The sequence below is a fragment of the Planktothrix serta PCC 8927 genome (assembly GCF_900010725.2).
Taxonomy (GTDB): Bacteria; Cyanobacteriota; Cyanobacteriia; order Cyanobacteriales; family Microcoleaceae; genus Planktothrix; species Planktothrix serta.
Map to the genome: position 1 here is coordinate 57,672 of NZ_LR734832.1, position 115,343 is coordinate 173,014.

Here is a 115,343-nt window from a genome sequence, read left to right on the forward strand (position 1 = left end):
CGGAAAGTGATACACTCATTTCTGTTGTAAGTTCTTATTTGAGAAGATGTCTGCATAATTTCACCTCTAAAAATCTCTAAATAGGCTAGGAGTATTTGATGATTCATTAACTTTGCGAGGAAATAAAGGATACCATTTACTAAAAGGGTGACTAGGATCATAACTTGTACCACCCCACCAAAGAACCAAAGGACAATTATTAGCAATATTTCGATAAGTAACAAATACTGCACCAAAACCAAGAGATTCTAAATACTCATACCCCATAGGTCGCATTGATAGTTGGCGGTTTTTAGGTAAAGAGGCAATATAAGCACCTTTTCTTAAAAAAGCTGTTTCAACAATATCCCTAGCTTCAGGTGAAGAAAAAAGCGTTTCAGTGTGCGGTATCATATTTGAACGAAATAATCTAGGATTCACAGATTTACCTTGAGAGTTTTCTTGAACTATCTTAACAAATCTATTCACAAACTCGTCATCAATTTCTTGAGGCCACAGACATTCATATTTTTCCTGATTCCAAGGCAAGTTATTAAATGTTAAACAACTGATAATCTCTACAGAGATACTTTTTGGTTTTAGAAGACTTACCAACTTTTTGTTTATATAATTTAGACCGGAACTGTAAGAAGCTAAAAATACTAAATAAACAATTGTGTCGGGTTTAGCATGATTTAACCATGCCTCGATATCATGCAATACAGTATTACCAGAAAATAGACAATCATCTAAGTAAACATACATCAAAGTATCCGAGCCACAATCATTAATGCTAATACCATACTGATTTATCACTATTTCATTTACCAAGCTCAATAATTCTTTTTGACTACTCCCTTTTTTTTGAATATCTAAAAAATTAATATCGGGCAACCTTTGAGGATTGTTGAATTTTTCTAACTTTTGTTTTATTAAATCTCTAGCTTTCTCTTTTGATATATAACACTTGTCGAGTATGAAATGGATTTCCGAAAGAATAGTTAACTGGTCATCATGATCAAATTGAGATATCCACCGATTAACGTGATCAGGTGTAATAGGTGGAATTTCTCCTAAACGATAGTCACTAATTGTTGTAGCTATTGATTCTAGTAAAGTTTGACGATTCATCTGATTGATTTTTGAGCATTATAAGATTAGCGTGAACCAGAAAGGCTCACTATACAATTATACTATAGCTAGATTCTAAAGCTTCCTCTAAACTAAACGGTGACTCCTTTGGAAAGAAATTTAACTTAATTCCTGTTTCATCCGAGGCTTTTAGACGTGCTTTTTGATAACAGTCCTCAAACACGTCTGAAAGGAAAGGGTTCAAACTGGGACTATCTTCTAATAACCCTTCAATACAAATCCGTTGTTCTGTGATGGTACTGCGCCAACTTTCACTGCGTTTTTCAGGTTGATAGTGCCATCCTACAAACTATAAAATAAATTAATTTAAAATATTGTCATATTGGTTATGATTTCCAACCCAAAACCAATAATAATCATCGCCTTTTTTGATAGCTAAGGCTCTATAATCATTAGTTATACGCACAGACCAAAGATTTTTACCTACTTTTTTAAAGTGTAAAGAAGGATGTAAAGAATTTTCTTTCCATAATTGATAAGCTCTTTTTACAGATTGTTTTAGCTCAGGCGATAAATCACTGTAGGCTTTCCAAAAATCAGGCGTTGTTAAGGATTTCATCAATTGCTTTAGTGTTATTTTCTAAAATATCTGCTTCTGCTTTAGCAATTATTTGATCTAATTTGCCTTGAGCTAAATCAATTTCCATCTGTTGATCCCATAAATCATCTACATAATTATTAAGCCATTGAGCTAATTGATGAATTTCATGCTTTGGTAATTGTTTGATTTTTGTTTCAATTTCTTGTAAATTAGACATGGTTTTAATTCATTATTATTTTAATTATCTTGACATTATACCATAGTGATTCTGAACAGCTTGTATCCAGAGAAGATTTAAAAACAAGTTTAGATTTATCTTCAACAGATGTTACTCATTAAGAGAACTAGATTCTAAAGTTTCCTTTAAACTAAACGGCGACTCCTTGGGGAAAAAATTCAATTTAATACCCGTTTTATCCGATGCTTTTAAACGTGCTTTTTGATAACAGCCCTCAAACACTTCTGAAAGCAGAGGTTTCAAACTAGGACTATCTTCTAATAACCCTTCAATACAAATCCGTTGTTCTGTGATGGTACTGCGCCAACTTTCACTCCGTTTTTCTGGTTGATAGTGCCATTTTAATAAGTGCATTAACAACACAATTAAACGGCTTTTTAATTCACGTTTTTCACTTCTTCCCATACTTTCAATTTCTTCAATTAAATTCGGAATATCAATTTCATTCAATTTATTTTCTTTTAACTGTTGAACAGTAGTTTGTATCCAGAGATAAAAGTCTTGTTCATAAAGAGTATTAGGTTTTGTCGTGGATGAGTTAATCATGGTTAATCGCCTTTAATTTATCATTTATGATTAAATATGTATCCTATTTTTATAAGAAGTTACAAAAAACCTATAATTTGTTGTAAAACCCCCTGTAAATTTTGTCTAATCTCTTGATTTTTAATTCTCAATATTTTTAATCCTCTAGCAGCTAAAATAGCATCCCGTTCCTGATCAGACTCAACCTGTAGGTCATGAATTTCTCCATCCACCTCTATAACTAATTGAGCTTGATTGCAGTAAAAATCAACAATAAAACCGTCTATAATTTGCTGACGACAAAAGTGTAATCCATTTAAGTTATTTCTTCTTAACTGTTCCCAGAGAATTTTTTCTTCGGGAGTCATTTCCCGACGCAGTTGTTTAGAACGTTCGTATTTTTCAGATGTTATCTTTTGTCCGACAATAATGTTCTTGCGTTCCATTCTAATATCTTTTATAGCATTAAAATTTTATATTGTTTGCGATCGCTTGTTTGACCTCTCCCCCAACCCCTCTCCTGCAAGGAGAGGGGAGCAAGATTAGTATTTGTGATCACAACACCAGTATATACAATTATTCCATCATTGTGTTACAGGAAAAGAGAGTAAGATAGTTGTTTGTAATCACAACAAAAGTCTATCAGATCATCCCCCCATTCCCTCGCAGGGAAGGGGGGTTAGGGGGGTTAGGTCAACGCGGGAATACCTAAAATATCCTCAATTTTTGGCATTTCTTCTAACGGAATTACCCGACCTTCATCTTCAAATCCTGCAATTTGATTAAAGTTGAGATAACGGTATAAATCCGCCGCAAAAGGATCAACTTTTTTCGTGACAATTTCCCGATATTCTTCAACTGTTGGAATGCGTCCTAATAACGCACAAACCGCCGCTAATTCCGCCGAACCTAAATAGACTCGCGCATCTTTCCCCATGCGATTATTAAAGTTGCGAGTCGAAGTTGAAAACACCGTTACCCCATCTTCAACACGCGCTTGATTTCCCATACAAAGAGAACATCCCGGCATCTCCGTTCTCGCCCCAACTGTATTAAAAACCTCATAAATTCCTTCATCCCGCAATTGCTTTTCATCCATGCGAGTTGGCGGACAAATCCACAGACGAACATTCGTTTGTTCTGCTCCTTCTAATATCTTAGCAGCCGCCCGATAATGCCCAATATTCGTCATACAAGAACCGATGAATACCTCATCAATTTTGTCCCCCGCACATTCCGACATTAATTTAATATTATCGGGGTCATTGGGAGCCGCCACAATCGGTTCTTTGATCTCGTTCAAATCCACTTCAATAATATCAGCATATTCGGCATCTTCATCCCCTGCCATTAACACCGGATTTGCCAACCATTGTTCCATTTTTGCCACCCGTCGCATCATCGTTTTAGCATCTTGATAACCCCGTGCAACCATATTAGTCATCAGGGCAACATTAGACCGCAAATACTCCGCAATAGTTTCTGGACTGAGCTTAATCGTAGACCCCGCACAAGAGCGTTCAGCCGTTGCGTCGGTTAATTCAAAGGCTTGTTCCACTTTTAAATCCGGTAAACCTTCCATTTCCATAATCCGACCATTGAAAACATTTTTCTTGTTTTCCTTGGCCGTCGTTAACTTGCCTTGCTGCATGGCAACATAAGGAATGGCGTTAACAATATCCCGCAGGGTAACACCCGGTTGTAATTCTCCTTTAAATCTGACTAACACGGATTCTGGCATATCCAAAGGCATCACGCCTAATGCTGCGGCAAATGCTACCAACCCCGAACCCGCAGGGAAAGAAATCCCCAAGGGGAAACGGGTGTGGGAGTCGCCCCCAGTTCCCACCGTATCCGGTAACAACATCCGGTTTAACCAAGAGTGAATAATCCCATCCCCCGGACGCAACGCCACACCGCCACGAGTTGAGAAGAAATCGGGTAATTGTTGATGGGTTTTGATGTCAACGGGCTTCGGGTATGCTGCGGTGTGACAGAAACTCTGCATCACCAAATCAGCCGAAAACCCTAAACAGGCGAGTTCTTTGAGTTCATCCCTGGTCATCGGGCCTGTGGTATCCTGGGAACCTACGGTGGTCATCAACGGTTCGCAGGATGTCCCCGGACGTACACCCGGCAACCCGCAGGCTTTTCCAACCATTTTCTGGGCGAGGGTAAAGCCTTTTCCGGTGTCTTCGGGTAGGGAGGGACGGACAAACAACTCACTGGGTTCGAGTCCCAAGGCGGCGCGGGTTTTATCCGTTAAGCTGCGACCGATTAATAAGGGAATTCGACCCCCAGCCCGGACTTCATCTAATATCGTATCGGGTTTGAGGGTAAAGGTAGAAATCACCTCTCCGGCTTCATTCGTAATTTCACCGTTGTAGGGATAAATAGTAATCACATCCCCAGTATTCAGTTTACTAACATCACATTCAATGGGCAAAGCGCCGGAGTCTTCCGCCGTATTAAAGAAAATTGGGGCAATTTTTCCCCCCAGAATATAACCGCCAGAGCGTTTATTGGGAACATAAGGGATATCGTTGCCAATATGCCATAACACGGAGTTAATCGCTGATTTCCGAGATGAACCTGTACCCACTACATCTCCGACATAAGCGACAGGATGCCCTTTTATCTTCAGTTCGGCTATGGTTTCTAACCCTCCCGGTATCCGACTTTCCAACATCGCTAAGGCGTGTAAGGGAATATCGGGGCGGGTTGTAGCATGGGTAGCGGGAGAAAGGTCATCGGTGTTGGTTTCCCCAGGTACTTTAAAGACAGTTACGGTAATGGTTTTCGGCAGTTTCGGACGTCCGATAAACCAGTCTGCTTCCGCCCAAGCGTCAATAACTTGTTTAGCAAAGGGGTTGACCTCCGATAAATTCAGAACATCGTTGAAGGCATCGAAGACTAACAACGTCTTACTGAGGGCGGTAGCGGCGGCGGCGGCAATATTCTCATCCCCTACTTTAAGTAAGTCGATTAGGGACTGGACGTTATACCCGCCTACCATTGTACCTAAAAGGGAAATGGCGCCTTGATGGGATATCAGGGGGCAGGTGATTTCGTCTTTAGCGATGGCGGTTAAAAAGGCGGCTTTGACATAAGCGGCTTCATCGACACCGGGGGGAATCCGGTCTCTGAGCAATGTCATCAAGAATTCTTTCTCCTCCTCCGCCGGGTTTTTCAAAAGTTCGCAGAGTTCGGCGGTTTGTTCGGCGTTGAGGGGTAGGGGCGGAATTCCTAATTTAGCGCGTTCTTCGGCGTGTTGACGATAGGCTTCTAGCATGGGTTGGGGTGTTCTCCTAATAGATTTTCTAGCTATTATCGTTAGTCTATCGCTATTAGGGAGGTGAGAGTGTTCTGGGATAACGGTTTTTGGCTTCAATTAGGACAGAGGAATAATCAGAGACTCAACTCCCTTGAGGAAGAACAGCTATCTCTTGTTGATCTGATCTATAATTTTGATGCGGAAGATACTTAAACCCGTTGATGTTTGTTATTCTATTATTGACTAACCTATGGCTATCATTATACCCTCATCAATTCCAGCTAAAGCCAGTCAAGGAGAAAAAAGACTTTTTGACATACTTGCCGAAAAACTACCTGATAATTTTTATATCAGGTATGAACCAGCAATTAATAATAAGCGCTATCCAGACTTTATTATTTTATCCCCTGATTTTGGTTTGCTGGTTATTGAAGTCAAGGGTTGGTATCCCAATAATATTCTTGAATTCAATTCCGACCGATTTAAAATTAAATCTGAACAAGAAGATTATACGGCTGAACAAAATCACAAGTCTCCTTTACGTCAAGCCAGAGATTATGCAATTTTATTACTCAACAATCTTCAAAAATATAGGATTTTAACACAACCAGCAGGTGATTATCAGGGAAAATCAGCCTTCCCGATAGGATGGGGGGTGTTGATGTCTAATATTACTGATGAACAAGCTAATAAAATCGATCTCAAGTCTGTATTACCGTTTGATCAAGTTGCTTATCGAAATGAATTATTAGATTGGGAAAAAACAGATTTTACTGGGGAAAATTTGATCAACCGCTTCAGAAAAATGTTTGCCATAACCTTTCCTTTCCCAGCTTTAACCCCAGATCAAATTAGCACAATTAAAGGCATTATTTCTCCAGAGTTCGTGATTCGGACTGAACCCGCTAATATTAATAGCGTACCTCCTCAGTTTCCTCTAATTCCTAGTGACATCATCTTACAAACACTAGATGCTAGGCAAGAAACTTTAGCCAGAAGTATTGGTGAAGGACATCGCATCTTTTTTGGGGTCGCAGGTTCAGGAAAAACCCTCTTATTAATAGCCCGTGCCAAAATGTTAATTAAAGAGAATCCTAACGCTAAAATTTTAGTTGTTTGTTTTAATGTTAGTTTGGCAGCTTATTTAAGATCAATTCTCCATGAGGATGTTAATAATCCTCAATATCAGAAAATACAAGTTAATAATTTTGATCGCTGGGCAAAGTTTATTTTAGGAAAATTACCCGCTAAAGTCGAAGGAAATCGAGATGAATATACCGCTAAGTTAGTTTTAGATAAACTAGAGTCTTATAGTTCTGAGCAAAAATGGGATGCTATTCTCATTGATGAAGCTCATACATTTGTTCCTAGTTGGTTTTCCTGCTGTATCAAAGCATTAAAAGATAGTGAAAACGGCGATTTAATGATTGTTGCTGATGGAGGTCAAAATCTTTACAAGCGTTCTGATTTTAAATGGAAAGATGTTGGAATCAAAGCTCAAGGACGAACAATTAGCAAAAAATTTGATTTGGATAAAAACTATCGAAATACCCAGGAAGTCATGACCGCAGCTTGGTGGTTATTGAGTGAAGCGAGAGATCAACATGAACTGTTAGAAGATGATGAAATAACTTTTCCAACTGTTCAACCTTCTACTGTTTTTCGTTGTGGTTCTCGTCCGCAAATTCATGTCGCATCTACACCAGAAAAACAAATAGAAACGGTGATTAAAATTGTGCATGAGTTAATTAAAAAAGGCTTTTCTAAAACTGAAATAGCCATTTTTTATAAACAAATTAATCAGCCTTATTTAAGCCGTTTAATCCATCAATTAAATCAGTTAGGAATAGAGACTTATTGGATCACTGAAAATGATAAAACCAAAGCCAATTATAGACAATCTCAACCCGGAGTTAGAATGATTACTTGTCTTTCTTCCTTGGGATTGGAATTTAAAAATGTCTTAATTCTTTGGTTAGAACAGTTTGATGATTGCATCAAGAGAACACCTGACTCCCTGCGGAAGACTAAAGAATTATATGTTGCCATGACTAGAACTCAAGAAAATCTGTTTATTTTTTCATCTCAACAAGCTAAACTGTTGCCTAAATTGAAAGAAAGTCACCATTTTGACGTGATAATTTCAGAGTGATTTGCTCAGAATAACAAGGTAGAAAAATAATTATTTTTCTACCTTTATATTTACGGCTTTGAAGGATAACTTATTTTTAGAATTATCCCAACTTTCTTCGAGAGCAAAATCAACGTTTAGTTTTTCCTTTCTAAGAAAATTTGGCAATTCTTTTTGTAAGAAAAATACTCTCTCTCCATTTTCAGAACGAATCCACCCATAGGGTTTATCCTGTTGAATAGATTCAATGTACCCTTTTTTACGAGGTAAACCTTGATAACTTTCTTTTAGCCAATATTTACGACAGATTGTTCGGAGATCACTAAATTCACCACAGTCTTCTAACCTCTCCATATTTTGTTCAGAAAAAGCTTGATCAATATCTAACTCTAATTGTTCTAAATTAGCTTTAATTGACCAATTTTGTTGTTGACGAATTGATTTGCAAAGTTGAATATGTATCGCCGCCATCTCTAATTTATTCATCAATAATCCGAGCTTGGCTATTTTTTGGTATAAAGTTATTTTAATGTGATCTTCCCCATGTGCTAAAGCTGCTTTACAGGCAAATCTTAAAGCTAATTCTAATTGATTAGTGTTTTGATATAAATCAGATAAATCTTGAAAAACATACCATTCTTCTCGGTATTTCAGGATTAATTGTTTAAATTCTTCAATCGCATCCTGATTTTTTCCCAAACTCTTTAACCCTAAAGCTGCCCATCTGGGAAAATTGATTTCTTTAGGATAAATTTTTGCTGCTTCTAATGCAAAGCTACGAGCTTGATGCCAAGATTCTAGTTCAATTAAACTTTTAACTTTAGCAAAATACCATTTTTCTTTATTTGACTTACTTTTTCGATCACCAATTAAGGGTTGAGCATCACTAATGATCGCCGGATTAATTTGATCACACCAATCTGATACCATTTGCCACTGTTTTTGTTGTTTAGCCAGTTTAATAACACCTAAAACTGTTGCTTCTAAAGCCATTTTTTCTGGCTTATTTTCCAATATAGTCTCAGCAATTTGTATAACTTTGGATAGATTTTCTTCCTCCTGTGCCATTTTTAATAAATCATAATGCGCCCAAATTAACTCTCCTTGAATATAACTATTATTCTCAAATTGCAAACAAGCTTTTTTACCTTGTTGAATCGCCGGTTGAGGATAGCCAGCTTTGCGTAAACAGTACAAGTATTTACTGGCAGCATAGCTATTATCTCCTTGCTCCCACACTTGCCGAAATATTTTCCCGGCTTCAGCATATTTTTTTTCTTTTAATAGTCTATGGGCTGTTTCCATCTCATGATCAAACATTTTGAAAATTTTCTTAACGCTTAAACAACATAAACTCTATTCTATCAGATAACACAGCAATCTGATCGGGATTTTTGTTTTCTGGTCGGGAGTTCTTTAAATGCCTACAGTTTGGCTTTTTTTGCATTGAATTGAGGTGTAAGACATATTCAACGTTGAGGATTTGTGAGATAGGGGATAAATTGCGATCTCTCAGAAACCCGGTTTCTTTGAGAAACTGGGTTTCTAATGCACATTTATTCATTACCATAAAATTCATCTAAAATCAAATTAATCTGATTAACGCCAATATCTTCCTGTTCAGATTTACTGTAAATTGTTAACAGTAAAATAGAAGTTGGAGATTCAACACAATAAATTAACCGATAACCTCCGCTTTTGCCTTTTTGAATATTACTATTTTTAACCCTGACTTTGTAAGTAAAATAATTGATCCCAAATCCTTGTAAGCGATCGCCCAGAAAATTACCCTTTTGTAATTCTATAATAATCGGTTCAACATCAGCACGAATTCGGCGATATTTTTTTGATAACCGATATAACTCGTTTTCAAATTCATTGGCAAATCTGATAGAAATTGCAGGAGAATGATTATTAGTCATCTATTCTCTCCCATAATTCAGATAGAGGTCGGGTTTGTCCTGTTTTCATTTCGTGTAACGCTCGTCTTAAACTGGCTTTAATTTCTTCCACAGGGGTATCATCAGGATCGGATTCTAATTCATCTTGGGGAGAAACTAAAACAATCACTTTCACCCGACTCGGTATATTAATATCAAGGTGATGATCTAAAATTAATTGTCCTTTTTCATCCACTGTTCCCATGACTTCAAATGCTTGCATGATTGAATCTCCTGAAAGGATTAACCCGATTCTATTTTAGCAGTTTTTCTGGAATAATGATAAGAGTTGAATGGCGATCGCTCAGAAACCCGGTTTCTATTCTTCACGATAGCCCAGTAGTCTTTTATTTTCTAATCTGGCTCCCTCTTCCAACCATTTGATAGAATCAGATTCTTTGTCAGGATTTAACCATATAATTACTTTAATTTCAGTTAAATTTTCAGAAACTTCGGCTAAATAATCCCTAACCTTATCATCTAATGATATAATAATTTTATCGGTAGTGATCGCAGCTTCTACAAGACAAATATCTTTCCAAATCGCTTCTCAGATTTTATGTTCCATCTTTAACTTTTCAAGTTCATTCCTTAATTCAGTTAACGTTACATTTTCACAATATTTATACTTTCTTCTGGCTATCATACTAACTCGCCATTTTCTAGCAAATGTTGATTCATGTTTATTCCATTCGACTTTTAATTCAGGAGTCATTACCATAGAATGACATATTTTTAAAACAGCATTTAAAAAATCACGACAATTTTTTGAAGTTGGATGTTTAGCATCTTCTCCGCCACAAGAACGAGCAACAGAAGCGTCAATAACCAAATATTTTGATTGTTTATTCTTCATTAAAGCTAATTCGTTTCATTAATGAGTTTTAATTCAGCCGCATCTAAATAGCGACTTTCTTCTTCTAAATCTACTTCGCTAAAATCTTCTGGCCAATCTCCAAACGTCCCTGCTTGATCTAAATCAGCCGTTGTTATATTTGTACAACCTTCTTGATCACGAGTAAACCAATGTAACTTAATTTTATCAGGTTTAATTTTATCTTCTGCAACTAAGGATTGAATTCGTTTTAAAATCAAGTCACTATGAGTTTCTATCACAACTCTTACCCCTCTATTCGCCGATTCTACTAATATATCAGCTAAGGCAGCTTGAGCGCGAGGATGTAAATGTATTTCTGGTTGTTCTAGGTAAACTAATTGTTCAGGTTCAGCAACTAATAACGCAACCAGAGCAGGTAAAGTTTGAGAAACGCCAAAACCGACATCAGCAATGCTAACCATCTCTGTAGATTTAGTTTTAGAATTAAAATTACAAGGAAGTCGAGCCACTCTAATTTCAACTTGAGTATCATTAATCTGTTTAGTATCAACTTTACCTGTTAACCCTAAAATCTTTAAATATCTAGCTAAGTCTTTAAGTTTAGAAGATTTTGTTATTTGCCAATTATTAATCACACTAGCAACATAATGCTCAAAAGTACCTGGAAATTGCTTCCCAATTGCTGTTACTGGATAAGTACGTTCTGGATTTCCTCTTAAACCTGGTACATGAATAATACTACGAATATATTCTTCTAATACTCTTAAGTCATTAAACCCAAAAAATGTTGAAGATATAGAGTCTATATCTGGAATTAAAATCATTGTAAAATCTAAAAAACATCTAATTCTTTTCACGCTTAAAGGAATTTTTTCTTGTAGTTGATGATTAGTATTATTTTTTAATAAGTCTTGGTACATTCTTGATACTTTTTGATAAAAATCTTTAGCTTCTTTTGGCAAATAATTTTCAATTTCTTCTTGCTTCATATTTTTCTGTAAAACTATTTCTGGCTCGTCTTTTTCTTGATAAACCATTTGTTTTATGTCAATACTTTTACTCGTTTTGCAAAAATCAAGTCTAATAGAACTAGATTGATTTATTTCGGTTTCAATAGAAAAATCTTTATATTTTTTAGAAGATATCTTAGAAAAAATTTGTTCTGTAGATGTAAATTTAACATTAGCACCATTTAACAATAAAGCACCGGGATCATAAGTTGCTTCCAAGGTTTGCTTCATCAGGAGTAAGGGCTGCATAATACTAGATTTACCTGAACTATTAGCTCCTGAAAGTATCGTTAAATTTTGAATTTCTATAGAGCAGGGATTGGCAATAGATTTATAGCCACCAACAGATATTTTAGTAATTCCTTCAAATTCTTCATTTTTTGATTTTGTAGAATTACTTTTTTGAACTGATTTACCCATGATTTACTTTTAATTAAAAAATAATGTAAAGATTATATCACAAACTTTAATTCTGTACACCTGGGCGAATTATTCTGCATCAATACGCTCCCACATTTTTTCTAAAAGAGTTAACCTAATTTTATTATAGGATTTTTTATGGAATCAGAATAGGGAAAAATTGCGATCGCTTAGAAACCCGGTTTCTTCAAGAAAAACGTAGATATTACCACAAAGACACGAAGACACTAAGGAAGGGATGAAGGAGATATTCAAAGTCGATAGTAATTTTTAGTCAGGTGAACAATTGAACTAACTTTGTTGATTAACTCCTGATCAACGGCTTTTTTTGCGTTAGAATCAGGTTTAAAATAACGCCTGGAAGGAGGAGCATCGTGTTGGAACTGCTACGAATCCTAATTCAGATTATTCAACCCTTTTTAGTGCCCATTTGCTTTGTTTTAGCTTGGGGATTCTTAATTTTGATCGCTTGGAGTATTGGTGCTGCGATGCGGGATACGGTGCGACGGGCCAAGCAAATGCACCAAATCCCCTGTACAGATTGTGTGTTCTTTACGGGAGACTATCACCTCAAATGTCCAGTACAACCGAAAATCGCCTTATCTGAAGCCGCCATCAACTGTCCAGACTATAGCAACCGAAATCTCACGTCTACTTTGTAATCTAAAAAAAGATCAAGAAATTCTTAAGCAAGCTGAAACAATAGGGGGTTGTTTAATCTCGATAGGGTTTTAAAATCAGGTTAAACTTCAATGTAGGGTAAAATGTGAAGCGTGTGGATAACATCATCGCTTGATACGGTATTAACGCCCACTGCCATTGCTTTGGGAAACTTTGATGGCTTACATCGTGGCCATCAACAGGTGATTCAGCCGATTTTAAAGCTCAAGTCACCCCTTGATTCCCGACAACGGACAGAGATGCTTTTAACCAACCCCGTCACCCTATCGACGTGGGAAAGAGGGCTATTGGATAACAATTTAGGAGAATCTGAACCCTGTTATAGTACAGTGGTAACGTTTCATCCCCATCCGCAAGAATTTTTTACAGGTCAACCCAAAAAGTTACTCACCCCCTTAGATGAAAAAGTTGAATACTTAAAAATGATGGGGGTAGAACAATTAGTATTATTACCTTTTGATGAACAGATGGCAACTTTAACACCAAGGGAGTTTGTTGAAAGAATTTTAATTCAAAAATTACAGCCTCGTTGTATTAGTGTTGGATTTGATTTTCGGTTTGGAAAAAAGCGAACCGGGACGGTCAAAGATTTAGAAAAAATTGCCGGACATCACGGAATTAAAGTTAAAACCGTACCTTTATATTTATGTGAAAATGGCGAACGGATTAGCAGTTCAGAAATCCGCACATCCCTAGAAAACGGTGCAATTCGTCGCGCCAATCAATTATTAGGACGGTCTTATCATCTCGTCGGGTCAGTTGTTCAGGGTCAACAGTTAGGGCGAACAATTGGGTTTCCTACCGCTAATTTACAACTCCCCCCGGAAAAGTTTTTACCGAGCTATGGGGTTTATGCGGTAAATGTCTCTGAAATGGGGATAAAATCACTTCCAGAAACGGGAAATAATGCTAATTTTGAGTTAATGAATCATCCGGGTGTGATGAATATTGGCTGTCGTCCAACCGTCGCAGGTCAAACCGTCACCGTCGAGGTTCATCTGTTAAATTGGTCGGGAGATTTATATGGGAAAACTTTAAATGTTAGCCTAGAAGAATTCTTACGACCCGAACAGAAATTTGCTTGTTTAGATGATCTTAAAACTCAAATTAAGGCGGATTGTTTACAAGCCAAGGAGATACTAGACCCAACGTAGAGACGAGCCACGGCGCGTCTCTCTTTCACCCTTTCACCCAGGATTATAATTGACACCATTGCATTTTGTCTTACTATCAATAAAAATATCCCATGAAACAAAGAATTGAACATCTAAAACACAATTTAAGCCGGACAATTGTAGGCAAAGAAGACGCCATTCGCTTAACATTGGTAGCTTTATTAGCAGGGGGTCATGCGTTATTAGAAGATGTACCGGGTGTGGGAAAAACCCTATTAGCAAAATCCCTAGCCCGTTCGATAGCAGGACAGTTTCATCGGATACAATGTACACCGGATTTATTACCCACAGATATCACCGGAACTAATATTTGGAATCCCCGAACTGGAGAGTTTGAATTTCTCCCAGGGCCGATTTTTACCAATATTTTATTAACCGATGAAATTAACCGAGCGACGCCTCGAACTCAGTCCGCATTATTAGAAGTAATGGAAGAAAGACAAGTTACCGTTGATGGGGTATCTCGGTTAGTTCCCAAACCATTTTTTGTCATAGCAACTCAAAACCCGATTGAATATCAAGGAACCTTTCCATTACCTGAAGCCCAAATGGATAGATTTTTATTATCCCTAACTTTAGGATATCCTACGGAAGCAGAAGAATTGCAAATGTTACAAGGGTTATCGGATGGAATAACGGTAGATGATTTAGAACCTTGTATTTCTCAGGATGAGGTATTAGAAATTCAAAATTGGTGTCGTCAAATTAAGATTGAAACCTCGTTACAACAGTATATTCTAAATTTAGTTAGAGCCACCAGAGAATCGGATGAAATCACATTAGGGGTGAGTCCTCGCGGTGCAATTTCTTTACATCGAGCCACTCAAGCTTTAGCCTTTTTATTAGGGAGAGATTATGGCACACCAGATGATGTGAAATATCTAGCCCCCCATGTTTTATCCCATCGTTTAATTCCAGCCGGAGGAAGACGGTCAAAAACAATTATTGAACAGTTATTAAGGACAATTGCCATACCCTAGTAGTGAGCCCTTCAGGGCTCTTTAAGATGCGCTCAAGCGCAACAACAAATTATCCCCATAGGATTATTATCAATCCAGAATTATAGCAACCGCTTTGGCGCGGAACCAAAACCGTAGGCTTAGATCTTCGAGTTGTAACTTCTTTAGCCTCCAAGATGCTTATTTCTTGCAGTCCTGTTAGAATAATGGGTGAGGAGCGAATGCTATAGGAAATAATCTTATGACGATTGTGATTAACCTATCTCCAGAATTAGAAGAACAATTACGCAAGAAAGCGGCCCTTGATGGGCAGGATATCAACGTAGTTGCTGCCAATCTTTTAGCAAACATCCTCAAGTGGGAGGCACAAGATTCGGAGGAAGCCATAAAAGGTATTCAGCAAGGGTTGGATGATTTTGAGGCAGGAAATTCCCGCTCTTTCAATGAATTTGCGGATGAACAGCGTCGTAAGTACAACTTGCCAGCATGACATACCGCATTGAGATTTCAAGTGTAGCGGAAGCAGAGGCTGATAGCGCGTTTCTGCGTTTATCGCAGGTTACATCTGTTGCTCAAGCGAGTCAATGGTATAGCGGACTACTCAAGGTTATTGAATCCTTATCGACGATGCCAAAGCGGTGTAAACTTGCGAGAGAAAATGAGTATTTTAGCCAGGAAATTCGGCAGCTTCTCTATGGGCAAAGCCGTAATTCTTATCGAATCTTGTTTACTGTTTTGGAAGAGACATCTACAGTTCGTATTCTTCATATTCGGCATTCCTCGCAACCAGTGATTGGTGAAGCGCCAGACGATTAAGGACAATTGCCATACCCTAGTAGTAAGCCCTTCAGGGCTCTTTAGGAAGCGCTGAAGCGCAACAACGGTTACAATAAAGACGCATAGTAGTGAGTGTTTATCGTTGTTAAGCTATGACTGAACTACTTCGACAAGCGATTGCTCAAATTGAAAAGCTTCCACCCGATCAGCAGGATGCGATCGCTGCTCGATTTTTGGCAGAATTGCAAGACGAGCAAAAATGGGAAAATTGTTTCGCTGCCACGACAGACGATCAATGGGATCAGATGGCGGCAATGGTACGTCAGGAGATAGCGGAAGATAAAATTGTGAGTCTTGTCTTGGAGTGCGAGTCCCCACCACTTAGAAAAGATGCAACAGGAGCAATTCGGGTTGGTAACTCAAGGGTTCTGCTGGAACTGGTGATCCGAGGATTTCAGGATGGTGCTTCTCCAGAAACCATTGTGCAAAGATACTCAACGCTTTCTCTGTCTGACGTTTACATCACAATTGGTTATTATCTTCGGCATCAGCAAGAAATAGAATCCTATCTGAACGAGCGCGAACAGCTAGCAGAATCCGTTCATCAACGATTTTCAGAAATTCAGCCTGATCTGAGCCTGATTCGATCCAGACTTTTAGCACAACAAACTCCCTAAGCTTTGTTATGTTGAGGTTGCTGAGTGATGAAAATTTTAATGGCGATATCGTGCGAGGATTATTTCTTCGTCAACCAGATCTTGACCTATTGCGTGTTCAGGATGTTGGGTTGCGAAAAGTGGATGATCCAGAAATTCTAGGTTGGGCCACAAGCAATGGGCGCATTCTCTTAACTCATGATCGTGCAACAATGCCAGACTTTGCTTATGAGCGGTTATCTCAGGGACAGCAAATGTCGGGGCTATTTGTGATCAATGATCGGATGCCTGTTAGGCAGGTAATCGATGAATTGCTACTACTGATTGATTGTAGTGAACAAGATGAGTGGAAAGGCATCGTCCTGTACTTGCCCTTGTAAACTCAGTAGCGATCGCGGCATAACAAATTGATGGAGCCGACCGCCAATAGATTATGTCAATAAAGCCTCTTAACTTGGCAGGTAAAAATCTTCCTTATAACGAATTATCCCCATAGGATTATTGACATCAATCCAGAATTATAGCAACCGCTTTGGCGCGGTTAGGACATACAATTTCGGGAGTTTTATGCAGAAGTTTTCCGTATATCGTTCCGATCTGGTATGTTATTCTGTTTAGATACTATATTGATGTAATTATTGGATAATGTCTATGTCAGCACAACTTTTTGGAAATAGGTGGAAAAATATTCGGCAGATTGGTGAGGGTGGACAGTCAAACGTATTCTTGGTGGAGGACTTAAATCGTGAATTCAGTGATACTTGTGTCCTTAAAAGGCTGAAGAACAAAAAGCGGCTTGATAGATTTAAACAAGAGATTAAAGCTGGAAGGAAATTAGATCATCCTCAGATTGCGCCTATTCTTGATTTCAGTCTTGATAAAGAGCCCTACTACTTCGTTACCAAGAAATATCCAGATTCTACACTAAGTAAGTTCGCTTCAGCCCCCCTTGAACCTGTTCAGGCTTTAACAATCTTCATTGAAATCTGCGATGTAGTAGCGTATGCACACTCAAAAGGAATAGTCCATCGTGACTTGAAGCCTGATAACATCATCCTTGATGAAAATCAGAAACCCGTTATTCTAGATTTCGGAATCTGCTACTTTGAAGACGAGGATAACCGCTTGACAGGAACAGAAGAACAAGTAGGTTCCAGATACTTTATTGCTCCTGAATCAGAGGGTGGACGAAGTTTAGATGTAACTTGGGCTGTTGATTCGTATTCGCTTGGGAAAATTTTATACTTTTTATTGTCTTCAAAATTATTTCCTAGGGAAGCTTACACAGGTTCTGATAGCTTGTCAAAATTGCTTAACGATCCTCAGCTTGACTACATAACAGAAAGGATTTTAGATAAATCAGTGGTTGAGGACTTTAATAAGCGCAGCAGTGTGTCAGAGCTCCAAAAAGAAGCAGAAACAGTTAAGCGTTTAATTCATGAACATTTTTATCCTGGCAAAGCTGGGTCACGGTGTCGTTTCTGTGGTGAAGGAACTTATCAACCAAATAACTATGCAGGTTTGAAAGTTTATACTCGTGTTCAGAATACTCCTAATATGAGTTCGCCAAACGAATTTTTCATGGAATGCGAATCTATTATATGCGACGTTTGCAGCAATATACAGTGGTTTTCTAAACCTATGGAATCTAAATTTAACCCATTGTATAACGAGTAAATTGGCGTTTGAAAGCTGGCGGTGAAAACCTATGAAGTTGACTGTGACACTTGACCGTGACGAAGATGGGGTTTGGATTGTAGAATGCCCTAGTATTCCTGGTTGTATCAGCCAAGGTCAAACTAGGGAAGAAGCTCTCCAAAATATTAGAGATGCAATTACCGCCTGCCTTCAAGTTCGCGCAGAACGTGGGTAAATGAAGATTCTGCTAGATACGCACATTTTTATTTTTGTAAAATCTGCCATCAGTGGCTATACTTAATTATATCTAAAATCGGTCAAGTTATTACTTTTTCATTCCCAATCTTTCTGCTAAACCTCAAACGAGGAGATTGTCAAATGGCATTGGCTGAACTCATGTCACAAATCCAGGAACTTCCAAAAATCGACAAGCTTCGATTGATGCAGTTTCTAGCAACAGAACTGGTCAAAGAAGAAGATGCAAACTTCTTTGTTGCAAACCAAGAGTATCCGGTCTGGTCGCCGTACAATTGTTCTGAGGCTGCTAATGTCCTGATGAATCTTCTGGCGACAAAGCAGCAAGAGAAGAATGGTTAACGCTCAAAGATTTCCTTTGAATCCAAATTTTGCCCTCTTCAATATCAAAGTGCATTAGTGAGCCCTGAAGGGTTCTATTGTTCGCCTGAGCATAGCAAAATCGGGGCTAAATGTGTTACAATTAAATTATATCTTTATCAAAATTATTTGACAAAACGTCAAATAGTAAAACATTAAGAAATTCCAGTGAAACTAAGTTTAAAAACTCGAATAATGTTAAATTCATCATCGATGAACTGATAGAGATAAACATGGAATTTTTGTCCGATACTGTGGTTTTATCACGGATTCAATTTGCCTTGACGGCAATTTTTCATATGCTATGGCCTGTGATCACAACAGGAATGGCAATTTATTTAGTGATTGTCGAAGGATTGTGGCTAAAAACTCGCAATCGAGACTATTATTATCATGCTAGATTTTGGTCAAAACTCTATGTTCTTAACTTTGGAATTGGTGTAGCATCCGGTTTACCAATGGAATTTCAATTTGGCACAAACTGGGCACCCTTTTCAGAAGCCGTCGGAGATTTTTTTGGCAGTATTTTAGGCTTTGAAGGCTCGATGGCGTTCATGCTAGAAGCCGGATTTTTAGGAATTATGCTATTTGGCTGGGAGCGAGTTAATCCCCGGATTCATTACCTAGCAACTATCATGGTCGCATTTGGGGCGAATCTTTCTACCTTCTGGATTTTAACCGCCAATTCCTGGTTACAAACGCCATCGGGGACAGAATTAATTAATGGAAAATTTATCGTTAATGACTACTTTCAAGCCATTCTAAATCCATTTATGGCGAAAAGTTTTCTCCATATGTTTTTCGCCACCCTAGAAACCTCCCTATTTGTAATTGGTGGAATTAGTGCTTGGTATATTCTGAATCAACGTCATCCTGCTTTTTTTGCTAAGTCTTTCAAAATTGTCTTAGCGGCGGCGATTGCGGTAACTCCCCTACAAATTTATATTGGTCATTTAAGTGCTGAACAAGTCTATCATTATCAACCGACTAAATTAGCAGCAATAGAGGCAAAATGGGAAACGACTCCCGCCGGAGAAACTGCTGATTGGACGCTGTTAGCCTTCCCGAATGAAAAAGCCCAAAAAAATGATTGGGAATTGTCAATCCCCAACGGTTTAGGATATGTATTAGAGTTTAAAAAACAACTCTCTGAACCCGTTTTAGGTCTGAAATATTGGAAACCTGAAGACCGTCCTCGGATGGTGGGATTAATTTATTATGCCTTTCGGATTATGAGTGGAATTGGTTTCTTTTTAGCAGGTTTAATGCTAGTCACTGTATTTCAATGGTGGCGAGGAAAATTATCAGCTTCAGAAATTTCTCAACAACGTTGGTTATTACGCGCTTGGTTGTTTGCCGCTCCTTTGGGATATATTGCAGTTGAATCGGGTTGGATTGTGCGTTGTGTGGGACGACAACCCTGGACAGTTTATGGGCAAATTCGCACCGTTGATGCAGCGTCTCATTTACCGCCAGGAGAGGTTTTAGGCTCGTTATTAGTATTTACAACAATTTACACAATTTTATTGATTTCTGCCCTCTATTTTGGCAGTAAAATTATTCGCCAAGGGCCGAATTTAGAACTCTCAATTCCTGGGGAAGAAAAACAGGCATTAGAGACAACTCCAGCGACCCATATCCCTGATAGTCGCCCCTTAGAAACTCAACAATAGGAGAATTATGGAGAGTTTAACGCATTTTTTGGATCAGGTTTGGTTTGTAATTCTAGCTTTGTTCCTACTTTTATATGTAATGTTAGATGGGTTTGATTTAGGGGTAGGGATTTTATCTCTCACCAGTTCTGATGAACAACGTCGCAGTATTTTGATGACCAGTTTGGGCAATGTTTGGGATGCCAATGAAACTTGGTTAGTGTTAATGGGGGGTGCTTTATTTGGGGCGTTTCCTTTAGCTTATGCTACTATCCTAAATGCTCTTTATATTCCCATTTTTGGGATGATTTTTGGATTAATTTTTCGGGCGGTGGCTTTTGAGTTTCGAGAACACGCAGAAAACAAATTACTCTGGAATTTTGCTTTTGGAGCGGGGAGTTTTTTGGCGGCACTTTCTCAGGGATTTGCATTAGGAGGAGTTTTACAAGGGATTGCGGTAGATGAGCTTGGACATTTTACTGGGGGAATGTGGGATTGGTTAGATTGGCGATCGCTATTGGTGGCAATAACCTTAATTCAAGGTTATGTTTTAATTGGCTCTACCTATTTAATTATGAAGACTGAGGGAGAGTTGCAAATCATCCATTATCGCACAGCTAAACTGGCAGCTTTAACAACATTAGTCGGTGCAATTTTAATCACAATTACAACGCCTTTTGTTTCTGAAAATATCCGAACTAAGTTATTTCATGAGCCAGAAATTTATGTGTTTGCGGTGATTCCGATTTTGGGTCTTCTTTTTGTGGGGTTGCTATTAAAAAGTCTGAAGCAACGGGAGGAAACAACACCTTTTATTTGGACTATTTTAATCTTTTTGATCACGTTTATAGGCTTAGGATTAATCGTTTTTCCCTATATTATTCCTCCTTCGATCACCATTTATCAAGCTGCTGCTTCCCCTAGCGCCTTAGTGTTCATGATCACTTTTATTGGTTTTCTAATTCCCATTATGTTGTTTTATAATATCTATAACTATGTTGTGTTTAGAGGTAAGGTGATTGAATCGTAGTGAGCCCTTCAGGGCTCTTTAACATGGGTTCAAGCGCAACAACAAATTATCCCCATAGGATTATCGACATCAATCCAGAATTATAGCAACCGCTTTAGTGGTTAGGACATACAATTTGGGGAGTTTTATGCAGAAATTTTCCGTATATCGTTCTGATCAGGTATGTTATACAGAAAGTTTCCGTATAATGTATAGTTAGGCAGACCACTCTCTTGAAAGTGAAACAACATTCCAATACAAGGGCTTGTAAACACCCTTATAAGGATTGAAGGAATTCGAGAAGGCTTTCAAACGAAGGGCAGCGCTTAGAGCAAAGCTCTAAATTCAATATTTCTGCTAATTCAACATTCATGTTTGTACTGTAACGGGGCTTTCTATTTTCACCAATTGATAGTTTTATTAATTGCTCTTTCGGTTTAGTAATCAAGTGAGGATTTGCCTTCGCTTCACCTTTGCCACGTCCAATGTGTTTGATAACCTCTGGATCAGACCAGAACCAAGCTTCTAATTCTTCAATTGGAATGCAGATGTGTTTATGGATATCTTTAACCTTAGAAGCAGCAGCCTCTAAAGTCTCTCGCAGTTTCGCTTCATCATTAAGAGAGTTATTGTGTTGATTACGATCTAAATCATGAAGAATGATAAAAGCATTACAACCTTCACTGGACATAACTTTAAGTTTGGCTGATAGCTTTCTTTTTAAGGTGCTACATCCTTTAGATGCCCACGGCTTTGTCCTGGTATTTGTACCAAGTACGCGATGTACAATTTTCCGAATTGTATCGCAGTCTGTATCATCTTCAGCAATTAGAGCTATTAAGGGATTACTCATCGAGAATACCACTATAAAGCCAGTCACCTAAGTCCCCTTCTTCGTAAAGATATTCAACGACTTTATGAATCTCTTCCTCTCCTAGCTTCCGAACAGTTGTCTGTCCATGATTTCGATAAACTAAATTTATTTTTTCTGGGCTAGTCCATGCTACTACCTGTGGAGAATGGGTGGAGAGAATTAAATTTTCCTCAAGCGTGTATGTTTCAATTTCATTTAGTAACTTTGCTAGCATTCCAGGATGAATTTGTGTTTCAGGCTCTTCAATTATTGTCGTTGCATTAGGATATGAAGCAATTATTTCTATAAGAATCGATAAAACCCGTAGCGTTCCATCAGAGAGCAGCCCAATATTAACTCCGTCTAACAACACTGAAGAAACATATTCTTCGCCTTCATCCTCAATTTTTTCTCTAGGTTCCTCACTTAAAACAAATTTCTGTACAGTTATTTTGTTTCCAAGTCCAATCCGCCGACAAACACTTTCAAGTTCATCAAGTTCTCTCATCTCTAGGCGAAGGATTTTACGTGCTAGGCTATCCGCCAACCCAAAAGCACCTAAAGAAATGCCTCGGCTTGACACCCGGAGAAGAGATGGGCGACGCCTGGATGTTTGACGCACAGGGGTCTTTCCAAGAAGACGGACTCCTCTCAGAACAGCATAAACCCATTGCATCTCGTCAGGTAGTTTCAGTCGTGAGTTTTCTGGAAGATGAGCCTGCCGAAGCGAGTTAGTATTACCAAGAATAGTAATAGTAGGATCGCCACCATTGCTGAAAGTTGTTACTCCAGTTTCAGTAGTCCATAAGATTTCCTGATCTCCGTCAGCATATTGGCAACAATCATTCCAGGAGAACTGGCTTTCCTCCGAACTCTCATTTGTAGACTCGTCTAAGTCTGAGTCGTTGGTAGAACTGGGTATAAATATAAGCTCATACCTGTATCTAAGCTGACGCTCAGTTGGTGTTGAAATTCTAATATCTAATATTTTTGGAATGCTATCACTATCAAGTAGCCGAAATCGACTGAGCCTACCAATAGCCCGCGACGAGATAGCTTCAAAACCTTCAAGAATAGCTGATTTTCCAGCCCCATTTCGCCCGACCAACACTCCAACGCGGTCAAAGAGGGACAAGGAAATCTGACTGCCTAGGGCAGTCCAACCGTCAAGAGTAAAGGACAAGAGCCGAGGCTGATTTGTATTGGGCAAGATGTAGTTTTCCCTTCCATATTGAGCATCTTAGTAAATCTTACCTGATGGCATCTATGTTTTCTGCTCAATCTCGTCAAAAATGGAGCCAATCCTCTCAAGCTTGACTGTTTCGGAACTACCTAACAACCGCGCTGCACCGGAACGCCTAAAAGTGTTGGTTGAGTTGTAAAGTTTGTTTGTGGCGGGTGATGAGCAACGTTATCTCCCATCCTAAACTACACTAACTCAATGGAGTTGCAAGTTCATCGGATTATGCAGTGTTAAGTTGGACACCAGGTTTTAATAACTTGACCTGTAAGTTTTTGCCCTAACCAGGGGGTATTAACGGAGCGAGATTTCAGGGTATTAGCATTAACTGTCCAAGGATGTTGAGGGTCAAATAATATCATTTCTGCGGGTTGGTCGGGTTGAATAGAAGGGGGTGTTTGTTGTAAACAAAAAGCAGGTTGACTGCTTAAGACTCGCCATAAATCTAAGGCTGACCAGCGCCCAGATTCAACAAAGGTTTTCCATAATAAAGGTAACGCTAATTCTAAGCCAATAGATCCGGGGGGAGCATCGGAAAAGGCTACGGTTTTTTCTTCATAGGAATAGGGGGTATGATCAATGGCGATCGCATCAATAATTCCTGTCTCAATTCCTTGAATTAAAGCCTTTTGATCCGCAGGATTTCCTAAAGGCGGATCTAATCTTAAATTCGGGTCATAAGGGAGAGGAATAGAATTAACAAGAGTTGGATTTTCTAAGGTTTCAGAATCTTCTAAAGGTTGATTCCAAATCCGATTAATAGATGTTGTATTTAATAATAAATGTATCCAGGTTGTACTGGCTGTTATCGGTAAATCACGAGCTTTCGCTTGAGCAATTAATTCTACACTTCTGGCGGTAGAAACCCGCATAATATGAACAGGGGTTCCCGTCACTTCGACTAATTCTAATAAAGCCGCTAAAGCGGCAGTTTCAGCATAGTCTGGAATTCCGGGTAAACCGGATAAGATAGAATCATGACCTTCTCGCATGACTCCATTAACCACTAATGTGCGATCGCAACAATATAAAGCTAAGGGTTTATTTAAAGGCTTTAAATATTCTAATATTCTTCTTAATAATGCTAAATTTTGCAAAGGTTGACCATCGCTAAAACCGACAATACCAGCATCCGCTAATTCGTTCAATTCTGTCATTTGTTGACTGGCTACATCTTGGGTTAATGCACCCCAAACATATAACTTAGGAACAGAAAATCCTGAATTAATCAAGACTTTTTGAGAACGTTCTTTTAATAATGTTACTGTTGCTGGATTATCAATAGCCGGAATCGTATTCGGTAAAATAGCTAACCGAGTAAATCCTCCGGCTCCTGCTGCATTTAATAAGGAATTTAAACTTTCTCGTTCCTCAAATCCCGGTTCTCCACTGTGACTATATAAATCAACTAATCCTGGCCCTAAAATTAACCCTTTACTATTAATAATTTGGGTATTTTCAGGGTAATCATTAATCTGAGATTCAATAGTTCTAATATAACCATCAATCACTAAAATATCAGCGATTTGATCTCGTTGAGAAACCGGATCAATCACACGAACTTGCTTTAAAAGTTGACAATTCATAGTCGGGTGTCGGGTGTCGGGTGTCAGTGAGTAGTTGTAGGGGCGGGGGAACCCAAAGCGTGTCAATTTAAGGCTTAAAAGCCTTGAAATAAATTTCCGGTGTAGGGGCGGGTTCAGTGGGGTTGCGGTTAATGAGCAAAGATCTTACAGAACCCGCCCCTACAAACCCGTTAAAACGGGTTAATGAAGAATGATCTTAGTCATCTTTAGATGACTTCAGCTTTTAGCCCGAACTTTAGTTCAGGGCGAGGGGAACTTAAGTTGACACGCTTTGAGTTACTCCGCCCTACCAGCCAACCGCCAACTATAACGCTCCAGCCGCAGTTTTATCGAGAATACTACCGGATAAATGGCTAGTAATATTATCGGCTTGTAATACAGGTAAACCCTCAATTCCGTGCGGATAATCAATCACTGTTACCGCACCATTTCCTTGTTTAAAATTCCAAAAATGATCCGGTGGCAGATTAAATAATTGACACAAAAGAGCCTTATTAATGGCATCATGGGCAACCACTAATATTGTTACAGGTTGGTGATTATAAGTTTCAACAATTTTCTTCCAAGCGATTAAAGAACGTTGCCAAACCTGTTGTAAATTCTCCCCTTCCGGCATTTGAACCGTTTGGGGTGCGATTTTCCATTCCTGTAATAATCCTGGGTAAAGCTGTTCGATTTCCGCCTCAAATTTGCCTTCCCATAACCCATGACTAATTTCGCAAAATTCCGGTTCTAATTGTAATTCTATCCCCGGATGATCTTGTAAAATAATCTCTGCCGTTTCCTTCGGACGCGCCATCGGACTTGTCACCGCAAAATCAATTTTAATGTCTTTTAAAAATTCTGCGGCTTTGCGGGCTTGTTCTCGACCATTATCATTTAACGGCACATCAATTTGCCCTTGAAATTGCCCCATGCGGTTCCATTCCGTTTCCCCATGACGCACTAATAATAATCGCGGCCCTTGATGTCCGGGGCGCACAGAAGGCAATTTATGACCAACATGAGTGGTCAAGTTCATCGACTCTAATTGTACATCCGCAGGTTTCGGTAATTCTCCGGGGATAATATTAGTAAAATTCAAAATACTAATCCCACAATTAGACTGTTGCAAGCCTTGGTAAAATTGAGGTTCAACCCCCAAAGCCGTCGCAATTAAACAGCGATTAATTCCATTATGAGCAACTAATAAAATCGTTTGATTTTGATGACGACTTAAAATTTCACGCCAAAATTGTTTGGCTTGTTCAAATAATACCAATACCGGGAAATGTTGTTTTTCCCCTTCCGGTGTCGGAACCCGCATAAAAAACTCATGGGGATATTCATGCCAAGCTCGATATTCATCGGAGAACTGTTCTAGGACAACTTGACGTTCCATCCCCGCCCACAGGGGTAAATCAATTTCCAGCAACAAATCATGGGGCTGAAGTTGAGGGGGATTTGACAGGCGCGTTACAATAATTTCAGCCGTTTGTTTTGCCCGTTGCAACGGACTACAATACAAGGCATCGAACTTTAAACCCGTCAAGGCATCACCCACTTTTTGCGCCGCCACAGAACCTTTTTCTGTTAAAACAGAGTTGTCCGAGCGACCTTGAATTCGACGTTGGGCATTATAGGTACTTTGACCATGACGGACAAGAATTACACGGGTCGTCATTTTTAAATTGAGGAATTGGAATTTTAGACTCTCGGTTGAGCGGAATTTAAGCCAGATGTCATTGTACCTTGTTTCGGACAGCATCAGGTAAAATGTTCTGTTTCTGGCTCAAAGTTGGGATTAATTTACGCTCACGCTGGCAACTTATGACACTGAAACGCTGGATTCTAGCAATTTTAACCTTAGTGGCGGTTAGCTTTTTGGGTTTATCGTTACTCGATAGTTGGACTCAACCGCAAATTCAAAGCCGTTTGGAATTATATCAAACCAATTTATTGCTTCATGCCTCCCAATGGCAAGGGAAGGAAATAGAAGAAGATAGTTTAATCACAGTGCGGGATAATTTGATTGGCAAAACTCCGGTAAAGGAAGCTTATAAGCAATATCAACAGGTACAAGAATCTGCTGAAAAAAGTTTAGCTAAAGTTCAAGAAAATCAGGCTCAAATTGCACCCGATTCATTAAAAGAATTACAAGATCTGAATCAAGATTTACAACTGCAAATCGGAATTTTACAAACTCAGTTAGATCAACCGGATGCAGCGTTAAAAACCTGGAATATTTTGCTGAATTCCAGTAAGTCTAAAAATAATAGAGACACAACGGCAGAAACGGCAAGAGTTTTAACAGGATTATGGCAAACTCCCGCCCGATTATTACCCGATGCTGAACCAATTTTACAAAAACAGTTAGAGGGTTGGTTTCGTTATCAAGCTTTAGTTAAACTCTATACGTTACAACAGCGTCCAGAGGCATTAGTGGCTTTAGAAACGCAAGAACAGCAACAAGCTGAACAAGCGTTTTTTAAGTTAATGATTGTTAGTGCTATTCCGGGGATGGGATTAGTCCTAGGATTGATATTAGCTATTGTTTTAGGCATTCAAACTCTCCTCAAAGGCAAAACTTCTATTCTGGCAACGAATATGGATGTTGCTTGGTTAATTCCTTGGAATGGAGAAATTATCTTACAAGTTTTTGTCGTGGGATTTTCATTATTGGGTCAACTGGTCATTCCCCTAACTTTAAGAGCAATTTTTCAAGAGTTGCATCTTCATCTGAATAATTTTGATGTCAGGACTCAAGCCGTTTATATTTTAATCACCTATCTGTTATTAATGATGGGGGGATTTTCGGTTTTGTATTTCTCGATTAAACCCTATTTCCCGTTACCGGAAGGATGGTTTACCTTCAAAATTAAAGACAATTGGTTTTTTTGGGGTTTAGGAGGATATTTGGTCGCCTTACCTTTGGTGATTTTAGTCTCTTTAATTAATCAGAAACTTTGGGATGGACAAGGCGGTAGTAATCCTTTATTACCAATTGCATTAGAAAGTCAGGATACGGTGGCTTTAACTATCTTTTTTATCACCGCATCCATCGCCGCCCCCCTCTTTGAAGAAATTATGTTTCGAGGATTTTTATTACCGTCCTTAACCCGTTATCTTCCCTTGGGGAGTGCGATTATTTTAAGTGGGTTTTTATTCGCCGCAGCCCACTTAAATATTTCGGAAATTTTACCGTTAATGACGTTAGGAATTGTGCTAGGGTTTGTGTATACGCGATCGCGCAATTTATTAGCTCCAATGTTCATGCACGGCTTATGGAATAGTGGGACTTTGTTGAGTTTATATATTCTCGGAAGTGGCGGAAGTTAGCGCAAATGGGGTTGGAAGACCCAACCCCTACAATAAAATATTACAACGTCAAGTTTATTTTCTTCTTTCTGAAATTGTTGACAAGTAGTTGGGAAGTTCGTTAACAGATGTAGCTGGTTTTTTGCAACCTGCTAACATAAAAACCAACAGGAGAATAAATAGAACACAAATCACCCCCCAAACCCCATCAAAATCCCATTCCCCTTTTCTGACAAATCTATCTTTGCAGTAATTACAAAAACTTTCTTGAGATCGGCCGGGATCGGGATGCTGTATGATTTCGCAACATAGTTTTCCGTGTTTATCTCTAGGACAAGTCATATAACCTCCTGTTTAGCTTTCAATAGAAATCAATAACAAAACACTTCCTGATGCAAAAACACTGATCTCAATAGCGATCTCTTCTTGTTGGCACATTTTTCCCCAATAGTGAATACTAGCTAAGAGTTTTTCCCAGTTATTCGCTAAGTTTTTAACTTGAGTAAAAGACTTGATCACAACCAATTGATCAGGGATAATTTCACCGTTTTGGTTTTTCCACCATCCCAGAAAATTGGGTAAGACTGTTGCACCGCCTAAACTATCCGCAACATCCCTTGATAACCCTTGAATTTGATTAGAATACTGTTGAGGAAAAGGGATAGTAATACAGGATTCGCAACAGCTAATATTAGGGGGTGAAGACTGGATAATCTTTAAAATGGGGGAAACAACAACGGAGTTTTGGGGAAAGGCGATCGCATTTTGATTTAATTGTTCAAATGCTGTTTTTAAGGTGGAATTATCTTGTGCCATTTCTAGCATAATCTGTTGAATGTGTTGCAGTGTCATCTGTCCTCCTAATTCAGTTTACCGATAGCTTGTGTAGGGGCGAGGCGCGCCTCGCCCCTATGGATTTAGGTTTAATAGGGAAGGCTTAAAACAAGTTTTTGTTCTTGAGGAAAATCCCCCAAATAAAGATAAGCTGCTGCCTGTAAAATCAACTCGGAAAACAAAATTCTGTGATATAATCGATTGTTAGTCAGAGAGCAGAAATATTGACAAGCTGCTAACTCTCCCTCCCAAGAAAAATCCCACCCTCCTAAGATATGATGACTGTCATGAATAGCCCGATAAAAAAGGTTATATTCAGGAGTCAAAACAACCGGATCATTGAAATCAGTGCTAATCTTTAACACCCCTGTTTGACGCACATCCTCAGTCATTTCAGAAGCCGTTTTATAGGGCTGTCCCGCAACATATTCCACTAGAAACGGCAGTTTTTGATAAAGTAGGCGTACCCATTCACTGAATGCTTTTTGATCACGACGGTTGAGGGTATGACCCTTGCACTCCAGATACCAAATAGCCAAGCGTTTCCGGTAGTTGGCGCTAGATTTGGCCCTTTGGAAATCAAAAAAGATCGATCGTTGAAATTGAGCCTGTGATGCTGTTAAGCTAGAAGACATAATAAGTAAATTTGTTTGTCGTTGGTCAATAGTGGTCAACGGCTTCCTTACTCTTACAGAGAGAGGTAAACCGTTTTTATGCAGTTTTCAAGGTTCGGTGACGTTGGCTCAAGACAGTGGGAAAACCCTTGATTTGTCCTGATATTGATATGATCTTCGATTCGCTTTAATTAAAAAAGGATCTTCAAAATTCAACAATTTTGCAGATCGTTGACAAAATTCTGGTGCTATGGTAGGGAAATTGAGAATTCGTGACGATCAGTTAAATAGGATTCAGACATTAATCAATTGCAGGGGTATGATTACGCTGCGATGGGAATTTGCCAAATATCGGATAGCAAAAGCTTTGGCTTTACGAGCAGGATATATTAAGGACAGAATAGGTCAAGAAGATTTTCAGTATTTACTTGAGAAAAAAATTATTTCTCAAGAATCTGTAGAACTGATTATAGAAGAATTTCCTATATTCCAAACGGATCATTTATCTTTAGAAGATATCAGATCATATTATGTAGAAACTAAGCAATATTGTAATTTACAAGAATTTTTAGATGGTTATTTAACAATAAAATTTAATTCTCGCGGAATTTGGGATAATTTTAGAAACGGAAACGGCATTAGGGAGAGTGCTTTTAAGTTATTCTGTGAATTTCTGGGTGAAAATTGGCAAGAAATAGGATCAAGGGATCAACTTTTTGAAGATCTTCCTGATTTTGAACAATTAGAAATTGTACTTTGTAAATTAGATCATAACTCACAAATTGAATGTTATAAAAACTTTTGTGAATCTCCACTGATCGGTTTTAAAATCCCTAATTTTCAAAGCAAAAAGTCAAATTATAATTTATATTTATTTTGGTTATTTAAAACATTTTTTAAGTCTATTGACCAACAATGGCAAACAATTCATATTGATTTTGACAATACGCTTGTTTTTTGCAACCGACAAGAGACAATTAAAAAGTTGATTTATGAGATTGGAATGCCAACAAAAAACCTCAATAAAAAAATAGATAAAGGAAGTATCAAGGCTCAAGAAATAGCCGAAGAAATTATTGAAGCTTTAAAGAGAGATAAAAGAAATATTATTATTTCTATAAAAACTTCTGACCTGAATCAAGTTAAAGACTTAGACGAGTTTGTGAGGTATATGGATGAACCACTCATCCAACGGTTAAAAAAATTAGATGGAAAATTATTTAAACCTAAAATAGTCTTTGTTTGGCTTGATTTGGCTTCTTGTCCTACAAGTTCTAACGTTGAGCTATTTCAAAATGAAATTCCTATTGTGTCGCATTTTTCCAAAACTGATGTCATTAACTGGATCGAGGAACAAAACATTATCACTAAAATGTCTAAATGGAGAAAAGAGTTAAATTTCCCTGAAGATCCAGAAAAATTTTTAGAAGAAATTTGGAGGAAATCTGATGTAATAATTCCTGATAACTCTGATATGATCAAACCGGAAATGGTTTTAGAAATCTTTTATAAATTTATATTAAATAACTGGGAGAACTACAAACAATCATGGCTGAAACTTTAGATCCAATTAACCCTAAGTTTACCGGAGAACGTGAATTTCAACCTGATCCGGGAGAAAGAGATCCTGAGACTCAAGAACGCCTTTATCCCTATTTAGCGAAGATCAGTCCGGGGTTAATTGATGCGGTGAATTTAGCGATTAAACTCAAACGTCCGTTATTATTAGAAGGGGAACCCGGATGTGGTAAAACTAAATTAGCTAAAGCGATCGCCTATGAATTTAGCAAGCGATCGCAAACAAAATGGCCCTATAAAGCTTGGTATATTAAATCAACGGATCAAGCGAAGAATGGTTTATATTGTTATGATGCGGTCAGACGACTTTATGATGCTCAACTCGTAGCTACAGATCCCCAGGAAAAAGATAAGATTAAAGCTAGATTAAACGATCCCTCTCATACAGCCTATATCAAATGGGAGGCTATTGGTGAAGCGTTTAAAGCCTCTCAAAATAAGCAACGGATGATTGTTTTAATAGATGAAATTGATAAGGCGGATACGGATTTTCCCAATGATTTACTATTAGAATTAGAAGAAAAAAAGCTCGTTGTTCGAGAAACTGGGGAAGAAATTTGCGCCAAGGAGGACTATGCACCGATTATTTTAATTACCAGTAATGCTCAGAAAAAGTTATCCGATGCTTTTTTGCGTCGATGTTTATATCATTATATTGAATTTCCTAAACGTTCAGAATTAGAAAAAATTATTATAGCCAGATTTGGTGAAGATTGGTCAGATTCTCTGCTGAATTTGGCATTAAATCGGTTTTTAGCCATTAGAAAGCAGATGACAGAGGATAAAGGAGATTTTGGTAAAAAGATTAGTATTAGTGAACTTATAGACTGGATAGCGGCGTTACGTTTTAAGTCAACGCAAGCCAAAATTGAAGAACTTTTGAATCAAAGGAAAATTCCTTATGTCAGTTGTTTGTTAAAATCGAAAGAAGATGATCAAAAATATAGCGAAATTGCTCCCGATGATTCCGATGATGCAATTGATGAGGATGACGATGATGATGTTTAATTCTATCTATAAAAAATACCGACCTTCGGTGTGTAGGGTCGAGGCGCGCCCATCAGTGTCAACAATCGTGCTAAAAGCCTTGAAATCAATTATTGCTACGCAACGCTGCGCGAACAGGCTCAAAGCTAAAACCCGTTAAAACGGGTTAATGAAGAACAGTTTTAGTCATCTTTAGATGACTTTAGCTCTTAGCCCGAACTTTAGTTCAGGGCTTCGGAGGCTTAAGTTTACACTCCTTGGGTGCGCCTCGCCCCTACGATTATTCGGATTTCCTACTTTTAAATAAAATTTTCGATTATATACAAACAATATTATAAAATGGAATATGAATACTATCCTTGATTCTTATTATTACTTATTTACTCAACTCAGAGATGGCGGGTTTCCTTTGGGAACACAGGATTATTTATTATTCATTGAAGCCATTAAAACAGAAATTTATCCGTTAGAAATCGATAAATTGAAACAACTTTGTAGAACCCTTTGGGTAAAATCTCGCAGTCAACACCAACAATTTGAGGCAATTTTTAATCATATAATCCTTCCCCCTATTCCTGAAGAAATAGATTCAAATCAACCTATACTGATTAAAAAAGATACTCCTAAATCTATCTCAACTCAAACCATAACCCCAAAAAACAATATTGAAAAACCCCCTAATTTACCCCCAAAACCTCAAGACAATAACGAATATTTCTTATTTCCCGCTTCCCCCCTCACCGACTCAACTACCCTGGAGGAAGATAGCGAAGTTGTTAAAGCAATGAAAGTCTCTCCTCAACACAATTGGATGAATTTTAAACCGCCCCAAAACCCCAGAGAATATTTCCCCGTCACCCCCGAACAAATGACCCAAGGATGGTATCAATTAAAAACCAGTTTACAAACGGGAACTCGCTTAGAATTCAATATCCAAGCCACAATAGAACAAATCCAACGCCAAGGAAAACCCATTACCCCTGTTTTTAAACCCTGTCGTCAAAAAAACAGTAATTTAATGTTATTTATCGCCCAACGGGGGTCAATGCAACCCTTTCAAATATTATCACGAAAATTGGTAGAAACCGCTCAACAAACAGGTTGTTTAGACCCCAACCGATGTTATTATTTCCATCAACATCTCAGCGATAATTTTTTTAGAGATTCTGACTTTGAGGAAGAAATTCCCCTTGATGCTATCCTAGAATTAACCCAGCCTCAAAAAACCGTGATCTTAATTTTCAGTAATGGAGATGCGGGAGAAAAACGGTATTCTTCCTATCATTTTAACGCGACTAAAAACGTATTAAATCGACTACAATCTTCTGTAAAAGCGATCGCTTGGTTAAACCCCTTTCCTCAACCCGATTGGCGCTATACAACGGCCGATCATATTGCTACACTGAAAACAGTTAAAATGTTTCCGATTGATCGTCAGGGATTCTATAATGCCCTTCAAATATTGCAATGACGAACCCTTCTCTCCTCAATTCTAACCCCCAAACCGAAGCGGCAAGAGAAACCATTGACCGCTTTCGTCAGCAATATGGAGAAATTTATTATCAATTTGCCTGTTATGCCGCCTTTCCCTTAGCATTAACTCCCGATTTTCTCTATCGTTTACGCGATAAATTCTATTCAAAATTACCTGTTCCTTGGCTGGCTGTTGCCCATTTATTGTTATCGGATTTATGTCAGAATATTGGAGCAGAACTCTATGAAATGGATCGAACGGTTCGCGGTTTATTACTGCATCAATTAACCCCTGGTGAATTATCCCACCTTTCCCAATTTTCTCTCCACTACATCGAACATCATTTTCAAACGGATATTCAGGGACTTGAGAAAGCGCAACATTGGACAGCTTTAGCCTATGTTAACCCCGAACCTGCGGCTCAAGAAATTGCCCGAGAACTGCGTAAATTATTGCAAAAACCCATTTCTAGGGACTGGTTGAGAATATCTTCTCTGGTGGAAACCCTAGCCGAACCTCTGCAACAAGCTAATTTTCAACCCCTATTAACTTTAGCTGAAGCGATGGGAAAAGCCGCCAGGGGAAACTATACCGAAGCCGAACAACAATTTGCTAAACTTCGACAAAATAATAGTGTTAATATTGCGGGGGTTTCTGTCCCTTTACCTCCCCCTCCTATTCCAGCAAAAACCTTTGGTTTTGAAACCGTTACTGTTAATAAAAAGGGTAAAATTATCAAACGGGAAACCAAACAAGCCCGATATTTCACCGAAGACCTGGGGGATGGAGTCACGTTAGAGATGGTTTATATTCCTGGGGGGACATTCCTCATGGGTTCACCGAAGGGGGAAGGACACAAAAGGGAACGCCCCCAACATCAAGTTACAGTTCCTCCTTTTTTCATGGCCAAATATCCCATCACCCAAGCTCAATGGCAAGCCGTGGCTAACTGGCCTAAAATTCAACGGGATCTCGACCCTGACTGTTCTCATTTTAAAGGAGATCCCCCCCAACCCCCCTTAGAAAGGGGGGCTTCAGGAGTTTCCCCCCAAACCCCTTTAACAAGCGAGGCTTCAGAAAATTCCAGTTCCCCCCCTTACCAAGGGGGGGCTAGGGGGGGATCTAACCGACCCGTAGAAAAGGTTAAATGGTACGATGCCGTCGAATTTTGTGCCCGAATGTTCCAACGCACCGGACGCCCCTATCATTTACCCTCAGAAGCCCAATGGGAATATGCTTGTCGTGCTGGAACTCAAACCCCATTTTACTTTGGGGAAACCCTAACCAGTGATTTAGCGAATTATCGGGGAACTGAAACCTACGCAAACGAACCCGAAGGAATATATCGAGAGGAAACCACCCCCGTTGGTCAATTCCCTCCTAATGCCTTTGGGTTGTATGATCTCTATGGCAATGTCTGGGAATGGTGCGCCGACCCTTGGCATGAAAACTATGAAGATGCACCAACACAAGGGGAAGTTTGGGATGAGCAGAATAAGAATGATAATCGTTATAAGATATATAGTATTGAAAATTTAGTCAATTTATTAAGCAGCAATGAAAACCGGGTGATGCGCGGAGGTTCGTGGCTCTACTATCCCAGGTATTGTCGCGGTGCCTATCGTAACTGGGACGTGCCGGGCAGTCGGGTCAGGGGCTGCGGATTTCGTGTTGCTTCCTCCCCGCCTGCGTGGACTCTTTAGCCCTTTTAAACCGTTTGCCCAAGGATCACAAATTCATGTTAGGCGATCGCATTATATCAGAAACCGGGTTTTTCAGTTAACTTAATACTAACAATCAAAATCTTTGTTAAAAACCCGGTTTCTTGACTTCACATTTGTTTTGCTAGGTTCTACCTAGCAATGCTGTCTTGCAGGCTCCGCCTGCTATGGTCAGAGGCAGAGCCTCACCTTGAAATTCCCTGGTAGAACCAGGGAACTAGGGATTACAATCTTTGTTAAAAACTCTGACAATAAGGGATGGATATCGTCAAGAAATGTTATTTTTTACTACAACTAGAAAAGTATAATTGTACTGAGAGATATTAAAATAATGCCTGCCAAAGATATCTATCATGATGATGTTAAAATAGCCTTAGAAAAGGATGGCTGGACAATTACCAAAGATCCCTTAGTCCTGCAATGGGGATCAAAAGATTTGTTTGTGGACTTAGGAGCAGAAAAATTACTAGCCGCCCAAAGACAGAATGAAAAAATTGCGGTTGAGATTAAAAGTTTTGCGGGGAGTTCCCAAGTTAACGATTTAGAAAAAGCTGTAGGACAGTATATTGTTTATCGAAATATTTTAGAAGAAATCGAAACCGATAGGATTTTATATTTGGCAATTCCTAAAAAAGCATTCCAAGATATTTTTTCTGAACCCCTTGGGCGTTTAGTCGTCAGAAAAAATCAACTCAATTTACTGGTTTTTCATCCTCAAACTCAGGAGGTCATGCAATGGATACCTTAACCCAATACCAAACCATTATTTATAAAATTTTAAGCGAATATGCTCAAATTCCCTATTTCTATGGAGAGTTAGAAAGGAGATTTATTATTAGTGAAGATAAAAATAGTTATTTATTAATGACGTTAGGATGGCAAGGAGATCAACGAGTACATGGCTGTTTAGTTCATGTAGAGATAAAAAATGATAAAGTTTGGATTCAACGGGATGGAACAGAAGACGGTATTGCTGAAGAATTAGTTAGGGCTGGAATTCCTAAACAAGATATTGTTTTAGGCTTTCACCCCCTAGAAATTCGTCCCTATACTGAATATGCAGTTAACTAATCCAGAAACCCGGTTTTTGAGTTAACTTAATACTCAGCATCAAAATCTGGATTAAAAACCCGGTTTCTCAACTTCGCAGTCAACTCTCAGAAACCGGGTTTTTGAGTTAACTGAATACTAACAATCAAAATTTGGATTAAAAACCCGGTTTCTTGATTACTCTATATTAAGAACTGTTAAGCAATTGAGGATCAGCACGGGTGAACACGGGACGACGGGTGATTGTGATAGGGGCGGGAATTGGGGGATTAACAGCCGGGGCGTTATTAGCTTATCGGGGATATTCTGTTTTAATCTTAGACCAAGCCATCGTACCCGGAGGGTGTGCTTCCACCTTTCAACGTCGGGGGTTTACCTTTGATGTCGGTGCGACCCAGGTAGCGGGTTTGGAACCGGGTGGCATTCATCACCGGATTTTCACGGAGTTAGGGATAGAATTACCCGCAGCAACTCCCTGTGACCCAGCTTGTGCGGTGTTTTTACCCGGAGAAAGCGAACCCATTCAGGTGTGGCGAGATCCGCAAAAATGGCAACAGGAGCGACAACGACAATTTCCGGGGAGTGAACCCTTTTGGCAGTTAATGGGGACGTTATTTCAAGCCAGTTGGCGGTTTCAAAGCCGTGACCCCATCTTACCTCCTCGGAATTTATGGGATCTGTGGCAATTGATACAAGCTGTTCGTCCCGATACTTTAATTACATTGCCTTTTACCTTGATGACGGTGGCTGATGCTTTACGGTTGTACAATTTACAGGATAATCTGCGCCTGAAAACCTTTTTAGATTTACAACTCAAGTTATATTCTCAAGTGGATACGGAAGAAACGGCTTTGTTGTACGCAGCAACGGCGTTAGGCGTGTCTCAGGAACCTCAAGGGTTATCCCATCTGCAAGGAAGTATGCAGGTGTTAAGCGATCGCTTAGTAGAAGCGTTAGAACGAGATGGGGGTAAACTATTAATGCGGCATACCGTTGAAGCTATTGAAACAGAAAAGGGTCAAGCCGTAGCCGTTAGAATTAGAAATCAAAAAACTGGGGAAGTGTGGCGAGAAAAGGGGGATCATATTGTTGCGAATGTCCCTATACAAAACTTAATTCAATTATTAGATGAAAATAGCAAAAATTCCCGTCCCTTTTTATCAATTTCTTTGCCTGTTTATCAACAGCGAATTGAACAATTATCAGCCCCATCAGGAGCATTTGTGATCTATTTAGGGGTGCAAAAACAAGCGATTCCTCCGGGATGTCCACCCCATTTACAATTCCTTTATGATGATCAAGGGCCAATTGGAGAAAATAATTCTTTATTTGTGTCGGTGAGTCGTCCTGGAGATGGACGAGCACCTGAAGGACAAGCCACAATTATTGCTTCTAGTTTTACTGAAACTCAACAATGGTGGCAGTGTTCAGATTATCAAGGTTTAAAACAACAGTATACAGACACAGCCATCGCCCGTTTAAGGTCTTATTTTGAGTTATCGCCAGAAACCATTGTTTATCAAGAAGCAGCCACACCCCGCACCTTTGAACGCTATACCGCCCGTGATCAAGGGGTTGTTGGGGGGGTCGGTCAACGAATCTCGACTTTTGGGCCTTTTGGGTTAGCTAATCGTACCCCAATTAAACATCTGTGGTTAGTGGGAGATTCGACCCATCCCGGTGAAGGAACCGCAGGAGTTTCTTATTCCGCCTTAACAGTTGTTCATCAAATTGAAGCCTTGAATTCTTACTAAGAAGATTCTTGTTCTTTACAACCTTTAATGGATCTTGAATAACTTCAGATTAGGGTATAGCCAAAAATTCTTAAATAGCGTACAATAAAGATCGTGAAATAGTCATCTACCAGAAGTCAGATATTGGGTTGATATCAGCAGAGTACGTCTCCAGCCATCAGGATGGCATACTTACCTAAAACCATTGAGCAAATACCCAGATCGAGGGATTGATTTCAGAATGGAAAAACACAATAAAGTAATTATGATTGGCCCTTCTTTGTCAGAACAAGGAGGCATGGGGACTGTAGAAACGCTGATTATGAACGCAGGATACACTGGGTTCACCATCAAGCATATCGCTACTTGGAATGGGAAATCAAGTTCTTTCGCTAAACTCAATCAGGTAAAAGTTTTTACTATAGCTTTTTTGACTTTGTTGGGATATTTCTCTCAAAATGAAGTTGATCTTGTTCATTTACATATCTCAGAACGGGGGAGTATTGTTCGTAAAGGAATCATCGCTTTAACCTGTCTTGTCGCCAGGAAACCTTTTATTTTCCATGCTCATGGCTGTGAATTTCATGAATTTTATGAAGCACTTCCTCAACTAATTCAGAAACTGATTACTGCGCTATTTCGACGTTCTGCTTGTTTGATTGCGTTATCTGAAAGTTGGAGAAACTATTATCTTGAGACTTGTCACCTTTCGCCAGAAAAAGTGATTGTTCTGAATAACCCTGTAATCCTAGCTGATGAATGGCAAAAAGATCCTCATCCTGAAAAACTCAAATTCGTTTTTTTAGGGAAAATTAACAAACGTAAAGGAATTTATGATTTACTGAGAGCCTTTGCTAACCTGAAACCGGATTATCGGAATAAAGTTGAATTAGTGTTAGCTGGAAGCGGAGAGGTTGAAGAAGCTCAAAATTTAGTAACCCAATTAGGGATTCAAGAGCAAATTAGTTTTCCCGGCTGGCTTGATCAACAGCAACGAGATAAATTACTAGGCGAAAGTGATGTGATGTTGCTCCCCTCTTATAATGAAGGACTCCCTATGGCAATTTTAGAAGCCATGAGTTGGGGACTTCCAGTAATTACAACGCCCGTGGGAGGAATTCCTGAAGTGATTGAACAGGGAAAAACCGGATTATTGATTAATCCAGGTGATATTGAACAGTTAACAGAAGCAATGCAATCTTTAATTGAAAATCCATCTTTAAGATTATCTTTAGGTTTGGCTGCACGCAAAAAAGTTGAACCTCTATCGATTGAGTATTACAGCCAGGATTTATTCAATATCTATCATGAGATTATTCAACAAAACAGAACTGAACAAAGGGATACAGAAAACCTAAAATCAAATTCCTTGCAAAAACAAACGATGTAGGAGAAGTTCTATTAAGATCAGAGTAATGCTCGAAATGTCATGATGCTCAAGTTCGGCTTATACAATTGTCTTAACTGTAAGGCAACTGGGCATCCCATCTCCTGAAAAGTCTATTCTATTCAGGAATGCTTAAGGTGTCAAAGCCTTAAGCTTAGAGATGTAGCCGAGTGTGCATACACAAAATGGATAAGCTATTAAGCACCTATGGAACCTCAAGATTATCCAGAAGATATTGACTTTATAAAATACTGGCTGATTCTAAAGCGTCATTGGTTGCCAGCAGCCGGGGTTGCCTGTATTGCAATCATGTTTTCCCTTTATTCAGCAATCAACAGTGAAAAAACCTATGGTGCTTTTGGGAAATTGCGGTTAAAAAAACTCAGCACCACGTCGGCATTGGTCACGGATGCCGGGGAGAAAATTAGTACCCTTGATAGTTTAGATGCCAAAAATACTCCCATTGATACGGAAGCTGAAGTGATTCGTTCGGCTCCAATTATTGAGAGAGTCATTAAGGAATTAAACTTAAAAGACAAAGACGGTGAAACGATTGGCTATGAAGATCTTCTCAAAAGTTTGGGGGTTTCCTTGATTCGAGGAACGGATATTTTAGGGATTTCCTATGAAAGTCCAGACCCAAAAGAAGCTGAAGCTGTTGTTAATAAAGTCATGGAGCTTTACATTGAAAATAATATTTTAGTGAATCGTTCTGAAGCTGCTGCCGCCCGCAAATTTATTAGTTCGCAGCTACCCAAACAAGAACAAGAACTGCAAGCAGCCGAAGCAGAATTAAGAGACTTTAAAGAAAAATACAATATTGTTAATTTAGAAGAAGAAATTCTATCCGTCGTCGGTACCATTGAAGCCTTAGATAATAAAATCGAAGAAATTCAGGCAGCGTTGGAAAAGGTCAATGGTCAAGTTTTGGAAATGCGCCAAAAAATGAACACCACCTCGGAGGAAGCGCTCGCTCGTAGCAGCTTAATGGCCTCATCCGGGGTACAACAGGTTTTAGCGAAACTGGAGACAATTGAAGATCAATTAGCGGTTCTGAGAACTCGTTTCCTCGATACTAGCCCTGAAATCATGGCTTTAGAAAATGAAAAAGCTGCCCTGAAAGTAATTTTAGACGAACGGGTGAGAAAAACCATAGGGACTCAGGAATTACCCCCCGGAGGGTTACAGAATGGTTCTTTAGAACAAACATTGGTTCAACAATTAATCACTTATGAGACGGAACAAGAGGGCTTAATTAGTCAGTTAAAGTCTTTAGAAGCAGCTCGCAAAAAACAAACCGAACGAGCTTTACTTTTACCTCAGTTAGAACAAACTCAACGGAAACTTACCCGACAGGTTACCTCCTCTCAAACGACGTATGAAATCCTGTCTACTCGATTACAACAAGTCAGAATTGCTGAAAATCAAAATGTAGGAAATGCTCAAATTATCAGTCAGGCAGTTATAGGTAAAGACCCAGTTTCTGGAAGTAAGAAGACAGTTGTGATTGGGGGTGTTGTTGTTGGTGTAATGCTCTATGTGATTATCTCATTTCTCCTAGAATTGATGGATCCATCGATTAAGACGATCAAGGAAATTAGAACATTATTTAGTCGATATACCCTATTAGCCATCATTCCTGCGGCTAAGAAAAAAATGCGCTGGTCGGGGATGAAGTTTGAACGGATTACCTCCTATCTTCCGGTGAAAGATGAACCCCATTCCCTGATTAGTGAATCCTACCGGATGTTGCAAGCTAACTTGAATTTTATTAGTCCCGATCAGGAATTAAAAGTAATTGTTGTTACCAGCATTGGGGCGAAGGAAGGAAAATCTAAGGTATCGGCGAATTTGGCTTTGGCGATCTCTCAATTGGGCAAACGGGTGTTAGTGATTGATGCGGATTTACGTCAGCCTCGACAGCATCATATTTGGGACTTAACCCATGAGTTAAACCCCAAGGGATTAAGTGATGTGATTGTCAATCAAGCGGAATGGGAGTGGGCTGTGCGGACTGTGATGCCCAATTTGGACGTTTTACCCTCCGGGGCCATCCCCCCCAACTCCCTGGCCCTTGTAGGTTCCAAACGGATGAATTTTTTAATGGAGGAGTTTCGGAAACACTATGATTTTGTGATTTGTGATACCCCTTCCCTCCTGTTGGTGGCGGATGCGTTAACCTTAAGTAAATTCACTGATGGCATTTTATTAGTGATTCGACCGGGTACTATTGATACGGTTAGTGCCACCGCCGCCAGGGAACAGTTAGTCAAATCCAGTCAAACTGTTTTGGGTATTGTTGTAAATGATCTCGAAAGTAATAATGAACCCGATAGTTATTTCCATCATGCCAAGGTATACTCTAATCACGATAAAAGCAGTCAAAAACGTCTAGCTTTAAAGAATAAAAGATTCAAAGCCATGAAGTAAAAACTCAATGCTAAATAAAATTACTAAGGCGATTCAAAAGAAGATTAAACCCGAACAGTTTAAAATTCTCACCAATATTGGTTGGCTATTGAGCGAAAGAGTATTCCGCATGATCATGGGGTTTTTCCTCCTGGCTTGGACGGCTCGTTATTTGGGAGCTAATCAGTTTGGGGAATTAAATTATGCGATCGCGTTTGGGGCAATCTTTCTTCCTTTGTTTCAACTGGCTTCCGATCAAATTATTTTTAGGGATCTCGTCAGAACTCCTAACTTAAAAGAAAGCATTTTGGGCACGGGGTTTCTGATTAAATTATTGATTGGAATTATCGTTTTTATTTTAGCATCGGGATCAATTATTTTCTTACAGCCTAATGATCCCTTAACGATTAATTTGGTTATTATTGTCTCGATTCCCTCCTTATTTGGAGGAGTCTCAATTATTGAAGCATGGTTTCAATCCCAGGTAGAATTAAAGTATACCATCTGGTCAAAAAATATTGTTTTTGTCTTGGTTACCTTAATTAGAATTTTCTTATTACAAAATCAAGCCCATCTCATGGCTTTTGCCTGGCTCATAGTCATTGAAAATGCGGCTAACGCCATCGGATTTGTTTTGATTTATCGGCTCACCGGAAAAAATATTTTAGCTTGGCGAGGCAATTGGAAGCGGGCAAAAAAGTTAATGAAAATCAGTTGGCCATTGATTTTATCGAGTTTAGCGATTACCATTTATTTACGCATTGATCAAGTGATGTTAGGGCAATTAACAAATTCGGAACAGGTGGGGCTTTATTCTGCTGCTGTGCGCCTTTCTGAAATCTGGCCCTTCGCTTCCACCGCCATTGTTAAATCCATTGCCCCTTCAATTATTGCAGCTAAAAATGAGAATGAAGAACTCTATTATAAAAAATTACAACGGTTGGCAACCTCTCAAGCCCTATTGGTTTACTGTATTGCTATCCCGATGACATTTTTATCCACCCCGTTTGTCGTTTTTGTATTTGGTAAAGAATATGCGGCCGCTGGTGGGGTGCTGGCAATTCATATTTGGTCTTCAATGTTTCTATTTTTAGGCTATGTTAAAGAAATTTGGATTACCACCGAAGAATTAACCGTATTTGCCTTCTTCTTTAGTGTCGTGGGGGCTGTGAGCAATGTGATTTTAAACTTTTTATTGATTCCCAAATACCAAGCCATAGGGGCTGCGATCGCCACGGTAGTTTCCTATGGATGCGCGGATTATCTCGCTTGCTTTATCTATAAACCCGCGCGGAAGTTTGGTTGGATTATGACCCAGGCTATGACCCTAAATTTAATCAAATATCGTCCTTAATCACTCTTGCCATTGAGCCTAAAAAAGATTAAATTAGGTGGTATAATAAGAACACCATCAGGAATGAAAGACTATACTAACTTATAACTCTTGAGGAAAGTTTTGTGTCCCATACCCCTCCTTTGGTCAGTATTCTGATTAATAACTATAACTATGGTCGTTTTCTAACTGAAGCCATTGATAGTGCCTTAAATCAGACCTACTCTAATCTGGAAGTCATTGTGGTTGATGATGGTTCAACGGATGATTCTCGGTCTATTATTGCCAATTATCAGCAAAAAATTATTCCGATTTTAAAAGAAAATGGCGGCCAAGCAACCGCTTTTAATGTGGGGTTTGCAGCCAGTCAAGGAGAGATTATTTGTTTTTTGGATTCTGATGATTTATTTGAACCGCAAAAAATCGCAGAAATTGTACAAATATTTGAACAAAATCCTGAAGTGGGTTGGTGTTTTCATCCCTTAACTTATGTCGGAGAGCCAATAAATACTGAAGTCTTAGAAACGATTACCGGCACGGAGGGAATCTACGATTTACGTGATTCGATACAACGGGGAAAACTCAAAGGAAAACTTTCTTTTGGAACCGCTACCTCTGCCATGAGTATGAAACGATCACTCCTAGAAAAAATTCTGCCGATGCCCGAAGTGATCAAAATTACCAGTGATGATTATATTAAATATTTAGCATTAGGATTAACCCCAGGATTTGTCCTGTTAAAAAAATTAGCCCTTCAGAGAATTCATGGTAATAACGCCTACACTTTTAAACTCGATAAAACTGATTTAAGAATTAAAATTCTTTGTCTGACTGCTTACTGGATGAAAAAGGAGTTTCCCCAATTTGAAAAATTCTCCAATAATATGTTAGCTTTAGCTATGGGTTTAGATTGGCGCTACGGTAGCAGAACTGAAGAAAATAGTCAACTCATGCAGGATTATATCGCATCAACCCCGATGGTTTCCCTCGTAGAAATCTATCTCAGAGCCACCTATTACCGAATCAAACCATGAACCCCGGCTTAAATTTTTTTGAAAAGCGATTTGCCATTTTTTCCTTCATGTTTTTGACGGGTGTATTTCGACTGGCTAGTTTTTTTACGAGTCCTGATGCCACTAATGATGCAGTCCCTAGCTATAATCCCTTTGATAAAGTCTCCTCATTATTTCAACAATTTGTTTATTTAACCTCATTCTTTTTACTACTAGCTCGACCCAAAGGTTCAGTTCGGGCTGCCATTCGAGATCCTTGGATCTGGCTATTAGTCTTAATGTCTATATTTTCTTTTCTCTGGTCAGACTATCCCGCTATTTCCAAAAGAAGGGGAATTACAACCTTCCAAACCAGCTATTTGGGACTCTATCTAGCCTCCCGTTTTACCCTAAAACAACAGTTACAAATGTTGTGTTGGGCTTTTGGAATTATTACGGTTTTTTCGTTTTTATTTTCCCTCGCCTTTCGGGGTGTGGCGGTGGAAGCGGGTGCGAATGCGGGATCTTGGCGGGGGCCATTTACTCAGAAGAATCTATTGGCTCGACTCATGGTTTTAGCGGCGATTATTTTTATTTTAATTGCCCTAGATAAGCCGAAACATTATAAGTTGGCTTGGGGTTTGTTTGGAAATGCGGTGCTGATGATTCTGTTAACCGGATCAAAAACCGCTCTATTATTATTACTAACAATCCTCATGGTTTTACCTCTCTATAACCTCCTCCGAAAAAAAGATACAATCTTGATTCCAGTCCTAGTTTCGGTGATTTTAATCGGGGGGAGTTCTTTGATTTTTATTACAGAGAATTGGTTAAATATTTTAGCCTCCCTCGGTCGAGATCCCACCTTAAGTGGTCGAACTACGCTGTGGGAAATTGCGATCGAAAAAATCAATGAACGCTACTGGTTAGGCTATGGATATCAAGCTTTTTGGCTCGAAGGTGGTGGTGCTGAAATCATCTGGAGACATGAAGGTTATAAACCGCCCCATGCCCATAATGGCTTTGTGAATATGGCTCTTGATTTTGGGGTTTTGGGTTTAATAATATTTTTAACGATCATTATTGTCACCTATGCTCGTGGTGTGATTTGGTTGCGCGCTGGAAACACATGGGCTGAACTCTGGCCGATTTGCTATGTCACCTTCTTTTTCATGTACAATCATACTGAAAGTACAATTATTGAGCATAACTCGATTTTTTGGACTTTATTAGTTTCCGTTGCGCTGTCAATGAAACGGGTTAAACCTACAAGAAATCTGTCCCTTCCACCGGATGTCCACTTAGTTGATAAAAAAGTCAAGCAAAACTCAGAATAATCGTCTTGGGGTTTTTTGTATTGATATTGACTAATCATTAATTGATTCTCAGCCATGACAGATATTGCAATTTTTTTAATGGATTTAGGAGGAGGCGGTGCTGAACGGGTAATGATCAACTTAGCTCAAGGTTTTGTTGATCACCAACTCAGCGTTGATCTGGTTTTAGTTCAAGCGAAAGGCCCTTATCTTTCCCAACTTCCTGCTGGAGTTAACGTTGTTACCTTAAATTCTTCCCGATTACTGTTGAGTATTCCTAAGCTGATTCAATACCTGAAAAAAAAGCAACCTAAATTTTTACTTTCCGCCTTAGATGATACTAATTTTATCGCTATTTTAGCCGGAAAAATTGCAGGAAATTCAACAAAAGTAGCGGTAACAGTACATAATAATCTTTCCCAGGAATCCCAGAATGCACCCCAACTCAAACGACGTTTAACCCCGACTTTCGTGGGTTGGTTTTATCCATCGGCGGACTATGTGATTGGAGTTTCAAATGGAGTAACCGATAACCTAATTACCTTGGGATCTCCCCCAGAAAAAACCCACTTCATTTATAACCCGATTGTGAGTGCGGAATTATTAGAAAAACTCCAAGAATCCGTTAACCATCCTTGGTTTGCTTCCGGTCAACCTCCGGTTATTTTAGGAGTAGGACGCCTTAGTCCTCAAAAAGATTTTGCGACTTTAATTCGAGCTTTTGCTCAAGTCCGAAAACAGCATCAAGCCCGACTAATAATTTTAGGAGAAGGGAGCAAACTGGATTATTTAAAAGGTTTAGTCCAAGACTTCGACTTAACAGAAGATGTTGCCTTTCCCGGGTTTGTCGATAATCCCTATTCCTATATGGCGCGTGCCGGGGTACTGGTGTTATCCTCAGCTTGGGAAGGGTTTGGGAACGTTTTAGTTGAAGCTATGGCGGCGGGGACTCCGGTGGTTTCTACCGATTGTGAAAGTGGCCCTGCGGAAATTTTAGCCCAGGGAAAATATGGCAAGTTAGTTCCCGTTGCTGATAGTCAGGCGATGGCTGAGGCTATTCTTGCCACCCTCACAGAACCTACAAATCCTGAACCCTTAAAACAACGGGCGATGGAGTTTTCTCTGGAAAATTCTGTTAACCAATACCTGCGGATTTTACGGATGGATTAAGTTGTTAAATGATTTAACATCCGTGAAAACCATGATAATATATTGTTAATATTAAATCCTCTCGGTGTATCCACAACAGATGAACTTAAAATGGGTTCATCGGCTTCGCTAAAATTGCACTCCAGTTGTTTTAGGACAATTTAAGATGATCGTGTTTATTATTCCTGTCAAGAGTAAAAAAGTTGCCACCTCTTGGCCCGATCTGTGTAAACTGTTTGATCGGTCTTTGCGTGCGGTTTGTAACCAAACTTCACCGGATTTTAAAGTAATTGTGGTTTGTAATGAAAAACCGACCACTTCTTTTGAGCATCCCAACGTTGAATATTTATGCGTTGATTTCCCACCTCCAGGGGAAGGATATGGGGTAAAAGTTGATGACCGAGCTAAGAGAGTTGTGGCTGGACTGTTTGCGGTTAAAAATTTACAGCCTTCCCATGTGATGTCTGTCGATGCGGATGATTGTATTAGCAAACATATTGCTGAATTTGTCAATAAAAATCCCGAAAAAAATGGTTGGTATGTAGATCAAGGCTATGAATATGATGAAGGTAGTTCTAAAATAGCCGTTAAAAAAGAAGGGTTTTATCGCATTTGTGGGACTTGTAATATTGTTAATTATCGCCTGTTTACATTGCCACCTGAAATGATGCAATATGATCAATTAACAGGTTATGATCGATTTTTAGGAGGACATCCTTTAGCGAAGGGAGATTTGGCTGAAAGAGGAACTCCTCTGGAAGCCTTGCCTTTTCCTGGTGTGGTATTTGTGCGCGATCAAGCGGGGGAAAGTGTATCTATGCAGGAATCATTTTTGGAGAAATGGAAGCGGAACCCGAAAGAAACATTAAGAGGGGTCAAAAAAAGACTGTTGGCTCCCTTTAAGGAACAGGTTTTAACCGATAGTATTCGAGAAGAATTTGGGCTATATCCCTTGAGTCGTTAACTTTTGATTTATTTTAGGAATCCATCATGTTAGTTTTTATTATTCCTTTAAAAAGTTCCCGACTTTCCAGTTCTTGGGAACGAGTCTGTCAGTTATTAGAACGAACTTTAAAATCGGTCTGTAATCAAACTTCATCTAATTTTGAAGTAATTATTGTTTGTCACGAAAAACCGGAGTTATCTTTTTCTCCTCCTAAAGTTCGCTATTTGAGTGTTGATTTACCCCTTCCGGGTGATGATTATGTCAGTAAAGAAAAAGACAAAATGTGTAAAATGCTGTTAGGGATGATAGAAGCTGACAGCATGAATCCCTCTCATCTCATGTTTGTGGATGCAGATGATTGTGTAAGCAACCGTTTAGTTGAATATGTGGATCAAAATATTGATCAAAATGGTTGGTTTATTGGTAAGGGTTATGAATACCGAGAAGATATTCAACAACTTAAATATAGAAGTAAAGGTTTGCATTTGAGAACTAATACCAGTCATATTATCAGAATGGATTTACTCAAACCCGATCTAACAATTCCCTTAGCAGAGGTGAGACGGGATAATTTTATTTTGTACCATCGAGATACGGCGGATATCTTAGAACGTCGGGGAACGCCCTTAAAAGAATTACCCTTTCCAGGGATGGTTTATATTACAGATAATGGGGAAAATATGTGGTGGAGTCAAGATCAACTTTCCCAGGCAAAAAAAGGGTTTGACTTAAAAAATAAGTTACAACTTTATCTGAAAACAGCTTATCAAAAGATGATTACTCGTCCTTTAACTCCAGAAATTCAACAGGAGTTTTACCTGTATTAACTTGGGAAAAATTATTGAATTGTAGAGACAATGTTAGAAGACTATAAAGCCGATATTGATCGGTATGTTGTAACTCAAAGTGGATCTTGGCTCTATCTTGTCTTAACAAAACAAGGGCTATGGGCTTTAGCGGAATATCGTTTTAGTCATTGGGTGAGAACGAAAGTTCAGATTCCTATGATTAAACAAATTCTCAAAACCGTGGGATTTATTTGGCACAAAATTATTGAGATTATAGCGGGGATTGATATTCCGGCTACAACCCAAATTAGCAAAGGGTTTTATATTGGTCATTTTGGGGGGATTATTATTAATCAGGATGTTAAAATTGGGGAAAATTGCAATATTAGTCAAGGAGTAACCATTGGGGTTGGAGGTAGAGGAGAAAATTCCGGTTGTCCTGTGATTGGCGATCGCGTTTTTATTGGGCCAGGAGCCAAAATTTTTGGTAAGATTAAGATCGGGAATGATGTGGCAATTGGAGCAAATGCCGTCGTTACCAAAGATTTACCAGATCAAGCCGTAGCCGTGGGAATTCCTGCTAAAATTGTTAGCTATAAAGGCTCAAAAGATTTTATTCTCTATAGAGATTCTATCAGCAAGATTGAGAGTAAAAATGTTTAAAAAAGTTGATTAAGGCAACACCATGAAATTCCGAAGAATTTTCCATTTTCTGGGATTTTACCTGGGAAGGTGCATCTGGTTTTACTCCACACGGCTAGGAGTAAATAGATATTTTTGAATAGATAATATTCCTGTTCTGGAAAAATAAATTAACCAACTGACAATGCCCAAAAACTTAGGTGTTTTTTCAAGCAGATATTTTCCTGAAAATGCAGTATCCGAGATCAAGGTATCAATAGCAATAGAAAAAGCAAATAAGCCAAATGCTAAAATCAAAAACAGATACTCGGTTCGTTGAATATGCTTTCTGAAGTAGACGGTATAAACAACAAATAAGCCAAAATAGATGATAAAAACCACACCTTCTAAGAGGTTGTCCAGCAGGGGGTTATTAGCACCTGCCAACTCCCCCAGAAATTCGCCAATAGACTCATGAATTTGTAGCAAATCATCTAAACCTAACCAAGTGCTAAAGATACCAGAAATTAGAAAAAATTTGAACCATCGCTGATAGAAATATTCGTTTAATTGAGTCACAAAGGCGGTAAATATACAAATCGCCGCACTAGCACCCCAACCTAAAATACATAAATTAGAAATTAATCCGGTATAAGGCGATAAATGGTTGCTTTCAGCCGGGTCAGAAATTAAGACATAAGAAGTCAGACCCGCGATTCTACCGACAATTATAGCAATCATCAGTACGACAACAGCACTGATATAAATCTTGACCATACTCGGCCATGCCACTTTTGCCTGCTGACGCAAATTTAAAATTAAGTTTCCTAAATTAAATTCCATCCTCAAATCTCCTAATTTAGGAAATCATTATAACCCAAATTTAACCTAATTTAAACCTAATTTTAACCCAAGTTTAATCCAACTTAAATCTAATCATTTAGGCGGGTACGAACTATCACGCAAGGAGTAAGGCACCAGGCGCGAAGCCTGCGCTCCGTCGCAGAGAGTGCGGGGTGCTGACATCCGTTGAATGTAGTTGAGTGCTGGAAACAATTACCATCTCAACGATCTTCTGTCAAACTAGGGTTAACAATCGTTTAACCCTAATAGAATTTTAAAACAAATCTCTGAAGTCCCGTTCCCCAAAAAAGATTAACTTTTTGGCTCAACTCGCGGGTCAGGACAGGATATTTGCTTTTTCAGACCTTGAATGACAGAATTGGAAAGATTACCGGGTAATAATCGTTTGATCAGTAATTTAATGATCAATTTTTGAGCATATCTTTCCTGAAGAATTTGGGGATAGAGTTTAACAGCTTGCCATAAATTCTTCTGAGCAGCATCAAGTCCTTTGGCATCTGTATCATGGGCTAAACATAAGTCAGCCAGATATCGATGCAGAAAGGCTAGACTACGATTTTTGAGATGTTGTAATTCTGGGGGTGCTGTCTGATAGGCTCGTTCTAAAGCGCGTAAACCTTCTTTCTCCATTGCATCAAGTTTAGAACTCATCGAACCCGCTATTTTCCGATACAAAATTTGGGGTTTAGGAACAACGACAAACTGAAATTTAGCAGCCACTCGCAAACAAAAATCCCAGTCGGAAAATGCGAGATTAGGTTCATATCCACCGACAACATCAATCACTTCCCGACGAACCAAAATATTAGAACCACTGCCGATAAAATTACCTAACAATAAATCAGGATAAATATTTCCTTCCACCGTTGATTCGGTGCCTTGGACAAAGGAAATGGATTCTCCATCATCCATCATATTCACCGTCCAACTATAGACAGCACTGGCTTCAGGATGTTGTTCTAAGGCGGCAATTTGTAACTCTAATTTATCTTCTGTCCATAAATCATCATTATCAATAAAGGCAATAAATTCACCCTTCGCCTGTTCAATACCCCGATTTCTAGCGACGGAAACCCCACCATTCGGATAAGCAAATACCTGAACTCGTGGGTCAGTAATTTGCTTAACTAGCTCTATGGTTTTGTCTTTAGAACCATCATCAATCACTAGCACTTCAAAATCTGAAAGCGTTTGTTTTTGAATCGATTCGATTGTTTCTACAATCGTATTTTCCGCATTATAAGCCGGAATAATTACAGAAACTTTAGGCATAAATTTCCCCCAGAAATCAAATGAAATTATACTACAAACAATCGTAGTTGCCTGTTCCGTTATTCATAAGAACAAAATTCACAGAACAAGATTAGGATTGAGGTGTTTTTTTTCCAAGCCTTCTTTTATAGCTTGGCCGTTAGCAACCGATAATCTAATAATGTTACAGATCTTTTTGATGTCTTCTAAGCTGACTCCCGTACCCGTAGGCAGGACAATAATTCGTTGAGCTAATTTTTCAGTCTCAGGAAGCAGTAATCCCGCATGGGGAAAATAGGAACGATAGGGTTCCATGCGATGACAACCCGGATAAAAGTAACGGCGAGCTATTACATTTTCAGCATGAAGAATATCCACTAACTGATCACGACTGATTTGAGTTAGGGATTCATCAACTTCTAAAACAACATATTGATAGTTACATTTTTCATTTTTTTCATAAGCAAATAAAGAAATACCCGGAATTCTTTCTAATTCCTGCTGATATTGTTCATAGTTATGTTGGTTAATAGTGATAAACTTTTCTAAACTTTCTAAAGATGTTAATCCCATTGCGGCTGAGGGTTCATCCATTTTGCCATTGGTGCCGATATAAATAACATTGTCATAACCAGCAGCAAAGCCAAAGTTTTTCATCAGACGAATTTTATCTGCTAATTCGTCATTATTGGTGACAACAGCACCCCCCTCAAATGTATTAATAAACTTGGTGGCATGGAAACTAAATACTTCCGCCTCACCAAAGTTGCCAATCATCCTGCCTTGGTAAGAACATCCTAGGGCATGGGAAGCATCAAATAGGAGCTTGAGGTTGTGTTTCTGAGCAATTTGAGTTAGGGCTTCTACATTGCAAGGTTGACCCCATAGGTGTACTCCCATAATTGCTGTGGTGCGGGGAGTAATCAAAGCCTCGACTCGCCAGGGATTAATCGTATGGGTTTTGGGGTCTATGTCACAAAAAACGGGTGTGATTTCTTGCCATTGTAGGGCGTGGGCGGTGGCAACAAAGGTGAATGAAGGAATGATCACTTCACCTTTAAGTCCCGTTGCCCGGATTACGATTTCCAAGGCAATTGTTCCATTACACATAGCAATACAGTGTTTGACTCCCAACATTTCAGCAATACGTTGCTCTAACTCTTGGACGTACACACCGTTGTTGGTCAGCCATTTCCTATCTAAAAGGTCGTTAATCCGTTGTAAAAAGCGATCGCGGTTCCCAATATTTGGACGACCGACATAGAGTTTTTCGCTAAAGGCTGGTGGATAGCCGAAAATAGCTAATTCATTCATGATTGATAATTGCTTACTTAAATAGAGTTAACTCGCATTTTAGGGTAAATACCCACTTTCTATTTTTTGTTTTTGGCCCAATTTTCCTTAATTTCAGCTTGATGGATTTGAGGAGAGGCAAAAACTAAAGATGTTTCTCTCATTTGTTTATCAGTCTGGTAATATATTACTATAGACAACCAAGGCTGGTTCTTCTTAGCGAAAAACCAGAGTTAACTATGAACACCCTGGAACTCAGCACCCCAATTCTTAATTTTAATCGCAGTCCAGATAGCAATTCTCTAAAATTGCTATTATGATCTGCTTGAGTTGAATAACGATCACTAAAGACAAAGTTAAATTCATCTGTTCAAACATAGTACATTTTCATCAACTTGTCAATTGCCTGTTGCAAAATGAAACAATCAGAAGTATTGTCCCTGTTCCCGATTCTCTTCCTGACATTAGCATCTACTTTTTTAACTTGAAACCCAGTTCTGAAGGAAACATAAACATGAATATTAGTATTGGCATATTAGCTTATAATGAAGCTGATTTCATCCCTAAAATGCTGGATTCTTTATTTCAACAAAGTTTATTTACTCAGCCTAATCCCGATCTCGATATTAAAATTTATGTCATTCCTAATGCCTGTACAGATCAAACAGCCAGCATTGCGGCCACAACCTTAGAAAATCTGGTCAAGCCTGATATTCACACCCACGTTAAATGGTCTATTTATGAAATAGAACGCCCAGGAAAATCCAATGCTTGGAATGAATTTGTCCATCGTTTTTCCAATCCGAATGCGGATTATTTATTTTTAATGGATGCTGATATTACTATCCTCAATCCCCAAACTTTGACCTCCATGCTGCAACTGTTAGAAACCAGTTCAGAAACCTGGATAGCCATGGATAAACCAATCAAAGATGTTAGCTTAAAAACCAATAAAAATCCGTTAGAATTTCTTTCAGAAAAGGTGTCTAGTCTATCTGGAAATAAAGCAAGTGAAGGTAAGCCTTCCTGGTTGTGTGGTCAGCTTTATCTGGGTCGTGCTAACATTATGCGTCGGATTTGGCTACCCAAAACCCTGCCGACTCAAGATAGTTTTTTATATAGTATGATTGTCACAAATGGTTTCAAAGAAGCAGAAAATCCAGAGCGGGTAATTCAAGCACCATCAGCTTCCCATATCTTTGAAGCCTATACCAGTATTTCGAGTTTACTCCGGCATCAAAAATGGTTGATGATTGGACAAATAGTTGGTGAATTGGTTTCTGAGTCCTTCTTAAATCAGAAAGATCAAGAGGATATTGGAACAATGATTAAAAATCATAATGAAAAAGATCCTTTATGGCTAGATGAAATGGTTCAAAAGATGATTGCTAATAAAAGTTGGTGGTTAATTCCTAATTTCATTTTGACTCGAAGATTTAAAAGTTTAGCGAATAAATCCTTTTTCAAGGCGATATTATTCTTACCTTTAGCTTGTGTTGCTTTTGGGGTTGATTTATGGGTAGCATTTCAAGCAAATTCTGCACTTCATAAGGGAGAAGCACTAGGCCATTGGAAAAAAAGTCAATAGCAATAGAGGGAATAAGTTATAACTCTGACAATATGGGTTAGAATTGGGTGCAGGGTCTAAGGAATTAAGTATAACCCCATGGAAGTGTCTAACAGCTTATTTCCTTTGGTAACAGCTAATTGAGTCCCCTAGCTATGAAACCGATTGAAAATTGGCGATTAAACTCTAAGCAATTGATTTTAGCAACTTTCATTTTTTTGAGTGTCATTTTTATGCAAAATATTTTCACTGCTTCAGAACAACAGCAACCCTGTTCACCTGCGCCGGAATTTGCCATATTTAAAACATCCACCGGAGAAAGTTATCAATGGACTAACCTCAGAATGGGGGGAGGAGGATTTGTGACTGGAATAGTCATTCATCCCACAATTGCGAATTTAATTTATGCGAGAACTGATGTCGGCGGGTTATATCGTTGGCAACCGGAAAAACAAACCTGGATACAACTGATCCAATCAGATACTGTGCCTCAAGAAGTGCCGTTAAATATTGAAAGTGTTGCCCTTGATCCCCAAAATCCTAATATTATTTATGCCGCTACAGGTGCTTACACCCAGTCTAATAATAAATTAAAACCCGGTATTCTCTTAAAATCAGAAAATCAAGGACAATCTTGGCAGATTCTTAACCTGGCTTTACCAATGGGAGGAAATGAATTTTGGCGATGGACAGGAGAACGTTTAGCTGTAGATCCTAAAAATAGTAATATCGTTTATTTCGCTTCCCGTTTAAATGGACTTTGGTATAGTCAAAATGGGGGAGAATCTTGGAGTCAAATTAACTCTGAACAAGTCCCTATTGGGGAAGCACACCCGGAAACCAATCAAAAAGCTGGGGTGAGTTTTGTAACTTTTGACCCAACATCAGAAACCCTAGAGGGAAAAACAAAAACGATCTATGTGGGAGTTTCAGGAAAAGGAATTTATCGCAGCCAAAATGCGGGTCAAACCTGGGAATTATTAAAGCATAATTTTGATATTAAATTAGTCCCTCAACAGGGAGTTATTAATAGCAAAGGTGAATTAATTGTCAGTTTCTACCACAGTCAAAAACAACCCGAAGGCAAGGTACTAAAATATACGAATAATACCTGGGAAGATATTACTCCAAAATCAGGAAGAAACTATTCTCCGATCGCGGTCGATCCGCAAAAACCCGATACTATTTTTGTCAGTAGCTATCCCATGACTCCTAATGATATTTATCGTTCAACCGATGGGGGAAAACAGTGGACGAGCTTAAAAAATCAATTAAATAAAATTTCTTGGTGGCCCGATTGGAGTTTTTATACTTTAATCGGTGCGATCGCAATTTCCCCGCAAAATTCCCATCACGTTTGGTTAACTAATGGGTTCGGAATCTGGAAAACAGAAGACGGATCAAAAGATCAAATTACCTGGTCAGGAATGGTCAATGGATTAGAGGAAACCGTAGCTTTTGATGCGGTGAGTCTTCCAGGGGATAAGGGTGTAATTACAGCGATCGCTGATTTAGATGGACTTCGCCATGAGTCTTTTTGTGAGATTCCCAAAACCTCCCATGCTCAAGGAACATTCAATACCACAACCCAATTAGCCTATAGTTTTAATCATCCTAATTTTGTGGTTTCCGTGGGAGCAAATCATCACGAACCCCATAAAATTAGAGCCGGATTTTCTCAAGATCAGGGGAAAACCTGGCAGCAATTTGACTCGATCAAGAATAAAACCCATCCTCCAAAATTAGTCTTTGGAAATGTAGCGGTTTCTGCCACTAATCCCGATCATATTGTTTGGCAACCCACCAATGATCAACCTCCCTACTATACCCAAGATCGGGGAAAAACCTGGACTAAAATCGATTTTTTTGAACAACCAGACATCGCAGGTGGTGCCCATACCCATTTATGGAACCGACAACAAACCTTAGCGGCGGACTCCATAAAAGCCGATACATTTTATCTTTATCATCACCGCAAAGGCTATTTTCTCCGTAGTGAAAATGGGGGCAAAACTTGGATAATTGCTAATCAAACCCTACCCAGTGGCATCTGGAATGGTGCTAATGTTAAAACCGTTCCCGGAATAGCGGGAGAAGTCTGGGTGAGTCTCAAAGAAAAAGGACTGTATCGCTCCAGTGACTTTGGAGAAAATTTTAGCGGTCTGGCGGGGGTAGAGGAGGCTCAAGTGTTAAGCTTTGGCAAAGCTGCACCAGGGGCGAACTATCCTACAGTGTTTATTCATGGACGGATCAAGGGTGAAAGCGGTATTTTTCGTTCTAGTGATTTTGGTGAAACTTGGGTTAAAATTGCCGACCATCCGATGAACTCTTTTGCGAACCCGATGGTCATTGTCGGGGATATGAACACTTTTGGACGGGTGTTTATTGGAACAGGGGGAAATGGATTTATTTATGGGCAACCTCAAGCTTGATTTGATATTTTCCGATTAAATAACGCACAATGACTTTATGGTGACACCCATCGAATTGTGTCAAAATCGAAGTCATGTTAATTTACACAACCCCGACATTCGACGTACAAGCGAAACACCAGGGCATCCAGAGTCAAGTGGCGGAATTGCTCGTCACCCTCAAGACTCAAGGGACGGTGGCGGTACAGGCTCTGTTTGAGTGGAATTTTCCCTACTTAAAGCGGCCTGTGCGAAATTTGCGTTTGCTCGGAAAAATTCTTTGGGTCAAAAATGATCCCATTTTATGTTTATTAGTAGTTTTTCCCAGAGGAGGAAAAGAATATGAAGCATTTTTGAGAAATCCTGACGACTATGGCAGAGATTATCTTGATTCATTAATTGATCAAAAAGAATTAGAAAATAGTATTAACGCGCAACGGGAGGAACAAAAATCCTTTCCTCGTCGCCCTAGTTTACCGGAAGATTTACGTCAGATTTGGTTAAAAGGGCCAGATTGGATTAAAAATACGACCGATGCGGTCATTTGTGAAAGTGAAATTTGGCTAACACAATTTAAACAACAAGACACTCAACTGCATTGGCGAACTTATTATGACCTTGTAGATAGTTTAGTTGAAGATAAACAGAGTATTGAAATTACAAAAACCAACTTTTTTAATATTGAAATTGCCGGGAAACCGGGTCAAAATCGCTATATTCTCTATAGTTGGATTCTCACGTCCGATACTCCCAACCGCAGCGTTTTATTTCTCCTCTCCACCTTTGATCATTATCCCAACTCAGAGGATATCCTAGAAGTCGGTCAAATTACTCGCCTGTTTAATCTAACGCCTGTAGAAACAGGTTCAGCAGAATTATTATTAACAGATTCTCTGGAAAATTCAAACCAAACTAATATTTTAGCCCAAGAATTAACCTTAGAAGATTTAGCTCGGTATACCCGCCGCTCCTATCCTGATTATTTATTAGGAGATTCCGAAATTTGGTTAGAAATTGAACAGGAATTCGGGATTAATTGGGCTTTATCGATGGAAGAAGAAAAAATTCTTCATGAATTATCTACGCCAGAAATTAGTAGCAGTTCCCTCCCCGTTTTTATTAACGGACGGGCGGGAAGTGGCAAATCTACTATGTTATTTTATTTGTTTGCTGATTATTGTTATCGATATCAAAAATATTATTTACAACATCGTCAAAAATTAACCCAAGTTCCCCATCCTTTATTTTTAACTTACAATGAACAATTATTAGGAAAAGCCAAGGAAGGAGTCGAAAAACTTCTCAAAAGTCACCATAAGTTTTTATTAGAAACCAATGGACAAGTAAATAAACCCTCGATTGATCTTTGTTTTAAATCCTTTCAGCAATTTCTATTAAGTTTATTACCCCCAGAAGAAAGCGATAAATTTGATCCCGATAAATATATTTGTTTTCATGAATTTAGACAACGCTGTAGTCGCCGTTATAGTCGCTATTCTCCTGAATTGTGTTGGCATATTATTAGAACGTTTATTAAAGGCTATACCCTAACAGGACAAAATGAAGGGTATATGACCCCGGATGATTATCAAGAAGTTCCTCGACGGGAACGCAGTTTATCTGATGATATTTTTAAAGCGATTTATAAACAAGTTTGGCCTTGGTATTATCAATTAACGACCAGAGAAGGCTATTGGGATGATCAAGATTTAATTAGAAAAGTATTAGAAGTCCGTCGAGATAAATTACCCGTTTATACAGCGATTTTTTGTGATGAAGCTCAAGATTTTACCAGTTTAGAACTGCGATTAATTATGCAGTTATCAATTTTTTCCCATTGTGATTTATATCCGCCTGTGTGGTGTTTACCTTTTGCCTTTGCGGGTGATCCTTTTCAAACTTTAAACCCCACGGGGTTTCGCTGGGAAAGTGTTAAAGCGACCTTTTTTGATCAAGTCATAGCCGCCCTAGACCCGACGCGACAACTGAATTTAACCATAACGTTTTATGAACTTGAATCTAATTATAGATCGAGTCCTTCTATTGTTAAAGTCACTAATTTAATTCACCTGTGGCGACATATTTTATTTAAAATTCAAGAGTTAAAACCTCAAGATTCTTGGCAATCTTATCTGGAGTCTCCCATTCCTCAAAAGTTTGTTTTTGGACAGAATAATTTTTCCGCAGAAGCGTTAAAACAACATATTGAGAAATCTCCGATTTTTATTGTTCCCTGTGAAGCCGGAGGGGAATTAGACTATATTCGACGAGATGAATTTTTATCCCCTTTGTTTCCTGATGCTACCGAAGAACATCCCCCCAAGAATATTTTAAGTGCGATTCAAGCGAAAGGATTAGAATTTCCCTTAGTTATTTTATATAAATTTGGCGATCAATTTGCCAAGGAATTTAAGCAACGTCCGTTAATTGATTATGTTCAAAAAACCGGAAATCATCCTTTAGAATTAGAATACTTTTTTAATAAACTTTATGTCGCCGCTAGTCGAGGAATGTTAGATTTAGTAATAATTGATACAGAAATTGGCGATCGCTGTTTATGGCAATATGCTACCGTTGAAACAGATCCTGATCAGTCTCTCCATTATGATGAATATTGGTTAAATCAAGTTGACATTCGAGAGAATTGGCAAACCTATATTGGGGGAGTGCGTTGGGGGGATAATTTAGGAGGATTACAACGAGATAACCGCAATTCCCAAGCGCAAAAATTTGAAGAAAATGGTCGTAATCAAAAAGATGCAACTTCGATGCGACGGGCGAAACAATTTTATCGAGAATTAGGCTATTTAGAAAAAGCTGATGTCTGTGAAGCCTTCGCTCTAAAATTCGATAAACGCTTTCGAGAAGCGGGGCGTTTATTCCTGAAAAGAGGTCAAGAATTAGAAGCCTGGGATTGTTTTTGGGATGGAATGTGTTGGCAAGCTTTAGCAGAATGGTATGGTCAATTTCCTCAGAAAAAAACTGTAGAACAGCCCTTAGTCGAATTTATGGCACAAACCTCAAAAACCTTACCCCATATTCGACAATTTACCCAATTTTTAGAAGAGAGTTTAAGCAGTCAAATTTCAACCGAAAACCGTTTAGTAAAAGCCTGGAAAGCTGCGGTGCAAGATTATACCCGTCAAATTCGGGTATTAATGCGGGAAAAAATCTTAGACCCCGAAGAATGGCAACGGTTTGCAGAAGTTTTAGAAGGATTAGATGAAGCCAAATATAACGGCGTTTTAGAAGTAGCGGGAGATTGTTATTATCGAGCTAGAAATTTACGTCGGGCGGTACGTTGTTGGCAGGAAAGTGGCGCCACGCAAAAACGAGAATATAATATTGCTCAAGCGGAATTATCAGGCTTTCCCGAAGGATTACCCTATTTAGAAAAAGCCGGAGATTTTGAACGAATTATCGTGGAATGGGAAAAATCAGGAAAGTCGGGAAGTCAACAATGGCTGAAACATTTAGATTGTCTAGGACGCGCCTTAGAACGACAAAATCGCCTGCGAGATTGGATTGATTATTTAATTAAAATTAAACACTGGATTGATGCGATCGCAGCGATTGAAAAATGTAGTAAACTAGAAGCTATTCTGTTTAGGTTTGAACTAATTCGTCAAATTTCTCGCTCCAATTTAACCCCCGAACAAGCCCGCGAATTTCGCAGTCGCTATTTAGCTTTAATTGAAAAAGCCTTATCCGCTTCTAACTGGCGGCAAAAGTTAGCAGTGGTTGAAGTCGGAATTACCTTAGAAAAAATTGGAGAATTAGTTCCAACTCTCAAATTTTATGAACGATTTATTAATAATAGTGAACTTGTCCTACAACGCTTTGCAAAAGAACGATGGTTAGCCACGAAACTCAAACAAAAAGATTATGCGTTAATTTCTGAACCCATTCGAGCAGAAGAAATTCACCAAGATATTATTAGAAAAGCCAATGATTGGAACATCAATCCCGCCACTCTCAACGCCGACCCTCCCCGTTTAGATTTAATCGAAAGTCCCGAACTATTACAACTTTACCCCCCCGACCCCGCTAATGCTTCCGAGAACTTACCCGATAATGCCATTCAAGGTTTACCTCCGGGTACAAAAATCCGCCTTTTGGGGCCAGAAGCCGATGCGTTTAGTTTCCAAATTGGCCATATCCAAGTCAAACGGGCCAAACGAAACAATAGTTTATGGGTACTCTTGACCGATATTTATAGTTCCAAAGCCTTACAAATTGATGTGGATGGGAAACAGGGAAAAGTCAGAATTGGAGAGTTAACGTTAGAAGTCGCAGATGGTCATCAACTGTCGTTTAATAGTACCACTGGGGATTATCGAGGGACTGTTTTTTATCGAGATGAAAAGCCGAGGGTCGAGTTGCATATTCGGGGTATTTCTAGTATTATTTCTCTTTAATCAGTAATCAGTAAATATAGCAATCCTAATATGTCTGTAGTTGAGTCAAATTAATGATACTATAAGAAAAAATTAATCACCCTATGTCAACACAATTTTTTGTTCAACCCATTCCCGAAATTAGCGTTGAAGAGTTAGACGAGTTACTCCAAAACGTTCCTAGTATCCAACTTCAATTAATTGATGTCCGCGAACCCCAAGAAGTTGCGATGGCAAAACTTGAGGGATTTATTAACTATCCCCTGAGCGAATATAGTCAATGGTCTGAGCAAATTTTAGTTCAGCTTGACTTGGAGCAAGAAACTTTGGTTCTATGTCATCATGGTGTTAGATCTGCCCAAATGTGCCAATGGCTGGTAAAACAAGGCTTCACCAAGGTTAAAAATATTACTGGGGGTATTGATGCTTACTCGGTTTTGGTTAATTCCCAAATTCCTCGATATTAAACTCCCCTTAATAAAATGCGTTTTATTCTTCAGGATGAATTGAAATTATAATGATAGGAACCCCGATTAAAAAATCTGATTTTGTCCTCTCTCCCTACATGAAAAGTAACAACTTATGGGCGACTTATCAAATCTTAAATACAGTTGTTCCTTATGTGCTTTTATGGATTTTAGCTGTTAAAGCCGCTACTATTTCCTTGTGGTTGCTGCCGCCGATTATGGTGTTAATGACGCTGTTTTCATTGCGTTGTTTTTCCTTAATGCACGATTGCGGACACTATTCATTGTTTAGTTCAAAAAAGGTTAATCGGGTTGTTGGTTTTCTGTTGGGTGTGATTAACGCTATTCCTCAATACCCCTGGTCAAGAGGACACGCTTATCATCACAAAACTAACGGAGATTGGGAACGCTATCGGGGGCCCTCTGCTTTAATTTCGACAGAGGAATTTTCCCAACTCAGTCCATCGGCTCAATGGTGGTATGAATTTCTTAGACACCCTTTGATGATTTTTCCGGGTGGTTTTTTCTATCTAGCAATTAAACCCAGACTGGCTCTAGTCGCCGGAATTTATGGCTTTTTCGGTCATCTATTAACTTACTTGAAACAATATCCAGACATTAGTTTGAGCGGGTGTTTTTCATCTTATCAATCGAAAAATTGGTATACAACGGGTGAGTTTTGGGATCTGCTTTTCAATAATATTTGTGTTGTGGGAAGTTGGATTTTTCTCAGTTATTATCTAGGAGTGGGTTTCTTCTGGAGTGTTTATTCAATCACTCTAACTTGTGCCGCAGCCCTGTTTATTTGTGTGTTTTTTGTCCAACATAACTTTGAAGGTTCCTATGCCCATAAAACCGAAGGTTGGGATTATTTACGAGGAGCAATTGAAGGCAGTAGTTACTTAGAATTACCTCCAATTTTGAAGTGGTTTTCCGCAGATATTGGCTACCATAATATCCATCATCTCTGTGAAAAAATTCCTAATTACAACCTCGAAGCCTGCCATCATCAAAATATTCACCTCCTAACAGGTGTAAAAACCCTGCGAATTGCAGATATTTCGGGTTGTTTCAAGTTTATCCTGTGGGATTCTGCTTCAAATCGCCTTGTCTCGATACCCTCATTTCGTGAGGCTTCCGAGCCTAAATGCGTGGAGATGGCGGTTCACTAACTCACTCATCGTAACAGAGGCGGATAGCTCCAACTCCGCTCTTAGCTTGATCAGATCGGTAGATCGTTGAACCGCTTCGTTAAAATAGGAATTACTGGAAAGTAGGAGCCGATCAATTATGGTAACAACGTCCGTTGGGTCTAATTTTTCAGATGCGATTGATCAAGGATATTACTTAGATCGGGACTGCACAACCCTATCTCGTCATGTTCTGCAACAACTACATAGTTTTTCCCCCGATGCTCAAGATATTAGCGCCTTAATGAATCGCATCGGACTGGCGGGAAAACTCATTGCTCGCAGGTTATCCCAGGCGGGTTTAGTGGATGATGCGTTAGGGTTTACAGGGGCCGTAAACGTTCAGGGAGAGTCCGTTCAAAAGATGGATGTTTATGCTAACTCCGTGTTTATTTCGGTGTTCAAACAAAGCGGTTTAGTCTGTCGTTTGGCATCGGAGGAGATGGAAAACCCGTTTTATATTCCCGAAAACTGCCCGATTGGACGCTATACCCTGCTTTATGATCCGTTAGATGGTTCATCGAATTTAGATACTAACTTAAATGTGGGGTCAATTTTTGCCATTCGTCAGCAAGAAGGCAATGATGAAGATGGAGCGGCGGCGGATTTATTGCAAAATGGACGCAAGCAAATTGCCGCCGGATATATTCTTTATGGCCCTAGTACAATGTTAGTTTATTCCATTGGAACAGGGGTTCATGCTTTTATTCTTGACCCTAGTTTAGGAGAATTTATTCTAGCGAAAGAGAATATTTCAATTCCCAATCACGGGCCGATTTATAGTGTCAATGAAGGGAATTTTTGGCAGTGGGATGAATCGATTCGGGATTACACTCGTTATGTTCATCGTCATGAAGGATATACGGCCCGTTATAGTGGGGCTTTAGTGGGAGATGTGCATCGCATTTTATATCAAGGCGGTGTGTTTTTATATCCGGGGACTGTTAAGAAACCAGAGGGAAAATTACGGTTATTATATGAGTCTGCACCGATGGCATTTTTAATCGAACAAGCCGGAGGACGGGCTTCAACAGGAACTCAAGAGATTTTAGATATTATTCCTGAAAAATTGCATCAACGCACTCCTTTAGTAATTGGAAGTAAAGAGGATGTCGCCTTAGTTGAATCCTTTATTCAAGATCGCAAACGTCGGGAACAAGAAGGCAGTATTGAGTGAATCATCCCGATGATTGTTACAATCGTTTACATAGGTAGGCTCCATAAAACCTCCCTATGTAAACGATTGTAAATCGTTCTAACGCGCTCTAATGGCTGACTTGCTTAGGGATTGCAAGCTCAATAATTTTAATGTTCTCGGCTAAATCTGATCGCCCTTTCTACAGGGTATTCTGGCTTGATTCTCAATTAATGATGTTCTGTCAAACTGGGGTGAAACCTTGGTTCTTCGTGGGCTGTAATCTTTAAATTTCGTTCAATTTTGGCCGTCGTTAACCTGCTCAAAGCTGATCTTCCAAGTCACTCAAATTTCTACTCACTGAGTAAACCGGATAAATACTCAAAGTTATTCTTTGCTCGTTGATGAGCTAGTTCAGCTTGTCCACGAGTAAATATGCAATTTAGGTTGTAATCTGCCTTATTTCTTTGTCTCCGTAAATCTTGTAATTCTGTTCCAACAAGTTGATAGTTGTTATCGTCAGAGTTAAGAAAATGGTCTTGAACTTGTTTATGCGCTTCACTACCTCTTAAACAAATAAAACCTTCGCTCTCCATAACTTGTCTAGCTATAAGAAAAAGGCCATAATACGAACGGCTTATAGAAGATCGAAAATAAGCCTCTGTACTTAAATCGGGAGACTTAGAACAGCTTATTAGCTCCTCTGCTAATTGTAAATAACACTTACACGAAAATCTCATACTGACTCAATGGTAACACTAAAAATTGACAATATTTCTGGAGGAACTTTATCTAAAAGCCAATCATTTTTTAGTCGCTTCAAGCGAGAAAGTCCATCCTTGGGTAGTAAATTTGTTTTCACTATTAAAAATAAAGTTATTATATCTTCTTCTGGGTCTTCGTGTAAATCTAAGCATAGTTCTTGTATACTTTCATTAAATATTTCCTTGATTTTTAAAAGGCTTTCATCCAGTAATGAAATCAGGATTTTATTTTCTTTTAAAAACTCAACAACAGATTTTTGGTTTTCATTTTCAATACTAAAATTTTTTAAGCTATTTTCAATTTGATTTTTTAAGCGAAGTTCAACATCCCTTACTTTTACTTTTTGATAGTCGAAAGAATAAGTAGGTATTTTTTTACCCTTATAGTTGCTAATTTTTAACCATACAGCTTTGTCAGGAGCATCTGTATTTTCAGGGTTTCTATCAATATTTATTTTTTTTTGACTAATAATGCTATCAAACTTATCTTTATAGCAACTATACTCTTTAATACTACTATCTGTTTTCATGTCCTTCTCCAAGGTCAAACTATTAAAAAACTCAAGCTTTGCGTTTTTTTCTTCTTCTTGTATTATTGACACTCTTTATACCTCTCCTTTCAAGAATTTAACCATCAACTTAAGAAATAAAATATGGAATACCCGCCTTTTCAATTACAGAAAGCAAAGATTTTTTTTGCTCCTGCGCTTTTTTGACTTGTTCCTCTAATTCTTTTAAGTCTGATTCATCTAAAGCTATAAAAAACTCTTTCTCCCCGGATTTATCTAAATAATTTAGTTTTAATAAATGAATTATTAATGTACCTTCTACACTATCACTCAATTCCTCCTTAAAAATTGGCCTTACATCTGTTATAATTTTAGCTTTTAAATATAAACGCTCGTATTCAGATAATAGAATTCGCGCTTTAGATGTAGAGCCAAGAGTGCCTTCTAAAAGATTTAGAGCTTTTAATATAAGTTCTTTTAATTGTTGTTGCTGTTCAAAAGATAAATCTTCTAAGTCAGTAATAATAGATTCGCTCAAGTCTTCAGACAATTTATCATTGTCGTATTGAGTATATTCACGAAGATCATATATAGAAGCTAAAGCAAGTATAATTTGATATACATTTTGAGGATCTATTTCTGGAACAACCTTAGAAACTTCAGTAGCTATCTCTTTATTTTTTAAAGATGGTTTTGATTCAGCTACTGCTTTTAAAACAGATTCTACTACTTTCTTATCAAGTGTAGCAATTAGTTGTAGACCTGGAATATATCGATCAGGGATTTGCAATACAGCCATTTCAAACCTACTCTCTCTTATACCTAAAGAATAATTATACAACTTTAAACATTTTTTTGTTTAAAGTTCAGCTAAACATATAGGGATAAGCATGGATCAGACGACTGCTATAACTAAAATCTAAGGCGATTGCTATCAATCCCGCTAATACCCCAACAAAACTGCCCATATCTCCTTAGACAGATAGGGTTAACGGGGATCAAAAACTATTTTTGATCCCCGCGTTATTAGTAGAAAAAATTCAGGACAAACAGAGCCAACCTAACTATATTGCTGACTCGAATTCTTTTCCGGCTCTAAATTAAACAAAGTTTGTAAGGTTTGCATCGCACGACGTCGAGCTTCAATATCCTGTTGGGCGCGAAGTTGTACCATTGGGTCATGGAGAATTTTATTCACAATTCCCCGTGTTAAAGCTTCAATCACTTCTTGATGTTTATCAGCAAATTCTGAACCTAAACGAGATAAAGCTTTTTCTAATTCCTGTTCTCGGATCGTTTCAATTTTATCGCGTAAACAGTTAATTACCGGAACAGTTTCTAAACTGCGCCACCAAACATCAAAAGCTTGTACTTCTTCGTCTAATAGAACTTCGGCTTCCTGTGCCATTTGACGGCGACTCTCATGATTTTGGGCGACAACGGCTTTTAAATCATCCACATTATAGGCTTGAACATTCGCTAATTCACTCACGTCTGTAGCAATATTTCGGGGTACAGAAATATCCACTAACATCAACGATTGAGAGGGGGTTAAAATCGTTTCCAATTTAGCTCGATCTATAATTGGTTCTGTAGCCGAGGTACTCGTAAATACAATATCAGAATCCGCCATTACCGACATCATTTCCGACATTGTATAAATCTGTAAATTAGCATCGGGAAATTGATTGGCTAATTCTTTTGCTCGTCCTAAAGTTCGATTTAAAATTGAAATTTGGTTCGCACCTTTAGAGATTAAATGCTGAACTAATAAGCGAGACATTTTCCCCGCTCCTAAAATCGCAACGCGATGATTCCCTAAATTCTGCACCTTCATCTGAACTAATTCCACCGCAGCCGAACTAATAGAAACCGCACCTGTGCCAATACTGGTTTCGGTTCTCACCCGTTTTCCGGCGGTTAATGCTTGGGTAAATAAACGGTTAAGAATTCGACTAATCCCTTTATGTTGTTGACTTAATTTATGAGTTTGTTTAACTTGAGATAAAATTTGCCCTTCCCCTAAGACTAAACTATCTAAGCCAGAGGCTACTCTCATTAAGTGCATGATGGCATCATCATGAAGCAGAGTAAATAAATGGGGACGTAATTGATGTAAAGATAACTTACTTTTTTCTGATAAAAACTGAGTCACTTCCCGAATTCCGGGTTGAGTTTCGGTAGCAACTAAATAAATTTCTAAACGGTTACAAGTGCTAAGAATCGCCACTTCTTCAAGATGAGGATAACTCAATAAATGAGCGATCCCACCTTCTAATTGAGGTTCGGGAATACTCAATTTTTCACGAACTTCAACGGGCGCGGTCTTATGACTCAGACCTACAACAGCAATATTCATACAACAGTTGTTATAAATACGGGTTTAAAAATGGGTAATTAAACAGTAAACAGTTATCAGTAAACAGTTATTAGTCGTTAACCGTTTATCGTTAATCGTTATCGTTATCAATGGGTGGATAAAAACCAATAATTGATAACTGATAACTGATAACTGATTACTGATTACTGATTACTTAGTGCAACTGAATTGCCTTCGGTTTATCAAACATATGGACAGTATCGACAAAACGAGCAGTCTTAGACAGAGAAGAAATGACTAAACTTTGAGTCCGAGCGCCACCACTAAAGAAGCGCACCCCTTCCATCAAAGTACCCGGTGTAATCCCACAAGCTGCAAATAACACCGTTTCACCGGAAGCCAATTCATGGGAATTATAGACTTTATCAGGATCATTAATTCCCATTTCTTTGAGGCGAGCCAGATTACCCTCTCTGCTTTCCCCAATTAATCCTGTTTTCACCACTTCTGGATCATAGATTAACTGGCCTTGGAAGTGACCGCCTAAAGCCCGCATCGCCGCAGCCGAAATCACTCCTTCTGGTGCAGCCCCGATCCCCATGAGTGCGTGAATATTAGTTCCCGAAAATGCACAGGAAATGGCAGCCGAAACGTCACCATCACTAATCAAACGGACACGCGCACCCGCCTTGCGAATTTCTTCGATCAGTTCTTTATGACGGGGACGATCCATGACCACCACCACTAAGTCCTCAACGCTGCGGTTCATGCAGTCCGAGAGAATTTTCAGGTTTTCAGTGGCGGATTTGTTAATATCAACGTGATCCTTAGCCACCGCAGGAGCCGCTAATTTCTTCATGTAGAAATCAGGAGCCGCGAATAATCCGCCTTTTTCAGAAATCGCTAACACCGCCATCGAGCCATTTTGACCGTAGGCGACTAAGTTAGTTCCTTCGCAGGGGTCAACCGCAATATCAATTTCCAGCAGTTCGTCAGGGTTACAATATTTAGCCGCATCTTCTTGGGTACAGATCCCGACTTGCTCACCAATATAAAGCATGGGGGCTTCGTCCCGTTCCCCTTCCCCAATTACGATCCGTCCTCTCATGTGAATTTGGTTCATGCGTTTACGCATGGCTTCCACCGCCACATGGTCGGCTTCATTTTTGTCGCCTTTCCCCATCAAACGAGCAGAAGCAATAGCCGCTTGCTCGACGACTTCAATAATCTCTAATCCAATGACATTATCCACAGAATTTTCTCCTCCCAACAGTTTGAGATTGCCGGATTGATTACACACTCCCAGTGTTCCAGTCTATCAGAGGGGGGGATTTCCTTTTCATTTAGCCCAGCATAGTTTTTGTTAATTTTTACTGCGGGTTAGGGGATTAAGTTTGAGGGGTTATCGAAAATGGGAGCAAGAAGGAACAAAAACCATCAGGAACGTTGGTGTCGGGATGAATGGCGACGATCTAGTGCAGAATTCACTTACAAGAGTAGTAAAGTCTATCTGGCTAAGTGCCCCGCACCATTAGCGAAGCTTGGGTGTGCGGGAGTATGTCAAGATCCAAATTCCCATTTCTCAACTCAGATCGGATGCGGGACGTTGACTGCTGACCGTTGATTTTTGACGGTCTGTTTCCCGGTTATTGCTAAATTTATTAAAAACGAAATCTTCAGGGCGGTCAACATCTGATAACAGGGGTAATTCACCGACAGACAAATTGAGCATTTTAGAACGGTTAATGGTTTTTTGAAAGACTTCTGCGGTTCCCCAAGAAATTCCTGAGAATAATTCGGGAAAATAATCCTTTAACCCAATTAAATAATATCCCCCATCTTGAGCAGGGCCGAGAACAATATCGTGATGTTTGAGAGATTCAAACCCCTGAGCTAAAATATCTACAGTTAAACTAGGGCAGTCTGTACCAATGGTAATAATATCGGTTTTTCCTTCATGAAATGCGGTTTCAAAGGCTTTGCTCATGCGTTCACCTAAATCCCCAAAACATTGAGCATCATAAATTAAATCAGACCCCAACCAATTCTGCATAACATCTAAATTTCCTCCGGTAAACCTAACCTCAATGGATACAGAATTTAACGCCTGTAATTGTCGGGCAATTTTTAGGGTTTTTTCAGTCATTTGACGATGAAGATTAGCCGCGCCGATTTCTCCCAAAACTGGAATTAACCGTGTTTTTGTTTTTCCCGGTTCAGGATAGCGAGTAAAAATAATTAAATGTTTTTTCATAGGGTATGGGTATCCGTTTATTGATTGTTTTAAGGAAAAAAGGTTTCCTGGTTTTGCTTTAATCGGGAATTAGGGTTATTTTAAATTTGATCATCTCAGGGCGGGGAAACCCTGCCCCTACGACATAAAAGATTTGTCTGTTATTTACTCATTTCTAACATTCGTTGAATCGGACGCAAAGCGGCGATTCTGATTTCTTCAGAAATCGTAATTTCCGGCGTGCGATTTTTCATGGATAAATACAATTTTTCCAGGGTATTTAACCTCATGTGAGGACATTCATTACAGGCACAGCTACTCATTGGAGGCGCCGGAATAAAAGATTTACCTTGGGTTTCCTTTTCCATTTGATGAATAATTCCCGGTTCAGTCGCCACAATGAAACTAGACTTAGGGCTATTCTTAGCATACCTTAATAAGGCCGTTGTTGAACCAATATAATCGGCATGACGCAAAACCGGAGGTTCACATTCAGGATGAGCAATAATTTCTGCTTCTGGATGTTCAATTTTCAGTTGGACTAACTTTTTCTCAGAGAAGTTTTCATGTACCAGACAAGCCCCTTGCCATAGTAACAGGTCTCGCCCGGTTTCTGCGATTACATATCGTCCGAGATTGCGATCGGGGGCAAAAATAATCGGTTGATCTTCGGGAATTTGTCGGACAATATCCACCGCATTAGAACTGGTGCAAATAATATCACTCATGGCTTTAATTTCAGCCGTACAGTTAATATAGGACACCACCAGATGATCTTGATGTTCGGCTTTAAATTCAGCAAAAGCATCAGGGGGACAACTTTCTGCTAAAGAACACCCCGCATTTAAGTCAGGTAACAACACTAATTTATCAGGATTCAAAATTTTAGCTGTTTCTGCCATAAAGTGAACCCCCGCAAACACAATCACATCAGCATTCGTCTGGGAAGCTTGGCGAGATAACCCCAGAGAATCTCCAATATAGTCAGCAATATCTTGAATATCGGGATCTTGATAATAGTGGGCTAAAATAACCGCATTTAACTCTTGTTTCAAGACTTGAATCGCTGCAAACAAATCTTCGGGTAAATCCGTAACTTGAGAACCGTTTTGTCTGGGAAGTGTTGATGTAAACACAGTGAGAACCTTCTAGGAAGCGTGATTGATCTTGAATTGTAGCTCCTAATTATAGTCGAATTCACCAAAAAGGGGGCTTCACTCTTCCCTCAGAATTGCTTATCCTAGATTCAGAAACCTTTGAAATCATGACCGTTGTGAATATTAAACCGATTAAAATTGCCGTTGTTGGAGATGTTCATGATCAATGGGAAAACGATGACACCCTAGCGTTGAAGTCTTTAGGGGTTGATTTAGTGCTGTTTGTCGGGGATTTTGGCAATGAGGCGGTAGAGGTCGTGAGAAAGATCGCCTCGGTGGATATTCCCAAAGCGGTCGTTTTTGGCAACCATGACGCTTGGTACACCGCAACGGAATGGGGCCGCAAAAAATGCCCCTATAATCGCAAAACGGAAGATTGGGTACAAGAACAATTGGATATTATCGGGGCGGATCACGTTGGTTACGGAAAACGGGATTTTCCCCACCTGCAATTAACCGTTGTTGGCGGTCGTCCCTTTAGTTGGGGTGGCCCAGAATGGAAATATAACGGTTTTTACGAGGAACGATTTGGGGTTAATGGTTTTGCAGCATCCACTCAGCGCATGATTAAGGCGGTTCAAACCGCTACTTTTGACCGGATTCTGTTTTTGGGTCACAACGGCCCAACGGGGTTAGGAGAGGCTGCTGAGGCTCCCTGTGGCAAGGATTGGAGCCCGATCGGGGGAGATTATGGTGATCCTGATTTGGCGGAGGCGATCGCCTACAGTCGGACTTTGGGTAAAACCATTCCCCTAGTTGCTTTTGGTCACATGCACCATACCCTTCGCCATACCAAAACCCGTCCCCGTCAACGGTTAATTACCAGCCCGGAAGGGACGGTTTATCTGAATTCCGCTTGTGTGAGTCGGATTCGAGAAACGCCCCAAGGGAAGCAACGGAATTTTTCGATGGTGATGTTAGACCAAGACCAAGTATCGGAAGTCTCGTTAGTTTGGGTGGGTGAGGATTTTCAGGTGATTGAAACGGAATTGTTGTATTGCTCAACTCAGCACTTGGCACAATCGACATCCATGCTATAATTATTTAGCTCAACGGTGAGCAGTTGGAGAGGTGGCAGAGTGGTCGAATGCGCCTGACTTGAAATCAGGTGAACTGAAAGGTTCCGGGGGTTCGAATCCCCCCCTCTCCGTCCCAGGGCTGTTTCATTCTCGGATCTAAAATGCGATCGCCTGAGAATAGAGGGCGGGTTTAGGGAGATAATTACTGATCATTAAAGCTCGTCTCGGAACCCGCCCCTACGGTTTAATTGTTGATTACTGCTCAAATGCGATGCCGCAAGGCGGCGGCTACGCGAGCAGATTTTTTCAACAACAAAATGTAGGGGCGGGTTCTGTAATTATCTTCAATTCTAACCAATAATCTGACTAAACCCGCCCCTCTAAACCCGCCCCTCAGATGATGAGATCGCCTTTTTACTATTAATATGAAATCATATTTTCTGTTTAAATGTTGTCTAAAACTTGCCCCAGATCAAAGGTTTAGCGATCGCAAATTTTGAGAATGAAACAGCCCTGCCTTAACAAGGGGGGGACACGAGATCAAAGTCCCCCTTTTTAAGGGGGATTTAGGGGGATCTAATCTCGGCTGTAATCAGGGGTTTTCGGCTTAAGTTAACACCGATGGCGAGAAGCTTACCCAGCTTACAAGTTCTTAATGATTAATTGTTGTAAAATATCATATAAATTCTGAGCAAATTGTTGAGGATTCCAAAGAGGAGCTAAAGGTTCAGATTGTTTGGATTGAATTAACTTTTCTTGAACTGATTTTCTCAAGCTTTCATCCTGACCCAAACGTACCCCCCAGTTAATATAATCCTTCCAAGACTCAGCAATTCCTTCTGGAATCGATAATCCTTGCAAGAAAGAATAACCCATCCGCGATAAAAATTGTTCGCCTTTTCGAGTCACCACCGGAACATTAAACCATAACGCTTCTAAGGTATGAGTGCCCCCATTATAGGGATAGGAATCTAATAGAATATCGGCGATCGCATAAATTAAACGGTGTTCTTCCTCCTTGGGAAAACGAGATAAGAATTTAATCCGATGTTTCCCCACTCCTAAAGCATCACAAGCTTGACGATAAGTTGAAATCACAACCTCCTGATCCCCCAAGCCTTTATAAATTAAAAGACTATCGGGAACTTGCTTAAGAATTTCAATTTGAGCTTTCGCTAAATCCGCATTAAATTTGCGACCCGATGCTACGGATAAATACACGATTTGATCAGAACTAATTCGATAAGATTTGCGCGCTTGAATGAGATCAACCTCAACACGATTAAATCCCGAAACCGCCATAAACGAATTAGGCATCCGCAACAACTGTTCAGTATAATATTTTTCTGTTCCTTTGGGGTGAGTGTATTCATCTCCTAAAAAATAAGTTTGATCAGAAATTTGGAGCGCATCAAATCCTAACCAAGAAATACAAATCGGGGCGGGTTTTTGATAAAAAATATCCCCATGAATGGGTAAACTTAAAGCATCTAAATCTAAAATAATATCAATTTCATCGTTAGTAATTTCTTGAATAATTTCTTCCGGTGTGGGTAAGCCATTGGGATAGTGTTTGGGAATAAAAAATTTATGGGCGATCGCTTCAAATAACGGGGTGCGATCATCCGCTTGTAGACGATCCGTACAATAAAGATAGAGATTAACCGATAAATTCGATAACTCGCGTAAAACATCCAAACTGCACCACCCGACAGAATGACGATTAAAGTGGCTGGATAAAATCGCAATTCTTAAGGGAGAATGGGGAAATGTAGCAGGAATAGAAGTAGAAACTTGTTGATATTTAGGTTTAAGAGTCGTCTCAATATACTGTTTAGTAACCCGATGATGGAGCTTTGTATTTTTACTCAAATCATCCCTTAAATAGGGCATACTAAATAGTAAATTAGAGTAGAGAGATTTAATTTCTACTAATGTGGTTCGATTTAATTTAGAATATAATTGAGATTCTAATTTTAAAAACCGATCTTTAGCAATATGATTTAACCCCGATACTTGATAGATGCTAATGCTATAAATCGCCGACATAATCGGATCAATTTCGCCACAACATTCTACATACCGATCCACCGATTTACGCGCGGCTGCTAAGTTACTACTATCGCGGTAAATTCCACATAAATGTTGATGAGCTAAGGGCAAATTCGGCTTGAGTTCAATGGCTTTTTCTAATAAGGGAATTGCCTCTTTATATTTGCCCTGATGTCGTAACACCATCCCCATTTGACCATAGACTTCGGCAAAATCTGGCTTCAAGGCGATCGCTTTTTGCCAAGTGGCGATCGCTTCTTCAACTTTACCTTGGAGTGCCAATTGATTCCCTTGATTAAATAGAACTTCAGCCCCACCCAACTGAGGATTTAAAGCTAAGGCTTGTTGTTCAGAAGCTTGCGCTTCTGCATCCTGTCCTAAGTGTTTTAAAACTTGCGCTAAGTTCCAATGAACTGCCGCTAAATCCGGTTGTAAATTGACCGCCTGACGATAACTTTTAATCGCGGATTCAAATTGTCTTTGTCGGTAAAACATACTTCCCAAATTAGCATGAGCTTGGGCTAAATTGGGGTTATTTTGTAATGCTTGTTGATAAGAACGAATCGCCTCTTCAATTTGACCCTGTGCTTGGTAAACATTCCCCATTGTCACATAGGCTAATGCCCAGTTTGGTTCTATTGAAATCGCTTGTTGACAAGCTGCGATCGCCTCAGTATACAATTTCTGAGCATAATAACTTTCCGCCAGTTCTGTCCACCCTTGGGGACTATCAGGCTGCATTAAAACAGGATCAGAGGATTGATTCGGATTCACGGATATTTATTAATCAGGGAACAGGGAACAGGGAACAGGGAACAGGGAACAGGGAATAAATAGTAATCAGTAATTAGTAATTAGTAATCAGCTTAATAGGGAACAGCTTAACAGTCAACAGCCAACCGTCAACCGTCAACCGTCAACAGTCAACTGTCAACTTATCTGCTATCCTAGACTTTAACTTGTCGGTCACGACTGCCCTAAATAGCGTTATGGTAACTTTGATCCCCTCTAAACTGATGAATTGGAATTGGCAGCAAATGCTTCCTAAACAACTCCGAGCCAAACTCAAACCCCAAGCGATCGCCGGAATGGTGTTACTCACCTTAGCATTTTCGGTGGCGATTGGTAGCCAAAGTTGGGCAAGAAATAAAATTAGAAGTGATTACGAAACCAAATTATTTAATGCTGCTTTGGGATTTACGCTTTATTTTGAAGGAGGATTGAGCGATCATCCCTCCGATGTTGGAGGCAGAACCTATCGAGGAATTACCCAAGCTGAATATAATGCCTATCGCTCTGTCAGAGGATTACCCGGCTTAGATGTTAGCCAAATGTCTGAAACAGAATTAATCGAAATTTATAATAGTTATTGGCAGGGAAGTGAATCAGCAAAAATGCACCCGGCTTTAGCAATTGTGATGTTTGATACTGCGGTTAACTTTGGAATTAATAACTCCATTACCTTTTTACAACAAGCATTAGGACTGCCTCAAACCGGAACCTTTGATCAACAAACCCGTGAAGCCTTAGAACGAGGAAATAATCAATATACTGCATTACAAATCATTAATGAACGGATTTTATACCGTTATAAACGGGTTCAAGAAAATCCGAGTCAAATGGCATTTTTTCACGGTTGGTTAAGTCGGGATTATAGTTTATGGGGTTATGTCGAAAAGGTTAAAAATTAAGGCAATTGGGACTGAATTATGCAAAGAAACCGGGTTTTTAGATAACTTTTGCTTCTTAACCGATATCTTGTTTAAAAACCCGGTTTCTGAACCCACAAGCGGTCATAAGTTTAGCATATCAGCCGAAATTGTAGGTTGAGACTCAGCTATGCGTAACTGAAAATTAGACAACCGAAAAAACCAAGGTGCAGCACGTTCAACCACACTTTAATGAAATGCCATTACCCTTATCATTTTGCTAAGATGTAAGCAGTCACAAATATCAGTACCACAGATAAATCTATTACAAGGATTAAGAAGTCAATGCGTAAACAGACCATTCAATATACATCACCCTTAGATGCTTTAGTTGCTGTTGCTAAACGACTCAGCTTGTATGAAAACCAGCAAAAAATGGATTCAGAAGAATTCTTTAACCAATATAATCGAGGACTCGTATCAGATGATCGTCTATTTATAGAATGGGCTAATGATTATCGTCATTACCTAGCTTTACATCAAGAACTAGCCCAAAAATTGAACAATGTTGCTTAACATTTTATCAGATTATCTAGCGCAAATTGAACAAACTATTTTACAGTATAGCAATATTTATGTAGAACGTTATGAGGAAGAAATTTTAACCCCAAAACGAGCTAATCTGAGAATTAGATTGCGTTTTAATCAGACCTATTTACTAGAAATTAACGAGGCAATTATCATTACAGATAATCAATTAGAATTTCTTGATTACCGTTATCACTTTCAAGATGAAAATAATTGCTTGATTTTTCGCTATGACAGCACGCCACATTTTCCCAATCTCCAAAATTTCCCCCATCACAAGCACTTACAGAATGATGTGATTGCTTCGGAAAAACCAGAAATTAGCCAAGTTTTAAAAGAAGTAAATCAGATGTTCCCTTAGTCTGCTTAAAAAAGGTGGGGGACAAGATGTTAAGAAGAATTTGTGTTAAAGGCGCGATCGCTCTTTGGGAATCAATCAAAAAGTGCCCAAACAAAAGAAACCAGGTTTTTCAGATCACCTTTACGTCTTAACCGATATCTTGTGTAAAAGCCCGATTTCTAAGCCGCCCTCAAGTTCTCAGTTAATCTGTTCCCTATATTCATCCATTTCTACCTCATTTAATGTTGCTATTTCTTCAATGGGAGGAAAGGAGGAGAAAGCGGGACTCAATATTTTTAATCCTCTGGAAACACATTTAACTTCTATCGGTGTTGTCCCAATAATTTCACCATCTAAAACTACTTTTTGGGGCGGATTTGTTGTAATTTTAATACTTTGAGTCCGAAACCCAATCATATTATCCCGTTGAAGTTCTGTTTTCAGTAAACCCGCACCTAATAAACGCACCATTCCCGCCAGAGCTTGCATTTTATCGACCGGAGACGTATACATTAAGACTTCTAATAATCCATCATCAGGAATAACCTGTCCCAATCCTTGTGCTAAAACCGAAGTTGCAGGAGCGACATTGGCAACCGTAATCGCGGCGGCTTCAAATTGACTCATTTCGCCATTAATTTCAATTTCAGTTTCAAAGTCGGTTTGTTCATTTAATTGTTGCCATCCTGCCATAATATAAGCTAACGGCCCCCAGCGTTTTTTAGCATCTCGATCCGCTTTACTCACGGTTTCCGCTTCAAACCCAATTCCGGCTAATAAAATCATCGGTAAACCATTGCAATAGGCAGCATCAATCGTGCGGATTAATCCAGCAATAATCACTTCACAAGCGCCCTGAGTATTAGTCGGAATTCCCAACGCCACCGAAAAGGCGTTAGCTGTTCCTCTGGGGATAATTCCTAATGGAATATTGGTATTAATCACGGCTCCTGCTACGGCGGAAACCGTCCCGTCTCCCCCCGATGCAATTACTAAATCAACTTGTTGTTCTAACGCTTCCCGTGCTAATTCCGTTGGATCAGTTTCGGGCGTTGTTAAGTAAACTTTTAAGTGAAAATAGGGTTCTAATAATTGTCGAATTAATAATAAATCTTGATTAGCATTTCCCACCCCTGAAACGGGATTAAAAATTAAATAAGCAGAACGAGTTCGTCGCAGTTGAACAATAATTGCTTCGGCGGTTCCCGTATTAGTAGCAATCGGAATATTATGAAGGTTACAAACTCTAAATAAGGTTAATAAAGGGAGTTCATAAAGGGTCGTTTTGATCGGGTCTACCCAATAAATGACGGCTACAATTTCTTCCCCGGTAATGATTTTAGAGGCGATGACAATATCCCCTCCTTGTTGCAACGGTAAAACAGTCTCAACGTTTAACCAGGTCTTTTGTTTTAAAGAACCTGCGAGATTGTCTACACCAATGAGGCGGTAATGGGAGAGAACATTCTCGTGTTGTGTGACAAAGTTTACGAGAGTTTCTTGCTGAGTCTCATCAGCCAGCAGTACAATAATCGCCGACATAATTTACCCACTCTTATTGGAATGATGAATATGATATCGTGAATTGGCTTGAATATGCTTCTACACTCATGCTAATACAACCGTACAGTCTGTCAATATTATCCCCTAAAAAAGAAAAAACTCCGTGATTCCACAAAGGTGTGATGTCACGGATTTTTGTCCCCTGGTATAACAATCGGTGAATTTACTAATATGTTTGCATATCCATCCGGGTATGCTCGGAGTAATTCATCGATTTCACGAAATCTTTACAAAAAATCCCGCTTATATCAATTTTTGATAAAATTCTCCTCCGAAAAGGGGATAGGGGAAATGCTTCTGGTGATTTCATCCACCCGTTTAAGGATTACAACTCCTACGTTTCGGCTTATAACCCTAGATAGATGACAATTGAACCCTATAATTTCACGCTATTAAAGCAGGAAGGAATTGATTTCGATTCCAGCTTGGGGCTAACTGATTAAAAGGTAATTATGCAGCGTTTAATTCTTCGCTTAAAGCAAGTGAGTGTCCGATGGGCGATCGCTCTTATTTTAACAGGATTAATAGGGGTGGGATGGGGAATATTCATGACTCCTGTTGTTGCTGAATCACTCACCCCAAAAGCCAACTTTTATAACATCCCCGGCAAAAATACTGAGAATTTGGATTTACAAAAAGCCTCTGATGCGGCTAAAAATGCCTCGGAAAAAGTGTTTGATCAACTCGATACCACTAAAAAGGTAGTCGGTAAAACCGAAAAAAGAAACGAAGCCATTGAAAATGCTAGAAACATTGCTCATAAAAACTTAAATGATCAAGCAGACCGAGCCAAAGCAGCAGAAAATCCTGATGTTCCTTTAGGGCCGAATGAAAAGCTATTTTATAAAGGATTACAAGGAGAATTATAAACTCCAACTTTAACGATTTTCAGGATGATCAAATCCTAAATGTTTCCAAGCCGCAGGCGTCGCAATCCGACCCCGATTTGTGCGTTGAATAAACCCAATTTGCATTAAATAAGGTTCATAAACTTCTTCAATAGTTTGGGTATCTTCCCCGGTCATTGCCGCCATTGTTTCTAATCCTACTGGCCCCCCTTTAAATTTCTCAATAATGGCGGTTAACATATTTCGATCCGTCCAATCTAATCCCATCGGATCAACATTAAATACTTCTAAGGCAATATTAGCAATTTCCGCATTAATTTCTCCCGTACTTTTGACTTGCACATAATCTCGAACTCGACGTAATAACCGATTAGCAATTCGAGGTGTTCCCCTAGCACGTTGAGCAATTTCTACAGATCCTTCTAAGGTAATGGGAGTATTTAATAATTTGGCAGTCCGTTGGACAATTAAACTTAATTCATCGATTTCATAAAAGCGTAATCGTTGAATAATTCCAAAGCGATCGCGTAACGGAGCCGTTAAAGAACCCACCCGTGTTGTCGCTCCTACAATCGTAAACGGTTTAAGCGGAATACTGCGAGTTTTCGCCGATCGCCCTTGACCAATGGTAATATCTAATCGGCAATCTTCCATCGCCGGATATAAAATTTCTTCAGCGACTTTTGATAACCGATGAATTTCATCAATAAATAACACTTCTCCCGGCTTTAAACTTACTAATAATCCCGCAATATCACGCGGTTTTTCTAACGCCGGAGCCGTCGTAATTTTACACGTTACCCCCATTTCTGATGCTAAAATCAGGGACATGGTGGTTTTTCCCAACCCCGGAGGGCCATATAATAATAAATGATCTAAGGGTTCCTGACGAGATTTTGCGGCTGCGATCGCAATCGATAAAACATCTTTTAAATCTTTTTGTCCAATATAATCTTCTAACCGATGGGGACGAATTTTTTCATCCTGTTGACGATTAATTTCTTCCTGGGGTGTGGCTTCGGCTTCTAATAAATAATCCAACTCATCAATCGGCTCAGTAGTTTTAGATTTTCGGGATTTTTTAGCCGTTGGAGTCGCCAACCCAGAGAACTCATCGGAGGGTTCAGGTTCAGGGGACTGCTTTTTTGAAGAAATAATCGCCATAATAGACTTACGCTATATAAGGGCTATAGGTTACAGGTTAGCAGGTTTGGGGATGAATTAGTTCTGATCCTCTCCTGTTCTTCCCTTTAATATTTAACCATTAATTGTCAATAGATTTGAGGAGTTCATTCATGTCTTCCAATTACATCGGTGATCATGCTTTAGTCATGGGTGGGAGTATGGCTGGGTTATTCACCGCTAGAATATTAGCCGATCATTTTGCTCGTGTTACCTTAGTTGAACGGGATCAATTTCCTGAACAGCCTCAACTCCGTTCGGGAGTTCCTCAGAGTAGCCACACCCATATTTTATTACTCAAAGGGCAACAAATTCTTGAGCAATTATTTCCCGGTTTCCAATCTGAATTAATCGCTAGAGATGCAACTTGGGTTGATTGGATTAATGAGGGTTTAATGTTAAGTCCTAGCGGTTGGCAACCCCGTTTTCCGTCAGCATTTCAGACTGTTCCCTGTAGTCGTCCCTTATTAGAATGGGTGATCTATCAGCGATTAAAAACGATTCCCAATATTAAGATTATAGAAAATGCTCAGGTTAAAAGTCTTTTAACCCAGGCTGAAATTCATAAAATTACCGGAGCAAAAATACAATTTAAAGACTCAAATCATTCTCAAGAGTTAATGGCTGATTTAATTGTAGATGCCACTGGTCGTCAATCCAAATTACCCCAATGGTTAAAAGAATTGGGTTATCCAACTCCACCGGAAACCGTGATTAATTCATTTTTAGGTTATGCCAGCCGTTGCTATCAACAACCTCAAGACTTTAAAGCAGATTGGAAATCAATTTATATTTGGGCTAAACCGCCATTTGATAAACGGGGAGGTTTAATTTATCCGATTGAGAAAAAACGTTGGATTGTTACTGTAGTAGGCAATAATCGAGATTATCCTCCCCAGGATGAAACAGGCTTTTTAGACTTTACTCGGAGTCTGCGAAGTCCCGTAATTTATGAAGCGATTAAAACGGCTCAACCCCTTTCCCCAATTTATACTTATCGAGGCACAGGAAATCATCGCCGTTACTATGAACAATTATCGGATTTACCCGACGGTTTAATTGCCCTTGGAGATGCCGTTTGTACCTTTAATCCGGTTTATGGTCAAGGAATGACTGTTGCTGCTTTAGGCGCGTTAACCTTAGATCAATGCCTGCGCGAACACTACCCCCAGACTCAATTTCCTCAACAGTTTTATCGCCAACTCGCTAAAGTTCTGAATCAGCCTTGGTTAATGGCAACAGGTGAGGATTTTCGTTGGCCCGCTACCGAAGGCGGAAAACCGAATAGGATGACAAAATTATTGCACCAATATTTAGATCAGATTTTGGCGTTAGGAGTCAAGCATCCTAAAATTTATCAGTCTTTTGTAGAAGTCATGCATATCACAAAACCAGCCTATACATTATTTCATCCTGAATATATTTTAAGGGTATTCGGACGATGGATTGTTTCACAGGAAGCTCAAGAGGTTGCTGTTGAAGACCAACCGATCCCAAAACTGGTATCTGAATCTAGCAGATCGAGATAAAATCAAGATTAATCTAATTAAAGTTGACGGTTGATCGTTAACTTTCAAGAAAAACGCCAGTCTGTCCTCGTGTTGACCTTTCTCCCTAACTCCCCTTTCTTCCCTTGCTTCCCCTGGTTTCACCCAATTTAATGACTAATTTCTCCGATGTTGAAATCCTGAAAACACGGCTGTATCAGTTGAGTGATGAACAACTCAAACAAGACTATTTGCGAGGTGCATTAACTTTTGATTTTCTCGCAAAAGTGTTGGCAGAAGTTGAGTCCGAAGAATTGATGCTGCGCCTGGTGAGTTTGGCTTTAAAATTCAATGTCATTCAAGGAACGTTGTTAACAAAAACCGTTAAACCTGAATTTCAAAACAAAGCCTTTTCTCTGGTGATCCAATTAAATCTCCCGCTTCCTTTAAAAATTCGTCTATTAGGACAAACTCGTTCACCTCTGTTAATTCCTTGGCTTCTCAAAGGATTAAATCATCCGAATGAACCGATCAATGCTTGGTCAGCTTGGGCACTTGTTCAAATCGGTCAAGCGGCCGAACGTTCATTATTAAAAGCGTTAAAAGATCCTGTACAAAAAATCCGCCTTTGGGCTATTTGGGGATTAGGACAAATTGGCAGTGATCGAGCAATTCGAGGATTAATTCTTGCCCTTAACCATGAAGATAGTCAAGTTCGTTGGCGAGCCGCTGCGGCATTAGGAAAAATCAAAAATCGTTTAGCGATCACAAAATTAAGAGAAATTTTAGTATCTGATCCCGATCATTATGTTCGAGGTCGGGCGGCTACTGCTTTAGGATTTTTAGGAGGAGCCTCGGCAATTACGAGCTTAAAAAATGCCTTAGATGATCGAGAATTTTATGTTTATACGAATGCCGTTTATGGATTAGAAACGATTAATGATTCTTTTGCTATTAAGGTACTTTTACAAGCACTTAATCATAATAATGCCGATGTCAGAACCCGTGTTGTTGAAGTATTAGGTCGAATTGGCGATGAATTTGTTGTTAATAAACTGCTGAAGAGAATTCATGATCCCGATCCTTTTGTCCGGGCAAAAGTTGTGGAAACTATTCAATCTATGAATACGCCTTCGGCAATTAATGGACTCAAAACAGCATTGAATGATACCGATATGTATGTTCGTTCATGGGCGGAAACTGCTTTAGAAAAATTAGATTCTTCTCAATCAACTACGTTCTTAAAAACCTTATTAAATCCTGATATTGTTTCGCCCTATTCTAATTTACCTAAACTTTGGATTGCTTCTAAGGTACAAGCGAGTAACTATATTTTAGAGCAATTTCAAGGGGCAAATATTCGCTATTTAATTTCGATTGGGAGTCCGGGTAGTGAACTTCCTGAAGGGTTTAATCGGGTTCAGACGCGGTTGCGATTAGAATTTGATGATATTGATACGCCTTATCATGATCCTGAATATATTTTACCCAGTCTTAAACATATTTTAGAAGCTCTGCATTTTATGAAATCTGTTCATGCTAAACAAGGGGATTTATTAATTCATTGTCAAGCGGGTATTAGTCGTTCAACTGCGATCGCATTCGTTCTTTATGCCTATCGTTTAGGGATGGGAAAAGAAGAAGAAGCTCTTAAGTATATTGTAACGGTTCAGCCTCAAGCTATTCCTAATCAATGGATTGTAGAATTAGCTGATATTGCCCTGAAACGAGGAGGGCGGTTAATTCAAGCTTTACGCAATTATCGCCGTTCTTTTCAGAATTCTTGAGGGAACAGGGAACAGGGAACAGGAGGAAAAACAGTTTATTATAGCAATCCTCAATGATTTGTGATCAAAACCTGTAGGGGTGGCGTCCCTCCCAACCCTCTTTGTGCCTGGGTTGGGAGGGACGCCACCCCTACGATAAAATATTATATGAAGTTCTTAAATGTTTGCTACAAATACTTGATCGGGTGGCTATTTCCTATTCCCTCCTGTTCCCTGTTCCCTGTTTCCTGTTCCCTGTTCCCTGTTCCCTGCTATAAAAAAATCTGTGGAGACGCACACCGGGTACGCCTCTACAGACACCTCAAACCCATGCTTAAAATTAGGACATGGCTTGAATGATAAAGTCAAAGTAGGGGGCTGCTTCTGTAGCATCTTCGTCATCGAGTAACGCCAGAGACGCTTCTTTGAGACAACGGACGGCTTCCACCATTCCGGGCATGGGAACGCCTAAAGAGTTGTACATTTCTTTGACGCCGACCAAACCAATGCTTTCAATCGGATCTTTGTCACCTGACAGAATCCCATAGGTAATTAAGCGCAGATACCAACCATAATCCCGAATACATAAAGACCGTTCCCGTGAACCCGACGCATTGCCACCGGGGGCAATAAAGTCAGGACGTTTTTTCCAAAGTTGGTTACTAGCACGGTCTACAATCTTTTTTTCATTATCGGCAAGTGTCGAAGCAATCCGTACACGCTGTTCACCCGTCTTTAAAAAGTCATTGATGCTTTTGAGTTCACCAACACTCGGATAACGGAGTTCATCATCAGCTTTGAGAATAACTTGGCTAACTACTGTCATCTAAAACCTCAAGAGCTATTAAAGTTTTTCAAGATACCATTAAGTAGTTTAGCGACTCAGGGGGATCTGGGGAAGCAGTTAATTGTAAATCGAGAGTTATCTGCCTAGATCGGCATGAATAATCACCCCTGAAGCGTTAACAATTCTTAATTTTTAATGCTTAATAATGATGTGGCAGCAAGGACAACAAGTTGAAGTCGAAATTACCGATTTGACCGATGACGGGAATGGAGTCGGTCGTTATCAAGATCGGGTCATCTTTGTCCCTGATACGGTTCCAGGCGACCGGGTGTTGGTGCGACTGGTGCGCGTCAAAAGCAAATATGCAGAAGGGAAGTTACAGGATATTTTAGCAGCCTCTCCCGCTCGCATCACTCCCCGATGTATTGTAGCGGACAAATGTGGGGGCTGTCAGTGGCAACACGTTGAGTATGAGACTCAATTACAGGCTAAACGGGATTTAGTGGTTAAAACCTTAGAACGCATTGGGGGATTTATCCAGCCTCCGGTGGATCAGATGTTAGCCGGAGAGTCGGCGTTAGGATATCGCAATAAAGTCACCTATCCCCTAGGACGTTCTGCAACGGGTCAAGTCCAGGCGGGTTATTTTCAGAAACAGAGTCATCGTTTAATCAACTTAAATCAATGTCCGGTACAGGATCAACGTCTAAATCCGTTACTGGCTAATATTAAGCTGGATATTCACAACCGAGGCTGGTCGATTTATGATGAATCCCAACACCGAGGAAAAATTCGCCATCTGTCCTTAAGAATTGGACGACGCACTGGGGAAATATTATTAACTTTAATTGCGACTCAGGCAAGTTTACCCGGACTCAACGAACAAGCGGAAACTTGGTTAGAACAATATCCTTCTTTAAAGGGAGTTTGTTTAAATCTGAATCCTGATCAAACGAATATGATTTTTGGTGAGCAAACACGCTGTTTAGCGGGTCAACCTTATTTACAAGAAGAATTTGGGGGATTAACGTTTTTTCTCAGACCCGATACGTTTTTTCAAATCAATACAGAAGTGGCGGAAGCGTTATTACAAATAATGCTACAACAACTTAATTTACAAGGCACTGAACGGATCGTTGATGCCTATTGTGGAATTGGGACGTTTACCTTACCTTTGGCTCAGGATTTACTGCAAAAACAAGCAGGTTCTATGCAGTCGTTAAATCTTCCTCAAGTTATGGGTTTGGAAGTACAAGAAAGTGCTATAGAACAAGCTCGACAGAATGCTATTTTTAATCGAATTGACAATGTTGAGTTTAAACTGGGAACGGTGCAAAAGTTGTTACCGCAGTTAGGATATAAACCTGATCTTGTTTTACTTGATCCTCCTCGCAAAGGATGCGATCGCACTGTATTAGAAACTTTGTTGAATTTGCAACCGCAACGACTGATCTATATCAGTTGTAAACCTGCAACTCTAGCACGGGATCTGAAGATTTTATGTGAAACGGGAGTCTATGAATTAATCCGGGTACAACCTGCGGATTTTTTCCCGCAAACTTCCCATGTTGAATCGATGGCTTTCTTGCAGTGTTCATCGCCCGAAAATAGCTTAACTGCAAATTAGAGTGTCAGTTATTACATAAACAACTGACTATTGAGATCGGGTTACTCGGATCTAAAATGCGATCGCTGCTCAGAAGAAAGAAAGGGCGGGTTTAGGGAGATAATTATTGATCATTAAAGATGGTCTCGGAACCCGCCCCTACGGTTGTTAATTATTCTTGAAATGCGATCGCGATTTTTTCAACAACAAATTGTAGGGGCGGGTTCTGTAATAATATTGAATTCTAATCAATAATCTGGTTAAACCCGCCCCTCTTCAATGCGATCGCATTTTAGATCCGAGAATTAAACAGCCCTGGCTTGTGAGGGGTGACTCGGTAACGGGCGTGAATCCTGATGTGTAATTTTTTGACATAAAAATTTGTTAACTCACGATCAGATTCATAATATAATAGAAAAAAAATAACGCTAAATTCGGGCTAAGGTCGTTCTCCTGGATCAACTAGGAAGTGTTAGTCAATATGTGGTTCATCATGGGCCTGTGGGAGTGTTAATCGTACAATCCCATCCGTCTTAAAAATATCTTAAAATTTGTTGCCCCTGCCCTTGTTTCTAAAAATGAAGTTTAGTGAACTGGTTGAAAAACTCAACTCGGAAATTGCTGGTCAGAGTTTGACCCAAAACCCCGCCCTCAACCCGGATATTTATGGGGTGGCCGCGGTGGATGCAGCCCCATCTGGAACCCTGAGCTATATTGAAGGGTTAAAATTTGCTTCCTTTGTACAGTGTTCAGACGCGAGTGCGTTGATTTTACCCTTGGATGAATCGTTACAAATTCAAGCTACAGAACAGGGTAAAGCGTGGATTTCCGTGGCAAATCCTCGGCTGGTTTTTGCCGAAGCGATCGCTTTATTTTATCGACCTTATCAACCCCAACCCCAAATTCATCCCACAGCAGTTATTGACAGAAGTGCCCAAATAGGATCAGAGGTTTATATTGGCCCCCATGTTGTAATTCAAGCGGGGGTAACGATTGGAAATCGGGTGTGTTTACATCCGAATGTGGTGATTTATCCAGAGGTAAAAATTGGCGATCGCAGCATTCTACACGCCAATTGTACGATTCATGAACGGACTCAAATTGGTTGTGATTGTGTGATTCATAGCGGGGCGGTGATTGGCTCCGAAGGCTTTGGTTTTGTTCCTACAGCTTCGGGTTGGGTGAAAATGGAACAATCAGGAATTACAGTCTTAGAAGACAGTGTGGAAGTTGGATGTAATAGTACGATTGATCGTCCGTCCGTGGGAGAAACTCGCATCGGAAAAGCCACGAAACTAGATAATTTAGTTCATATTGGTCACGGTTGTACTGTTGGGCAGAATTGTGCCTTTGCGGGCCATGTCGGATTAGCCGGGGGTGTCACCGTCGGGAATGGGGTATTACTGGCGGGTCAAGTCGGTATTGCTAATCAAGTTAAAGTTGGAGATCGAGCGATCGTTACGGCTCAATCTGGAGTTCATAGTGATATTCAACCCGGAGATATCGTTTCTGGTTCTCCGGCTCTTGCTAATCGGCTTTATTTAAAGACTTGTGCGGTTTATAAACGATTACCTGAACTGTACCAATCCTTAAAAGCTTTGGAACGTCGTTTCAAGGATTCTTAGGGGTTGGCTGTTGACGGTTGGCTGTGTAGAGACTAAGCATGGCTAGTCTCTACTGAGTGATTACTGATTACTATTTATTCCCTGTTCCGGTGTTAAGCTGTTCCGGTGTTAAGCTGATTACTGATTACTGATTACTGATTACTGATTACTGACGCAAGCGTGAGATTTTTTTGAAGTGTAATCACGGATGTATTGATCTGTCTTGACGGCGGATCTTTTTTAATGGTATGGAGGAAGGCCACAGGGATAATTTTGATCAGGGGGAGAGGACTTCCTGAAAAAATTGCTTCCGGTGACTCTGTAGAAATAAAATCGGACGACTATGAAATTTTCAAGACACCAGACCAGGTATGAGTTCAAGTACCACCGAATAAGTCGATCTTCCCCTGTTCAATCTCAACGGGATTTTTAAGTCCCGTTTTTTTTCTCTAGGGAGAGATGCTGATTTCTGTATGGAAAGATTTGTAACTTAGAAAAAAAAATATTTGTCAAATTGATGAATTTAAGTATATATTATTTTTTATAAGTCCAAAAAGTTGAATTGGATAAAAATTACCTGCGTAGAGAAGTAAGGAGATTAAGAACAAGATGAATAAACCTGCACCAACTCCCTTAACCGGAAAGGCTCTGCTTCAAAAAGTAAAAGAACTGTCTCATATGCCCCGGCGTGAAACAGCAAAGCTGTGCGGTTATTACAGCACCACAAAGGACAACCAGGTGCGTGTCAATCTCACAGATTTTTATGACGCAGTGCTCAAAGCACGGGGTATTCCGCTTAGTCCCGATGGTACAAAAGATGGTCGGGGTCGGGAAGCAACTTATATGGTGAGCGTTCACAAAAATGGTCAAATTGTGATTGGCTCAACCTACACCAAAGAAATGGGTCTTAAACCCGGTGATGAGTTTGATATCAAGCTGGGATACAAGCATATTCACCTGATTCAAGTCGAAAATGGGAAAGACGCCAGCAGTGGCGATGAAGAAGAGTAAATTCCCTGATCTGAGCCATTAGAATGACATTTTCATGCTTGCAAATGCGCCAACCCTGATTAAAATTGCTATTTTTTTTGGGGTGTGGATGGGTTTATGGATGCCAATTGCTGTTATCACTGCTTTAGCTCTCAATTGGCGTCCTCCTAGGCCCCTAAATGAAACCCAAAAGTTGACGTTGCTGGCGCCACTTTATGGAATTGCTCCCCTAGTTTTGTGGAAAATTAGCCAAGTTGAGGGTCGATCCTTCTGGGATTATGGTTTAGCTTGGCGATCAGAGTTTTTTACATCAATTTCCATTGGTTTCGGTCTGGCTGTTATCAGCCTAATCGTCTTATTTGGTTTTCAATTTACCCTCGGTTGGATCAATTGGCGACAACCACACTGGGGACAAAGCGATCAACAGTCCTCTGGCTTAAATTCCGATCTTCCCCCTGAAAACGGGTGGATTAGGTTAGGGCAAAAGGCCTCGATTTTGTTTCCAATTTTGCTAATTGCTCTCTGGATTAGTAGCACAGAGGAGTTAGTGTTTCGAGGGTTTCTGCAAAAACAATTACAGCAAGATTATTCAGGGTTTGTCGCGGCGGCAATTGTCAGCTTAATTTTCGCGCTCACCCATTTAATTTGGGAAGTCCGCAACACATTCCCCCAATTACCCGGATTAGGGTTAATGGGGATGGTGTTGACCTTCGCTTGTTTTTGCAATGGCGGGTCTTTAGGACTTGCTATTGGACTGCACGCGGGTTGGATTTGGGGAATCAGCAGTTTGGATACCGTTGTCGGTGTGAACCCCACTGGGAAGGTTCCCGAATGGGTGACGGGACTCGCAGGTAAACCCTTAGCGGGTGTGTTGGGAATTGTGATGTTGTTAGTGGTGGCTGGCTTTTTAGGAATATATTTCCTGTCTAATTTCCCGGTAACTTTTTAATCTTTTCTTAACATTAATATCAAAAAACTGTGTTTTGATCTATTTAGAGGGTTATAGGGACATTTCAGTTGAAATCGTGGAACACCGTGAGTTAACCCATCAATTGGATCAGTTCTTAGTCTGTGGTTTAGGAAACCTTGGACAACATTGTGTATTTGCCCTCAAAGAATTTGGAGTTCGGGTGAATGGTATTAACCTTGTTGCTCCTACACACTGGGATATTCCCGGTATTCCAGAGCAGTTGGGGCAACTGGTGATTGGAGATGCTCGTCAGGAGTCGGTGCTAAAGCAAGCCAATCTTGATCAATGTCGCGCTGTGTTAATTGTTACCAGTCAGGAGCGGATCAATGCTGAAACAGCTTTGGCAATCCGTAAACTGAGTCCTAATGTGCGGTTGGTGGTACGCTCCTCGAAGGAGAATCTCAATCATTTATTAGCCGAACATCTAGGAAACTTTATTGCTTTTGAGCCCACCCAACTTCCGGCATCTGCTTTTGCAGTTGCTGCTCTGGGAACAGAAGTTTTGGGATTTTTCAGCTTGGATGATTCCCGACTTCAGGTAATTCAGCGTCAATTTAATCCGGGTGATTCCTGGTGTTATCGAGGCTCACTTCAAGAATTCAACAGTCGCACCCGGCGAATTCTTTGCCATCGTCGGGGGAGCGTTCACCCGATAGTTTCCCTCCCGGATTGGGAACCCGAAACCCAACTTCAAGCCGGAGATCAAGTCATCTATATCGAAGTAGCTGATCGCGCCTATACGGGTACTGTCTCTGTCCCCAATTCTGACTTATCTCCTGTGAGGAAACGATGGGGTAGATGGCGACGACTCCGGTGGGAAAACGTGAAGCATTGGGTGCTAGAGATGTGGCAATCTCACCAACAGCAGCCTGTCCGCCAAGTGGCAATTGTTTGCGGTGCTGTGGTTTTGGCTTTGTTAGCGGTTGGAACAGTAGTCTTTGCTCGATACTATCCGGGAGCTACTCCTCTGGGAGCCTTCTACGGAGTAGCAATTCTGTTGTTAGGTCAATATGGTGAGTTATTTGGAGATTTTGAAATCAATCCCAATATTCCCGGCTGGTTGCAGTTTTTTGCCTTTGTCCTGACTCTGGCGGGGACTGCCTTAGTCGGGGTACTGTATGCGTTACTCACCCAAGGGATGCTCAGTACCCGATTTCAACTCACCCCTCGTCGTCCACCCATTCCCCTTCACCATCATACAGTTGTTGTTGGACTCGGACGAGTGGGTCAACAAGTTGTGAGACTGTTACAGGAGTTCCGACAACCCCTTGTCGGAGTTACATTTACCCCCCAGTTTGATCTGAATGTTTTGTCGGATATTCCGATTGTTAGAGGTAGTCTCAAGGAAACCCTCAACCAGGTGAATTTGGCAACTGCCCGGAGTGTGGTCGTGGTGACAGACGATGACATCTTGAATTTAGAAATTAGCCTGATGGCTCGTTCTGCTAATCCTAGCTGCCATCTAGTGATCCGCACAAAGGAACAGAGTCTTACAGATAGTCTTAACCGTTTGTTGCCGGGAACCCATGTCATTTGTGCTTATGGGGTGACAGCAGAAGCCTTTGCAGCAGCAGCTTTTGGGGAAAAAATTCTGGGTTTGTTTCGCTGTTGCGATCGCACCATCTTAGTCACCGAATATGAAATTGAAGTCGGGGATACCCTTGATAACTTACTGCTCACCGAGGTTGCTTATGGTTATGGAGTGGTTCCAATTCTACATCAACGAAAAAATCAGCCCCCTCGGTTAATGCCTCCTGATGAGATTCAGTTAACAGTGGGCGATCGCATGGTGGTTTTAGCAACGATTGAAGGGTTGCGTGCAGTAGAAGATGGCATTTTTGTCACCGCAGCCCGTTGGCAAGTTCGCATTCAGCAGGCTTTAAGTGCTGAAGCTGTTTTTGAAGGGGCTAATCTGATTGTGCGGATTTGTGGTTGTCCGTTAAATGTAGCCAGGAATCTGATGTCAGACCTACCCGTCCTCTTACCCCGATTATTGTTTAAGCATCAAGCTTACCATTTGATTGTAGAATTGAAGCGAGTGCTGGTCATCGCTCAGATGATCCCCCCAGATCAGCCTGAAAACCACTATAAGTAAAATTAGCTTTCTAACTATAGCAAGTTTCCACGGCAGCTTTATGCAGCTAAGTTCATAGAAAAATGGGATAACCTGAAGATCTGTATTCCTGTGGCGTTGTATCACAGTGGAGAATCATGACAACCGCAACACCCTCTAGCCTGACCTTTACCCCCGTTTATGGCCCTGTATGGTCGTGGCGTTATGGGAAATCCTTGGGTATTGATCCCATTGGTGAGATTTCCACCTGTTCTTTTAATTGTGTTTATTGTCAACTGGGAGAAATTGAAGTTAAAACCCAGCAGCGTCAAATTTATGTTCCAACGGATCAAATTTTACAAGCCTTAGCAAAGTTTGCCCTTTGGAATATTGATGTAATTACTTTAAGTGGCAGTGGAGAACCCACTCTGGCGGCGAATTTAGGGGAAATTTTAATCGGAATTAAAACCCTGACTCAGCGCCCGACTTTAGTTTTAACAAACGGGACAACTTTAGGTGATCCTCAAGTTCGAGAACAATTGGCTTTAGCTGATAAAGTCTCTGTGAAATTGGATGGGGTTTCAAAAGTACAACTACAACGGATCAATCGACCTGTAACGAACTTGAATTTAACAGAGTTGCTCAGTTCTATTCAAGAATTTCGTCGCCTCTTCCCAGGAGAATTGGGACTGCAAACGATGATTTTATCCCCTTGGTCATCCTCAGATCGCCAGGAATATCAACGTTGGGTAAAAGCGATCGCACCTACAGAAATTCAACTCAATACCCCCACCCGTCCTAAACCCTTAAAGCGTGAATTAGCGGGACGGGAAAATCATCCCTCACCTGAAAACCCCCCTTATCAAGCCCAGAAACTCAAATCAGTTAGCACGTCTGTATTACAAGATTTTGCTGAAGAAATTCAACAGCAAACAGGAATTCCTGTGCGCTATGCTCCGGGATCTAATTTATAGGAGAGAACAGGGAACAGGGAACAGGGAACACCGAAGGAGGAAAAGATTTCACCGTCAAGGTTTAAATCTTTTTATCTTGGTACTTGATTTTTAAATCAATTCATAGATCTGCTCTTAAATGAATGGGGAAAGTCGAGCTTTTTTGAAAACTGTTCTTGATCTTCCTTAAATGTATTGAAATATTAACAATGTTGCTGTTTTCGTAGAAAAAGAATAGTTAAACATGATAGGATAAAAATCAGTTACATTTGGAGAAGATTTATGGCAAAAACAGTAATAGAAAAAACTTCAATGCCTCCTCTAACGGGCAAAGCTTTATTGCAAAAAGTTAAAGCTTTAGGGAACTTACCCCGACGGGAGGCGGCTCGCCAGTGTGGGTATTATACCCAAACAAAAGAGAACCAAACTCGCGCTAATATGACCGAGTTTTACGATGCGTTACTGGCGGCTAAAGGCATTGCCTTAGATCCCGGACGGACAAAAGATGGACGAGGAAGAGAAGCCAGTTTTCGAGCCTGTGTTCATAAGAACGGTTCTCTAGTTATTGGTGCAAACTATACCGAATCCATGGGATTAGAAGCCGGAGATCAGTTTGAAATTCGCTTAGGTTCTAAACACATTCATCTGATTCAAGTCGGTGAGAAGTCGGAAGAAGACCTCCTCGATGAAGAATAAACGCTTAACTCTGATTTAATAGGTAAAGGTTGGCTTGTCTAATTTTAAGAACCCGCATCCACAAGCTACTGTATTTTCAATTTTAATTAAACATAAAACGTTTAATCGACTCACAAGCTAACCTTACCTCCTCTAACACGATTTTTTGTTGCCATTCACCCGACGGTTAGAAAAAAGAATGATTTTTATTCTTCCCTAACAACTTCAATTAAAACTGGGGCTAAATTCTCATTCAGCCTACCCAGCCGAATTAATTCTGCATAGGTATCTGCTTCAATTTCTAATAAAGTTTCTTCAAATTCTTCCCTAGCGACTTCTTGTAATTGCGGATATTCGTTGAGTAACTGATGGAATTTCTGTTTAACGCTTTTTAGCTCTCCTTCGACTAATTGCTTTTTATACCGATAGAATTCAGAATCGAGATCAGGGAAGCGATCAGAATTATCTAAATACTTTAAAACTCGCTGTAGGGCAATTTGACGAGCAACTAATTGAGAATATTCTTGACGCATGGGTTGATCTCCAATTAACTTCAAGCCTTTCATCAATACTTGAATACTTAACCCTTGCACTAACAGCGTAAATAAAACCATTCCAAAAACAATATCAATAATCTCTTGTTTTTCAGCAATTATTTCAGGGACGCTTAAAGCCAGAGCAATCGAAACAGAACCTCTTAATCCCCCCCACCATAAAATCGTTTGTTCTTGAAATGTCACCGTACTATTGCCGATAATATTATTTAAAGCACTCAATCCGAAAATTCCAATAAACCGAGTAGCTAAAGCCGCAGCAACGGCAATAAAAATCAAAGGGAGATGACTCCCTAAACTGGCAAATTGAGTTTGATCTCCAATTAATAGAAAGATCATGGAATTGACAAAAAATGCAATAAACTCCCAAAATTCTGTGACGATTAAGCGAGTTCTAGGATTCATCCCAATTCTTGAACCCCAATTGCCTAAAATGATGCCAACAATTACCACAGAAATGACACCAGAACCTCCTAATTCTTCTGTAATGAGATAGGTTCCATAGGCAGAAACTAAGGTTAAAGATTGTTCAACAAATGGGAGATCAAACCGTTGGGTAATAAAAGAAACTCCAAATCCAATCAGACATCCAACTCCTGCCCCAATTCCGACTACGGTTAAGAACTGTCCCAAAGCTTCCGAAATAGAAAAGGAATTCATTCCTAAAGGAATTCCTACCAATAAGATAAAGGCAACAACCGCGACTCCATCATTAAATAAGCTTTCTCCCTCCATTAAAACCGTTAATTTTTTACTAGCTCCTAATTCTTTAAATAAGGCAATCACAGAAACGGGATCAGTTGCAGCTAAAGCGGCTCCTACTAATAAAGCAATGGGTAAGGTTAAACCCGCCCATTGATACAAAGAAAAGCCAATCCCGACGATAGAAATAACAACTCCAAAAATAGCAAATAAAGTAATCAGTAACCAGTTCGACTTTAAATTTCGCCAAGATAAATTCCAAGCGGCTTCAAACAATAACGGGGGAAGAAAAATTTCTAAAATTAATTGGGGAGAAAGGTTAACTAACCGAACATCTACAAATGCTAACCCCATTCCTACAATAACTAATAATAATGTATAGGGGATTTTGCGAAATATAGCCCAAGAACGCGACAGTGCAGCTACCGTTAAAGAAACGGAAAGAACCAATAGAAAACGCTCTAGGTTGTTGGTAATAATTTCAGGATTTGCTACGTCTAAACTCATATTTTTTAAACTCCTTCAATTTCAGATAAGTTAACAACTTCTGCTCATGCTCGTATATTATCCTGCTTACGGATAACTTGAGCCACGTTCTCTCTCTAGCAATGTTATATGAAATCCTAAAATTTATACTACAGATAATCTCCTAAACCCCCTGTAGAGACGTTGCATGCAACGTCTCTACAGGGGACAGATGCGTAGCAAACATTTAAAGATTTCATATTATTTTCATCCTTCTACAGTAGCCTAATCTTGAAAAGTGTCAATCCCCATCAAAACTGTTAAAATGATAGAGAATCAAGAACCAAAGCCAGTCATTGAACTTTGGGTATGGGTTCAAGGATATAAAATTTAGCTATTTTTTGACTGATGAATATTAAAATAACTAGCCAAAACTATACTGCTCAAGTTAAAAACGTCATTGATACCTTAAACCAAGATTTACCCCTTTTATTTAACCAAGATATTTCCTATGATATTTATACCCCGGATATAGAGTTTATTGATCCGGTGAATCGGTTTAAAGGTAAGTTTAATTATCGGATTGTTTTTTGGACGTTACGGTTTCACGGTCAGTTATTTTTTACCGAACTCTATTTTGATTTACATGATGTTCAACAAACAGCCTCAGATATTATTACTGCTAACTGGACAGTTCGGGGAACTCTGCGTTTACCTTGGAAACCTCAATTATTTTTTAATGGCTATTCTACCTATAAGCTTACTTCTGAAGGCTTAATTTATTATCATCAAGATACTTGGGATAGATCTCCTCAAGCCATTTTAAAACAATTCATAAGCTCGTAATTCTGATCAAAGGTCGAAAAACCCGTTCTCAACGTTCGGTTTTACGCACTATAACAAGTTTAAAAAGATTCGTTACAGTAAAAAATAAGTACAGAAAACAATACAAAATTAAATTATTTGATCAGACTATGACAAATCCTGTATCTCACCGTCAATTATCTGGAAGTAACGTATTATGGCAATATGTTCAATCAATGGAACCGGAAACTATTGCTAAACTGTCTCAACCGGAACCAGAAGTTGCTCAAATTATGGAAAATAGCTTAATGCAAATGTTAGGCGGTTTACCTTCAGAACATTTTGATGTTGCTATTACCACCAACCGTGAGGATTTAGGTCGTCTTTTAGCATCCGCAATGATGAATGGTTATTTTCTCTACAATGCTAAACAACGCCTTGAGTTTGAAAAGTCCTTATCTCATGCTTCAGAGGCTTGATTTTTACCAAAATTTTGCTAAAGTTAAAAGTAGAAACCGAGTTTCTAACCTTTTTTAAGGGGATAAAATCCAGATTTTAGGTTCAGAAACCCGGTTAATTAGCTTGTTTTTGTAAGTATTGACCAATGCTTAACAGTTCCTTCCATACCAATTGGTGTGGGAGGAAAAGTCTATTACAATTTAATTTTATTAATATTTACCTGTGAACAATTCTACTCAATCTGAGCCCTTAATAATTTCCCAGGAGCCTTCTCTTCTTTTGTGTTCGGAATGGCTTTTACCTAGTCAGAAAAAACAGGCTTTTCAGCAAGTGTTAGAAAATCATACGGGAGAACGTCAATTAATTATTATACAAGATTTTCCCGATCCTGATGCCTTATCTTCTGCTTGGGCTTATCAATTAATTGCTCAACAATATAATATTGAATCTGATATTGTCTATGGGGGAACTCTCAGCCATCAAGAAAATATTGCTTTAGTGAAATTAACCAGTTTACCTGTGCATCGATGGCCGTTAGAAATGGCAAAAACCAAGGATTTATCGGTTTATTCGGGATGTGTTTTAATTGATAATCAAGGCACAACCAGTCAACTTATGCCTTTAGTAAAAACAGCTAACCTGCCGATTACGGTATTAATTGATCATCATAATTTACAGAAAGATTTACATCCAGAATTTTTTGATATTCGTCCTCAAATTAAAGCAACGGCTACGATTTTAACTCAATATTTACAATCGGGTTTTTTAGAACTTGATAGTAATGACAGCCAACATATTAATTGTGCAACGGCGTTAATGCACGGGTTACGGTCGGATACGAATCAACTCCGACAAGCAACCCGTGAGGATTTCTTGGCCGCAGCCTATTTAAGTAATTATTATGATGCGAGTTTATTAGATTCTGTGTTGCGTTCTTCTCGGTCTAAACGGGTAATGGATGTGATAGAACGAGCCTTATCTAATCGTCAAGTTTTAGATAATGTTTCAATTTCAGGAGTGGGTTTTTTACGCGCATCTGACCGAGATGCTATTCCTCAAGCTGCGGATTTTCTATTAACGGAAGAAAACGTTCATACTGCTGTTGTTTATGGGCTAGTTCATGATGATTTTAATGAATTGGAGATTATTGTGGGTTCCTTGAGAACGAATAAAATTACCCTTGACCCAGATGAATTTATTAAGGAAGCATTCGGAACAGATGTAACGGGTAAGTTTTTTGGCGGGGGAAGAAGTCAAGCGGGAGGGTTTGAAATTCCGTTAGGGTTTCTTTCGGGGTTTAATGAAAATAAAGACTATGCGGAGATAAAATGGAAAGTCTTTGATGCTCAAGTCAAACAAAAATTATTGCGTTTAGTTAATCCTAATTAAGCAGTTGGGGAATTTTTTTTGAGAATTCTCCTGAACAGAATCATAAATGAAGGAATAAACAGGAGTAGATGCACCCTGATGGTTTTCCTTCAACTTCGGTTGGGGGAATTTTTTTTGAGAATTTTCCTGATCAGAATTAAAAGTGAAGGAATAAATAGATGTAGATGCACCCTGATGGTTTTCCTTCAACTTCGGTTGGGGGATTTTTTTTGAGAATTTTCCCGATAGGAATCAAAAGCGAAGGAATAAACAAGAGTAGATGCACCCTGATAGTTCCCCCTCAACTTCGGTTGGGGGGTTTTTGTTTGGGAAGACTCTCCTCCGTCAGTTCTATTAATGGTGTTCAAAAATACCTTGAAATTGTAATAAATCTAAAGTGACCATGACTGGTAAACAGGAAAAACATTGTTGAGCCAGTTCTAAACGGTCTTCCCGTTCTAACATCGACACTAACTTTTTCTGAACGTTCAATAAATAGCGAACATCATTGGCGGCATAGTTTAATTGATCTTCAGATAAATTACTCGCATTTCCCCAGTCGGAACTTTGGGAAGTTTTATCGAGTTCGACTTTTTCTAATTCTTGAACTAACTCTTTAAGTCCGTGTTTTCCGGTGTAGGTTCGGACTAATTTACTGGCTATTTTAGTACAAAAAATCGGGTTAACTTCAATACCTAAGTAATAGCGAATAGTAGCAATATCAAAGCGAGCGAAATGGAATACTTTGAGAATATTAGGTGCTTCTAAGAGTTGTTTTAAGTTCGGTGCTTCTTTTTGACCTTTAGCAATTCTAATGGCGGTGACTTGACCCTTGGGGTCGCAAATTTGAATTAAGCAAAGGCGGTCTCGCCAAGGTAATAACCCCATTGTTTCGGTATCTACCGCTAACCCATCGGCCGTTAGATAGTCAAATAATAACGTTTCAGAAATATCCCCATCACAAACTTGAAAATTAGACATATTTTATTACAAATAATTTTAATTGACTTTACCCTGTTTTTGAAAAGATAGCAATCAGCAGGTTAGTGTTTACAACTTCTTTTTATCTTTGTGTCTTTGTGTCTTTGTGGTTAAAATAGGAGTGCGAACTGCTATCAATCAATTCCCAGCTATCTTTTTCTTACAAAAATCTGAGTAAAATAATACTCTCCTTTGGCATTTCTGACAATACCCATTCCCGTTAACTCATAATTTCCCACCATATTCCGTTGATGACCTGGACTTTCTATCCATCCTTTAACGGCTTGTTTTCCGGGGTCAACATAACCCGAATTAAAGGCGACATTTTCGGCAATTTCTTGCCAACGGACAAATTGACGAATTTTTTGAAATCGAGCTTTTGACCCCCCATGACCAAAGGGAACTTGACCGTTAGCCATTAACTGACTATGAATACGACATTGTTCACTAATTTTAGGGTCTAGTTTTAAGGGTGGTAAATTTTTAGAAGCGCGATAATCATTGACTTGTTGATGTACTGATAATTCCAATTGCGCGAGATTAGAATTATTGGAGTTAACAACGGGTGTCGCTTGCGGTAGGGGCTTTACAACTGAGTTGATTTCTGACAAAAATGTACACCCTCCCAATAATAATACTATTCCCATTAACGGTAACTTAAACATTGTTCGTTTTTTCAATCTTGTTGACGAGGTATAGTTGCGACGGGGAGAAACCGGGTTTTTGGAAAATGGCGATCGCTTCTTTTAATAAGTATACAACATTGATAATTTTTTAACTTAATCATAGCACTTTTCTGTCAATTTGGGGAAATTAAACAAATTTTTAAGATGATTTCACCCCCCTTACAGAATAGCTTGCCAAATCTGATCTAACAAATTAGAACTATCAGCATCAAACCATTGAATTTCAGAAACAGCCCGAAACCAAGTTCTTTGTCGTTTGGCAAATTGTCGGGTATGTAATACTATTAATTCCTTGGCTGTTTCTAAAGAAATATCTCCAGCTAAATATTGTTTAATTTCCTGATATCCCAACGTTTCTAATAACGATAATTCTGTCCCATATTTCTGACATAACTGTTCAACTTCTTGTACAAATCCCTTTTCGATCATATTTTCCGTTCGCTTTTGAATCCGATGGGTTAATGCTTCTGTTTCACAATGTAAACCCATTTGTAAAATCGGATACTTGGGAGGATTTTCTCCTTGTTGTTCAGAAATAGGCTGACCTGTGATATAATAAACTTCTAAGGCTCGTAAAGTTCTAACTTGATCGTTAGCATGAATTTTTTGCGCTGCGATCGAATCAATTTGTTTTAACATTTGATAACATTGAACTTGACCTAATCCTTGAAGTTGCGATCGCAATTCTGCATGAGGTGCAACCCTAGGAATTTTCATTCCTCGCACAATTGATTTAATATATAATCCTGTACCTCCAACTAACAATAAGGGTAGAGATTTAGAAGCATTCACAATCAATTGTTGCGCTTGATCCTGATAATCTGCTACTGTTAAAATCTCCGTCGGTTCACAAATATCAATCAAATAATGGGGAACACCCTGACGTTCTGCCACCGTCGGTTTAGCGGTGCCAATATCAAACTCTCGATACACCAACCGAGAATCTGCACTCAAAATCACAGACCCCAAACGTTCCGCTAACTGGATTGCCAACCCCGATTTCCCCGTCGCCGTTGCACCGCAGATTACAATTAACCGAGGGGGTTGTGGTATTGTAGAAATAGTCAACTGTCCTCCTCTTCAGCCGATCACGGATAACAGACTGTATCAAGTGCATCCCCTGTCCAAATTTGTTTTGAGAATGCCCTACAATCGTCTCCAACCTATTTGTGCTACAATTTTTGAAAGTTTTGCCATTTTACTGTAAAAACGCCATAAGGGACGTTTTTACTTTATCAATACTGGAGTCGTGATCAAATGACCAGCAATTACAGCGCCGACCAAATTCAAGTTCTTGAAGGTTTGGAAGCCGTTCGCAAACGCCCTGGAATGTACATTGGTTCCACCGGGCCGCGAGGACTCCACCATTTAGTATACGAGGTTGTAGACAATGCGATCGATGAAGCGCTGGCTGGCTATTGTACCCACATCGAAATTGATTTCAACGCCGATGGTTCTGTCACCGTTATCGATGATGGTCGCGGTATCCCCGTTGATACCCATTCTAAAACCGGAAAGTCTGCGTTAGAAACCGTGTTAACCGTTCTGCACGCCGGAGGAAAATTTGGCGGAGGCGGTTATAAAGTTTCGGGGGGTTTACATGGGGTCGGGGTTTCCGTTGTTAACGCTTTATCAGAATGGGTAGAAGTTACGGTTTTTCGGGATAAAAAAGAATATCGCCAACGCTTTGAGCGGGGAACTCCCGTGACCGAACTTACCTCAAAACCGATCAAAGAAGCTCGAACCGGAACATCCGTTTGCTTTTTACCTGATACTGTAATTTTTACCAGTGGAATTGAGTTTGATTGTGATACGATTGCTTCGCGTTTACGCGAACTCGCCTATTTGAATGCGGGAGTTAAAATTACTCTGACAGATAGTCGTTTAGAATTTTTAAGACGGGAAACTCCCCGGATAGAAACCTACTGTTATCAAGGCGGAATTAGGGAGTATATCGCCTATATGAACAACGATAAACAACCCCTCCATGAAGATATTATTTATATTTCTGGAGAACGGAATAATGTTCAAATTGAAGTCGCCTTGCAGTGGTGTACCGATGCCTATAGTGATACGGTTTTAGGCTTCGCTAATAATATTAGAACCATCGATGGGGGCACCCATTTAGAAGGGTTAAAAACCGTTTTGACTCGAACTTTAAATGCGATGGCTCGCAAACGGAATAAACTCAAAGAAGGAGAGCCTAATTTAGGCGGGGAAAATATTAGAGAAGGCTTAACCGCCATTATTTCTGCGAAAGTTCCCGATCCTGAATTTGAAGGACAAACCAAAACCCGATTAGGAAATCCAGAAGTTCGGGGAATTGTTGACTCCTTGGTGGGGGAAGCTTTAACCGAGTATTTGGAATTTAATCCAGGAATTGCTGATGCGGTAATTGAGAAGGCTATTCAAGCATTTAAAGCCGCAGAAGCCGCTCGCCGCGCACGGGATTTAGTCCGTCGAAAATCGGTCTTAGAATCCTCTCCTTTGCCCGGTAAATTAGCCGATTGCAGCACCCGTGATCCCGAAGAATCGGAGATTTTCTTAGTCGAAGGCGACAGCGCCGGCGGTTGTTTGTTTAGTTTTACTTATATATCACTTGCCGATGGATTGGAAAAAACTATCAAAGAGATTGTCGATGAACAAGCTGAGGGGAAAGAGCATTTTTGCTACACCATTAATCAAAGTGGCAATATTGCCATTGAACGCATTATTAATGCACGACTGACCAAAAAAGATGCCCAAGTCGTGAAATTAACTTTAGATAATGGAGAAACCCTGATTTGTACTCCTGATCACCCCTTTATGTTACGTGACGGGAGTTATAAAGCGGCAGCAAAATTAACCCCAGAAGATTCCTTGATGCCATTTCATCGAAAAATTTCTCAGAAAGGGATAGATGGAGGATTAAACGGTTATGAAATGGTTTGGAACCCCGGTTATGATAAATGGATTTATACCCATTTATTAGCGGATTTTTATAACTTAAAACAGGGGGTTTATCAAGCGTCTGAGGGAAATCATCGTCACCATGTTGATTTTAATAAACGCAACAATAATCCCACCAATATTCAACGCTTACCAGCCCAAGACCATTTCGCTTTACATCGCGCCCATTTAGAAAAAACCTTACATCGTCCTGATGTCATTGAAAAAAGCCGTCAAGTGCATCAAAGTGCAGAATTCCGAGAATTTATGAAGCAACGGATGATGCAACCTGAAACCCGACAAATTCTGTCAGAACAGGCTAAAGCCCAATGGGAAGATGAGCAATATAAAGCTTATATGGCAGAGAAATGGCGAGAGTTTTATGAAAGTAATGAGGAGTATCGCCAAGAAAATAATGAAATGTTATATCAGGCGCAACAGGAATATTGGAGCCATGAAGAAAATCGCCTGAAACAAGCAGAACGAGTGCGACAATATTTTGCCGATAATCCTGAACTTCGACAAGCTTATTCTGAAGCAGCAAAAAAACAATGGGAAGATGAAAATCTCTTGGAATGGCGACGGGAAAAAACCAAGGAACAATGGACACGAGAGTTTCGCAAAAAACGTCGTCAAGCGTTAGATGAAACCTATTATGCCAAAACACTGGCTGCGCTGTATAAAGTCTATTCCCATTATGGGTATATGGACGTTGACAAGTACGAAAACTATCGCAAACGTCAAAAAGATAATAGTATATTGACCTTTAAAACGTTTTGCGATCGCTATTTTGAAGGGGATGAAGTCGCAACTCGCATGGCAATTCGGAACTATAACCATCGGGTCGTTTCCATTGAATGGTTAGAAGAAGGGCAGGATGTTTATGATATTGAAGTTCCTCATAGTCATAACTTTGCTTTATCGGCGGGTATCTTTGTACATAATAGTGCTAAACAAGGACGCGATCGCCGCACCCAAGCCATTCTTCCTTTACGCGGAAAAATCCTGAATATTGAGAAAACTGATGATGCCAAAATCTACAAAAACAATGAAATTCAATCCTTAATTACCGCCTTGGGCTTAGGGATTAAAGGAGAAGAATTCGATGCCTCTCAATTGCGTTATCATAAAGTCATCATTATGAGCGTTGCTGGAGACGAACCAACGCTAGTAATGGAGGATAGTGGCAAAACAGAATTCGTAGAAATTGGCACATTTATTGATGAATGTATTGCCGGAAAACGCACCCCAGAACGCTATCAAGTAATTGCCTTTGATCCAGTTACTCACGCCACTCGTTTTCGTCCGATTAAAGCAGTGATTCGTCATGGACATGAAGAACCCATGTATCAACTGAAAACTCGCTATAATCGTCAAATTAAAGTGACATCTTCCCATAGTGTTTTTGTTTATGAAAATGGGGAAGTCAAACTCAAAAAAGGCAATGAAGTTAAACCCGGAGATTGGTTAGTAGCCAGCCGTCGTTTACCGCGTTCAACGGAACCCCAAACTCCCATTGATTTACTCCGAACTTTCTATGAAGCGGGTGTAACTCAATCGTTATATTTGCAAGGAGAAGATGTTCGTAAAATTGCCAGTCGCCGGATTTTAGCGAAAGTTGAAAAACCCGAATTATTAAGTGAAGCACGGGTGGAATTAGAGGATAACGCCTGGCAAGAGTTAATTGCTCAACGTCAATCATTAGGCATAACTCAACAGCAATTAGCGAATGCTATTGGAGTCAAACAAGCGATTACTATTAGTCACTGGGAACGGGGGATTAATCGACCGATTTTGTCTAACTTCTTAGATTATTTAGAAGCCATTGGAGGGAATGAAAATGTTGTTTACCAAACCCTCCCTTCTAAAATTAATCAACTTCTAACTCAAAATGACAGCAGTAAAAATGCTCGTTGGCGCGAAGTTAGTGATTACAAACCCTTTGAATATTTCACACCCAGTGAGTTAATTCAGTTGGGAGATAACCTGAAAATTGTTCCTCAAGCGCACCAGAATAAAGCCTTTGATCGTTATTTACCCATTACATCAGAATTAATGTGGTTTTTGGGTTGGTATGTGGCAGAAGGAACCTTATCTAAACATCAAGTTAGCCTGAATTTAGGCACAAAAGATGAACGGTTTATCCCTGAATTAATCACGGCAATTCAAGCGGTTTTTGGGGAAACGCCACGTCGTTATAATGATCCCGAAAGTCAAGGCATTAAACTCTATTTTAATAGTGTGATGGCTGCCCGACTTTTACAAGCATGGGGATTAGGGAAAAAAGCTCATGAAAAACCCATTCCCGATCTTGTTTTCTCCGTCACTGAACCCTTGCAGCTTGCCTTTTTAGAGGGGTATTTCTTAGGGGATGGTACCACCAGTGGGGCGAATATTTCTTGGACGACCAATTCCCATTCCTTAAAAGAAGGATTACTGTATTTATTCGGACAATTGGGGTTAATTATTAGTACCAGTGAACATCAACCTCAATGTCATGAAACAGCTTCCATCCAAACCCGTCATTCCTATTACACCCTCACCCTTTGTGGCAAACAACAACTAGAAAGTTGTCGGTTAATTTGGCAACGTCATTTAGGGGCAGAAAAACTCAATGCTTATTTACAACTTCCGATGCAGAAACCGATGGATTATTTACCCATTAGTGAAGATTTAATGGGATTAAAAGTCATTGCTGCCGAGGAAATTGAATTAGTCGGAGACTATGTTTATGACTTCTCGGTTGAGGGGGATGAAAACTTTATTTGTGGAACTGGAGGACTTTGTTGTCATAATACAGACGCGGACGTTGATGGCGCCCATATCCGTACTTTGTTACTGACATTTTTCTATCGTTATCAACGGGAATTAGTGGATCAAGGCTATATTTATATTGCCTGTCCTCCCTTGTACAAAGTGGAACGGGGACGGAACCATCAATATTGTTATAATGAGCGAGAATTGCAGGACTATTTGAGTAGTTTACCCAGCAATGCTAACTACAATATTCAACGGTTTAAAGGGTTAGGAGAAATGATGCCCGAACAACTTTGGACAACCACCATGAACCCAGAAACTCGGATGATTAAACGGGTTGAAATTGAAGATGCGGCGGAAGCAGATCGGATTTTTACCGTGTTAATGGGCGATCGCGTTGCTCCTCGTCGGGAGTTTATTGAAACCCATGCTCCCCGCTTGAATTTGACGGATTTAGATATCTAATACAGTAATCAGTTATCAGTAATCAGTTATCAGTGCAAGAGTTAAGAGTTAATCAACTGTCCACTTCTTTACTCATAACTCATAACTGATTACTAATTGCTGATTTCCCGGATTTGATGAGAAATTTTTCATGACAAGGGATAAAAATTCCCCTAAGATTAGTGAAAAACACCCGTTAGGTGAAAAAACTGATTCTCTATTCCCGGTATCATCACTCTTTAGGAGTTTAAACCGAGGAACACCATCAATCCGGGTCGCGTCATCAACTAACGGAATCTTTCATCAACCGAGTTCCACCCATGAGCCAATCCATACCTATCTCTTGGTCTAAGGCTGACGTCTCTATCCCCCTAGAGCAATTACCCCTTGAACAACTGTCAAACTCTGATTTAGTTTTGCGTTGTCAACTGGGAGTCTGTCCAGATCGAGCCGCCTTCACAGAACTACTTCGTCGCTATCAATCCCATGTTGATAAGATTCTTTACCATCTGGCTCCAGATTGGCAAGATCGAGCAGACTTAGCCCAGGAAGTCTGGATTCGAGTGTATCGCAATGTTAAACGTCTGCAAGAGCCAGCAAAGTTTCGGGGATGGTTAAGCCGGATTGCTACTAATTTATTTTATGACGAACTCCGCAAGCGCAAACGGGTCAAACCGCCTCTGTCTTTAGATGCACCGCGCAATATTGAAGATGGAGAAATGGACTGGGAAATTGCTGCCGATAGTCCTGGCCCGGATGAAGATATGGCTACCCGTGAATTTTATAGCCATCTTCATGATGCGATCGCTGATTTACCCGAAGTATTCCGCACGACCATTGTTTTGCGGGAAATTGAAGGATTAGCTTATGAAGAAATTGCTGAAATGACCGGGGTTTCCCTGGGAACAGTGAAATCGAGAATCGCCAGAGCGCGTCAACGCTTACAAGCTGACCTACAAGTTTATCTGAATCCCTAAAAAATTGGCGGGTGAGCGGATGCAATTGTGGGTAATACCGATACAATAGTTATATAGGTTGAAACCCCAATTTTTCATAGCTTTTACCCCAAGGATAATTTCAATTAAATCTGTCTAATTTCATGTCGAATTGCATACTTGGTGAATGGGGGTGTTCCGATGAAGCACAATTTTGAGCCTGAACCACAAATTAACTCAACCATTCAGGGACATCTATCTGGGGAACACTCAGATCCTCTAACTCCTACATTAGATCATCTTGACCCTCAACAATTTCAAATCCTCAGTGCCTACCTAGATGGAGAAGCAACGGTTTCAGAACGCCGTCAAGTTCAAGCTTGGCTAGATACTGATCCCCAAATTAAAGAAATTTACTTACAACTACTCCAACTCCGTTCTCGTTTACAATCGGCTCCTGTTCCGGCTTCTCATCCCTCGGTGCAACAACTCGCCACCCGTGTTTTCCAACGTTTAAATCAGAGAACTCGGGTGATGGCGACTTGGGGAGGAACAGCGATCGCAGCTTTATTGGTGATGACAATTTCAGGCGGTATTTCAGGAAATTGGGGACGAGTTTCGATGTTGGCTCAATCTCAAAATTTGAACTATTCCGAACCCCTACAAATTGCCTTGAATGAACCTCTGATCCCAATTGTTAATCCTAACGCGGTTAGTATTAGCGTGGATCAACCGATTATTCCAATTCCTAAAGCTGCGGTTTCCACACCTACTAATTAATTAAAAATAGCGATCGCTTTTTCAAGGATCAGTCTTTCAGGATTAATGAAAGATATAGGATCTTAAAGAAAGAGCGATCGCTGTTTATTTTAGTTCAGAATAGAAAGTTAAGGAAGATCGTATTCACGTTTTAAGTTTTCATAAATATCAGGATATTCCTCTTGCAACCAATCTGGCATTCCTACTTCTGGGCATTCAACTAGCTGTTCAAGTATAGACTGAATAGCACCGTATTCATTAACAGATTCTAGGCGGTTAAAGATCACAACATTGCAAGGATGTCCATAGTGATCTTCAAAACCATAACCGTTGAGATCGAGTTTAAAATATTTCTCGACTGCTACAGGGGATTGAATTGCCTCTCCAACTCCAACAATTAAAATTTTTAAGTAACTGTGGTTTTTAAGTTTTTTACATTGATTTTTAATTTCTGCAACAAATTGATCAAAATCAGTGAATTCCCCATCAGTATAAATAAATACAATACCTCCTCGATCTTCTGAGCGTGCTTCAAACCACTTATCCATTAAACCCTTAAAGGTTGGAGTAATAAAAGCATCACCTGCGGGAGTGTTAGCATTAAAGTGGGTATCAACTTGATTATGATCTGTAATATTGTAGTTATTCCGGGCTACTTTATTAATGTTAAAAAAAGCCAGAGTTGCTTTATCACTAACTCTTTTAGATTCAGCACCTGGACTAACTCTTAAAACTTCCGCAATATGTCCCTTAACTGAATCTTTAATAGCATAATAACGCTCTCTTGGGTCTCTAGCTGCAATGGGATTTGTCATTGATGCTCCTTTAGAAACCAGAAAAAAGCAATCTCGATCATAAATAGATAGATTAAGTGTCATCATCAATCTCCCAGAATTTAGTTTTTTTTGTATTTTTTCGATCCAATTTAGATCAAAAACGTTTCCATAGATAGGATTAGCAACATCCAGAAATTCACCACATTTTGTTACTAATCCTGAGACCAGCAATTCTCTTTGGGCCAAACTTTGCTCAGAAAACTGAGTAGACTTTGGGTGTTGGAGAACTTGCTTGTAAATTTCTAGGGCTAAGAATTGGATTTCTGCTACCCTGGGGTCTCCTTGAATGTAATAATCCTCAATAGCCTGAAAGTGAGAGACAAGTACAGGTTGGCTTGTCCACTTTTGAACTATCTTTTCTTGGACTAAGGTTCTCAGTAGCTCGGTAGCATTATGATTTTCTATTTTAAGCCATTTAACCGCAAAAGAACACAAAAACTGTGTTAAGAAAGGTTGCCCCCCTGTCCAAGTCAAAATATCTTGAAATAAGGCTTGGGGATTTCGACTCACTACTCTCAATCTTGCTTGCAGGGGTGGACATTCACCCTCAAGAGGTGAGATCTCAAACACGGTTATCGGATTTTGGCCAGAGTTTTTAAGGGGTAAAACTTTACTAGGATGGACATTTCCGAACAGCACAAGTACAAAATTAGGGATGCAAAGGTTCTCTAAAAAGGTTCGGAGTCCCTCCCATTCGGCTAGATTTTGGCTATCATCTAAGAAAATAACTAACGTCTTGTTCTTAGAAAACCGAATTGTCTGCCGAATAAATTCTGGAAATTTGATCTCATAAGATTGCTCCTTTAAGGTTTGCCAAAATGACTGTAACTCTAAAACGACTTCTGCACCAAATTGTTTGAATCTGTAACTAATTTCCTGCACTAAATGGGAGTAAAACAAATCTTCTGTTACAGGAGAACTCAAAGTTTGGGCGGATAGAGATATGCTAATGTAACCTTCCTCCTCTAATTTTTTAGCAGTTCTTAACCTTAAACTAGATTTTCCACTTTGAGGAAGCCCAAAAACATAGCAAACTGGGAATTTTTGCTCATAATTTTTGATGAATTCATAAACTTGAACATCTACCTCCCGCTTAACATAATTGGCCGCATTAACAGGTAAAACAGTTCCTTTAATTCCATGGGAATAGTAATAGTAACTGTTAAGACGTTGGATGATTTCTACCAGGTGTTTTAGGAAGTTAAACATCGTTTTCAAGTGATGAACTCCTTTCTTGAGTTCTCATATTGACTTGAGACTCAATTAATTTAATAAACCACGCTTGGGAAAACGTTTTCTTTTCTAAGATAAACTTAAAAAACTTAAATTTGAATTTAAAATCTAAAGATTCCCAAAATCCTTCAATTTCTGGCAATGGATAGGAGTCAGGAAAGGGATAGTAAATCCACCATTGTTGCTCTGATTTAACTAGGGAAGATAGACCTCGCCAAACCTGAGCCTCCCTGAAAGTTTCCTCTTTTTTGATTCCCGTAGATACGAGAAGAACTTCCTTTCTTTTGGGAAGACAATATTCTCTAATTTCTTCAGCCAGTAATTGTTTCATTTCTGATGAAATTTTAGCTAACTTATTTAACTCTTGGTCAGGTGACAAGGGTTGGTTTTGAATTCTTTCTTCTATATTCTGAGGATCAGCTAAATTGAGTAATTCTTGAAAATTTCCCAGAAAACCATCCTCTCCCCCTAATGTTACAGCTTGACTAATTTTTTCGGTTAGTAAAGGGTTATCTTCCTCATCTAAAGCATTAGCCGCTAACATCCGAAAGACGGGTTCAATTTCATCAGAATCTTCAGCAATCCAAGCCACAGAAATCCGAATCGGTCTGGCTGAAAAATCCTTGCGCCCTTGGGGGTGAATAGCGGTAATTAGGAGTAACAAAAGACCCTCTCTCCGTGAAATAACCACTGAGGGACTTTCACTGTAAATCAGATTGATTGATTCATCTTCAAATTGATTCGGAAGTTCATCAACTCGTTCCTGACCTGTATCTGTGAGTTGCAACCAACAATAACCATTGTTTTGTTCAAAACCCCGACTCCGAATATAGATATCCATAATTTGCTCCTTGTCTAAATTTAACGATTGATTTTGAAAAAATCATGTCCCTGCAAAATCTCAAAGGGGGTGACTCTACGGCAACCTGACGCGAATCTTCTCAAAGATTCTTTGAGATCATCATATTTCTGAAAGAAATCATTGAATTTAGACCAAAATCCATTTTGCTGATCAATATATTGTTTTATTAAAAACAGCAATAAATATCGCAAAGGTTGATCAGCATATCGGGTTTGCATGGGATCATCAACATGAAGTTTATTGAGATACCATTTTTCAAAATACCCATTTTTATCTTGCCATCCTCCACAAACTACACAACCAATGGTTTCTACAGGAGTAAGGACAGCAGCTACATTTTTAACTTTCGGTGCAAGAACTCTTGTAATTAATTCCCCGTATTCTTTTTTAAGAGCTTTTCCCAATTCTGCCGGATCTTTACCATTTTGTAAAAAAGTTTCGCACTTGACGGGAGCAAAAATAACCAAGCGAGGTTCAGAAATATTTTGATAGGCGGTTTCAATTAATTCAGTGATGTCTTTTGGTTGATTCAACTGTTCATTGAAACGTCCACCTCCCATCATTAATGCTAAAGTATCAATGGTAATGATCACGGCTCCACTATTCGCCACAACATCCAAACAAAATTCTTTCTGTTTCGTCGATGCCTTGGGACCGAAATATTCCCCAGGAACATCAATAAATTCTAATTCTAATGATGCGCGTTTACCTAACCAATCTTTTCGACCCAAGGTAAAACTAAAATCTCTAGGTTCCTCTGTTGCTGTCATTCCTTGATCCGTGACACCAAAATCTTTAATCATTTTCAGAAGATCTTGATAATGCTCTTCAAGAATTCCTTCACTTTCAGGATCAGTTGATAATCTCAGTTCAGTGGGTGCAGTGGTTTCACTAAAAAATTTATACATCACAGCTAAAAGACTGGTCTTTCCGACGGAACTAGGCCCCAGCATAGCCACTTTCAACTTTAAATTAGACATTGAATTATTCTCCTGATTTCTAACATATTTTAACAGTAGCGATCGCTAAATTAATTCTACTTTATTAGCCGTCATTGCTTGTTCAACTAATTGTTCCCATTCTCGCTTTTCTAAACCGACTTGTTGACCAAATTTATTCGGCCAAATTTCTGAACTTCTCTCTCTCATAAAGTCGTACCATTGCTCGTTCACATCCTTAGAGCGAACCATTTCATCCACAAATTCATCAATCACTGCAAACGCAGCTAAACTCGGTTCTCCTTCAAATTTTTCTAATGCTTCTCGACAAGCACAAACTGTATTTCGGTGAAAAACGGTCAGCACTTGATGGATTACCTTAAGAAGTTCCTCCTCAGTTTTACCTGCCTCTGAAAAGACGTCTCCTTTCTGCTTAGGGTCAAGTTGTTCTAATGCCTTAAGAATTCTGTGTTGAAAATTGGAACGGTATGACATTTCAAAAGATACAAGGCTCTGAAATGCTGTTTTCAGAACTTCATGATGAGCCGGAATTTCTGTTGCCATAAACTCAAGAAATTCTGTGCCTCTAGCAGAAGTTAAGTTTCCTAGACTGGTTTGGGTAAAAATATCTGCTACTTTAACTTTAGCTTGATCTACATACTCTTTTAAGCCATTATCTGCCGATCTAAAGTGTGTTCTTAAATGCGTTCTTAGAGTATTTAAACAAGCTAGAAAAATTCCGATCCAAGTTCGATCAGCACCTGTTCTATAGTACATTTTTCGGATTTCTTCTTGTGAAGGAATTCCTGTATCTTGATTACATTTGTTAATCAATGAATCAATAAGTGTGGCAAAGAATTCAGCATCTTTTTTATTGCTAGAGGCATCCAACTGTTCGGGGCGTAAATCTTCAACCAGTTTGATTAAACCTTTTGTCATCGCGCCATCAACCTCCTTGAATGAATCTCTAAAAATTGCCACTTCACTCCCCGATTTAGGACTAGCGACGAAAGCGTGACGAGCTTTTTCTAAGAAAGAACTAATTTCTGTTTGCAGTTGTTTTAACTCCCGATTAACAATGGCAGCATATTCTCCATCTAGGTCTAAAATATGGGTTTCTAAATAGTCGAGAACTTGGTTTAAAACCCCAGCAGCTTCATCTTTTTCAGCACAATTAGCAATCAGACAACGAGCAACTTGAATCCGTCCTTCAGTCTCAATTCGAGTTTTGGTTTGTTCACAGTGTTCGCCATTTTCTGCTATCCCTGGTTGGGGATTATTAACTCGATTAAGAACCATAAACGACCATTTCTTAATCGGTAATTCAGTTAATGCCGAACTAGCGGTATCATAAAGTTTATAGTCTTCTTCTTGAAGAATTCTATTTCCTGGCATATAAATAAACAGAGCTAAATCCACATCTTGTCCGAGACTTTTACGAAGTCTTTGTCTATCTCCTAATACGGTATCTCCTAATCCTGGTAAATCAATTAAGGAAATTTGACCCACATCATGATAGGGAAATTCACAGAAGATTTTGACTTCTTGCACTGCTAGATAATTAAAAGAAGTTTTGTGATTAGCTTCATCAGTTTGAGCCACATATTTTCTAATTTCTTCTCGTGAAATCTGTTTCGGTGATGACTCTTGTAGTAAACTGTCGTAACTACTGTGATGATCATAACACTTGTTCAAATGATCGTAGAGTGCCTTGGCTTCTGAGGTTTGGAGTTCCAACTTAGGAAGGGGTTTATTAATAAATTCTGATAAATTTTTTGGCTTAGTTCCTAAGTCTAAAAAGTCATAGTAGGGGTAAATATTATCTTCTAAGAATGAGGCTTCTGTGTGAAAGTATACCTCCCCAAAGGTAGCTCGGTCTAAACAATGAGAAATAGTAACGCGCACCCCCGTACAATTGTTCATACTTCCGTCGGGAACTTCAACAGCAGTTAGTCCCGTTAAAGCTTGAATGAAACGACTTTTTCCCTGTCCAGCACGACCGACAAAAGCAATGGTTAAAGTCTTACGAGAAAATCGTTTATCTAACTTTTCTAGGACTTGAATAATTTGCTTAACTTTGTCTTTCAATCCATCAAATTGTAGCACCCGTAGTTTCTCAATCACAGGAATATCGTCAATTTGAGTTAAAGTTCGATTGCGATAGGCTTCCATTTTAGCCAACTGTGAATCCATAGATTGCAAATTAGCAATAATAGAACGAGCTTTTTTTGCCTGTGGTTGACGTTTTTCTATAATACTAGCGATGCGAATAGCTCTATCCATAAAATAATTATCCTGTTGATCTGTATTAGATTTATATTCTGACTTTATCGCATCTTTTGGGATATTGGAATATGCGGTTTTCCTCATTTGAGGAAATTTATTCATCTTTATTCCATCAATTATGGCTGCTTCATCCGTCGCCCCAATTGCTCTAAGTAAACACTCCATTGTATCCAGCGCTCGCTCGGTCATTTTGTCATCAAATTCAACTTCGTGTGCTTCTTCATTTCGGGTTGTCAGGAGTTCATAAACCCAGTTTTTCTGTTTAAGACTTAGCACTCGACTGAAAACAGGATTCCAGTGATTAGCAATTAATTTAAGTAGTTTTTGAGAATCTAAAACTGTGATAGGAGATTGCTCGTCATCAGGACGAATGATTTTTCTAACTTCAGGAACATTTTTCCATCCTTCCCCTAGAGATTTAGACATTTGTTTGTCAACAAAAGGTCTTAGACTTTTCGCCAATACTTTTAAGGCTTTCTTGATTAGGGCAGAATTTTCTAATCGTTCAATATTGCTATTTTCTATCTCATCTTCTCGTTCATCGTCTGTTTGTAACGTTCCTCCGGCGAGTTTTTCCCGAATTTCATCTATCCACTCATAATTAAAGATTTGCTGATAAATTGGATTAGCTATTTTTAATTGAGCCACTTTTTCTTTAGAGGATTTAACCACTAATCCAGACATCAGCAAATCCGCTTGATTTTCATCACTGGCTCTAAAGTTAATCTTGTTTTGATTTAAAATCTTTTCATAAAGCGTTAATACTTGAATTTTTTTAGAGATTTGCTCAGGATTGATTTTGAGAAATAAATTTTCTATTCCTTGAAAATGATATTGGGGATCATTATCTTTCCATTGTCTCAACCAATATTTATTGATAATAGAATCAACATCTAGGTCTGGATTATTACTTAAAGGCGGACGCAAATTTTCAATTAATAATTGACAAGCAAACTGGGTTAAAAAGGGTTGCCCTCCTGTCCAGTATAAAATTCTATCTATTAACGGTTTGGGTTCGGAGGTAATGGGTTTGAATCCTTGTTGCAGGGGAAGACAATCTCCTGATAAATAATCGAGTTCTGTTTTGGTTCCTAGATTGAGATTCGCATCACTATCTTGGGTAAATTCTGAAGGTTTTGCGACTCCGAGTAAAACAAAACTCAACTTGTTAAGAACAGGATTTTCAACATTATCAGAAATTGCTCTAATATATCTGATGAATGTATCTTGTAAGTCCCAACGAATCAGAGATTGAACTTCGTCTAGGAAAATTACGAGTTTACTTTCTATTAAGTTAGATAAAATTACATCCACCAAAAAAAGAGTAAAAACTTCACTTGGTAGCAATCTTTTATGGTTTTCCCAAAATTCTAACAGTTGGGATGCTAAAGTTTCTGAGTTGGGTCTAGTAACACATATTCTGTACAACAGAGTAAACCAAAAATCTTCTTCTTGATTAACTTTTCCTAAACCATGAAGATTAACCATAACACAGGCAATATTGTCCTGACGAAGACGGTTAACAGTACGATTCATTAAGCTTGATTTCCCCATTTGTCGGGGTGCAAGTACGAAACAAACTCGCTTTCCTCGATGAATAATTTGGCTAAAATTGTATAAGTCTTGATCAGCTTTTCTTTCAACATAAGTTTGATCATCTTCTAAAGTTCCACCTTTCCAAGAAAAATAGTTATCAAGTTGCATAATTCTATAGTCCTAAATAATTTTTGAAGTAAATATTATAAAGTTCACAGCGAACTTTGGGTTTACCTGATTGAAATTTAATTAAACCTAACTTAGCTAAGTTTTCGGGTATCAAGTCATTGAATTGTATAGTTTCACCCTTGATAATTTTAATAAAACATTGTTTTAAATCTTCATTGTTGTTCAAAATATCTAAGTATCTTCGCAGATGGTTATTAAAAGGTTTATAAGGGGGTAAAGTTGCCTGGGTTTGAAAATCATCTATGTTGATATTATGGATAGCCATATCATAAAGTGCCAAATTCACGAGATAAGGATGTCCTGCTAGTAAGTTCATCAGTTTATTAGCATTTTCTACTCCTTCACACCATTCTAAACCATAAATTTCCGATAATCCTAATAGGTGATCGGCTATAAAATCATCTAAGTCTATGGATGTACCGACATTTTGTAAAGGGGATTCTCTAAAATTAGACTGGGAATAGGGTTCTGTAGAATAAGCAATCACAATACTAGGCCATTTAACAGTTTTTCCTGGCAAATTTTTCATTTTTTCCTCATACCAAGTCCGCAACAACCAAAGAAATTCATCTTGGACTTCTTTACCATAAATCTGATCAATGCCATCAATTAATAATAGCTGCGGTTTTTTACTGGTTGTAAAAACTTGCTGTTCTAAGTAACTTGTACATCGAACACCAGAAGTTAATCTATCTAGTAGATTAGATCGGGAACTTCCCTCTATTTGATAAGCTTGATAAACGATTTCTCTAAATCGATCTAAAAAGCTGTCTACCTGATCAAATAATTGTTGATTATTTTGGGAAAATTGAC

General features: G+C 39.4%; 96 protein-coding genes, 1 tRNA gene and 1 pseudogene (2 of these 98 cut by a window edge). 57 read left to right on the forward strand and 41 right to left on the reverse strand.

Features of this window, described 5'->3' with window-relative positions; translation table 11 throughout:
* The 8 genes and pseudogenes from PL8927_RS02840 to acnB all read right to left on the reverse strand — a co-directional run.
* Window positions 1-56 carry the 5' end (the start) of an NADAR family protein gene (locus tag PL8927_RS02840; protein ID WP_083617785.1) on the reverse strand. 1,009 nt of this gene lie to the left of the window's left edge, so the window shows 56 of its 1,065 coding nt (coding positions 1-56); it begins with the start codon at window positions 54-56; its stop codon lies off the left edge, out of view.
* 10 nt (window positions 57-66) lie between these two features.
* Complete coding sequence (locus PL8927_RS02845; protein WP_083617418.1) at window positions 67-1,110, reverse strand: phosphoribosyltransferase-like protein; 1,044 nt, start codon at window positions 1,108-1,110, stop codon at window positions 67-69.
* A gap of 49 nt (window positions 1,111-1,159) precedes the next feature.
* A pseudogene (locus PL8927_RS02850) lies at window positions 1,160-1,399 on the reverse strand (DUF29 domain-containing protein); the annotation flags it as partial.
* Between the two features lie 33 nt (window positions 1,400-1,432).
* Window positions 1,433-1,690 carry a ParE family toxin-like protein gene (locus PL8927_RS02855; protein WP_083617420.1) on the reverse strand — a complete coding sequence of 86 codons (258 nt, stop codon included), beginning with the start codon at window positions 1,688-1,690 and terminating at the stop codon, window positions 1,433-1,435.
* Window positions 1,668-1,889, reverse strand: coding sequence for a hypothetical protein (locus PL8927_RS02860; RefSeq protein WP_083617422.1), 222 nt, complete (start codon window positions 1,887-1,889; stop codon window positions 1,668-1,670). The genes PL8927_RS02855 and PL8927_RS02860 overlap by 23 nt, the downstream gene beginning before the upstream one ends.
* Window positions 1,890-2,000: 111 nt before the next feature.
* On the reverse strand, window positions 2,001-2,456 hold the full coding sequence (locus PL8927_RS02865; protein WP_083617424.1) for a DUF29 domain-containing protein: 456 nt from the start codon (window positions 2,454-2,456) through the stop codon (window positions 2,001-2,003).
* A 59-nt stretch (window positions 2,457-2,515) separates the two neighbouring features.
* Complete coding sequence (locus PL8927_RS02870; RefSeq protein WP_083617426.1) at window positions 2,516-2,881, reverse strand: endonuclease domain-containing protein; 366 nt, start codon at window positions 2,879-2,881, stop codon at window positions 2,516-2,518.
* Window positions 2,882-3,123: 242 nt separating this feature from the next.
* Window positions 3,124-5,727 (reverse strand): bifunctional aconitate hydratase 2/2-methylisocitrate dehydratase, encoded by a 2,604-nt coding sequence (acnB, locus tag PL8927_RS02875; protein WP_083617428.1) that lies wholly within the window; start codon window positions 5,725-5,727, stop codon window positions 3,124-3,126.
* 232 nt (window positions 5,728-5,959) lie between these two features.
* On the opposite strand from acnB, the gene PL8927_RS02880 reads away from it, so the two are divergent.
* A complete protein-coding gene (locus tag PL8927_RS02880; protein ID WP_083617430.1) occupies window positions 5,960-7,861 on the forward strand; it encodes a nuclease-related domain-containing DEAD/DEAH box helicase in 1,902 nt (633 codons plus the stop codon).
* Window positions 7,862-7,891: 30 nt separating this feature from the next.
* Here the strand turns inward: PL8927_RS02880 and PL8927_RS02885 are convergent, their stop codons facing one another.
* From PL8927_RS02885 to PL8927_RS02905, 5 genes are all read right to left on the reverse strand, one after another.
* Window positions 7,892-9,160, reverse strand: coding sequence for a tetratricopeptide repeat protein (locus PL8927_RS02885; RefSeq protein WP_083617432.1), 1,269 nt, complete (start codon window positions 9,158-9,160; stop codon window positions 7,892-7,894).
* Between the two features lie 236 nt (window positions 9,161-9,396).
* Window positions 9,397-9,762, reverse strand: coding sequence for a type II toxin-antitoxin system RelE family toxin (locus PL8927_RS02890; protein ID WP_083617435.1), 366 nt, complete (start codon window positions 9,760-9,762; stop codon window positions 9,397-9,399).
* Window positions 9,755-10,003 carry a type II toxin-antitoxin system RelN family antitoxin gene (locus PL8927_RS02895; RefSeq protein ID WP_083617438.1) on the reverse strand — a complete coding sequence of 83 codons (249 nt, stop codon included), beginning with the start codon at window positions 10,001-10,003 and terminating at the stop codon, window positions 9,755-9,757. The genes PL8927_RS02890 and PL8927_RS02895 overlap by 8 nt, the downstream gene beginning before the upstream one ends.
* A 327-nt stretch (window positions 10,004-10,330) precedes the next feature.
* On the reverse strand, window positions 10,331-10,636 hold the full coding sequence (locus tag PL8927_RS02900) for a hypothetical protein (RefSeq protein ID WP_083617439.1): 306 nt from the start codon (window positions 10,634-10,636) through the stop codon (window positions 10,331-10,333).
* A 5-nt stretch (window positions 10,637-10,641) separates the two neighbouring features.
* Window positions 10,642-12,048 (reverse strand): AAA family ATPase, encoded by a 1,407-nt coding sequence (locus PL8927_RS02905; protein ID WP_083617441.1) that lies wholly within the window; start codon window positions 12,046-12,048, stop codon window positions 10,642-10,644.
* A gap of 374 nt (window positions 12,049-12,422) precedes the next feature.
* Here PL8927_RS02905 and PL8927_RS02910 point away from each other — a divergent pair, with 374 nt between their 5' ends.
* From PL8927_RS02910 to cydB, 12 genes are all read left to right on the forward strand, one after another.
* The gene (locus PL8927_RS02910; protein WP_083617443.1) at window positions 12,423-12,710 is read left to right on the forward strand and encodes a hypothetical protein; all 288 of its coding nucleotides are present in this window, start codon (window positions 12,423-12,425) and stop codon (window positions 12,708-12,710) included.
* A 111-nt stretch (window positions 12,711-12,821) separates the two neighbouring features.
* Window positions 12,822-13,883 (forward strand): bifunctional riboflavin kinase/FAD synthetase, encoded by a 1,062-nt coding sequence (locus PL8927_RS02915; protein WP_083617445.1) that lies wholly within the window; start codon window positions 12,822-12,824, stop codon window positions 13,881-13,883.
* 92 nt (window positions 13,884-13,975) lie between these two features.
* Entirely contained in the window at window positions 13,976-14,884 is a 909-nt protein-coding gene (locus tag PL8927_RS02920; RefSeq protein WP_083617446.1) for an AAA family ATPase, read from the forward strand.
* A gap of 220 nt (window positions 14,885-15,104) precedes the next feature.
* The gene (locus PL8927_RS02925) at window positions 15,105-15,353 is read left to right on the forward strand and encodes a hypothetical protein (RefSeq protein ID WP_083617448.1); all 249 of its coding nucleotides are present in this window, start codon (window positions 15,105-15,107) and stop codon (window positions 15,351-15,353) included.
* Window positions 15,350-15,679, forward strand: coding sequence for a type II toxin-antitoxin system RelE/ParE family toxin (locus tag PL8927_RS02930; protein ID WP_083617450.1), 330 nt, complete (start codon window positions 15,350-15,352; stop codon window positions 15,677-15,679). Before PL8927_RS02925 ends, PL8927_RS02930 begins: the two co-directional genes overlap by 4 nt.
* Before the next feature lie 113 nt (window positions 15,680-15,792).
* The gene (locus tag PL8927_RS28350) at window positions 15,793-16,317 is read left to right on the forward strand and encodes a DUF433 domain-containing protein (protein WP_231505897.1); all 525 of its coding nucleotides are present in this window, start codon (window positions 15,793-15,795) and stop codon (window positions 16,315-16,317) included.
* Window positions 16,318-16,325: 8 nt separating this feature from the next.
* Window positions 16,326-16,676 carry a DUF5615 family PIN-like protein gene (locus PL8927_RS02945; protein ID WP_083617451.1) on the forward strand — a complete coding sequence of 117 codons (351 nt, stop codon included), beginning with the start codon at window positions 16,326-16,328 and terminating at the stop codon, window positions 16,674-16,676.
* A 271-nt stretch (window positions 16,677-16,947) separates the two neighbouring features.
* Window positions 16,948-17,973, forward strand: coding sequence for a serine/threonine-protein kinase (locus PL8927_RS02950; protein WP_197047294.1), 1,026 nt, complete (start codon window positions 16,948-16,950; stop codon window positions 17,971-17,973).
* 31 nt (window positions 17,974-18,004) lie between these two features.
* The gene (locus PL8927_RS02955) at window positions 18,005-18,169 is read left to right on the forward strand and encodes a type II toxin-antitoxin system HicB family antitoxin (RefSeq protein WP_083617455.1); all 165 of its coding nucleotides are present in this window, start codon (window positions 18,005-18,007) and stop codon (window positions 18,167-18,169) included.
* Between the two features lie 143 nt (window positions 18,170-18,312).
* Window positions 18,313-18,531 carry a hypothetical protein gene (locus tag PL8927_RS02960; protein ID WP_083617457.1) on the forward strand — a complete coding sequence of 73 codons (219 nt, stop codon included), beginning with the start codon at window positions 18,313-18,315 and terminating at the stop codon, window positions 18,529-18,531.
* A 251-nt stretch (window positions 18,532-18,782) separates the two neighbouring features.
* Window positions 18,783-20,222, forward strand: a complete 1,440-nt coding sequence (locus PL8927_RS02965; protein WP_083617459.1) for a cytochrome ubiquinol oxidase subunit I — start codon at window positions 18,783-18,785, stop codon at window positions 20,220-20,222.
* A 7-nt stretch (window positions 20,223-20,229) separates the two neighbouring features.
* Complete coding sequence (gene cydB, locus PL8927_RS02970) at window positions 20,230-21,231, forward strand: cytochrome d ubiquinol oxidase subunit II (RefSeq protein WP_083617461.1); 1,002 nt, start codon at window positions 20,230-20,232, stop codon at window positions 21,229-21,231.
* A gap of 256 nt (window positions 21,232-21,487) precedes the next feature.
* Here cydB and PL8927_RS02975 read toward each other — a convergent pair whose 3' ends face one another.
* The 4 genes from PL8927_RS02975 to PL8927_RS02990 all read right to left on the reverse strand — a co-directional run bounded on the left by PL8927_RS02975 (window position 21,488) and on the right by PL8927_RS02990 (window position 26,552).
* A complete protein-coding gene (locus PL8927_RS02975; protein ID WP_083617463.1) occupies window positions 21,488-22,063 on the reverse strand; it encodes a DUF4276 family protein in 576 nt (191 codons plus the stop codon).
* A complete protein-coding gene (locus tag PL8927_RS02980) occupies window positions 22,056-23,246 on the reverse strand; it encodes an AAA family ATPase (protein WP_197047295.1) in 1,191 nt (396 codons plus the stop codon). The genes PL8927_RS02975 and PL8927_RS02980 overlap by 8 nt, the downstream gene beginning before the upstream one ends.
* A 290-nt stretch (window positions 23,247-23,536) precedes the next feature.
* Complete coding sequence (locus tag PL8927_RS02985; RefSeq protein WP_083617466.1) at window positions 23,537-24,889, reverse strand: dihydroorotase; 1,353 nt, start codon at window positions 24,887-24,889, stop codon at window positions 23,537-23,539.
* Between the two features lie 304 nt (window positions 24,890-25,193).
* Window positions 25,194-26,552, reverse strand: a complete 1,359-nt coding sequence (locus PL8927_RS02990; RefSeq protein WP_083617468.1) for a histidine phosphatase family protein — start codon at window positions 26,550-26,552, stop codon at window positions 25,194-25,196.
* A 146-nt stretch (window positions 26,553-26,698) separates the two neighbouring features.
* Between PL8927_RS02990 and PL8927_RS02995 the strand changes: the two genes are divergently transcribed.
* Window positions 26,699-28,207 carry a CPBP family glutamic-type intramembrane protease gene (locus PL8927_RS02995; protein ID WP_083617470.1) on the forward strand — a complete coding sequence of 503 codons (1,509 nt, stop codon included), beginning with the start codon at window positions 26,699-26,701 and terminating at the stop codon, window positions 28,205-28,207.
* 333 nt (window positions 28,208-28,540) lie between these two features.
* Here the strand turns inward: PL8927_RS02995 and PL8927_RS03000 are convergent, their stop codons facing one another.
* Together PL8927_RS03000 and PL8927_RS03005 are read right to left on the reverse strand one after the other, a co-directional pair.
* Window positions 28,541-29,038, reverse strand: a complete 498-nt coding sequence (locus PL8927_RS03000) for a hypothetical protein (RefSeq protein ID WP_083617473.1) — start codon at window positions 29,036-29,038, stop codon at window positions 28,541-28,543.
* A gap of 71 nt (window positions 29,039-29,109) precedes the next feature.
* Window positions 29,110-29,655, reverse strand: coding sequence for a hypothetical protein (locus PL8927_RS03005; protein WP_156093081.1), 546 nt, complete (start codon window positions 29,653-29,655; stop codon window positions 29,110-29,112).
* Window positions 29,656-29,953: 298 nt separating this feature from the next.
* Here PL8927_RS03005 and PL8927_RS03010 point away from each other — a divergent pair, with 298 nt between their 5' ends.
* From PL8927_RS03010 to PL8927_RS03085, 16 genes are all read left to right on the forward strand, one after another.
* On the forward strand, window positions 29,954-31,198 hold the full coding sequence (locus PL8927_RS03010; RefSeq protein ID WP_083617478.1) for a hypothetical protein: 1,245 nt from the start codon (window positions 29,954-29,956) through the stop codon (window positions 31,196-31,198).
* The gene (locus PL8927_RS03015) at window positions 31,183-32,220 is read left to right on the forward strand and encodes an AAA family ATPase (RefSeq protein ID WP_083617479.1); all 1,038 of its coding nucleotides are present in this window, start codon (window positions 31,183-31,185) and stop codon (window positions 32,218-32,220) included. The genes PL8927_RS03010 and PL8927_RS03015 overlap by 16 nt, the downstream gene beginning before the upstream one ends.
* A gap of 325 nt (window positions 32,221-32,545) precedes the next feature.
* On the forward strand, window positions 32,546-33,670 hold the full coding sequence (locus PL8927_RS03020) for a hypothetical protein (RefSeq protein ID WP_083617481.1): 1,125 nt from the start codon (window positions 32,546-32,548) through the stop codon (window positions 33,668-33,670).
* Window positions 33,667-35,376, forward strand: coding sequence for a formylglycine-generating enzyme family protein (locus tag PL8927_RS03025; protein WP_197047296.1), 1,710 nt, complete (start codon window positions 33,667-33,669; stop codon window positions 35,374-35,376). Before PL8927_RS03020 ends, PL8927_RS03025 begins: the two co-directional genes overlap by 4 nt.
* Window positions 35,377-35,725: 349 nt before the next feature.
* The gene (locus tag PL8927_RS03030) at window positions 35,726-36,142 is read left to right on the forward strand and encodes an element excision factor XisH family protein (RefSeq protein ID WP_083617483.1); all 417 of its coding nucleotides are present in this window, start codon (window positions 35,726-35,728) and stop codon (window positions 36,140-36,142) included.
* Window positions 36,130-36,465, forward strand: coding sequence for a XisI protein (locus tag PL8927_RS03035; RefSeq protein WP_083617485.1), 336 nt, complete (start codon window positions 36,130-36,132; stop codon window positions 36,463-36,465). Before PL8927_RS03030 ends, PL8927_RS03035 begins: the two co-directional genes overlap by 13 nt.
* Before the next feature lie 200 nt (window positions 36,466-36,665).
* Window positions 36,666-38,198 (forward strand): C-3',4' desaturase CrtD, encoded by a 1,533-nt coding sequence (gene crtD, locus PL8927_RS03040; protein WP_083617488.1) that lies wholly within the window; start codon window positions 36,666-36,668, stop codon window positions 38,196-38,198.
* 220 nt (window positions 38,199-38,418) lie between these two features.
* A complete protein-coding gene (locus PL8927_RS03045) occupies window positions 38,419-39,567 on the forward strand; it encodes a glycosyltransferase (RefSeq protein WP_083617490.1) in 1,149 nt (382 codons plus the stop codon).
* Window positions 39,568-39,771: 204 nt separating this feature from the next.
* The gene (locus tag PL8927_RS03050) at window positions 39,772-41,994 is read left to right on the forward strand and encodes a GumC family protein (RefSeq protein WP_083617492.1); all 2,223 of its coding nucleotides are present in this window, start codon (window positions 39,772-39,774) and stop codon (window positions 41,992-41,994) included.
* 7 nt (window positions 41,995-42,001) lie between these two features.
* Window positions 42,002-43,327: a flippase gene (locus PL8927_RS03055; protein ID WP_083617494.1), complete on the forward strand. Its 1,326-nt coding sequence runs from the start codon at window positions 42,002-42,004 to the stop codon at window positions 43,325-43,327.
* A gap of 104 nt (window positions 43,328-43,431) precedes the next feature.
* A complete protein-coding gene (locus tag PL8927_RS03060; protein ID WP_083617496.1) occupies window positions 43,432-44,340 on the forward strand; it encodes a glycosyltransferase family 2 protein in 909 nt (302 codons plus the stop codon).
* Window positions 44,337-45,635: an O-antigen ligase family protein gene (locus tag PL8927_RS03065; protein WP_083617498.1), complete on the forward strand. Its 1,299-nt coding sequence runs from the start codon at window positions 44,337-44,339 to the stop codon at window positions 45,633-45,635. The genes PL8927_RS03060 and PL8927_RS03065 overlap by 4 nt, the downstream gene beginning before the upstream one ends.
* A gap of 54 nt (window positions 45,636-45,689) precedes the next feature.
* Window positions 45,690-46,784 (forward strand): glycosyltransferase, encoded by a 1,095-nt coding sequence (locus PL8927_RS03070; protein WP_083617500.1) that lies wholly within the window; start codon window positions 45,690-45,692, stop codon window positions 46,782-46,784.
* A gap of 145 nt (window positions 46,785-46,929) precedes the next feature.
* Complete coding sequence (locus tag PL8927_RS03075; protein ID WP_083617502.1) at window positions 46,930-47,727, forward strand: hypothetical protein; 798 nt, start codon at window positions 46,930-46,932, stop codon at window positions 47,725-47,727.
* Window positions 47,728-47,753: 26 nt separating this feature from the next.
* Window positions 47,754-48,536 (forward strand): glycosyltransferase family A protein, encoded by a 783-nt coding sequence (locus PL8927_RS03080; protein WP_083617503.1) that lies wholly within the window; start codon window positions 47,754-47,756, stop codon window positions 48,534-48,536.
* A gap of 30 nt (window positions 48,537-48,566) precedes the next feature.
* Complete coding sequence (locus PL8927_RS03085) at window positions 48,567-49,160, forward strand: serine O-acetyltransferase (protein WP_083617506.1); 594 nt, start codon at window positions 48,567-48,569, stop codon at window positions 49,158-49,160.
* An 81-nt stretch (window positions 49,161-49,241) separates the two neighbouring features.
* Here PL8927_RS03085 and PL8927_RS03090 read toward each other — a convergent pair whose 3' ends face one another.
* From PL8927_RS03090 to PL8927_RS03100, 3 genes are all read right to left on the reverse strand, one after another.
* A complete protein-coding gene (locus PL8927_RS03090) occupies window positions 49,242-49,961 on the reverse strand; it encodes a hypothetical protein (RefSeq protein WP_083617508.1) in 720 nt (239 codons plus the stop codon).
* Between the two features lie 312 nt (window positions 49,962-50,273).
* The gene (locus PL8927_RS03095; protein ID WP_083617510.1) at window positions 50,274-51,254 is read right to left on the reverse strand and encodes a glycosyltransferase family 2 protein; all 981 of its coding nucleotides are present in this window, start codon (window positions 51,252-51,254) and stop codon (window positions 50,274-50,276) included.
* A gap of 78 nt (window positions 51,255-51,332) precedes the next feature.
* Complete coding sequence (locus tag PL8927_RS03100) at window positions 51,333-52,547, reverse strand: aminotransferase class I/II-fold pyridoxal phosphate-dependent enzyme (RefSeq protein WP_083617512.1); 1,215 nt, start codon at window positions 52,545-52,547, stop codon at window positions 51,333-51,335.
* Window positions 52,548-53,040: 493 nt separating this feature from the next.
* On the opposite strand from PL8927_RS03100, the gene PL8927_RS03105 reads away from it, so the two are divergent.
* From PL8927_RS03105 to fbp, 6 genes are all read left to right on the forward strand, one after another.
* Window positions 53,041-54,114, forward strand: a complete 1,074-nt coding sequence (locus PL8927_RS03105; protein WP_083617516.1) for a glycosyltransferase family 2 protein — start codon at window positions 53,041-53,043, stop codon at window positions 54,112-54,114.
* 134 nt (window positions 54,115-54,248) lie between these two features.
* Window positions 54,249-56,525: a WD40/YVTN/BNR-like repeat-containing protein gene (locus PL8927_RS03110; RefSeq protein WP_083617519.1), complete on the forward strand. Its 2,277-nt coding sequence runs from the start codon at window positions 54,249-54,251 to the stop codon at window positions 56,523-56,525.
* 74 nt (window positions 56,526-56,599) lie between these two features.
* Entirely contained in the window at window positions 56,600-60,922 is a 4,323-nt protein-coding gene (locus tag PL8927_RS03115; RefSeq protein WP_083617521.1) for an aldo-keto reductase family protein, read from the forward strand.
* An 83-nt stretch (window positions 60,923-61,005) separates the two neighbouring features.
* Complete coding sequence (locus tag PL8927_RS03120; protein WP_083617523.1) at window positions 61,006-61,368, forward strand: rhodanese-like domain-containing protein; 363 nt, start codon at window positions 61,006-61,008, stop codon at window positions 61,366-61,368.
* A 50-nt stretch (window positions 61,369-61,418) separates the two neighbouring features.
* Window positions 61,419-62,540 carry a fatty acid desaturase gene (locus PL8927_RS03125; protein WP_231505898.1) on the forward strand — a complete coding sequence of 374 codons (1,122 nt, stop codon included), beginning with the start codon at window positions 61,419-61,421 and terminating at the stop codon, window positions 62,538-62,540.
* 118 nt (window positions 62,541-62,658) lie between these two features.
* Entirely contained in the window at window positions 62,659-63,735 is a 1,077-nt protein-coding gene (gene fbp, locus PL8927_RS03130; RefSeq protein WP_083617524.1) for a class 1 fructose-bisphosphatase, read from the forward strand.
* Window positions 63,736-64,429: 694 nt separating this feature from the next.
* On the opposite strand, the gene PL8927_RS03140 is transcribed toward fbp, so the two are convergent.
* From PL8927_RS03140 to nadA, 6 genes are all read right to left on the reverse strand, one after another.
* Window positions 64,430-65,059, reverse strand: coding sequence for a hypothetical protein (locus tag PL8927_RS03140; RefSeq protein WP_083617529.1), 630 nt, complete (start codon window positions 65,057-65,059; stop codon window positions 64,430-64,432).
* Between the two features lie 37 nt (window positions 65,060-65,096).
* Window positions 65,097-65,765 carry a hypothetical protein gene (locus PL8927_RS03145; RefSeq protein WP_083617531.1) on the reverse strand — a complete coding sequence of 223 codons (669 nt, stop codon included), beginning with the start codon at window positions 65,763-65,765 and terminating at the stop codon, window positions 65,097-65,099.
* 261 nt (window positions 65,766-66,026) lie between these two features.
* A complete protein-coding gene (locus PL8927_RS03150) occupies window positions 66,027-67,325 on the reverse strand; it encodes a glutamyl-tRNA reductase (protein ID WP_083617533.1) in 1,299 nt (432 codons plus the stop codon).
* A gap of 175 nt (window positions 67,326-67,500) precedes the next feature.
* Entirely contained in the window at window positions 67,501-68,538 is a 1,038-nt protein-coding gene (gene glpX / locus PL8927_RS03155; protein ID WP_083617791.1) for a class II fructose-bisphosphatase, read from the reverse strand.
* Window positions 68,539-68,868: 330 nt separating this feature from the next.
* Window positions 68,869-69,540 carry a TIGR04282 family arsenosugar biosynthesis glycosyltransferase gene (locus PL8927_RS03160; protein WP_083617535.1) on the reverse strand — a complete coding sequence of 224 codons (672 nt, stop codon included), beginning with the start codon at window positions 69,538-69,540 and terminating at the stop codon, window positions 68,869-68,871.
* A 140-nt stretch (window positions 69,541-69,680) separates the two neighbouring features.
* Window positions 69,681-70,655 carry a quinolinate synthase NadA gene (gene nadA / locus PL8927_RS03165; RefSeq protein ID WP_083617537.1) on the reverse strand — a complete coding sequence of 325 codons (975 nt, stop codon included), beginning with the start codon at window positions 70,653-70,655 and terminating at the stop codon, window positions 69,681-69,683.
* 128 nt (window positions 70,656-70,783) lie between these two features.
* Between nadA and PL8927_RS03170 the strand changes: the two genes are divergently transcribed.
* Window positions 70,784-71,716 carry a TIGR04168 family protein gene (locus tag PL8927_RS03170; RefSeq protein ID WP_083617539.1) on the forward strand — a complete coding sequence of 311 codons (933 nt, stop codon included), beginning with the start codon at window positions 70,784-70,786 and terminating at the stop codon, window positions 71,714-71,716.
* Between the two features lie 25 nt (window positions 71,717-71,741).
* Window positions 71,742-71,826 (forward strand) — tRNA-Ser (locus tag PL8927_RS03175).
* Window positions 71,827-72,337: 511 nt separating this feature from the next.
* On the opposite strand, the gene PL8927_RS03180 is transcribed toward PL8927_RS03175, so the two are convergent.
* The gene (locus PL8927_RS03180) at window positions 72,338-74,521 is read right to left on the reverse strand and encodes an O-linked N-acetylglucosamine transferase, SPINDLY family protein (RefSeq protein ID WP_083617541.1); all 2,184 of its coding nucleotides are present in this window, start codon (window positions 74,519-74,521) and stop codon (window positions 72,338-72,340) included.
* A 215-nt stretch (window positions 74,522-74,736) separates the two neighbouring features.
* On the opposite strand from PL8927_RS03180, the gene PL8927_RS03185 reads away from it, so the two are divergent.
* The 3 genes from PL8927_RS03185 (at window position 74,737) to tumE (ending at window position 76,345) form a co-directional block, all read left to right on the forward strand.
* A complete protein-coding gene (locus tag PL8927_RS03185; protein WP_407947367.1) occupies window positions 74,737-75,438 on the forward strand; it encodes a glycoside hydrolase family 108 protein in 702 nt (233 codons plus the stop codon).
* A 303-nt stretch (window positions 75,439-75,741) separates the two neighbouring features.
* Window positions 75,742-75,972, forward strand: coding sequence for an antitoxin TumA (gene tumA, locus PL8927_RS03190; RefSeq protein ID WP_083617545.1), 231 nt, complete (start codon window positions 75,742-75,744; stop codon window positions 75,970-75,972).
* Window positions 75,962-76,345, forward strand: coding sequence for a toxin TumE (tumE, locus tag PL8927_RS03195; protein WP_083617548.1), 384 nt, complete (start codon window positions 75,962-75,964; stop codon window positions 76,343-76,345). The genes tumA and tumE overlap by 11 nt, the downstream gene beginning before the upstream one ends.
* Window positions 76,346-76,522: 177 nt before the next feature.
* On the opposite strand, the gene PL8927_RS03200 is transcribed toward tumE, so the two are convergent.
* On the reverse strand, window positions 76,523-77,866 hold the full coding sequence (locus PL8927_RS03200; protein ID WP_083617550.1) for a YegS/Rv2252/BmrU family lipid kinase: 1,344 nt from the start codon (window positions 77,864-77,866) through the stop codon (window positions 76,523-76,525).
* A gap of 473 nt (window positions 77,867-78,339) precedes the next feature.
* Between PL8927_RS03200 and PL8927_RS03205 the strand changes: the two genes are divergently transcribed.
* Entirely contained in the window at window positions 78,340-78,756 is a 417-nt protein-coding gene (locus PL8927_RS03205; protein WP_083617552.1) for a hypothetical protein, read from the forward strand.
* Between the two features lie 9 nt (window positions 78,757-78,765).
* Here PL8927_RS03205 and ruvB read toward each other — a convergent pair whose 3' ends face one another.
* Entirely contained in the window at window positions 78,766-79,899 is a 1,134-nt protein-coding gene (gene ruvB, locus PL8927_RS03210) for a Holliday junction branch migration DNA helicase RuvB (RefSeq protein WP_083617554.1), read from the reverse strand.
* 131 nt (window positions 79,900-80,030) lie between these two features.
* Here ruvB and PL8927_RS03215 point away from each other — a divergent pair, with 131 nt between their 5' ends.
* Complete coding sequence (locus tag PL8927_RS03215; protein WP_083617556.1) at window positions 80,031-81,446, forward strand: FAD-dependent oxidoreductase; 1,416 nt, start codon at window positions 80,031-80,033, stop codon at window positions 81,444-81,446.
* Window positions 81,447-81,577: 131 nt separating this feature from the next.
* On the forward strand, window positions 81,578-83,191 hold the full coding sequence (locus PL8927_RS03220) for a HEAT repeat domain-containing protein (protein WP_083617558.1): 1,614 nt from the start codon (window positions 81,578-81,580) through the stop codon (window positions 83,189-83,191).
* A 319-nt stretch (window positions 83,192-83,510) separates the two neighbouring features.
* Here PL8927_RS03220 and PL8927_RS03225 read toward each other — a convergent pair whose 3' ends face one another.
* Window positions 83,511-83,996, reverse strand: a complete 486-nt coding sequence (locus PL8927_RS03225; protein ID WP_083617559.1) for an allophycocyanin subunit alpha-B — start codon at window positions 83,994-83,996, stop codon at window positions 83,511-83,513.
* Window positions 83,997-84,162: 166 nt separating this feature from the next.
* Between PL8927_RS03225 and rlmD the strand changes: the two genes are divergently transcribed.
* The 7 genes from rlmD to PL8927_RS03260 all read left to right on the forward strand — a co-directional run bounded on the left by rlmD (window position 84,163) and on the right by PL8927_RS03260 (window position 92,829).
* On the forward strand, window positions 84,163-85,584 hold the full coding sequence (gene rlmD / locus PL8927_RS03230) for a 23S rRNA (uracil(1939)-C(5))-methyltransferase RlmD (protein ID WP_083617561.1): 1,422 nt from the start codon (window positions 84,163-84,165) through the stop codon (window positions 85,582-85,584).
* 557 nt (window positions 85,585-86,141) lie between these two features.
* Window positions 86,142-87,188: a UDP-3-O-(3-hydroxymyristoyl)glucosamine N-acyltransferase gene (lpxD, locus tag PL8927_RS03235; protein WP_083617563.1), complete on the forward strand. Its 1,047-nt coding sequence runs from the start codon at window positions 86,142-86,144 to the stop codon at window positions 87,186-87,188.
* A 588-nt stretch (window positions 87,189-87,776) separates the two neighbouring features.
* Complete coding sequence (locus PL8927_RS03240; protein ID WP_072717147.1) at window positions 87,777-88,178, forward strand: AbrB family transcriptional regulator; 402 nt, start codon at window positions 87,777-87,779, stop codon at window positions 88,176-88,178.
* 34 nt (window positions 88,179-88,212) lie between these two features.
* Entirely contained in the window at window positions 88,213-89,106 is an 894-nt protein-coding gene (locus PL8927_RS03245; RefSeq protein ID WP_083617564.1) for a CPBP family intramembrane glutamic endopeptidase, read from the forward strand.
* A gap of 76 nt (window positions 89,107-89,182) precedes the next feature.
* Window positions 89,183-91,222, forward strand: coding sequence for a potassium channel family protein (locus tag PL8927_RS03250; protein ID WP_083617566.1), 2,040 nt, complete (start codon window positions 89,183-89,185; stop codon window positions 91,220-91,222).
* A gap of 116 nt (window positions 91,223-91,338) precedes the next feature.
* Entirely contained in the window at window positions 91,339-92,154 is an 816-nt protein-coding gene (locus PL8927_RS03255) for a radical SAM protein (protein ID WP_083617568.1), read from the forward strand.
* A 261-nt stretch (window positions 92,155-92,415) separates the two neighbouring features.
* Complete coding sequence (locus PL8927_RS03260; protein WP_197047297.1) at window positions 92,416-92,829, forward strand: AbrB family transcriptional regulator; 414 nt, start codon at window positions 92,416-92,418, stop codon at window positions 92,827-92,829.
* A 185-nt stretch (window positions 92,830-93,014) separates the two neighbouring features.
* Here the strand turns inward: PL8927_RS03260 and PL8927_RS03265 are convergent, their stop codons facing one another.
* The gene (locus tag PL8927_RS03265) at window positions 93,015-94,571 is read right to left on the reverse strand and encodes a cation:proton antiporter (protein ID WP_083617570.1); all 1,557 of its coding nucleotides are present in this window, start codon (window positions 94,569-94,571) and stop codon (window positions 93,015-93,017) included.
* Window positions 94,572-94,937: 366 nt separating this feature from the next.
* Here PL8927_RS03265 and PL8927_RS03270 point away from each other — a divergent pair, with 366 nt between their 5' ends.
* From PL8927_RS03270 to PL8927_RS03280, 3 genes are all read left to right on the forward strand, one after another.
* Window positions 94,938-95,375, forward strand: coding sequence for a DUF2358 domain-containing protein (locus PL8927_RS03270; protein ID WP_083617572.1), 438 nt, complete (start codon window positions 94,938-94,940; stop codon window positions 95,373-95,375).
* Window positions 95,376-95,503: 128 nt separating this feature from the next.
* Window positions 95,504-95,812, forward strand: a complete 309-nt coding sequence (locus PL8927_RS03275) for a DUF760 domain-containing protein (RefSeq protein ID WP_083617573.1) — start codon at window positions 95,504-95,506, stop codon at window positions 95,810-95,812.
* Window positions 95,813-96,014: 202 nt separating this feature from the next.
* Window positions 96,015-97,181 (forward strand): DHH family phosphoesterase, encoded by a 1,167-nt coding sequence (locus PL8927_RS03280; protein ID WP_083617575.1) that lies wholly within the window; start codon window positions 96,015-96,017, stop codon window positions 97,179-97,181.
* A gap of 333 nt (window positions 97,182-97,514) precedes the next feature.
* Here the strand turns inward: PL8927_RS03280 and PL8927_RS03285 are convergent, their stop codons facing one another.
* The 3 genes from PL8927_RS03285 to miaA form a co-directional block, all read right to left on the reverse strand.
* Complete coding sequence (locus PL8927_RS03285; protein WP_083617579.1) at window positions 97,515-98,141, reverse strand: ribonuclease H-like domain-containing protein; 627 nt, start codon at window positions 98,139-98,141, stop codon at window positions 97,515-97,517.
* 149 nt (window positions 98,142-98,290) lie between these two features.
* Window positions 98,291-98,806: a CAP domain-containing protein gene (locus tag PL8927_RS03290; protein WP_083617581.1), complete on the reverse strand. Its 516-nt coding sequence runs from the start codon at window positions 98,804-98,806 to the stop codon at window positions 98,291-98,293.
* 180 nt (window positions 98,807-98,986) lie between these two features.
* Window positions 98,987-99,895 carry a tRNA (adenosine(37)-N6)-dimethylallyltransferase MiaA gene (gene miaA / locus PL8927_RS03295; RefSeq protein ID WP_231505899.1) on the reverse strand — a complete coding sequence of 303 codons (909 nt, stop codon included), beginning with the start codon at window positions 99,893-99,895 and terminating at the stop codon, window positions 98,987-98,989.
* Between the two features lie 189 nt (window positions 99,896-100,084).
* Between miaA and PL8927_RS03300 the strand changes: the two genes are divergently transcribed.
* The 3 genes from PL8927_RS03300 (at window position 100,085) to PL8927_RS03310 (ending at window position 106,671) form a co-directional block, all read left to right on the forward strand.
* Entirely contained in the window at window positions 100,085-104,977 is a 4,893-nt protein-coding gene (locus tag PL8927_RS03300) for an ATP-binding protein (protein ID WP_083617583.1), read from the forward strand.
* A gap of 299 nt (window positions 104,978-105,276) precedes the next feature.
* A complete protein-coding gene (locus PL8927_RS03305) occupies window positions 105,277-105,933 on the forward strand; it encodes a sigma-70 family RNA polymerase sigma factor (protein WP_083617585.1) in 657 nt (218 codons plus the stop codon).
* 159 nt (window positions 105,934-106,092) lie between these two features.
* A complete protein-coding gene (locus PL8927_RS03310) occupies window positions 106,093-106,671 on the forward strand; it encodes an anti-sigma factor family protein (protein ID WP_083617587.1) in 579 nt (192 codons plus the stop codon).
* Between the two features lie 107 nt (window positions 106,672-106,778).
* Here the strand turns inward: PL8927_RS03310 and PL8927_RS03315 are convergent, their stop codons facing one another.
* The 5 genes in view from PL8927_RS03315 to PL8927_RS03335 are tightly spaced (at most 45 nt apart) and all read right to left on the reverse strand, a layout consistent with a single transcriptional unit that may run on beyond the window.
* The gene (locus PL8927_RS03315) at window positions 106,779-108,695 is read right to left on the reverse strand and encodes an AAA family ATPase (protein ID WP_083617589.1); all 1,917 of its coding nucleotides are present in this window, start codon (window positions 108,693-108,695) and stop codon (window positions 106,779-106,781) included.
* The gene (locus PL8927_RS03320; RefSeq protein WP_083617591.1) at window positions 108,688-109,560 is read right to left on the reverse strand and encodes a hypothetical protein; all 873 of its coding nucleotides are present in this window, start codon (window positions 109,558-109,560) and stop codon (window positions 108,688-108,690) included. The genes PL8927_RS03315 and PL8927_RS03320 overlap by 8 nt, the downstream gene beginning before the upstream one ends.
* A 20-nt stretch (window positions 109,561-109,580) precedes the next feature.
* Window positions 109,581-110,561 carry a TRAFAC clade GTPase domain-containing protein gene (locus tag PL8927_RS03325; protein WP_083617593.1) on the reverse strand — a complete coding sequence of 327 codons (981 nt, stop codon included), beginning with the start codon at window positions 110,559-110,561 and terminating at the stop codon, window positions 109,581-109,583.
* 45 nt (window positions 110,562-110,606) lie between these two features.
* Window positions 110,607-114,509, reverse strand: a complete 3,903-nt coding sequence (locus PL8927_RS03330; protein ID WP_083617595.1) for a Swt1 family HEPN domain-containing protein — start codon at window positions 114,507-114,509, stop codon at window positions 110,607-110,609.
* A gap of 4 nt (window positions 114,510-114,513) precedes the next feature.
* Window positions 114,514-115,343: the 3' portion of an AAA-like domain-containing protein gene (locus PL8927_RS03335; RefSeq protein WP_083617597.1), read on the reverse strand. It continues 523 nt past the right edge of the window; only the last 830 of its 1,353 coding nucleotides appear in the window; its start codon lies off the right edge, out of view; its stop codon occupies window positions 114,514-114,516.

What these genes read in the sequence shown, in the direction of transcription:
- PL8927_RS03045 (WP_083617490.1), top strand. Translation starts at nt 38,419, where the DNA reads ATGGAAAAACACAATAAAGTAATTATGATTGGCCCTTCTTTGTCAGAA.
- PL8927_RS02925 (WP_083617448.1), top strand. Translation starts at nt 15,105, where the DNA reads ATGACGATTGTGATTAACCTATCTCCAGAATTAGAAGAACAATTACGC.
- PL8927_RS03065 (WP_083617498.1), top strand. Translation starts at nt 44,337, where the DNA reads ATGAACCCCGGCTTAAATTTTTTTGAAAAGCGATTTGCCATTTTTTCC.
- PL8927_RS02860 (WP_083617422.1), bottom strand. Translation starts at nt 1,889, where the DNA reads ATGTCTAATTTACAAGAAATTGAAACAAAAATCAAACAATTACCAAAG.
- PL8927_RS03220 (WP_083617558.1), top strand. Translation starts at nt 81,578, where the DNA reads ATGACTAATTTCTCCGATGTTGAAATCCTGAAAACACGGCTGTATCAG.
- PL8927_RS02885 (WP_083617432.1), bottom strand. Translation starts at nt 9,160, where the DNA reads ATGTTTGATCATGAGATGGAAACAGCCCATAGACTATTAAAAGAAAAA.
- tumA (WP_083617545.1), top strand. Translation starts at nt 75,742, where the DNA reads ATGCGTAAACAGACCATTCAATATACATCACCCTTAGATGCTTTAGTT.
- PL8927_RS03150 (WP_083617533.1), bottom strand. Translation starts at nt 67,325, where the DNA reads ATGAATATTGCTGTTGTAGGTCTGAGTCATAAGACCGCGCCCGTTGAA.
- PL8927_RS03290 (WP_083617581.1), bottom strand. Translation starts at nt 98,806, where the DNA reads ATGTTTAAGTTACCGTTAATGGGAATAGTATTATTATTGGGAGGGTGT.
- PL8927_RS03325 (WP_083617593.1), bottom strand. Translation starts at nt 110,561, where the DNA reads ATGTCTAATTTAAAGTTGAAAGTGGCTATGCTGGGGCCTAGTTCCGTC.
- PL8927_RS03225 (WP_083617559.1), bottom strand. Translation starts at nt 83,996, where the DNA reads ATGACAGTAGTTAGCCAAGTTATTCTCAAAGCTGATGATGAACTCCGT.
- PL8927_RS02890 (WP_083617435.1), bottom strand. Translation starts at nt 9,762, where the DNA reads ATGACTAATAATCATTCTCCTGCAATTTCTATCAGATTTGCCAATGAA.
- tumE (WP_083617548.1), top strand. Translation starts at nt 75,962, where the DNA reads ATGTTGCTTAACATTTTATCAGATTATCTAGCGCAAATTGAACAAACT.
- PL8927_RS03100 (WP_083617512.1), bottom strand. Translation starts at nt 52,547, where the DNA reads ATGAATGAATTAGCTATTTTCGGCTATCCACCAGCCTTTAGCGAAAAA.
- ruvB (WP_083617554.1), bottom strand. Translation starts at nt 79,899, where the DNA reads ATGGCGATTATTTCTTCAAAAAAGCAGTCCCCTGAACCTGAACCCTCC.
- PL8927_RS02895 (WP_083617438.1), bottom strand. Translation starts at nt 10,003, where the DNA reads ATGCAAGCATTTGAAGTCATGGGAACAGTGGATGAAAAAGGACAATTA.
- PL8927_RS03020 (WP_083617481.1), top strand. Translation starts at nt 32,546, where the DNA reads ATGAATACTATCCTTGATTCTTATTATTACTTATTTACTCAACTCAGA.
- rlmD (WP_083617561.1), top strand. Translation starts at nt 84,163, where the DNA reads ATGATGTGGCAGCAAGGACAACAAGTTGAAGTCGAAATTACCGATTTG.
- PL8927_RS03120 (WP_083617523.1), top strand. Translation starts at nt 61,006, where the DNA reads ATGTCAACACAATTTTTTGTTCAACCCATTCCCGAAATTAGCGTTGAA.
- PL8927_RS03205 (WP_083617552.1), top strand. Translation starts at nt 78,340, where the DNA reads ATGCAGCGTTTAATTCTTCGCTTAAAGCAAGTGAGTGTCCGATGGGCG.
- PL8927_RS03285 (WP_083617579.1), bottom strand. Translation starts at nt 98,141, where the DNA reads ATGTCTAATTTTCAAGTTTGTGATGGGGATATTTCTGAAACGTTATTA.
- PL8927_RS02930 (WP_083617450.1), top strand. Translation starts at nt 15,350, where the DNA reads ATGACATACCGCATTGAGATTTCAAGTGTAGCGGAAGCAGAGGCTGAT.
- PL8927_RS03265 (WP_083617570.1), bottom strand. Translation starts at nt 94,571, where the DNA reads ATGAGTTTAGACGTAGCAAATCCTGAAATTATTACCAACAACCTAGAG.
- PL8927_RS02985 (WP_083617466.1), bottom strand. Translation starts at nt 24,889, where the DNA reads ATGAATTGTCAACTTTTAAAGCAAGTTCGTGTGATTGATCCGGTTTCT.
- PL8927_RS02870 (WP_083617426.1), bottom strand. Translation starts at nt 2,881, where the DNA reads ATGGAACGCAAGAACATTATTGTCGGACAAAAGATAACATCTGAAAAA.
- PL8927_RS03055 (WP_083617494.1), top strand. Translation starts at nt 42,002, where the DNA reads ATGCTAAATAAAATTACTAAGGCGATTCAAAAGAAGATTAAACCCGAA.
- PL8927_RS02865 (WP_083617424.1), bottom strand. Translation starts at nt 2,456, where the DNA reads ATGATTAACTCATCCACGACAAAACCTAATACTCTTTATGAACAAGAC.
- PL8927_RS03315 (WP_083617589.1), bottom strand. Translation starts at nt 108,695, where the DNA reads ATGTTTAACTTCCTAAAACACCTGGTAGAAATCATCCAACGTCTTAAC.
- PL8927_RS02955 (WP_083617455.1), top strand. Translation starts at nt 18,005, where the DNA reads ATGAAGTTGACTGTGACACTTGACCGTGACGAAGATGGGGTTTGGATT.
- PL8927_RS02990 (WP_083617468.1), bottom strand. Translation starts at nt 26,552, where the DNA reads ATGACGACCCGTGTAATTCTTGTCCGTCATGGTCAAAGTACCTATAAT.
- PL8927_RS02900 (WP_083617439.1), bottom strand. Translation starts at nt 10,636, where the DNA reads ATGAAGAATAAACAATCAAAATATTTGGTTATTGACGCTTCTGTTGCT.
- PL8927_RS03145 (WP_083617531.1), bottom strand. Translation starts at nt 65,765, where the DNA reads ATGGCTGTATTGCAAATCCCTGATCGATATATTCCAGGTCTACAACTA.
- PL8927_RS03095 (WP_083617510.1), bottom strand. Translation starts at nt 51,254, where the DNA reads ATGCCTAAAGTTTCTGTAATTATTCCGGCTTATAATGCGGAAAATACG.
- PL8927_RS02855 (WP_083617420.1), bottom strand. Translation starts at nt 1,690, where the DNA reads ATGAAATCCTTAACAACGCCTGATTTTTGGAAAGCCTACAGTGATTTA.
- PL8927_RS03030 (WP_083617483.1), top strand. Translation starts at nt 35,726, where the DNA reads ATGCCTGCCAAAGATATCTATCATGATGATGTTAAAATAGCCTTAGAA.
- PL8927_RS02880 (WP_083617430.1), top strand. Translation starts at nt 5,960, where the DNA reads ATGGCTATCATTATACCCTCATCAATTCCAGCTAAAGCCAGTCAAGGA.
- PL8927_RS03275 (WP_083617573.1), top strand. Translation starts at nt 95,504, where the DNA reads ATGACAAATCCTGTATCTCACCGTCAATTATCTGGAAGTAACGTATTA.
- PL8927_RS03310 (WP_083617587.1), top strand. Translation starts at nt 106,093, where the DNA reads ATGAAGCACAATTTTGAGCCTGAACCACAAATTAACTCAACCATTCAG.
- PL8927_RS03260 (WP_197047297.1), top strand. Translation starts at nt 92,416, where the DNA reads ATGGCAAAAACAGTAATAGAAAAAACTTCAATGCCTCCTCTAACGGGC.
- PL8927_RS28350 (WP_231505897.1), top strand. Translation starts at nt 15,793, where the DNA reads ATGACTGAACTACTTCGACAAGCGATTGCTCAAATTGAAAAGCTTCCA.
- PL8927_RS03005 (WP_156093081.1), bottom strand. Translation starts at nt 29,655, where the DNA reads ATGTCTTCTAGCTTAACAGCATCACAGGCTCAATTTCAACGATCGATC.
- PL8927_RS03085 (WP_083617506.1), top strand. Translation starts at nt 48,567, where the DNA reads ATGTTAGAAGACTATAAAGCCGATATTGATCGGTATGTTGTAACTCAA.
- PL8927_RS03080 (WP_083617503.1), top strand. Translation starts at nt 47,754, where the DNA reads ATGTTAGTTTTTATTATTCCTTTAAAAAGTTCCCGACTTTCCAGTTCT.
- lpxD (WP_083617563.1), top strand. Translation starts at nt 86,142, where the DNA reads ATGAAGTTTAGTGAACTGGTTGAAAAACTCAACTCGGAAATTGCTGGT.
- PL8927_RS03105 (WP_083617516.1), top strand. Translation starts at nt 53,041, where the DNA reads ATGAATATTAGTATTGGCATATTAGCTTATAATGAAGCTGATTTCATC.
- PL8927_RS03015 (WP_083617479.1), top strand. Translation starts at nt 31,183, where the DNA reads ATGGCTGAAACTTTAGATCCAATTAACCCTAAGTTTACCGGAGAACGT.
- PL8927_RS03170 (WP_083617539.1), top strand. Translation starts at nt 70,784, where the DNA reads ATGACCGTTGTGAATATTAAACCGATTAAAATTGCCGTTGTTGGAGAT.
- PL8927_RS03245 (WP_083617564.1), top strand. Translation starts at nt 88,213, where the DNA reads ATGCTTGCAAATGCGCCAACCCTGATTAAAATTGCTATTTTTTTTGGG.
- PL8927_RS03240 (WP_072717147.1), top strand. Translation starts at nt 87,777, where the DNA reads ATGAATAAACCTGCACCAACTCCCTTAACCGGAAAGGCTCTGCTTCAA.
- PL8927_RS02905 (WP_083617441.1), bottom strand. Translation starts at nt 12,048, where the DNA reads ATGGGTAAATCAGTTCAAAAAAGTAATTCTACAAAATCAAAAAATGAA.
- PL8927_RS03000 (WP_083617473.1), bottom strand. Translation starts at nt 29,038, where the DNA reads ATGACACTGCAACACATTCAACAGATTATGCTAGAAATGGCACAAGAT.
- fbp (WP_083617524.1), top strand. Translation starts at nt 62,659, where the DNA reads ATGGTAACAACGTCCGTTGGGTCTAATTTTTCAGATGCGATTGATCAA.
- PL8927_RS02965 (WP_083617459.1), top strand. Translation starts at nt 18,783, where the DNA reads ATGGAATTTTTGTCCGATACTGTGGTTTTATCACGGATTCAATTTGCC.
- PL8927_RS03115 (WP_083617521.1), top strand. Translation starts at nt 56,600, where the DNA reads ATGTTAATTTACACAACCCCGACATTCGACGTACAAGCGAAACACCAG.
- PL8927_RS03110 (WP_083617519.1), top strand. Translation starts at nt 54,249, where the DNA reads ATGAAACCGATTGAAAATTGGCGATTAAACTCTAAGCAATTGATTTTA.
- PL8927_RS02995 (WP_083617470.1), top strand. Translation starts at nt 26,699, where the DNA reads ATGACACTGAAACGCTGGATTCTAGCAATTTTAACCTTAGTGGCGGTT.
- acnB (WP_083617428.1), bottom strand. Translation starts at nt 5,727, where the DNA reads ATGCTAGAAGCCTATCGTCAACACGCCGAAGAACGCGCTAAATTAGGA.
- PL8927_RS02950 (WP_197047294.1), top strand. Translation starts at nt 16,948, where the DNA reads ATGTCAGCACAACTTTTTGGAAATAGGTGGAAAAATATTCGGCAGATT.
- PL8927_RS02845 (WP_083617418.1), bottom strand. Translation starts at nt 1,110, where the DNA reads ATGAATCGTCAAACTTTACTAGAATCAATAGCTACAACAATTAGTGAC.
- PL8927_RS03075 (WP_083617502.1), top strand. Translation starts at nt 46,930, where the DNA reads ATGATCGTGTTTATTATTCCTGTCAAGAGTAAAAAAGTTGCCACCTCT.
- PL8927_RS03185 (WP_407947367.1), top strand. Translation starts at nt 74,737, where the DNA reads ATGGTAACTTTGATCCCCTCTAAACTGATGAATTGGAATTGGCAGCAA.
- PL8927_RS02920 (WP_083617446.1), top strand. Translation starts at nt 13,976, where the DNA reads ATGAAACAAAGAATTGAACATCTAAAACACAATTTAAGCCGGACAATT.
- PL8927_RS03090 (WP_083617508.1), bottom strand. Translation starts at nt 49,961, where the DNA reads ATGGAATTTAATTTAGGAAACTTAATTTTAAATTTGCGTCAGCAGGCA.
- PL8927_RS03215 (WP_083617556.1), top strand. Translation starts at nt 80,031, where the DNA reads ATGTCTTCCAATTACATCGGTGATCATGCTTTAGTCATGGGTGGGAGT.
- PL8927_RS03320 (WP_083617591.1), bottom strand. Translation starts at nt 109,560, where the DNA reads ATGGATATCTATATTCGGAGTCGGGGTTTTGAACAAAACAATGGTTAT.
- PL8927_RS02945 (WP_083617451.1), top strand. Translation starts at nt 16,326, where the DNA reads ATGTTGAGGTTGCTGAGTGATGAAAATTTTAATGGCGATATCGTGCGA.
- PL8927_RS03270 (WP_083617572.1), top strand. Translation starts at nt 94,938, where the DNA reads ATGAATATTAAAATAACTAGCCAAAACTATACTGCTCAAGTTAAAAAC.
- PL8927_RS03160 (WP_083617535.1), bottom strand. Translation starts at nt 69,540, where the DNA reads ATGAAAAAACATTTAATTATTTTTACTCGCTATCCTGAACCGGGAAAA.
- PL8927_RS03305 (WP_083617585.1), top strand. Translation starts at nt 105,277, where the DNA reads ATGAGCCAATCCATACCTATCTCTTGGTCTAAGGCTGACGTCTCTATC.
- PL8927_RS03025 (WP_197047296.1), top strand. Translation starts at nt 33,667, where the DNA reads ATGACGAACCCTTCTCTCCTCAATTCTAACCCCCAAACCGAAGCGGCA.
- PL8927_RS03010 (WP_083617478.1), top strand. Translation starts at nt 29,954, where the DNA reads ATGATTACGCTGCGATGGGAATTTGCCAAATATCGGATAGCAAAAGCT.
- PL8927_RS03330 (WP_083617595.1), bottom strand. Translation starts at nt 114,509, where the DNA reads ATGCAACTTGATAACTATTTTTCTTGGAAAGGTGGAACTTTAGAAGAT.
- PL8927_RS03255 (WP_083617568.1), top strand. Translation starts at nt 91,339, where the DNA reads ATGACAACCGCAACACCCTCTAGCCTGACCTTTACCCCCGTTTATGGC.
- PL8927_RS03035 (WP_083617485.1), top strand. Translation starts at nt 36,130, where the DNA reads ATGGATACCTTAACCCAATACCAAACCATTATTTATAAAATTTTAAGC.
- PL8927_RS02975 (WP_083617463.1), bottom strand. Translation starts at nt 22,063, where the DNA reads ATGAGTAATCCCTTAATAGCTCTAATTGCTGAAGATGATACAGACTGC.
- cydB (WP_083617461.1), top strand. Translation starts at nt 20,230, where the DNA reads ATGGAGAGTTTAACGCATTTTTTGGATCAGGTTTGGTTTGTAATTCTA.
- PL8927_RS03070 (WP_083617500.1), top strand. Translation starts at nt 45,690, where the DNA reads ATGACAGATATTGCAATTTTTTTAATGGATTTAGGAGGAGGCGGTGCT.
- PL8927_RS02960 (WP_083617457.1), top strand. Translation starts at nt 18,313, where the DNA reads ATGGCATTGGCTGAACTCATGTCACAAATCCAGGAACTTCCAAAAATC.
- PL8927_RS03125 (WP_231505898.1), top strand. Translation starts at nt 61,419, where the DNA reads ATGATAGGAACCCCGATTAAAAAATCTGATTTTGTCCTCTCTCCCTAC.
- PL8927_RS03050 (WP_083617492.1), top strand. Translation starts at nt 39,772, where the DNA reads ATGGAACCTCAAGATTATCCAGAAGATATTGACTTTATAAAATACTGG.
- PL8927_RS03300 (WP_083617583.1), top strand. Translation starts at nt 100,085, where the DNA reads ATGACCAGCAATTACAGCGCCGACCAAATTCAAGTTCTTGAAGGTTTG.
- PL8927_RS03200 (WP_083617550.1), bottom strand. Translation starts at nt 77,866, where the DNA reads ATGTCGGCGATTATTGTACTGCTGGCTGATGAGACTCAGCAAGAAACT.